Raw genomic sequence first — 100762 nt, 5'->3', positions numbered from 1 at the left:
TGCCGCCGCTCGCCTTGGCCAGAGCCATCGTGATCGCCGCCGTCAGCGTCGTCTTGCCATGGTCAACGTGACCAATCGTGCCGATGTTGCAGTGCGGCTTGTTCCGTTCGAACTTTTCCTTGGCCATGGCCAAACTCCTGATGGCCCGGGTCCGTCAGCGGAGGGGCGCGATGCTGATCTTTTTAAAAACCTGGAGCGGGTAGACGGGATCGAACCGACATCCTCAGCTTGGAAGGCTGCTGCACTACCATTGTGCTATACCCGCGCGGAAACTGCGGAAGTTCGCGAGGGAACGCCGCAGCCGATCCTCTTCGGGTCCTGATCCGTCGTATCCGTCAAGGCGCGTGGTGGGGGAAGTAGGACTCGAACCTACGAAGCTTACGCAGGGGATTTACAGTCCCCCCCCTTTGCCACTCGGGACATTCCCCCAGCGCGCCTTGTCGAACCGTCGGACCCCTCGTTTCCGCTATAAAGAAGCGGGACGAAACAAAAGCCTTCGGCTTGTCGCCTCCTCTAGGATAGAGGGGGCGCCCAGACCCGAAAGCCCTTGGGGCTCCAAATCGGAGGGCGTCTTATAGTGTCGTCGAAATCAGAACGCAACGACCGTAGAAGCGGTAAAAAACCGGTCTTCGGAAACCGGCCTGAAGGGCCGCGCGACAAGGGTCAAAAGCCCGCCGCGCAAGGGTTTGGTGGGCGCGACGATGCGCCCCGCCCGCCCCGTGCGCCTGATCGGAACAAGTCGGACGCCGATAATTTTCTGTGGGGCCGCCACCCCGTCCTGGCCGCTTTGGCGAATCCCGCGCGTCGCGGCACGGGTCGCCTGCTGGCCACGGCCGAGCGCGCCGCCGAGATCGAAGACGGCAAACTGGCCCACGGTCACAAGATCGAGGTGGTCGAGGTCCAGGCCCTGACCCGGATGCTGCCCCCAGGCGCCGTGCACCAGGGTCTTGCCTTCAAGGTCCAGCCGCTGGAAGGCGTGTCGCTGGAAGAGCTGGCCGATCCGGCGCCCAAACCTGGAGAAGGGGGGATCATCGTCATGCTGGACCAACTGACCGATCCCCAGAACGTCGGCGCCATCTTCCGCTCGGCCCTGGCCTTCGGTGCGCGAGGCATCATAGTCCAGGACCGCCACGCCCCGGCCCTGGCCGGCGCCCTGGCCAAGGCGGCGGTCGGCGCGACCGAACGCCTGCCCCATGCGCGGGTGACCAACCTGTCGCGCGCGCTGGAGCGGCTGGCCGACCTGGGCTGGCGCGCCGTGGGTTTGGACGGGACGGGCGAACAGACGCTGGAAGAAGCGCTGGATCGCCAGCCCACCGTACTGGTCATGGGGTCCGAGGGCGACGGCATCCGCCGCCTGGTCGCCGAACACTGCGACGTCCTGGCCAAGATCCCCATGCCGGGCGGTTTCGAGAGCCTTAACGTCTCAAACGCCGCCGCCGTCGCGCTTTATGAGGCGGCGCGCGCGCAACGCGGCTGACAGAAGGTCGCACCGGCGTTAGAGAGCGGAAATGGAATTTTTCTCGTCTCCCGAATTCGCCAGCCAGGCCGCCGCGCTGGGCCAGGTCCTGCTGATGGATCTGGTCCTGGCCGGCGACAACGCCGTCGCCGTGGGCCTGGCCGCCGCCGCCCTGCCCCAGGACCAGCGCAAGAAGGCCATCCTGATCGGCCTGGCCGCCGCCGTGGTCATGCGCATCGGCTTTGCGCTGATCACGGTCCAGCTTCTGGCCCTGGTCGGCCTGCTGCTGGCCGGCGGCCTGCTGCTGCTTTGGGTGTGCTGGAAGATGTGGCGCGAACTGCAGGAGCAGCGCACGCATAACCAGGCCGAGGCCGAGAAGGAACTCGAACTGGCGCTCAGCATCGAGCACGGCACAGGCCCCTCGCCCGAGGAACTGGGCGTCAAGCGCAAGACGTTCGGCGCGGCCCTGCTGCAAATCATGGTCGCCGACATCACCATGTCGCTGGACAATGTGCTGGCCGTCGCCGGCGCTGCGCACGAACACCCGTGGATCATGGTCTTCGGCCTGATCCTGTCGATCGCCCTGATGGGCGTCGCCGCCACCTATATCGCCAAGCTGCTGCACCGCTTCGCCTGGATCGGCTACGTCGGTCTGGTCGTCGTTCTTTACGTCGCCTTGCACATGATCTGGGACGGAGCGCGCCAGGTCGTGGTCCGCACGGGCAATATGGAACAGTTCAACGCCTCGGCCCCGGCCTTCCTCGACATCAGCGAGAAGGAAGCCGCCAAACACCTGGGCCAGAAGCGGACCGAGACCAGCCCGACGCCCGCGCCCGCCGCGCCGACCGCCCCTGCTCCGGCGCCCGCGACATGACGGTCGCCACGGTCACGGTCGAGGAGGCCGCCGCCTGGCTTCAATCCGGCGAGGCGATCCTGATCGACGTGCGCGAGCCGGACGAGTTCGCCGCCGCCCGCATCGACGGCGCCATCCTGGCCCCGCTCAGCCAGATGCCCGCCGCCTGGGAGGTGCTGGACCTGCCTGTCGACAGGAAGATCATCGTCCAGTGCCTGAAGGGCGGCCGCAGCCACCAGGTCTGCGCCTTCGTCGGCCCGACCGGCCCCGACCGTCAGCCCCTGTTCAACCTGACCGGCGGCATCCAGGCTTGGCATGCGGCAGGCTTGCCGGTCGTGTTCGCCGAATAGTCCTGATCAGCGGCCCCTGAGCCACCCCGTGACGGAAATCCGATCCGCCCCCGCCGATAGGGCGACCTGGGTCACAGAATGGGGCGTGGGCACCTTCAGCAGGTTCAGGGTGTTGAAGCGCGGCGTGAAGGCTTCGGCGACATTGCCATCGGTTCCGTGGAAGGCCAGCAGGCCACCCCACTCGATCCGCCAGGCGGGCGTCAGGTTGAGCACATAGGCGAAGAAGCGGTTCTTGCCGTCCGCATGGTCGTCATGCTCGGTCAGGAAATGTCCGGCGCGAAAGCGCGTTAGTTGCGCGTCCGCCAGGGCGATGCACGGCTCGCCGGTCACGTCCCGCATCAGGTCGAGAAAGGCTTCGCCGTTCAGGAAGGCCAGAAGGTCGGACCACACCGGCGCCGCCTGCCCCGCCTCGACCAGATCGTAGATCGGGTGATTGTCGTACAGATACTGAAAGTCGGTCTGGGCCGAGACCTGCACCGCCTGCCCCAAAGCCTGTTTCTGTCCCGGCTGCAGTGACGCCAGCCAGGCGGCGGGCAGATCGACATGCCCCGTCCCGCGTCGCGTCACGACATTGTAGTCAGCGGTCGTCGCCGCTTCATACAGTCCTTGAGCGTCGGCCGGGGTCAAGACGCCGTCGATCTGCGTCCGGCCTGTGCGCGCCAATCGCTCGCGAATCGCGGCGCGCCGTTCGTCGGTCAGGGGCGTCAGGGTCGGCGTCATCGCATATCCCCCACCCGCCCCATCAGGCGTCCGCGCCGCCGAAGCGTTCGGACCATTCCGCCACCTGGACGTCCTCGATCTTGGCGAACAACACGCCCTGGGCGGCGACCGGTTGGCCAATGGTCAACACGTTCAGCACATCTTCGTCCGCGCCGGGCCAACTCAGGTCGCTGGCGCTCACCGAGGCGGCGATCTTCTCGGCCGAGAACGGCAGGATCGGCGCCGCCATACGCGCAAACAGGGCCACCAGATTCAGGCCTGTGCGCACCCCCACCGCCGCGCGGTCGCGGTCGGTCTTCAGAGCCGTCCACGGCGCCGCGACCTGCAGATATTCGTTGCCCAGCACCCAGACGGCGCGCAGGGCCTGGGCCGCCTTCCTGAACTCCATGGCCTCGAACTGTTCGGTCGCTTCGGCGATGCCCGCCTTGATGTCGGCCTCCAGTTGGATTTCGACCGGGCCGGCCTCGCCGCCCTCGGGCACGACGCCGTCGAACTTCGACTCGGCGAACTTGACGATCCGGTTGACGAAGTTGCCCAGCACATCGGCCAAGTCCTTGTTGGTCGAGGCCTGGAAATCCTCCCAGGTGAAGGCCGAATCCGCGTGTTCCGGGCCGTAGGCCGTCAGGCGCCAACGCCAGTAGTCGGCCGGCAGCAGCCCCAGCGCCTGGTCCATGAAGACGCCGCGCTTCTGGCTGGTCGAGAACTTGCCGCCATACCAGTTCAGCCAGTTGAAGGCCTTTAGCTGGTCCACGGTCTTCCACGGCTCGCCCGAGCCGATGATGGTCGCGGGGAACGACACAGTGTGGAATGCCACGTTGTCCTTGCCCATGAACTGGACATAGCGAACGTCCTCCGCCCCTTCGTCCAGCCGCCACCAGTCGCGCCAGGTGTTGCCGGTCGCCTCAGCCCATTCCTCGGTCGCGCCGATATATTCGATGGGGGCGTCGAACCAGACATAGAAGACCTTGTCCTCCATGCCCGGACGCGGGAATTCGTCCTTCAGCACCGGCACGCCCCAGGCCAGGTCGCGGGTGATGCCCCGGTCGATCAGCCCCTCGTCCAGATGCTTGTAGGCGATGGACTTGGCCAGCAGCTGCCAGCCGCTTTTGCCATCGACCCAGGCACGGATCTGGGGCTCGATCTTGGTCTGCAGCAGATAGAGGTGACGCGTGTCGCGCACCTCCAGATTCCTGGACCCTGACACCGACGAATAGGGATCGATCAGGTCGGTGGGATCCAGCAGGCGTCCGCAGTTGTCGCACTGGTCCCCGCGCGCGCCGACATGGCCGCAGTGGGGGCAGGTGCCCTCGACATAGCGGTCGGGCAGGAAGCGGGCGTCGTCGATCGAATAGATCATCCGATCCACCCGTTCCTCGATCAGCCCGTTCTTCTCCAGCGTCTCGGCGAAATGCTGGGTCAGGCGATGGTTCTGCGGGTTCGACGACCGACCGAACCAGTCGTAGCTGAGGCCGAACGCCAGGCCGGCCGCCTTCTGGATCTCGTGCTGCTCGTCGCAATAGGTCCGCACGTCCTGTCCGGCGGTGGCGGCGGCCAGCTCGGCCGGGGTGCCGTGCTCGTCCGTGGCGCAGATATAGAGCACCTCATGACCCTGGGCCCGCTTGAACCGCGCCCAGACGTCGGCCGGCAACATCGAGCCCGCCAGATTCCCCAGGTGCTTGATGCCGTTGATGTAAGGCAGCGCCGAGGTGATGAGGATGCGGGCCATGATCGTCCAGGAGTTTGGGGAAGCGCAGGGATATAGAGCGGCGGCGCCGTTTCCTCAAACGCCTTGCGGCAATCGACGCGCTACGCGGACAAATCGCCCCGTCAGCAGGGTCGAGGACGCCAGGCTGGCGATCACCACCGCCCAGACCAAGCCGTCGATGCCCATCTGGTGCGCCAGCACCCAGCCTAGCGGCATCATCACCGCGCCATAGGCCGCGAAATGCATGATGGTGGGCCACCAGACATCGCCTGCGGCTCGGTTCGCCTGGGCCGCCACGACCTGGATGCCGTCCGCCACGAAGAACAGGGTCGCCAGAACCAGGGCCGGCGCCGCAATGGCCAGCAGGGCCGGGTCGCGGTTGTAGGCCCCGACGATCAGATGCGCGCTGGGCCAGACCAACAGCGCCACGACCAGGGTCATGGCCGTGACCACCCCCAGCCCGACCAGTCCCGCGCGCAACACCCCTCGCCCGTCGCCGGCGCCATAGCTGCGCCCCACCAGCACCGCCGTCGCCGACGACAGCCCCATAGGCAGCATGAAGACAATGGCCGAGACGTTCAGCACCACCGCCCAGGCGGCCGTCTCCGCCGTGCCGATCTGGCCGGCGAAGAAGGTGAAGCCGGAAAAGGCCCCGACTTCGATGAAATAGGATGCGCCGGCGCCCAGGCCGACCTTGACCTGCTCGCGCGCCGCCTTGGGGTCGCGCTCCGGCTTGTCGAAAATGCCCAGCGACCGCGCCTCGGGCAGGCGCAGGATGTAGATCACCAGGAAGATCGCCAGCGCCGCACGCGCGCCGAACGTCGCCCAGGCCGAGGCGAAGGCGCCGTCGAAACCGATGCCCAGCAGGTCCGGCACCAGCACGATGTTCAGCGCCAGATTGACCCCGTTCGCCACCCACATGGCGACCATGCCCGGCTTGGGCCGGCCCAGGGCCTCCAGGAAGAACTGCCCTGTCACCGAGATCAGATAGAAGGGCATGGACAGGGCGAACACGACCAAGGCCGGACCAGCGCCTTCTGCCAGTCCGTCCTCAAGCCCCAGCTTGCCCAAACCCCACGGGCCGATGGCGATCAGGGCGATCATGGAGATCACGCCGATCTGCAACGAATAGGTCATGCCCCGACGCAGCACAGAGCCGACGGCGTGCCGACGCCCCTCGCCCAGCATCCGCGCCGTCATCACCTGTACGCCCAGCATCAGGCCCACCGCCGTCGTCACGACGATCGACGTCGGCGCCCAGGCCAGCGAATGAAACGCCAGTTCCTTGCTGGAGAAGTTGCCCACCACGATGGCGTCGGTCAGACCCATGGTCATGATGCCGATCCGCGCCAAAATCACCGGCCATGCCAGGTTGAGCAGGTCGCGGAAGGCGGAACGGGTCTGGGGGCTGAGCGCGATCATCGGAGGCGGCACAGGCCATGCGGACCCGTCGGGGTCAACTCCCAAAAAACTTTGTGGATTTGGCCTACCAGGCGCCCAGTTCGCGAAGTTGGCGCACCAGTTCCTCCGGCGCCTCGCCCGCATCCAGCTCGGTCATGTCCACCGGCGCTTCCTTCGGCTCGAAATAGCGCCAGCCCTGGAACGGGCGGCGCGCCATCGGCGCCGTGCGGACGACCCTGGGCTCCAGCGTGATCTCGCAGCGGCTCTGCTTGCCCTCGCCCAGGGTGGCGATGTCCAGCACAGGCTGGCGGCAAACGATGGTCCCCTTAACCACCCAGTACAGCGACCCGCCGTCCTCGATCTCGGTCGCGCGTTTCGGCGTCATTCGCGTGTGGACCACCAGAGGCCCGCCCTTGGCGGCGCGGGCTTCCAGCCATTCGACGTCCGGCACCCCGACGCCCAGCTTGATCATGTGAAGCGGCATTGGCCCCACGTAGTGGCCCTTAGGCGCATTGGCCAGATTCTTAATCTACAGGGCCCAGGATGATTGAGCGCCATCTCCCCTCATCAGGCGCGACACAGGACCAGAATGTACGGATTGATTACCCGCCTGACGGCCCATCCCGGTCGTCGCGACGAACTTGGGCTGTGCCTGCTGGACCCCAATCTGAAGCGTCCCGGCTGCCACAGCTATGTCCTGGCCCACGACCTGAACGACGCCGACGCCCTGTGGGTCACCGAGGTCTGGATGAGCAAGGCCACCCACGACGCCTGGTCCGCCCAGATCCGCGAAACCCATGAACTGCTGCCGGCCCTCAGCCTGATCGCCACCTTCGGCGACACCATCTTCACCCGCCCCATCGGCGGCGTGGGGCTTTAGTTTTCCGGCTTCGCCATCGCGGCGGTCGCATCGCTGAGCGCAAGCTGGGCGAACCCCATTGAGGCCACAAGCGCCTCAAGAGTGCAGCGCACGCCGTGATCCTCGACCATCTTGGCCTTTTCGGCGTCCGACAGACCTGATCGATAGCCCACCAGCACGCGGTCCCATCGGTTCACGTTTCCTCGCCCCGCAAGCTTGCCCATGTAGAAGGTGACGTTGGAGACGGTGGCGACGTTTTGCGTCTCATCGACGCCGACGGTCTCCATAGCCACCACGACGCATTGCATGTCCGCAAGGTCCGCGCCTTCGACCCGAACAGTCTGCGTCTCGGGCTGGCCCGCCAGACCCGCAAGCACGGCCAAGGCCGCAAGGCCTCCCATACCCACGATCACGCCTCGCTCGTGATACGCGCCAGCTCGAAGCCGTCCACGACCTGATCCCCGACTGAGACCGCAACGCTTTCCACCACCCCGTCGAACGGCGCGGTTAGGGCGTGTTCCATCTTCATGGCTTCCAGCACCACGACCGGCTGACCCTTGGCGACGACGTCGCCCGCCTTAACGGGTGTAGCGACGATCTTGCCCGGCATGGGAGCACGGAGGGAGCCGTCGGAGACTACGCCTGCCCCCTTCGTATTTACTACAAAAGGTGAAACCTTCAGCGAAATACCATTTTCAAAAACAATGACCTCGCCATCTTCATTTCCCAAACGATAGAAGAACTTCTTGTCGTCAGGGCTAACGACTAAAGTTGATCTCTGAGCTTTCTGCCTGTTTCCGGGCAACTGGCTGACGGTCAGTGCATGACCATCAACGATCGCCTCATACGTCCAGGGGAGCTTTCCGGGCGACAGCGAAACCAACCGTTTTTCGCCTTCAACGGACAAGGTCAGGCTGGATGAAGCGACGCCATTAAGACGAAAACCAAACAGCCCTTTGATGTGCGTTTCCCATACATCAGAGTTGTCACGGCCTTGGAAACGCCAGGTCAATTCCTCACATACGAGCTTGGCCCCAGCTGCCACCGCCTGGTCGGAAGGTGCTGCTTTCAACGCCGCCTCCTCCGCCGCGATGAAGCCTGTATCCACGTCCCCCGCCACGAAGCGTGGATGCTCCAGGCAGCGTTTCAGGAAGCCGGCGTTGGCCTTGACCGGCCAGACCTCGACCTCGCCCGCCGCCTCGGCCAGACGCGCCGCCGCAGCCTCGCGCGTGTCTTCATGCACGATCAGCTTGGCGATCATGGGGTCGTAGAACTGGCTGACCTCGCCGCCCTGCTCTACGCCCGTATCGACGCGGATGCCGTCGGGCATGACGAAATGCTCCAGCCGGCCGATGGACGGCAGGAAGCCGTTCGCCGGATCCTCGGCATAGAGGCGCGCCTCTATGGCCCAGCCGTTCAGCCTGATCTCGTCCTGCTTCAGCGGCAGCGGCTCGCCCGCGGCCACGCGGAACTGCCATTCGACCAGATCGACGCCGGTCACGCTCTCGGTCACGGGATGCTCAACCTGAAGCCGGGTGTTCATCTCCATGAACCAGATGCCGTCCGCCTTCAGCCCATCCGAGGCGTCGGCGATGAATTCGATGGTCCCGGCCCCGACGTAGTTCACCGCCTTGGCCGCCTTGATCGCAGCCCCGGTCACGGCGGCGCGCACGGCATCGCTCATGCCGGGCGCCGGCGCCTCCTCGATTACCTTCTGGTGGCGGCGTTGCAGGGAGCAGTCGCGTTCGTACAGGTGGACGACATCACCGTGCTTGTCGCCAAACACCTGAACCTCGATGTGGCGCGGGCGGGTGATGTAGCGTTCGATCAGCACCCGGTCGTCGCCGAAGGCCGCCGCCCCCTCGCGCTTGGCGCTGGCCAGACCAGCGGCGAAATCGGCCGGATCATCGACCCGCTTCATCCCCTTGCCGCCGCCGCCCGCGACCGCCTTGATCAGCACCGGATAACCGATCCGCGAGGCCTCGGCGGTCAGGGTCGCCTCCGACTGGTCCGCGCCCTGATAGCCCGGCGTCACCGGCACACCAGCTTGGATCATCAGCTCCTTGGCCGCATCCTTCAGCCCCATGGCCCGAATCGAGGACGGGTCCGGCCCGATCCAGATCAGGCCCGCCGCCGCCACGGCCTCGGCGAAGTCCGCGTTCTCGCTCAGGAAGCCGTATCCGGGGTGGATCGCCTCCGCCCCCGTCGCCTTGGCCGCCGCCAGCACCTTGGCGCCGTCCAGATAGCTCTCGCGCGCCGCCGCCGGGCCGATCAGCACCGCCTCGTCGGCTTCGCGCACATGCAGGGCGTTTGCATCCGCCTCGGAATAGACGGCGATGGTGCGTAATCCCATCCGCTTGGCGGTGCGGAAGACACGGCAGGCGATTTCGCCGCGATTGGCGACAAGGACGGACTTGAACATGAAGCGGTCTTAGCCGGATCGTGCGCATCAGGCGAGAGGCAGAGCACGACCCTTCTCACGCGACGCGGCAGGCGTTAAGCCCCTCTCATGTCCCTGCGCCCCCTCTTCATCACCCAGGTCTATGAAGCCTCCCTCGCCGAAGGGCGCGGCTGGCCCGACTTCAACGAACAGCTGATCGACGTCATCCGCATGATGGCCGAGGAGGACGAGGCCGGCCGCCGGTGGTGCAAGGCCAACGCCTATCGCGGCTACACCTCCTACGGATCGCTGAACGACCTGCCCCAGCGGTTTCCCGAGTTCGCGGAGCTGAAGCGCCACCTGGATCGGCACGCCGTGGCCTACGCCAAGGCGCTGAACTTCGACCTGGCGAGGAAGCCGCGTCTCGACAATCTGTGGGTCAATATCCTCAAGCCCGGCGGCGGCCATACCGGCCATATCCACCCGCACGCCTTCCTGTCGGGCACCGTCTATATCGACATCCCCGACGGCGCCTCGTCGCTGAAATTGGAAGACCCCCGCCTGCCCTTCATGATGGCCCGCCCCTCGGTGACCGAGGAGGCGTCGGAGGCGGAACGCCCGTTCGTCTATCTGAAGCCGCAAGCCGGCACGGTGCTGATGTGGGAAAGCTGGCTGCGGCACGAGGTGCCGATCAACCTGGCCAAGGCCGATCGCATATCGATCAGCTTCAACTACGCCTGAATCTTAAGGCTGAACCGGCCGCCGCTAACGACGGCCGGTCAACGCAATCAGACCGTCCAGTTGGCCTTGCGTTTTTCCAGGAAGGCCAGCACGCCCTCGCGGCCTTCGTCGGACACGCGGGCGCGAGCGATGCGTTTGGCGGTCTCGTCCAACAGCCCTGAGTCGATCTTGTGGTGGGCGATGTCGTTGACCAGACGCTTGGCCTCGCCCATCGCGCCGGGCGCATTGCCGGTCAGGCTGTCGCTCAGCATCGAGATGAACTCTTCTACCGAACCCTCGGGCAGGACCAGGTCGATCAGGCCGGTGTGGGCGGCATAGTCGGCGTCGAAGCTGTTTCCCGTCAGGAACAGCTGGCGGGCGCGGCGGGCGCCGATGGCCTCAACGACATAGGGTGCGATGGTCGCCGGGATCAGGCCCAGCTTGACCTCGGAGAAGGCGAAACGCGCCCCTTCGACCGCCACGGCCATGTCGCAGGCGGCGACGATGCCGGCCCCGCCGCCCATCGCATTGCCCTCGACCAAGGCCACCGTCAGGGCCGGAATATCGTGCAGCGCCTTCAGCATTTTCGCCAGGCCCATGGCGTCGTCGCGGTTGTCGCTCTCGGACCAGCCGGCGGCGTCGCGCATCCAGTTCAGGTCGGCCCCGGCGCTGAAGGTGCCCCCCGCCCCGCGAATGAAGACGGCGCGCACGCGGTCTGCGCCGTGCAGGGTCTCGAACGTCTCGTGCAGGGCGGCGATGGTCGCGGCGTCGAAGGCGTTCTTCTTCTCTGGCCGGTTGATGGTGACGAAGACGATGCCGTCCGTCGTGGAATCGATCTGCACCAGATCGTCGTTCGCATCCGGCGCGGGGTCCGCGACCAGCGGCTGGGCGATGGAATTGATCTCGGCCGCCTCCGCGTCGGTCACATCCAGAGCGTCGATGTCCGCCGGGGTATTTTCATTCGCCATGGGGGTCTCCTTGGGGGCAGCGGCGGCTCACGTCCTCGGGGCCATCGCCATAATAGAAGCTGAGCGTCTGTCGGTCGTCGGACAGGATGAGCGTGCGATAGAGCCGTTCGATCCCATCATAATCCTCGTAATCGACGACGAGGTGGATCGAGTTTGCATCGATGCGGGTCACTTCGACGACGCTGTCTCCCTCCTCGAAATAGGAGATCGAGCTGTCGCTGATGACGAAACGCTCGCCGCTTTCGCGGTTGCCACAGGCTTCCGGCACGCTGCTCCATTCCCCCTGATATTCGGCGGGAATGGTCTTCAGCGCGTTTTCGGCGAATGCACGCGCCGCGAACGAGACGGCCAGCATCAGGGCGGCGATGACGTGAACAGGCTGTATCATCACATCCTGAACAGGCCGAAGGTCGTCTCGGGGATCGGGGCGTTCAGGCTGGCGCTGATCGCCAGGCCCAGCACGTCGCGAGTCTGGGCCGGATCGATGACGCCGTCGTCCCACAGGCGGGCGGTGGCGTAGTAGGGATTGCCCTCGTCCTCGTACTTCTGACGGATCGGCGCCTTGAAGGCCTCGGCGTCGTCCGCGCTCCAGGTTTCGGCGTCGCGGTGGACGGTGGCCAGGACGCTGGCGGCCTGTTCGCCGCCCATCACCCCGATGCGGCTGTTGGGCCAGGTGAAGAGGAAGCGCGGGGAATAGGCGCGGCCGCACATGCCGTAGTTTCCGGCCCCGAAGCTGCCGCCGATCAGGACGGTGAACTTGGGCACTTCGGCCGACGCGACGGCCGTGACCAGCTTGGCGCCGTCCTTGGCTATGCCGCCCGCCTCGTACTTGCCGCCGACCATGAAGCCCGAGATGTTCTGCAGGAACAGCAGCGGGATCTTCCGCTTGCTGGCCAGTTCGATGAAGTGCGCGCCCTTCTGGGCGCTTTCCGAGAAAATGACGCCGTTGTTGGCCAGGATGGCGACCGGATAGCCCCAGATGCGGGCGAAGCCGCAGACCAGCGTCGAGCCATATAGTGTCTTGAACTCGTCGAACTCGGACCCGTCCACAAGCCGGGCGATGACCTCGCGCACGTCATAGGGCGCGCGGACGTCGTCAGGGATCAGACCATACAGCTCTTCGGCCGCGAAGGCCGGCGCGCGCGGTTCACGAACATCCATCTCGACCGACTTGGTCGTGTTCAGATTGGCGACGATGGACCGCACGATCTCCAGCGCATGCTCGTCGTTCTCGGCGACATGATCGACCACGCCCGAGCGGCGGCCGTGGGTCTCGGCCCCGCCCAGCTCCTCGGCCGAGATCACCTCGCCGGTCGCGGCCTTCACCAGCGGCGGGCCGGCCAGGAAGATGGCGCCCTGGTTTCTGACGATGATCGTCTCATCCGACATGGCCGGCACATAGGCCCCGCCGGCGGTGGACAGGCCCATGACGCAGGCGATCTGGGCGATGCCCTTGGCGCTCATCCGGGCCTGGTTGAAGAAGATGCGGCCGAAATGGTCGCGGTCAGGGAAGACCTCGGCCTGGTGCGGCAGGTTGGCGCCGCCGCTATCGACCAGATAGACGCACGGCAGGCGGTTCTGCTCGGCGATCTCCTGGGCGCGCAGATGCTTCTTCACCGTCATGGGGAAGTAGGCGCCGCCCTTCACCGTCGGATCGTTGCAGACGATCATGACCTCACGGCCCGAGACGCGGCCGATCCCGGCGATGACGCCGGCGGCCGGCGCTTCGCCGTCATACATGCCGTGCGCCGCCAGTTGCCCGACCTCCAGGAAGGGCGAACCGGGGTCCAGCAGCCGCTCGACCCGGTCGCGGGGCAACAGCTTGCCGCGGGCGACGTGACGCTCGCGCGACTTGTCGGACCCGCCGCGCGCGGCCTTGGCCACATGGTCGCGCAGTTCGGCGACCAGAGCGCTGTTGTGCGCGTGCAGGGACTTGTATTTGGGGCTTTGCGGATCGACCGCTGACGTCAGCTTCGGCATGAGGCTGGTTTAGGCGGGGTCGCGAGGCGTCACAAGCGCCTGCCGTCATCCTTGCCTCCCCGCTCCTTTTCCCCTATAGGCCCCGCCTTTCCAGGGCTTCGGTCCTGTCGCGGAACACCAAAGGGTTGGACGTTCGGTCCGGCCGCCGCGCCAGGAGCCATCGTGGGGATCGACTTACCCGGTCGTTTCCACGCCGACGCCCACAAGGGAGAATACCGCATGGCTCTTTACGAGCACACGGTCATGTCGCGCCAGGATATCTCGGCGCAACAGGCCGAAGCGCTGAACGACACCATCAAGGGCTTGATCGAACAAGGCGGCGGTTCCGTCGCCAAGATCGAGTACTGGGGTCTGCGCAACCTGACGTACCGCGTGAAAAAGAACCGCAAGGCTCACTATTCGCTGCTCGCAGTCGATTGCCCGCCAGCCGCCATGGCCGAGGTCGAGCGTCAGCTGTCGATCAACGAAGACGTGCTGCGTTGGCTGACCGTCCGCGTCGAGGAACTCGACCTGGAACTGTCGCCGCTGCTGGCCCGTCGCGAGCGTGAACGCGAGCGTGAGCGCGAGCGCACCCCGCGCGAAGACGCCGCCGCCGACGCCGAATAAGGAACCCGGAACATGACCGATACCCCCATCAGCTCGGGCGCCCCGACCCCGGGCGCACCGGCGGGCTCCGGCGCCGCCGGCCGCCGCCCCTTCTATCGTCGCCGCAAGGTCTGCCCGTTCTCGGGAGCCAATGCGCCGAAGATCGACTACAAGGACGTGAAGCTGCTTCAGCGTTACGTCTCCGAACGCGGCAAGATCGTGCCCTCGCGCATCACCGCCGTCTCCCAGAAGAAGCAACGCGAACTGGCCAAGGCCATCAAGCGCGCTCGCTATCTGGCCCTCCTGCCTTACGTGGTGAAGTGAGATGAAGGTCGTTCTGCTTGAACGCGTCGAGAATCTCGGCGCCATCGGCGACGTCGTGTCCGTCAAGGACGGCTTCGCCCGTAACTTCCTTCTGCCGCGCGACAAGGCCCGTCGGGCCACCGCCGCGAACCTGAAGGCGTTCGAACTCGACCGCGTCGCCATCGAGCAACGTAACGACAAGAACAAGGCCGATGCACAGAAGGTCGCCGACAAGATCGACGGCCAGACCTACATCATGATCCGTCAAGCCGGTGAAACCGGTCACCTGTACGGTTCGGTCGCCGGCCGCGACGTCGCCGAGGCCATCCAGGCCGAAGGCGGCAAGGTCGAGCGTTCGCAAGTCGTCCTGAACACGGCGATCAAGAACCTGGGCGTCCACGAAGTGCCGGTCCGCCTGCACGCCGAGGTCCGCGCCACGGTCAAGATCAACATCGCCCGTTCGATGGATGAAGCCGAGCGTCAGGCCAAGGGCGAGGACGTGATCCGCAGCCAGTTCGACGATGAGCGCCAGGCCGCCGAGCAATCGGCCCAGGAACTGATCGAAGGCGGCGCCGGTCAACAAGAAGGCTTCGGCGACGAAGCCTGATTGACCCCGGCCTTCGGGCCGGATCGCCAAGACATCAAGGGCGCGTTCCGCAAGGGATGCGCCCTTTTTGCTGCTTAAAAATTGAGCGTCGCTGCGCACACCCCTTCGGCGCAATCACTGGCTGACTCACCACAGGTGATAGATTTTCTATTGCTCGCCGCAGAAAACATGGCGCGCCGCGCTGATTGACCCGCCGCACCTTCGCGCTGATATGGCCATGACCGCCGGGATCTCCCCGACCGTGCGGTTGGAGACGGCGATGACGACTACCCCTTATCTCGTGGCGATGCCGCCCGACCGTGGGCGATGTTGCGGCTGAGGCCGTACGACACTTGAACTTCAGATCGACTTCAAAGCCCGCCGCCATCAGCGACGGCGATGCGCGCTCGCGCCAAAAACAAGCCTTAGGAAATCTCTCAATGCGCAATACCCTGCAACGGGCCGCCGCCCCGGCCCTGTTCGCGACCGTCTCAACGCTCGCCCTGCTGACCGCCGCTCCCGTCTTCGCCCAAACCGCTGAGCCGACCGCCGATGACGCCGCCCAAGTAGACGACATCGTCGTCACCGGCACGCGGGTCCAGAACCGCTCGCGCCTGGACACCCTGGCCCCCGTGGACGTGGTGACGGCGCAGGCGCTTCAGACGCGCGGCACGACCGAGTTCGCCACCGCCCTGGCCCAGGCCGTCCCGTCGCTGACCTTCCAGCGCCCGTCTGCCAACGACGGCACCGACTCGATCCGCCCGATCACCCTGCGCGGCCTGTCACCGGATCAGACGCTGGTGCTGGTGAACGGCACCCGGCGTCACGCCTCGGCCTTGGTCAACGTCAACGGCGTCGTGGGTCGCGGCTCGGCCGCCGTCGACCTGAACACCATCCCGACCGGCGCCCTGGACCGGGTCGAGGTGCTTCGCGACGGCGCCTCGGCCCAGTACGGCTCGGACGCGATCGCCGGCGTGGTGAACCTGCGCCTGAAGGAAGCCTCCAGCGGCGGCGGCGCCAGTGTGACCTACGGCCAGTATTTCACCACGGTGAAGACCGCGCGTGGCGAACGCGACGAACAGGACGGCGGCACTGTGACGGCCTCGGCCTGGCAGGGCTTCTCGCTGGGCGACGACGGCTTCCTGACCCTGTCGGCCGAATATCTGAACCGCGAATCGACCAACCGCTCGGACTATGACCCCCGCGCGGCGGCGAACGGCGCGATCACCGCCCGCTTCGGCGACCCGGACGTGGAGCAATGGACGGTCTTCGCCAACGCCGGCAAGGGCCTGGGCAACGGCTGGGAGGCCTATGGCTGGGCCGGCTATCAGGACCGCGACAGCGAAGGCGCCGCCTTCCCTCGCCTGTCCGACAACGCCAACAATGTCGCCGCCATCTATCCCAACGGCTTCCTACCCAAGGTGGCCATCAACTCCAAGGACGCCTCGCTGGCCGGCGGACTGCGCGGCGAACTGGCCGGCTGGAACACGGACGTCAGCGTGACCTATGGCCGCAATGCGCTGGACTTCCGCACCGAGGACTCGCTGAACGCGACCTATGGCGCGGCTTCGCCGACCAGCTTCGATTCCGGCAGCCTGATCTATGACCAGCTGGTGCTGGGCGCCGACTTCAGCCGCGAGTTCGAGGTCGGCCTGTCCGGCGGCCCGCTGAACTTCGCCTGGGGCCTTGAGCAGCGCTGGGAGAACTACAAGATCGAGGCCGGTCAGCCCGAAAGCTACAATCGCGGCCCGCTGGGCGCCAATGCCGCCCTGACCGGGGGCGCCCAGGGCTTCGTCGGCTTCCAGCCCTCGAACGCGGTCGATGTGGATCGCGACAACTTCGCCGCCTACGCCGACGTGGAAATCCCCCTGACCGACAAGCTGCGTGTCGAGGGCGCCGTGCGGTTCGAGGACTATTCCGACTTCGGCGACACCCAGACAGGCAAGCTGTCGGCCCGCTATGACTTCACGCCCAGCTTCGCCCTGCGCGGTTCGGTCTCGACCGGCTTCCGCGCCCCGTCTCTGCAGCAATCGTATTTCACCTCCACCGCCTCGGTGATCCAGAACGGCGCCGTGGTCGAGACCGGCACCTTCCCCGCCACCAGCGCCGTCGCTGCGGCCCTGGGCGCCCGCCCGCTGAAGGCCGAGACCTCGACCAACTATTCGCTGGGCGCGGTCATCCGCCTGGGCCGGTTCGACCTGACGGTGGACGCCTACAAGATCGACATCGAGGACCAGATCGTGCTCTCGGAGCTGATCAACCGCTCCTTCTCGCCCCAGGTCGCCAGCCTGCTGGACCCGCAAGGCATCCAGGCGGCGCGGTTCTTCCTGAATGGCGTCTCGACCTCGACCGAGGGCGTGGACATCGTGGGCCGCTATCGTCTGCCGACCGACACGCTCGGCGACTTCGACTTCACCTTGGCGGCCAACATCAACGATGTGTCGGTCAACAGCCTGCCGACCTCGTCGTCGGTGCTGAACCCGGTCCCGACCCTGTTCGCCCGCCAGCGCATCCTGACCATCGAAGACGGCACGCCGGACACCAAGGTCTCGGCGGCGGCGGACTGGAGCCGTGACAAGTGGGGCGCCACCGTCCGCGCCACCTACTATGGCGACGTGCTGCAGGCCGGGTCGGTTCCGGCCAACGACTACAGCACGGGCGCCAAGACGGTCGTCGATCTGGAAGGCCGTTTTCAGCTGACGGAACGCGTCGGCGTAGCCATCGGGGTGGACAATGTGTTCGACGAATACCCGGACTTCGTGCCGGGAACGCTGAACTCCAACGGCGTGCTGGGCTTCCCCTATTATTCGCCGTTCGGGTTCAACGGGCGTTACGGCTATGCGCGCGTCAGCCTGAAATGGTGAGGTCGAGCTGACGAGCTATGAGGCAAGGGCGCTCTGCGGAGCGCCCTTTTCCTTGATCGGATTACGAAAACTTCAGCTTAGCCCCTCCACCGCGCCGCAGTTGCGACACATATCGGCGTTCAACCTTGGCCTTGCCAGAGGGGGCTCTGGAGGGGACCGACATGAAGACCAGAACCATCGCAGCAGGCGTCGTCGCGCTATCGCTTATCGCCGGCGCCGCTCAGGCCATGACGGTGCAGGAGTTTCTGACCACCGCCAACGCCATCCCTCAGAACCCGACGGCCCTGCTGCGCTCGGACACGCGCCGGCTGATGGCCGAGTTTCGCGGCGCCGCCCGCACGGTTCGCGCCGAACAGACCGCCGCCACGACGGCCGGACGACCGCCCGCGACCTGCATGCCGGAAAAGGTCGGCTTCTCGCCGGACCAGATCCTGGCCCGCTTCAACACCATTCCCGCCGCGCGTCGCAACATCAGCGTGACCCAGGCGATGCGCGAATGGATGGCGGCGGAGTATCCCTGCCGATAGGGTCAGGCGGATCGACGATCCTTCGCAGGACGGACGAAATCCGATTGAGGAATTCCGGTTCGTCCCCAGCCCCAACAATCTGTCCACGGTGCAGGCGACGTCCTCGTCTGACGCAGGCGTATGGGACGGCTAAAGCGTTAATCGATGAACGCCTTCGCCCCCATGCCCTTCTCGTCCTCGCCCATGGAAAACGGCGGCGTCAGTTCGATGCCGCACAATCTGGAAGCCGAGCAGGCGTTGCTGGGCTCGCTGATGTTCGACAACGCCGTGTTCGAACGGCTGAACGACCGACTGCGCGGAGTGCATTTCTACGAACCCTTCCATCAGCGGCTGTTCGATGCGGTCGAGGATCATATCCGCCAGGGCATGCTGGCCGAGCCCACCATCCTGATGGAGCGGTTCAAGCAGGATCCGGCCTTTCAGGAGTTCGGCGGCCTGCGCTACCTCGCCGATCTGGTGGACCGCGCGCCGCCCGCCGCCAATGCGCCCGACTATGCCCGCGTCGTCTATGACCTGGCGCTGCGCCGCGACCTGATCCGCATCGGCGGCGACATGATCAAGGAGGCGCCCAATCCCGAGACCCCCGCCGACGAACAGATCGAACAGGCCGAACAGACCCTGTATTCGCTGGCCGAGACGGGCAAGCCGTCGTCTGGATTCGTCAGCTTCTCCAACGCCTTGTCCGGCGCCGTTCAGATGGCGGCCGAGGCCTATCAGCGTGAGGGCAAGCTGGCGGGCCTGGCCACGGGCCTGAACGACCTGGACCGCAAACTGGGCGGCCTGCACCCCTCCGACCTGCTGATCCTCGCCGGCCGTCCGTCGATGGGCAAGACGGCCCTGGCCACCAACATGGCCTTCAACGTGGCCCGCGCCTATCAGTGGGAACCGACACCCGAGGGCCGCAAGACGGTCAACGGCGGAGTGGTCGCCTTCTATTCGCTGGAAATGAGCGCCGAACAGCTGGCCATGCGTATTCTGGCCGATGCGTCCGGCGTGTCGTCGGACAAGCTGCGCAAGGGCGAGATCGACGCCACCGACTTCGGCAAGCTGCGCGACGCAGCGGTCGAGATCGGCGAGGCTCCCCTCTACATCGACGCCACCGGCGGCCTGTCCATGTCCAAGCTTGCCGCCCGCGCGCGCCGCCTGAAGCGGATGGAGCACGGGCTGGACCTGATCATCGTCGACTATCTGCAACTGGTCACGACCGGCAACGCGGGTGGCCAGAAGAACCGGGTTCAGGAGGTGTCCGAAATCACCGGCGGACTGAAGGCCCTGGCCAAGGAACTGTCGGTGCCGATCATCGCCCTGTCGCAGTTGTCGCGTCAGGTGGAACAGCGCGACGACAAACGCCCGCAACTGTCCGACCTGCGCGAATCCGGCTCGATCGAGCAGGACGCCGACTGCGTGATGTTCGTCTATCGCGAAAGCTATTACCTGGGCCGCGCCGAACCGCGCGAGGGTTCAGAAGAACACCTGCAATGGCAGCAGGACATGGACCGCCTGCAAGGCCAGGCCGAGGTCGTCATCGGCAAGCAACGCCACGGCCCCATCGGCATCGTCAAACTGGCCTTCGACGCCGACACTGTCCGCTTCGGCAACCTGGCGCACGGCTATGAAGAGGTCAGCTACGAGTAAGTCGCTTTGACGCCTGCGTGTCTTCTAGCGCGGTCCTGAACCGAGAACGCTCAAGCCTATAGCAGCCGCCCATAGCAAGGGTGCAAGGCTCAACCCCAGCGCCAGTCTTGGCTGTCTCAGTCCATAGGCGATCCAGGCCAGGAGCGGTGACACCAGGATTGCGATGGGAAGGGTCAGAACCGTCCAGAAGAATATCTGCGCCGGAACAGAACGATCAGTCCCGAAGCCCATGAGCGTCGCCGCCGCCATGGCCCCCGCCGGCGCCGTCGCCAGCACACCGCCTACGCTGGCCACGATCAGCCAGATTAACAACGGCTGGCTGCGCTTCGGCTGATGCGGAACGAACGTCATGATCAAAACCTAACAGCCTTCCCCTCTTCCATCGTCAAAAACTTGGGGCATAACGAGCGGATGTTGACCCCCGCCGTCCTGTCCGTCGATCTCAGCGCCCTGGCGCGGAACTACCATACGCTGGGCGCCGTCAGCGGCCAGCCGGTGCATCCGGTGGTCAAGGCGGACGGCTATGGGCTGGGCGCGCAAGCCGTAGCGACACGGCTGATGGCCGAGGGGGCGCGGACCTTCTTCGTGGCGCGAGCGGCGGAAGGGGTTCGGTTGCGGGCGGCCTTGGGCGCCGATGGTCCCGTCATCTATGTGCTCGACGGCTGCCACGGCGACGACGCCGGGATGCTGAAGGCGGCGGACCTGCGGCCGGTGTTGAACCATCCCGCGCAGATTCAGGCCTGGCTGGCGGCGGGCGGCGGGACGTGCGGCCTGCAGATCGACACCGGCATGAACCGGCTGGGCGTCCGGCCCGAGGATGCGCCCGAGGCCTTCGACGGCCTGGCCCTGGTCCTGACCCACCTGGCCTGCGCCGATGAACCCGCCAATCCGATGAACCGGCGCCAGCGCGACGCTTTTGCGGGCGTGGTGGATCGCTATCCGGGCGTGATCCGATCCTTCGCCAACTCCAGCGGTTGTTTCCTGGGCCCCGAGTTCGCCTTCGACGCCGTGCGGCCGGGGATCTGCCTTTACGGCGGCGGGCCGGAGGGACGGCCCGATCCCCGGATCGCCCCCGTCGCCACCTTGACGGCCCAGGTGCTTCAGGTGCGCGACGTGCCGGCGGGCGAGAGCGTCGGCTATTCGCGCGGCTTCATCGCCGAGCGCCCGATGCGAGTCGCCACGGTGGCGGCGGGCTATGCGGACGGACTGCTGCGGTCCTACTCGCCCCAGGGCGCGGTCTGGATCGCGGGCCAGACCCGACCGCTGCTGGGCCGGGTCTCGATGGACGTCTGCGCGGTGGACATCACCGGCCTGGACGTCGCGGTCGGCGATCCGGTCGAGCTGTTCGGCGCGAACCTCTTCATCGACGACGCGGCGGCGGCTGCGGGGACCATCAGCTATGAGCTGCTGACCTCGATCACAACGCGCGTCCCGCGTCGCTACGTGGATTAGACGGCGCCGGACATTACCGCGCGTCCTTGACTACCTCGCCGCCCTTGACGACCACGGGCACGGTCTGGAGCGTGGTCACGTCGGCCAGCGGATCGCCCGCCACCGCGATCAGATCGCCGTAACGACCGACCGACACCGCGCCCACGTCGGCCTCGCGTCCCAGGGCCTGCGACGCGTTCCAGGTGGCGGCGCGGATGGCCTCGGCCGGGCTCATGCCAAAGCGGACCATGACGGTGAACTGCTCGGCGTTGCGGCCATGCGGATAGATGGCGGCGTCGGAACCGAACACCATGCGCGCCCCGGCGTGGTGGGCGCGGCGGAAGTTGTCGCGCTGGGCCTGGGCGATCTCGCGGTCCTTGCGCAGATTGTCCTCGGTGACGCCGAACTCGGTGCCGGTCGCCTGGGTGAAGTCGGTGTTGTAGATGTCCATCGACAGCCACGTCCCGTGCTCTCGGGCCAAGCGGATGCCCTCGTCGTCGATCAGCGAAGCGTGTTCGATGGTGTCGATGCCGGCCCGGATGGCGGCCTTGATGCCTTCGGTCCCGTGGGCGTGGGCGGCGACCTTCAGGCCCCACATGTGCGCCTCGTCCGCGACGGCGCGCAGTTCGGCCTCGGTCATCTGTTGCTGGCCAGGCTCGGTGTTGTTCGAGAAGACGCCGCCGGTAGCGCAGACCTTGATGACCTGGGCGCCGTATTTGCGCACCTCGCGCACGCTGTGACGGGCGGCGTCGGGACTGTCGGCGTTGTATTCGTTCCGCATTTCCATCGAATGCGGCAGACCGGTATGATCGCAATGACCGCCTGTCGCGCCGAAAGAAACCCCCGCCGGGACGACACGCGGCCCCTCGACGAAGCCGCCGTCGATGGCCTGGCGCAGGGCGACATCGGCGAAGGGCGGACCGCCCAGATTCCGCACCGTGGTGAATCCGGCCATCAGCGTCGCGCGCGCATGCGGGACCTGCAGGATCGGCTCGAAGTCGTCGGCGAACCGCAGGGCCTCGAAACCGGCGACATAAGGGGTGCCGCCCAGATGGACGTGCATGTCGATCAGGCCGGGCAGCAGGGTCAGACCCGGCAGGTCCAGACGCTTCGCATCCGCCGGCAGGTCGGCCGGGACGCGGTCGCCGACGGAGACGATCCGGCCATCGGTGATCACCACCACAGGAGCGGCGACATAGACTCCACGCTCGACATCGACCATGCGGTCGGCGGTGACGACCAGCGTCTCGGCCCAGGCGGCGCTCGCCATCAGGGTCATCGCCAGCGTCGCTACGCCGGCAATGGCGCGTTTGCAGAGTGTCATGAAAATCCCCATCCCCGTGATCCGCCGATCCTGCCACGGAATCGGCGGAGTGGAACGAAGAAAGCGATCAGAGGCCGTTCGCGGCGGGGGCCATCAGCTGGAGTGCTGACCTCGGTCCCCACCGCGCGCCGCGTCTATCTCAGTAGCCTGCGCCCATGGCGGCCAGACCAGCCGTCGAGGCCACGAACGTCAGGGCGATAGCCCCGATGATGGCGGCCATCACCATGCCCAGCACGATGCCAGCGATCAGGACGACGATGAAATAGACGACCTTCTTGTCTTCCGGGACCTTCATCAGGATCGGCAGACCCAGGAACAGCAGGACCAGGCTGTAGATGCCGCCGATGATCGACAGCCAGCCGAGCAGCGGGATCAGGTTGAACACGCCCGCGATCCACGATGCGGTCGAGGCATAGACCGCCAGCTTCATCGCCTGCACTTGATTGGGCGCGCCGCCGAAGCTGGACGCCAGGGCGTTGATGATGATGCCGAGAATGAAGACGCTGGCCAGCGACAGGCCATAGGAGACGATGGCCAGCACCAGGGCGCTGACGATCGAGGCGTGGCCGAACGCCACGCTGCCGATCAGCGTCGCGACCGGACCGATGGCGGCCAGGATCATCGCATAGCGGGTGAACAGGCTCTTGGTGGTGGCGAACTCGCTGTCGATGCGCAGCCACTCGATCTTGGGCTGAAGCAGCATTCCCTTGACCCTGGCGACGAGCGCCGGATCGACGGCGGGTTGTGATTGGGACGTCGGATCGGTCATGGGCGCCTCGGCGATGGATAAGGTCGGATGTTGACGTTGCGTCGCCTCAAGTAGCAAGGGCGTGCGACGGGTTCTCAATACCTTGGTATGGCAAAGGTTGCGTGTACGACCGAAACTGTCGTGGAAACAGGCCATGCGCCGTCGAACAGGCGGCCTACACCGTCCGATCTGCTAAGGAAGCCCATGGCTCGCGATTCCGCCCTCTATGTCTGTCAGTCCTGCGGCACGGTTCACGGCAAATGGTCGGGCCAGTGCAGTTCCTGCGGTCAGTGGAACACCCTCAGCGAGGAAAGCCGTTCGGCCCCGCCCGGCGCGATCAAACCCTCGGCTGCGACCTCGGCCCGATCGCGCGGCATTCAATTCGAGACCCTTCAGTCCGACACGCCCGAACCGCCGCGCATCACCACGGGCGTGGCCGAGTTCGACCGCGTCTGCGGCGGCGGCGTGGTGCCGGGATCGGCCATATTGCTGAGCGGCGACCCTGGCGTGGGCAAATCCACGCTGTTGCTGGAGGTTGCGGCCAAGGCGGCGCTGAAGGGATCCCGCGTGGCCTACATCTCGGGTGAGGAAGCCGTCGAGCAGATCAGGGCGCGCGCCAAGCGAATGGGTCTGGCCGACGCGCCGGTCAATCTGGCGGCGGCGACCGCGCTGCGCGAAATCCTGGGCACGCTGAAGCGCGAGCAGTTCGACATCGTCATCGTCGATTCGATCCAGACCCTGTGGTCCGACGTGCACGAGAGCGGCCCCGGCTCGATCACCCAGGTTCGGGCCTGTGCCGGCGAAATGGTGCGGCTGGCCAAGTCGCAAGGCGTGGCGGTCGTTCTGGTCGGACACGTCACCAAGGACGGCCAGGTCGCCGGCCCCCGCGTGGTCGAACACCTGGTCGACGCCGTCATGACCTTCGAGGGCGAGCGCGGCTATCCGTTCCGCATCCTGCGCGCCGGCAAGAACCGCTTCGGCGCCACCGACGAGATCGGGGTGTTCGAAATGGGCGACAGCGGCCTGCGCGAGGTCGCCAACCCGTCCGCCCTGTTCCTGGGCGAGGGCAAGGAGCGCGCGCCGGGCGCCGCCGTCTTCGCCGGGATCGAGGGCTCTCGACCCGTGCTGGTCGAGATGCAGGCGCTTGTGTCCAAATCCGCCTATGGCACCCCGCGCCGCGCCGTGATCGGCTGGGAAACAGGACGCCTCGCCATGGTGCTGGCCGTGCTGGAGGCCCGCTGCGGTTTCGGCTTCGGCGATCAGGACGTCTATCTGAACGTCGCGGGCGGCCTGCGCATCAACGAGCCCGCGGCGGACCTCGCGGCGGCGGCGGCCCTGATCAGCTCGGCGACCGGCGTCTCCCTGCCCCAGGGCTGCGTCGTCTTCGGCGAGATCGGCCTGTCGGGCGAGGTCCGCAGCGTCGGCCGCGCGGAGGCCCGCCTGCGCGAGGCGCAAAAACTGGGCTTCGATCAGGTTCTGAGCCCGACTTTGACCGCCAAGACCAAGGGGGTGAAGGTGACGTCGGTGACGCGACTGACGGATGTGGTCGAACGAATCTCGCAGAACCGCTATTAGACCCTCGTAGCAGCCGCAGGATCCCGAACGCGTGACCGGATACGACGTCTTCGCCATTGTGGTGATCATGTTTTCCGTCGCCGCCGGTTGGGTGCGCGGCGGGGTGCGCGAGGTCATCACCCTGCTCAGCGCGACCCTGGCCGCCCTGGTGGCGCTGATCAGCCTGCCGTGGACCGCCGGCATCGGCCGTTCGTTCGTGGATCCCGAATGGGCCGGGTCGATCCTGGCGGCCGTCCTGACCTTCTTCGTCGTCTATTTCGGCCTGCGCCTCGTCGGGTCGATGATCTCCAAGAGCGCCAAGGACAATCCGCATCTTGGCGGCGTCGATCGCGTGTTCGGCCTGCTGATCGGCGGCATCCGCGCCCTGGTCCTGATCGGCGCCGTGCATCTGGTCGTCGTGGCGGCCCTGCCGGGCGAGCGGACGCCGCGCTGGCTGACCAATGCGGCCCTCTATCCGGTCAGCGCGACGGGGGCCCGCGCCATCCAGATCGTCCTGCCCAGCCTCGGACGCGGCGCCGACGCGATCACCCCCGTGGTCGATTCGTCCGTGCGCAGGGGATTTTCGGACGACGAAGCCTTGCCCCCGACGCAATCAGAGCCTAACTCGCCGCGCGAAGCCGCCCCTTAAGTTTCCCCGGTCATCGGAGCCCCACGATGCGCCACCATATCGCCGATCCCGTCGTCCACCGCGAGCACTGGCGCGAGCCGGAGGACGACCAGCTTCGTCTGGAATGCGGCGTCTGCGGCGTCTGGGGCGCGGACGCGGACGAAGGCTCGGCCATCGTCGCCCTGGGCCTGCACGCCCTTCAGCATCGCGGCCAGGAAGCCTGCGGCATCGCCAGCGTCAGGGACGAGCGTTTCCACACCGAACGTCACCAGGGCCTGGTGGGCGAGGCCTTCGGCGGTGCCGACCTGATGACCCGGATGCCCGGCAGCGCGGCCGTGGGCCACACCCGTTATTCGACCGCCGGCGGTTCCTTCCTGCGCAACATCCAGCCGATGTTCGCCGACCTGGACCAGGGCGGCATCGCCCTGGCGCACAACGGCAATCTGACCAACTTCAAATTCCTGCACAGCCAGCTGGTCAGCGAAGGCGCAATCTTCCAGTCGACCTCGGATTCCGAAGTCATCCTTCACCTGATCGCCCGCAGCCGCAAAGCCAAGATCGTCGACCGCTTCATCGACGCCCTGGCGCGGATCGAGGGCGGCTATGCGCTGGTCGCGCAGACGCGCACCAAGATGATCGGCGCGCGCGACCCGCTGGGCATCCGGCCGCTGGTTCTGGGTCAGGTCGGCGAGGCCTGGGTGCTGGCGTCCGAGACCTGCGCCCTGGACATGATGGGCGCCACCTTCGTCCGCGACATCGAGCACGGCGAGATCGTGGTCATCGACGACAGCGGCCTGCGGTCGATGAAACCCTTCCCGGCGCGCGTGGCTCGCCCCTGCCTGTTCGAATACGTCTATTTCTCGCGCCCGGATTCGGTCGTGAACGGTCGTTCGGTCTATGAGGTCCGCAAGGAGATGGGCCGGGGCCTGGCCCGCGAGCTGGGCGTCGATGCCGACATCGTCGTGCCGGTGCCCGACTCGGGCGTGCCGGCGGCTCTTGGCTATGCCCAGGAAAGCGGCATCCCCTACGAGATGGGCATCATCCGCAGCCACTATCTGGGCCGCACCTTCATCCAGCCCAGCCAGGGCGCCCGGCAGAAGGGCGTGCGGATGAAGCACAGCCCGAACAAGTCGGCTCTCGCCGGCAAGCGCGTCGTGCTGATCGACGACTCCATCGTGCGCGGCACCACCTCGCTGAAGCTGGTTCGCGCCGTGCGCGCCGCCGGCGCGACAGAGGTCCACCTGCGCTCGGCAAGCCCCCAGATCCTCTTCCCCGATTTCTACGGCATCGACATGCCGGAGCGCGCCCAGCTGCTGGCCGCCAACAAGACGCTGGAAGAGATGCGCGACCTGCTGGAGGTCGATTCGCTCGGCTTCCTGTCCATCGACGGCCTGTATCAGGCGATGGGCGAGACCGGCCGCAACAACGCCGCACCCCAGTTCACCGACCACTATTTCACCGGCGACTACCCCACCCGCCTGCTGGATCGCGAGATCGAGGAAGGCGGCCGCGAGTTCGGCGCCAAACAGTTGTCGCTGCTGGTCAGCGCGTAGGGCTTGTAGGCTTAGACTTCTTCGTCGGGCATCGGCGACCAATCGGTCCAATTCTGGGCGGTGTGATAGACGCGCAAGACACGCAAGCTGTCGTTCGCACCGCCGACCAGGCTGTAGATGATGATGTAAGACGTGCGCAGCACCGCCTTTTCATAGGTGCCTGATCGCTCGCCGGGACGACCGATCGGGCGACGCGCTAAAGCATCTATCGTGCTTCGGATACGATCCGCCACATCCTGCGCCGCATCGGGGTTACGTTCCGCGAGATAGTCGATGGCGGAATGGTATTGAGCCAGTGCGACCTGCGACCACTCGACATGCCTCAAACGGTCTTCCGATGCTTGTCGATAGTTGCCTGGATCTGACGCATGGCCTCTTCGTGAGCCACGACGCGCCCATGTTCGAAATCGTCGAGCGCGGCGTCGATAGCGATCTGCATTTCCATTTCACGATCAAGGAACGCTTCAAGGCCGCGTTCGGCGACCGCCGAAGGCGAACGCTGAGTCTGCTCGGCATAGCGGCCCAGCTTGTCCTTGAGTTCTTGGCTGACCCGGAGGGTGAGCGTCGCCGACTTCGCCATGATCGCCTCGCTTGAATGTCATGCAATGTAACACATTGACCCGTCGCGTCGCCACTCCTACCACCCGAGGATGACCGACGCCTTCCCCCTGCACGACCGTATCGCCCTCGTCGTTGGCGCCTCGCGCGGTATCGGCTATGAGAGCGCGCTGGCCCTGGCCAAGGCGGGCGCGCACGTCATCGCCACCGCCCGCACGCAGGGCGGGCTGGAGGAACTGGACGACGCCATCTTCGCCGCCACCGGCCGCCACGCGACCCTGATCCCGTTCGATCTGGTGGACGGCGGGGCCATCGATCGGCTGGGCGGCGCCATCTTCGAACGGTTCAAGAAGCTGGACATCTGGGTCCATGCCGCGGCCACCATGGGGCCGTCAGGCCTGACGCCGGTGTCCCACGCCGATCCGCGCGAGTTCGCCAAGATCGAGAAGACCAACTTCACCGCCGTCTATCGCCTGATCCGCTCGCTGGAACCGCTGTTGCGCGCCTCCGACGCCGGCCGCGCCATCCACTTCACCACCAGCGTCGCCAGCGCGCCCAAGGCCTTCTGGGGCATGTACGCCGCGACCAAGGCCGGCGCCGAGGCCCTGGTGAAGGCCTGGGCCGACGAGATCGAGAGCACGCCTGTGCGAGCCAGCATCGTCGATCCGGGCCGCATGCGCACCGCCATGCGCGCCCAGGCCTATCCGGGCGAGGACCCGTCCGGCCTGCCCCATCCGTCCGAGATCGGACCTCTGGTCGTCGAACTGGCGAACGGCGACGCCACGCCCCCGCTGACGATCCGGTTCCGCGACTGGAAGGCCGGACCGACGACGGAAGCGCTGGTCTAGGCCGGGGTCAGCCCCAGGCGCCTCCCACCTTAGGTTCTTCGCGGAAGGCGAAGTCCCCGTCGGTCGACGCAGACAGCTCGCGCCAGGTGTCCAGCTCGGCCTTCAGGCTGTCCGCCTTCATCTCGACGACGCCAATGGCGTCCGTGCCGGCCGACCATCGCACAGGCGGGTTTTCCGCGTTCGCCAGCGTGACCAGAGCCAAGCCCAGCTTCGCTGGATCGCCCGCCTGGTTATGGCTGCGCGCGTCGTAGAAGGCGCGGATGGCGGCCGATGCCTCGGCATAGTCGGCGATAGGATTGTCGCCGTAGCGGATCGAGGATGCATCCAGGAAGTCGGTACGGAAGAAGCCCGGTTCGACGATGGTCATGTGGATGCCGAACGGGCGCACCTCTTGGGCGACGGATTCGCTGAACCCTTCGACCGCGAACTTGGATGCGCAATAGATCGACCCGCTCTCGCCGCCCATCAGACCGCCGATGGACGAGATGTTGAACACGTGGCCCGAGCGCTGGGCGCGCATGACCGGCAGGACGGCGCGGGTCATGTCGAACAGGCCGAAGACATTGGTGTCGAACTGGGTGCGCGCGTCCTCGGCGGTCGTCTCCTCGAAGACGCCGAGATGGCCGTAGCCGGCGTTGTTGACCAGTACGTCGATACGGCCGAAGCGGGCCACGGCGGCCTCGACGGCGGCGGCGATGGCGGCTGCGTCCGTGACGTCCAGCGCGACGGACAGGACGGTGTCGCTATCCGGGCCAAAGGCCTTGATCAGGGCGTCGCGATTTCGACCGGCGACGATAACGCGGTCGCCGGCGTCCAGGGCGGCGCGGGCGATCCCGGCGCCCAGCCCACGGGCCGCGCCGGTGACGAACCAAGTCTTTTGAGTTGTCGATGTCATGGGAAGTCTCCTCTGTCTGACGGGACGGAGAAGACGCCGTTTCAGCTTCCTCGCGTTAGGGCGATCCGGGCGAAGTCTTGCACGATCCTGTCAAACTGTCCCCGCCCGCTTGCGCGCACGCGACGACGGGCGTTGGATGCGTCCATGAGCCTCTTGCCCGAAATGACCGACATCGTCGCGCGCCACGCGCCGTCGGATCTGTCGCGATCCGCCGTGCCGGGCCTGCGCCTGTATGGCAGCGACGCGCAGACGCGGATGATCGCCGTCGCCTATGATCCCATGCTGTGCCTCGTGGTGTGCGGCGCCAAACAGACCATCCTGGGAGAGACGGTCTATTCCTATCGGGCCGGCGATTGTCTGGTGGTGTCGGCGGAACTGCCGGTGTGCGGCAGCATCATCAAGGCGCCGTATCGCGCCCTCAGCTTCGACCTGAACCCCGCGACCATCGCCGGCCTGATGCTGGAGATCGACGCCCCCGGCACCTCGGATCAGCCGCCGCCGACCGGCATCCACGTGACTCGACTGGAGGACGAACTGCTGGAGCCCATGGCGCGCCTGTTGCGCCTTCTGGACCGACCCGGCGAGATCGCCGTCATGACGCCGATGATCGAGCGCGAACTGGTCTGGCGCCTGCTCCACAGCCGGCACGCCGCCACTGTGGGCCAGATCGGCTCAGCCGAAAGCCGCCTGTCGGGCGTCAGCCGCGCCATCAGCTGGATACGCGCCCACTACGCCGAACCGATGCGGCTGGAGGCCCTGTCGGACATGGCGGGGATGAGCCTGTCGACCTTCCACCGCCATTTCCGCACCGTGACGACGATGAGCCCGCTGCAGTTCCACAAACAAGTGCGGCTGCGAGAAGCGCGCGCCCGACTGCTGACCGGCCTGGATGGCGCGGCCGAGACCGGTTTCGCCGTCGGCTATGACAGCCCGTCCCAATTCAGCCGCGAATACGCTCGCCAGTTCGGCCTGCCTCCGGGCAGGGATGCTGCAAGGATGCGCGAAACCCTGATGGTCGACTGACCGTTCGTCCCTGACGGCTGCATCCGGTCCCAGGCGCCTTGCCGCTGGTCGAGCGCAGCGGTCATGGGCCGGACATGACCCTGCTCCAGCCTTTCCTCGTCCTGCACATCTCGACCGGCATGGCCGCCGTTCTGGTCGGCTTCGCTCCGTTGTTGACCGCCAAGGGGTCGCGCGCGCATCGACTGTGGGGCCGCGCCTTCGTGGTGTTGATGACGACCCTGCTGGCCTGCGCCTGGGTGATGACGGCGTTGCGGTTCAACACCTACTTCCTGGCGCTGTCGGCGACGGCGTCTCTGACCCTGTTCTCAGGCGTGCGGGTGCTGGGGCGCAAACGGCCGGACATCCGACCCCAGGACCGGGCCAGGCCGCTGGACTGGGCGGCGACTCTGGGCGCGTTGGGCATCGGCGTCTGGGTGCTGGCCTTGATCGCCCTGGGCCGCTCGGACGGCCCGCCCGTGGTCTCTGCTGCCCTGGCTTATGGGGCGCTGTCTGTCGCAGCGTGGGATCTGTGGCGCTTTTCACGCCCCAGCGACTGGCCTTTTTCGCCCGACTTGTGGAGATACGAGCATCTGGTGAAGATGTTGAGCGCCCACGCGGCGGTGCTCAGCGCCTTCTCCGGCAACTTCCTGACCTTCCTGCCCCAGCCCTAGAGCCAGCTCTGGCCGACCGTCCTGTTCCAGTCGATGGCCGTGATCTGGACGGCGACCCTGATCCTGCGGCGTCGCGCCCTACAGGCATGAGGACGCCGTCGGTCGCCGTCGTCATGATGGGGTTCACAGCCTATTCCTATGCGGCGACGGTGGCGTCCGTGGCCTGGTACCTGCGACGGGATCGGCCAGACCTGACTCTGCCGACATCCTTGCTGTGGGCCGCCTTGACCTATGCGCCGTGGCTGGTCGTCGGCCTGATGGTCTGGCTGGTGATGCGGCGATGGGGCGCCGGTTGGAAGGCGGCGGGCGTCCTGACCGGGCTGATGGTCGCCGTCGTGCCGCTGATCGCCGCCCTCGGCGCACGGATCGACCTGACCTTCCTGCATCTGACCCCCACGCCGGATGACTGGATCGAGCGGATCATCGACCGGCTTCCGGTCGCCCTGCTGCTCTATACCGCGACCGTCGCCGTCGGCCTGGCCGCCGCCCAGTGGCGCAAGGCGCGCGAGGTTCAAGGTCGCCTCGACCACCTGACCCGCGCACTGGCCCTTGCCCGACAGGTTCAGCCCGACGACGCCCGCCTGCTGGTCTCGACCGGCAGAAGCCGCGCCTCGGTCGATCTACAGGCCGTGGAATGGTTCGCTTCGGCCGGCAACTATGTGGTGTTGAACTGGGACGGGCGCGAGGGCTTGGTCCGCGACACCCTTCAGGCGCTGGAGACGCGTTTGGACACGCGCCTGTTCGCCCGCATCCACCGCTCCACCCTGGTCAATCTGGCGCGGGTCGAGGGTGTGCAGCCCCTGTCGGACGGGTCATGGCGGCTGACGATGCAGAGCGGCGCCGAACTGGTGGTCAGCCGCACACATCGCGACGCCGTTTTGGTGCGGCTGGGTCGCGCGCCTTAGGGCAGCCGCGCCAGAACCCGCAGCCAGCCCTCGGCCTGGGCCAGGTCGATGGCCTCGAACAGCGGGATCGCCAGCAGGAAGACCATGCCGTCGCGGATGGTGGTCAGGAAGAAGGACGGCCGCACCGACAGTTCCGCCTCGTCGCGCCACAGGGCGATGTTGGGCCAGAAACGCGGCGTGCGTGCCTTGTACGCCGCATAGTCTGCGCCGAAGGTCGCGCCCAGCCAGGCCTCTTCACGGCGCACCGTCAGATAGAAGACCGCCAGCGACGCCAGGGTGAACAGCACCGCCAGGGTCAGGCTGCCGCTCTGGGCGCCGATGCCGAAGGCGCCGAAGAAGCTGAAGATATAGAGCGGATTGCGGCTGATCGAATAGGGGCCCCGCGAGACGATCTCGGCCTTCTTGCGACCGCCGATATAGAGCGAACACCAGGCGCGGCCGACGATGGCGAAGACGATGGCGGCCAGGCCCACGGCCTCGACGCCCTCATGCAGCGGACTGTCCACCCCGGTGACCGACTGGGACACCATGGTCAGTCCGACCAGTGCCAGCAGGGCGACAAGGACGGCGCCCTTGCGGATCTTCTGAACCGCCTGAAGGTCGAACACCTGGGTCGTGGTCATGAATCGCTCCAGATTGATCCCAAATCCAAGCGCCGCTTTCATCGGACGAGCAAGCGGTATGTTTGCGAGCGAAAATCGGTCTCGAAAGGCCGCAGACGGACGGTTCAGAGGCTCGACAGCAAATCCGCCAGCTCCGCCGGCCAGATCGTCTCGGTCGAGGCGCGGATGTCGGCGAGGTTCCACCAGCGATGCGCCACAAGGACGTCCCGCTCCTCAACGGTCCAGCCAGCGGACGACAGGTCGAACGCCTCCGTGCGCAACAGGAAGAACCTCTGGTCCACATCGGCCATGCGACCGTCGGGCAGGCGGAAACTGACGCGGACCTGGGCGACCTGGGGGCCGGGATCGTCAACGACCAGCCCCGTCTCCTCGAACAGTTCGCGACGGGCGGCGTCCTCATAGGTCTCGCCCGGTTCGCAACCGCCGCCCGGCGTGGCCCAGAAGGCCGTGCCGGCCAGAGGTCCTTGGGAAAAGACGAAGTGGAACAGCAGCACCCGCCCCTGCCCGTCCAGGATCAGCCAGCGCGAGGTTGGCCGGTCGGGAAGGACGGGGGCGACCGCGTCGGTCACGCCGTCACTTCTTGGCGCCGCCCTTTTGGCCCGTACGAATCCGGCCGGAGCGCGAGACCTGACGGGCGCCGCCACGGGCGCCCTTCTGGACCGCAATGGACGAGCCGGCCTTCTTGGAGGCGCTGGATTTCAGCCCGGCCAATATCTTGGGCTGGGCCTTGCGGGTCTTCTTCTGCTCCAGCGCCTTGCCGGGCAGTTTGGACAGCGCCTCTTCCTTCTCGGCCTTCTTGATCACGCGGCGCGGCGCGGTCTTGGCGTCGCCCTTGTAGCGTTCCGGCCCCGACTTGGCGCCGCCCTCGGCATAGGGGTTCACGCCGCTGGACTTGACGTTCAGGCGGATCGGCGTGCCCGGCAGGTCGAAGCTCTCGCGGATCGAGTTGACCAGATAGCGCTTGTAATGCTCGGGCATCGACTCGGCGCGGTTGGCCATCAGCACGAAGGTCGGCGGACGGGCCTTGGTCTGGGCGATGTATTTCGGCTTGATCCGCTTGCCGTCCACGGCCGGGGGCGGGTGCCGTTGCGTGGCCATGGACAGCCAGGTGTTCAGGTCCTTGGTCTTCACCTTGACCGACCAGGTGTCATAGGCCTGAAGCACCGCGGGCATCAGGCGTTCGACGCCCCGGCCACTATGCGACGACAGGACGACGAAGGGTGAACCCTTCAATTGCGGCAGCTTGTCCTCGGCCATGCCCTTCAGCTTGGCCATGCGCGCCTGGGGCTCGTCTTCCAGGTCCCACTTGGACGCTACGTAGACCAGGGCGCGGCCTTCGCGCTCGACCAGGTCGGCCAGCTGCAGATCCTGGGTGTCGAAGGCGTCGTCCTTGTCCATCATCAGGATGACGACTTCGGCGAAGGTGATGGCCCGGATGGTGTCGGCGACCGACAGCTTTTCCAGCTTCTCCTGCACGCGCGCCTTGCGACGCATCCCGGCCGTATCGACCAGACGGATGTTCTTGCCCTCGAACACCCAGTCAACCGAGATGGAGTCGCGGGTGATGCCCGCTTCCGGCCCGGTCAGCAGGCGGTCGTCGCCGATCAGGCGGTTGATCAGGGTCGATTTGCCCGCGTTCGGACGGCCGATGACGGCGATGCGGATCGGCTTGTCCGGCTCGTCGATCTCTTCGATGAAGATGTCTTCCGAGGCTGCGCGGATGGCCTTGTAGAGGTCAGCCATGCCCTCGCCGTGCTCGGCCGAAATGGCGACGGGTTCGCCGAAGCCAAGGGCGTGCGCCTCGCCGACGCCGCCGCCGCTCTCGCGGCTTTCCGACTTGTTGGCCAGCAGGATGATCGGCTTGTGCACCTTGCGCAGGCGCTCGGCGAAGATCCGGTCCAGGGCGGTGACGCCTTCGCGGGCGTCCATCATGAACATGACCAGTTCGGCGTCGTCCAGCGCAGCCTCGGTCTGCTCGCGCATCCGGGCTTCCAGGCTGTCGTCGGTGACATCCTCGTAGCCGGCCGTGTCGATCAGCGTCAGATCCATGTCGCCGATGTTGCCGTCGGCATAGCGCCGGTCACGGGTCACGCCGGGGCGATCGTCGACCAGCGCCAGGCGCTTGCCGACGAGGCGGTTGAACAGTGTCGATTTGCCCACATTGGGGCGGCCGACGATGGCGACCTTCAGAGCCATGTCGGCTTTCTAGCTTAGTTCGGGCTGAAAATCAGCGGATGCAGATCAGCTGACCGTTATCGGTCAGCACGTACAGGGCGCTGTTATAGGCGGCGGGCGCGATATAGGCGGGCGCACCCAGCTTCAGGGTCGTCTGCGCAGCGCCGGTCTTGGGATCAAAGGCCACGGCCTCGCCGAACGAGTTGACCATCACCAGGCGGTTGGACGCCAGCAGCGGACCAGACCATTGCGGCGTCAGTTCGCGGTCGAAGAAGCCGAACAGACCGCCTTCCTTGCGGACGCGTCCCTCGTTCAGCTCGCGCGTCCAGTAGATCTGGCCCGTGTCGCGATTGACGGTGATCAGCTGACCCGACTTGGACACGACGAAGACGGCGTCGCCGACCGGCAGCGGCGCGTTCACGCCCGTCACCGGCAGTTGCCACTTGGCCTGGCCCGAACGCAGGTCCAGCGCCGACAGGACGCCCGAGTGGCTGACGCCATAGACCATGCCGCGGCTGATGACCGGACGGCCCGCCACATCACGAACTTCCGACAAGGCGCTGGTGCGGCTAGTGCGCGACAGGGTTTCTTCCCACACGGCCTGACCGTTCAGGGCGCTCAGCGCGACCAGTTGGCCCGAGGCGAAGGGCGCGACGACGGTGTTGCCGCTGACGGCCGGGCTGGAGGCGCGCATGACGCGCGCCGGCTCGGCGATTCCGCGATAGGTCCAGTCCTGGGCGCCGGTGGCGGCGTCGAAGGCGAACAACTGGCTGTCCACATTGACCACGAAGACGCGGTTGCCCGACACGGTCGGGGCGCCGTGGATCGGGGCGTCCACCCGCTGGGTCCAGACCACCGCGCCGGTGTTGGCGTCCAGCGCCGACATCGAACGATAGCCAGAAGAGACGAACACCTTGCCGCCGCCCACGGCGACGCCGCCGCCGAAGCCGCCGTTGCGGTCACGCTCAGAATTCTTGACGTTGGCCTTCCACAGGATTTCGCCGGTGTCGGCCGACACGGCCGAGACAGTCGATTCGCCGTCCAGCACGAATATCTTGCCGTCGGCGGCCACGATGGGCGCCATGACATTGCCGACGTGGGCCGATCCCGAACCGATGTCGCGCTTCCAGGCGATCTGGAAGTTCGGCGCTGCGATGACGTGCTCGACCAGGTTCTCGGATGTGCCGCCCGGCTGGGTCCAGGCCGTGATCGCCTGGGGTCCGGGCAGGAAGAAGTCACGGCCCGACAGGGCGGCCGACGGCGTCAGGCTCTGTTCGAACTCCAGCACAGAAATCCGCTGACCGGCAGAGGCGGTGGCTCCGGCCTCTTCCTTGCCGCCCAGACCGAACGGCAGGTTGCGACGCACGGTGCCGCAGGACGCGACCGTGGCGGCCACGCCGCAGATCAGCGCGACTTTCAGAACTCGGTTCATCGGGGGCGTCCTGTAAGGGGTCGTCACTATTGGGCGGCCGGCGCGGCGGCGGGAGCCGCTACAGGCGCCGAGGGGGTCATTGCGTTTGCTGCGCCGGGCGCGGGCGGCGTGGCCTTGGCGGCGGCGTCGATGATTTTCTTGATCGCGGCTGCGGTCCCGGCGTCGATGCTTTCGACCGCGATCTGGGCGCGCTGGCGGATCGAGTCCGGCACGTCCTGACCCAGTTGCAGCAGGACGAAGGCCTCGCGGGCTTCCTTGGTCTTGCCGTGATGGAGGCGCGCCAGGGCCAGGGCTTCCTGGGCGAAGGCGCGCAGAGGGCGGTCATCCTCGGCCAGCGGCGTCAAGCGGGCCTCGATATCGGCCAGGGGCGCGGTGTCCATGATCAGGAAGGCGGCTTTAAGCGCGGGCGGATCCGACAGCAGCGGATCGCTGGACGCCTTGGCGGCTTCGTCGAACAGGCGGACCGCGTCGGGGAACTTGTTGGCGCTGACGGCCAGGCCGGCCTGCTGCTGCAGAGCCATGACCTTGTAGGCGCCATTGCCTTCCTTGACCGCTTCCTCGAAGGCGGCGCGGGCGTCCATCGGCTTGTCGGCCCTCAAAGCCTCCATGCCACGATCATAGGCCTCGGCGCCCTTGCCGGCCTTGCTGGTGTTCAGGCTGTCCCAGCCCCACCAGCCCAGGGCGCCGATCAGGGCGACCACCAGAACCACGCCGAAGACGGGCAGCCAGGTCTTGGCCAGACGCTTCACCTTTTCGGAGCGAAGCTCCTCCTCGACCTGCTCGAAGACATCAACCACTGAAACGTCGCCCCAAAATCGCGAAATGCAAACCGGCGCGGACCCTAGAAGGTCGGCTCCTCGCCCGCAACGTCGTCCGTTACTGCGAAGCCGGCTTTTTCGAGAAGTAGGTCTCGACTTCGGCAGGAAAACGGCGGGTTTTCACATCGGCGGCGAAAGCGGCGGCCGCGCGGTCGATCTCTGTGCGCAGATCCGCGTATTTCCGCACGAACCGCGGCGTCCAGTCGAACATGCCCAGCATGTCGTTGATCACCAGCACCTGACCGTCGCAGGCGGCCGATGCGCCGATGCCGATGGTCGGGGTGTCGATGGTTTCGGTGATCTCGCGCGCCAGCGATTCGGCGACGCCCTCGATGACGATGCAGAAGGCGCCCGCCTCTGCCGTGGCCCTGGCCTCGGCCATGACCCGTTCACGCTCGTAATCGGTGCGACCCTTGGCCTTGAACCCGCCCTCGGCCAAGATCGCCTGAGGCCGCAATCCGACGTGGCCCATGACCGGTATGCCGCGCTTGACCAGGAAGGCGACGATCTCGGCCAGTTCGATGCTGGTCTCCAGTTTCACCGCCTGGGCGCCAGTCTCCTGCATCACCCGCACGCAGTTGGCGTAGGCGATCTCCTTGCCGCCCTCGTAGGAGCCGAACGGCATGTCCACGACCACCATGGCCCGCTTGGCGCCGCGCATGACCGCCTGCCCGTGCAGGATCATCATCTCCAGGGTGACGCCGACCGTATTGGGCAGGCCGTGAACCGCCATGCCAAGGCTGTCGCCGACCAGCAGCACGTCGCAGTGCGGGTCCAGCAGGGCCGCCATCGGCGCGTCATAGGCGGTCAGGCAGACGATCGGCTCGCCGCCCTTGCGACCCGCGATATCGGGCACGGAAATCCGTTTGACGGTCTCTTGGGTATGGACGGACATCGCCGGGCCTCCTGACGTGAAGCGGTCAGATAGGCCCGCCGAACGGTGAAGTCACCTTCAGACGTCTTGCGACAGTCGAGCCGCGCCCGCCGCCAGCACCGCAGCCATGGCGCCGGCCACGATCCAGAAGGCCAGAACGCCCGTGCCGCTGGACAGATCGACCGAGCCGATCCCCAGCCCATCCAGCCCCGACTGGGCCGCGCCCTGCGCCGTCGCCGCCGCCGCGCGCAGCCCTTGGTCCAGCGTCGTCTCGCCGCCAGAGGCGAAGTTCACGGTCATACCCTCGCGAATCGCCAGCGCGCCGCCGACCAGCCCGGCCGCCGTCAACGCCAGCACCCGCCAGCGCGACCGCTTCTCCATCCGCGCCTGCAACGTCGCCAGGAACAGAGCCTCGTCGGCCAGTCGCGGAGTTTGCGCGAACAACCGCTCGATCATTGGATCGAATTCATCAGCCGACATGGATCGACCTCCCGTCGCCCTGCGCCGGTTGAAGCCGCGCGCGAAGTTTATCCAGACCACGTTTGACATGGGATTTCACCGTTCCGAGCGGCAAATTCATGGCCGCCGCGATTTCGGGATGTGACATCCCCGCGCCGTGGCACAGGGACACGCACACCCGCTCGGTTTCGTTGAGCGTCTTCAGCGCCTCGTCCAGATCCATCAGGCCGCCGCGATCGACGACTACATCCGCCTGATCCGTCTCGACCTCGGCCACATAGCGGGCCTCCTTGGCGACCCGCTTCAGATAGAGCCGCGCGGCGATCTTCTTGATCCAGCCTGCAAACGTCCCCTGCCCCCGGAACTCCGAGCAGCGCTGGAACCCTTGCAGGAAGGCGTCCTGCGCCACGTCGTCGGACAGGGACGGCGTGGCCCCCATCCGGCGCAGCAGCCCCCGCACCGCCGACCCATGCCGACGGACCAGTTCGCCATACTCTCGCCGTCCCCCAGCCGCCGCCTGGGCGGCCAGCTCGACATCGTGAAAGTCTCTGAGTGTCTTGACCATGACGTTTCCCCCTTCCGGCGGACGTCAGTCTTTATTCGGGTTGAAGAAGCCCAGGATGATGAAGGCGACGCCGATGGCCGCGGGAATGCAGGCGATGCCCAGCAGCGCGCCTTGACCATTGCCGCCCCAGATGTGGCTCGTGCCCTCGACCACCAGGCCGAACCCGGCGATGCCCACGCCGCTCGCCAGGCTGAGTACGCCCTTGCGAATATCCTTGCTGCGCGACGGCAGCCCCTTCTGCACATCCTTGGTCATCACATCGAGAAGTTCGGGCGGCAGTTCCTGGCCCTTATCGACCGCAAGACGAACGGTCTCCTGCATGTCGCGCTTTTCGCGGTACTTCAGGAAGGTGGGGCCGAAGACGATGGCCGTGATCGTGCCGAAGACGGCGAAGATGGCGAAGATCGGAATGAAGTCTTCCATGATGGGTATCCCTTGAACCGTTGCAGCAGCCTGATGCGGCGGCCTTCTGATCACAAGAGGCTGCAGGGTGCGCCCACGGATGCGCCGCCTTACGTGAAATCTTCGTAAGGTCGCCGTTCCAGCCGGCGCCGGTTCGGTCTAGGGTTCGAGCATCAACCTCAGGAGCGCGTCCCATGGCCCATGTCACCTATCGCATCGTCGAACACGACGGCGGCTGGGCCTATATGTCCGGGGGCACCTATTCCGAGACTTATCCCACCCATGACGACGCCAAGGCGGCCGCCGTCCGCGTCGCGCGCGAGCAGCGCGTGCCCGACGAGACCGCCGCCATCGAATACGAGACCGCCGACGGCAAGTGGGTGACCGAGAGCGCCGACGGCCACGACCGCCCCAGCACGGACGTCGAGGGCTGAACACGGCGTGATCCAGCGCCGCACCCTGCTGGCCGCCGCCGCCTTTGCGCCACTGGCGGCCTGCGCCACCACCCCGGCGGCCCGCCCCGCCGCCGGGCTAAGGCTCGTCACCTTCAACATCTGGCACAATCTGGGCGACTGGACCGCCCGTCGGCCGCTGCTGATCGCGGCGCTGAAGGCCCAGGACGCCGATGTCATCGCCCTTCAGGAAGTGCTGGAGGACGCCGCCGTCGGGCTGGAGAACCAGGCCCGGATGCTGGCGCGCGAATTGGGCGGCTATCACGTCGCCTTCGTCTCGACCGACCCGGAGGGGGCGCCCCGCCGATACGGCAACGCCCTGCTCACCCGCCTGCCGGTGCTGGCCGAGGATTCGATCAAGCTGGAACCGCTGGACGACTTCCGCACCGCGCTCCGTCTTCGGGTCTCGGTTCAAGCACGCCCGGTCGATGTCGTCGTCACCCATCTGGCCTGGCAGCCCGACGCCGGCCCGGTGCGCGCGCGTCAGATCTCGTCCTTGCTAAGCTGGCTGCCCCAGGAAGGCGTGCCGCTGATCGTCATGGGCGACTTCAACGCGACACAGGAGGATTCAGGCCTGGCGACCATGACCGGCCCGCGCTTCCTCAGCGCCCTGCCCCGCGGTTCGGTCGCCACCACCCTGAACCCGGCCAAGGGTCACCCCGACCGCGTCATCGACCACATCTTCGTCGAGCCGGAGTTCTTCGCCCCCGTCGAGGCCCACATCTTCGGCGCTGCGCCGACCAACGGCGAATACCCCTCCGACCACTTCGGCGTCGCCGCGACCGTCCGGCTCAGATAAGCGCGGCGGCATAGACCTCGGGCTTAAACCCCACCAGCCGCCGATCCCCCAGGTCCAGCACCGGCCGCTTGATCATCGACGGCTGCGCCAGCATCAGCGCGATCGCCTTGGCCTTGTCGATGTCCGCCTTGTCCGCATCCGGCAGTTTCTTGAACGTCGTCCCGGCCCGATTCAGCACCTTCTCCCACCCATGCTCGTCGATCCACAGCCCCAGCAGCCCCGCATCGGCCCCGGCCTTCTTGTAGTCATGGAAGACATAGTCGACCCCCTGCTGCTCCAGCCAGACCCGCGCCTTCTTGACCGTGTCACAGTTGGGAATGCCGTAGAGGGTGTAGGTCATGGGTGTCTCGAATGTCGGTTTTGGGGGGCCAGTTCATAGCCGATTTTGACGTGTCTGAGACTTTGGAAAAGTCCCCTCGCGGCAAAACCCAGTAGCTTTTTCAACGCGATGGTACAGCCGCCGTGAACTGTGGCCAGACTCATTGCTGCCGGGGATTCCTGGCCCATATAGGACGCTCGCCAACCAGAGCCTCCCATGACAATGCCCATCGCGCCTATCGAAGGCGCCAAACCCGAAACCGATCGCGCTTTGCTGATGGTGCTGATCGAACGGCATTACCAGACCTACAGGAAGCCGGGGCGCCACTGGCTTGAGTATCACTTTGCCAAGCCGTCGGCATTTGGCCTGCAGTTGCTTGAGGCGCTGGCCACCTGCGAGCTGATCGCGTCGGGCCTCGGCTTCCAACTGGCGAAGGAGTTGGCGGAGATACCCTACGCCCAGAACAAGAATGGCCAGCAGATGTTCGAGCATCTGCTCCAGAAACTGTTTGAAGTCACGGTATTGCGCACCCTTGTGTCGATTGACTGGCCGGAGGGAACTATCTTTCTCCACGAGCCCACCAACCCGGTGTCCAAGAAGCGGCCGGAGTTTGTAGTCGATACGCCTGAGCGGGTCTTCGTGTTTGAGGTCAAGTGTCCAGGTTTGCTCGACCATCAGCACAAACGCACCAAGAACCCGCGCCAGTTCCCTGCGCGGACAATGTTGTCGAAGTCTGAGATCCGGGAACGGGCTCTTCCCCTGTTCGCGGGCGACGTGACCCTGCCCCAAGATAACAAACTTAAGGACTTCCTCGTCAGCGCCGAGGAAAAGATCGCCGGCTTTCAGACGGCCAAACCCCAGACCGGGGTCTTGGTTGTCGCTTGGGACGGCTCCATGTACGAGCCCATCTCGTCGTTCAATCACGTTGAAAGCGGCCTCTTCACCGAGGCGTCCTTCTATAAAGACGCGACGGGCATACGCGTACCATTCGCGGCCATCGACGGCGTCATTGTCCTCAACCACCTGACGAAGATGCACCGGGCGAGCCAAGAGCTGTACGATGAACATCGCCCCGACGTGTTTGTTCTTGAGCCCAATTGCCCCTCCCCCAACTTCTGGTGCCAGAACATAGGGGGCAGCAGCCTGCCGGACTTTGTGCTTAAGGCCTTCGATGCCGTGCTCGCAGAGTCCATGGCGATGTTCGCCGACTACGCACCTACTGAATTCGTGATGTGGCTCGATCCACGTGCATTCGCCCGCAACTTAGCCGCCCGACGGCGGAAGGCGGCACTGGTCTACGGGGTATGTCCAGTGCCGCTCAGTCTCAGCTGAAACTAGGAGCGTTCCAAACCTTACTGACCATCTTAATCCCGCAATCAATCCACCGCGTTTTCAACTACTTCTCGTCCAGCAGCGTCAATCGACCTGACGCCCCTTCAGACCGCGCTATGATCCCGGCCGGTCTTTGAAAACGTCAGCGCTCTCGCAAATTGCACCTTCTTGCACTTTGCACGCGTTTTCGGGGTGCAGTGCAATTTCGCCCGCCGCCGATTTCAGACGAAGTGCACAGATTGCACCCTGTTTTTCCGAGGTGTCCGCCTCAGGCCGCCACCCCGGCGATCACACCGATCACGATCACGATCAACGTCCCCAACGCCCCCGACAGGCCTATGGCCGCGAACAGGATCAGGGCCTTGCCGACGCCGGGCAGGACGCCGCGATACCACCGTCCCCGTCCCATGCGCAGGAAGGCGGCGAAGCCCAGCACGGCCATCAACAGGCTGGCGATCAGGGCGGCCGGCCCCGTCCCGAACACGAACCAGGACAGCGGCAGCATCGGCACGGTCCAGGCGTTCAGATAGGCGAAGGACGCCCGGAACCCCCGGCGCACGCCCAGGTCTTCGGCGTCCCACAATCGAAACAGCGGCATGGCCGCCAGGGCGTAGAGCGGCGCCATTACCGGTATGGTCAGGAACGACATCCACCCGTCGGCATCCGCCATGAAGGCGTCGCGCGACTTGCCGGCCTGCGCCAACAGGGGGTTCAGCATTTCCGCCGGCATGCCTTCCAGATAGCCGCTCAGCCCGCCCTTCAGAAAGACGATCAGCATGATGATCGCGTTCAGCGTCAGATACAGCTTCAGCGGCTTGGCGTAGCGCCCGCCCCCGGTCGGCCCCTCGATCATCCAGGCCTGGAGCACCAGGCGCGGCCGCACCAGCAGGTCGCGCGCCGTGCGCACCTCGGCCCCGCCGAAGCCCAGCGTATCCTCCGACAGGTCCTTGATCGCCTGTTTGCGCGTCGTCTCGCCGTCGGTCATCGGATTCTCCCCAGAGGGGATGCATACACCGCCCGGTTGACCGCGCAAGGCGAGGATCAGAACCGCTTCGTCAGGCCGACGCTGAACACCCGACCGCGCGGATCGGCCACTACGGGATCGTAACCCAGGGCGAACTGCGCCAGCGGCGGCGCCTTGTCGGCGACATTGACCACACCGACCGCCAGATCGAGATCGGCCCCGATAGCGCGGCTGTAGAGCAGATCGACCGTCGTCTGGCTGGCGATGCTGGCGTCCGTGATCCCGCTGCGGTCGTTGGCGTAGGCGTCGGTATAGTGGACCAGAGCCGTCACGGCATGCGCGCCCCCGCTCCAGCCCAGGGCGAACTCCCCGCGATTGCGCGGCAGGGACCGGCCAATATTGTTCAGATTGGTCGAACCGACCCCCGACACCTGGCCTGCCGAGGCGTTCAGCCGGATGTCATAGGCGTCCACATAGGTCCAGGTCGCCGAGGCCGTCGCCTCCCCGCCCCACAGGCCGTGACGATACCGGGCCGACATGTCGATCCCTTGCGTCTCGATGGACGAGGCGTTGACGAAATAGAGCTGGACGAAGGTCAGGGCGCCGCTGGGCGAGCGGGTGATGCGGGCCTGCGCATCTGTGCCGGTCAGGCCAGCCGCCGTATCGGCCGCCGCCTGGTTGATGATGGCCTGCGCCGACTCCTTGACCACCTGGTCCGTATAGTCGAACCGCCAGGCGTCCAGACCCAGCTCCAGCCCCTCGATAGGACGCCAAAGGGCGCCCAGGCTGAGGCTCTCGGACTTCTCGGGCTTCAGGTCGGCCCGCCCCGAGGTCAGGGTGTTGACGAAGACGAAGGCGCCCCGGTCGAACACCGACGGCTGCGACGCCTGGGCGCCGGACTGCGCATAGACCGACGGGGCGCGGAACCCCTGCCCCCACGAGGCGCGCAGGGCCAGGGCGTCGGTGACGTCCCATCGAATGGCGGCCTTGGGGCTGAACCGGCCCTCGTCGCCGTCATAGGATTCGTAGCGGCCCGCCAGTTGCGCCTCGATTCGGTCGCCCAGATGGAGGCGCGCCTCGGCGAAGGCGGCCAGCGCCTCCTGATCGCCCTCAAAGTCGGGCGACACGCCCGCCGTCAGCAGGTCGCCCGCATTGACCAGATCGCTCCAGTCATGACGGAAGCCGCTGCGGCGATACTGGGCGCCGACCGCGACATCGACCGACCCGCCGGCCCAGGCATAGGCCTCGCCGCTGGTCGAGGCGTCTGCGGTCGTCAGTGTCGAGGCGCCACGCAGGCCGGTATAGCCAATCAGGCTGTCGATCAGCGCCGCGCTGTTCGCCGTGCCGGTCCCCAGATAGGCGCTGCCAAACGGATTGAAATACTGGCAGGCGCCGACGCCGGGCGCGCCCGTCGCCGGGTTGCAGCCCGCTCCGCCCAGGCCGTTCAGGGCGTTCTGCAAGGCGCTGCCGATGGTGTCGGGCTTGTCGTATGCGACATGCTGACGGCTGCTGGTCGCGCTCAGGTTCCAGGCCCAGCCGTTGGAAAACCGCCCGTCCAGACCGCCGGCGATGCGCCAGGTGCGATAATCGAACTCGGCCTGCGACGCCCCCGCTTCGGCGCCCAGCAGACGCCCCCGGAACAGCACCGCCTCACCGAACGGATTGTCGGGATGGTTCGCCGGCACCGTCAGCGACCGCGCCAGGATCGGCAGCGACGGCGACTGGCGCGCGATGGTGTTGGTCGCCGACCACGCGCCTTGCAGCGACAGGGTCATGTCACCCACCGGCCGACGATAGTCCGCGAACAGTTGCGTCCGCGTCTCCTCCGGCGTCAGGTCGAAGAAGTCGGAATAGTCCAGCCGGCAGAACGCATCCGTCGGCGAATTCAGATAGGCGCTCCCGAACGCCGGATTGCCGCACGCCGGGTCGGGCGAGAACCCGTTGCGGCTGGGCCGGAAATAGGAACCCGGCTGGCCATAGCTGGTCACGGCGGTCCAGGCGGCGCGGCCATAGCGTTCGGCCTGGGTGAAGTCCCGCTCGTCCGACCCCAGGGCCGAACGATGGAAATGCGAGGCCGCCAGCGTCAGGTCGCCGCCCAGCAGTTTCAGCCCGCCGATGGCCTCGATCACGCTCTCTTCCGACCCGTCGGCGACGGCGTATTTGGCGCTGACCTCGGGCCGGTCCACGCCGCGCCGGGTGATGAAGTTGACCACGCCCGCCACCGCGTCCGAGCCATAGACGGCCGAGGCGCCGTCCTTGACCACCTCGACCCGTTGCAGGGCGATCATGGGCACCAGCGAGTTGATATCGACGAAACCCGAACCGTCCGTCGCCACCACCGCGCTGTTGGTCCAGCGCTGGCCATCCACCAGGACCAGGGTCGAGCCGAGGCCGAGATTGCGCAGGTTGAACTGGGCCGTGCCCGAACTCTGCGGCTGGTTCAGCTGATCGACCTGGGCTTCCGAACCCGAGTTGGCGGTGACCAGGCGGACCAGTTGCGACGCGTCGGCGATCCCGGCGGCGGCGATCGCCTGGCGTCCCACCGTCTCGACCGGCGCGATCCGGTCCCCGCCCGCGATCCGCGAGCCGGTGACGACGATGTCCTCGACCTGAGACGCATCCTGCGCCTGCACGGCCGAGGCCGCCAGCCACGCGACCGAAGCCGTCGCCATCAGAAATTTGCGCTGCGTCATCTCATGCTCCCCGCGATCAGTGGCGGGCTTCTAGCCAGCGCCAAGGTTTTGCGAAAGACCATTTTTGCAGTTTTGCAAATTCGATTGCGGCTGAGACCTATCGCGCCATTGATCCGGCGATGTAACCGGTTACGGTGCGACAAAACAGAAACGGCCCAAGGAACGGGCCTAGGAACGGGCAAGGGAAGCAGGAAGCATGGCGAACGTCCGTCTGGTCGACGTGAAGAAGGCGTTCGGCGCCGTCGAGGTGCTGAAGGGCGTCGATCTGGAGATCGCCGACGGCGAGTTCATCGTCTTCGTCGGCCCCTCGGGCTGCGGCAAGTCCACCCTGCTGCGCACCATCGCCGGGCTGGAAGAGGCGACGACGGGCCAGGTCTCCATCGGCGACCGCGTGGTCAACGATCTGTCGCCGTCGGACCGGGGCATCGCCATGGTGTTCCAGTCCTATGCGCTTTACCCACACATGACGGCCTATGAGAACATGGCCTTCGGTCTGAAGCTGGCCAAGACGGACAAGGGCGAGATCGACCGCCGCGTCCACGCCGCCGCCGAGGCGCTGAGCATCACCGACTATCTGGACCGCAAGCCCAAGGCCATGTCGGGCGGCCAGCGCCAGCGCGTCGCCATCGGCCGCGCCATCGTGCGCGAGCCCGAGGTCTTCCTGTTCGACGAGCCCTTGTCCAACCTGGACGCCGCCCTGCGCGTGCGGATGCGCTACGAGTTTGCGCGGCTGCACGCCGAGCTAAAGACGACGATGATCTACGTCACCCACGACCAGGTCGAGGCCATGACCCTGGCCGACCGGATCGTGGTGCTGAACGCCGGTCGGATCGAGCAGGTCGGCGCGCCGATGGACCTGTACGAACACCCCGCCAACCTGTTCGTCGCCGGCTTCATCGGCAGCCCCAAGATGAACCTGCTTGCCGCTGAGATCGTGGAAGCCTCGACTGCTGGCGCTACGGTGAAGACGTCCGCAGGCGAGACGATCCGGGTGTCGGTTGACGCCGCCTCGCCTAAGCCGGGCGATGCCGTGACCCTGGGCGTCCGTCCCGAGCATCTGACCACGACCGGCGACGGCGATGCGCTGACCGCCGAGGTCATGTTCGTGGAAACCTTGGGCGCGACGACCATAGCGCACCTGAAGCATCCAGCGTCCGAAGACACCCTGACGGTTCAGCTGGTGGGTGAACTCCGCGCCAAGGCGGGCGAGCGCCTGACGCTGCACGTCCCCGCGAAACAAGCGCATCTGTTCGACGCAACTGGCAAGGCGTTCAAACGCCTCTAGATCCTTCTCCCCTCGGGGGAGAAGGTGGCTCGCGTAGCGAGACGGATGAGGGGGCTGCTTCCCCAGCCTCGCCGTTACCGTTTCGAAGCGGATAGATACCCCTCATCCGAGGCCTCCGGCCTCACCTTCTCCCCCAAGGGGAGAAGGATCATTTCAGGACGACCCGCCGCGCGCCGGGCGGGATCGCCAACTCGTCGCCCGCCCACGTCGCCGCACGCCCGTCGATCCGCACCCGCTCCGGCCGTCCCTGCCCCGCCGGCCATTGCAGCACGAACCCGCCCGGCGGCGTCGCTTCACCGCTCAAAGTCAGCACATACCCCTGACGTTCCTTGCGATAGCCATAGGTCAGCGGCCCATAGGCGGTGCGCAGATCCCGCACCCCGACGCCCTCGGCCGTATCCAGCCAGGCCTCCGGCACGCCCGCCGCCAACACCAGGGCGTGGTCGCGGTCCCGCTCATAGGCGAACAGGTCCAGCGCCGAGCGGATATAGTCCGAGCTGATCCAGGCGTGGGGCATGTCGCCGATGAAGCGCGGCTCTCGCTTCTCGCGTCCGACGACCTCGGCCCAGCCGTTCCAGGCCTCGGGCCGGCGATCGGCCATCAGGAAGTCCATCACTGCCAGCGCGCGGTCCTTCTGACCCAGCCGCACGAAGGCCCCGACCAGCCGCCATTCGTAGGGGGTATAGTCCTTCCAAGCCGTGCGATTAGTCAGCCGGTTTTGGAAGTTTTCCCAATAACGGTCGAAGGTTCGCGCCATCAGCTCGGGCGGCAGATTATCCTGCTCGCCCGCAGGCGACAGGGCGATGGTGGTCGAGGTGGCGTCGAAATCGCCCCGGTCGGCCGCGCCCGCGATCCAGTCGATGTCGTGATGTTGCGCCGTCGCGACAATGGAGGCGCGGATGTCGGCGGAGAACTGATCGCGCGCTTGCGCATAGCGGGCGGCGGCGTCTGCATCGCCCAGGGTCTCGGCGATGAAGACCGCGTCCTTGTAGCCCAGCAGGCCCCAGAAATCGTCCCAATAGGAATAGGCCGCCTTGTCCGAATAGCCCTCGTGGCTGATCGTCGGCGGCAGCAGACCGTAAAGATGCCGCTGATCTGGCGCCTCGAACGCCGCCGTCCGGGTCGAGGCGCGCAGGTCGTCCATATAGGCGATGGCCTTCTGAACCTGGGGCCAGACCTGGCGCAGCAGGGCTTCGTCCTTGGTGTAGCGGTAGGTTTCGGCGGCCAGGAAGACGAACTCGCCGTGGCTGTCGTTTTCCGGCACCGGATCGGCGCCGCGCGCATCGACGCAGCAAGGGACCTTGCCGTTGTCGAACACATAGGGGGCGTACCAGCGCAGATAGTCGGCGGAATGCTCGGCCATGCCCAGCCGGTTCAGCCCCTCGGCCATCATCGCCCCGTCGCGGATCCAGGAGCGGTTGTAGCTGCGGGTGCCTGGCTGAAGAATCGGCCCCTGACGCGACATCAGCATATGGGCCAGCGAAGACTTCAACGCGTCCTCGATCCGCTGGGCGGCGGGCGGCAGGGTCAGCTCGACCCGGTCCAGCTTCTCGCGCCATTCGGCGGCCAGCCGTGTCTCGACCGTATCCAGAACCGCGGCCGCCTGCCCCACCGGCTCGGGCGCCAGATCCTCGCCGGACAATTGCGACACCCAACCGACCGTGCGCGTCTCGCCCGGTTGCAAGGTCAGATCATAGGTCAAGGCGCCGGCAGCCAGGCCGGTCGCGTCCGTCGTCGTCAGGGCTTGGACGGCCGGTCGCCGCGCGGACGGCAGGATCAGGGACTGAGGATCGCTGCCTGCATCGAAAGTCGCGAGCGCGACCTGATCCGGCGTCGCCAGCGGCTGTATCCGAACCGTGTCGTTCAACGCCAGTTCGGCGCCGTCCCAAGCGATTTTCTCGACCGGGCTGACGCCGCCGGGGATGGCCAGGAACTGACGTGGCGCATTCACCTGCATCGGCCGCGCGGCAAGGGCCAGGGTCAGGGTGCGCGGCCGGCTGGACGTGTTGGTCAGGTCGTATCGCCCCCCCAACTGCGCCTGATCGGCCTGACCGTCGGCGAAGCTGGTGATCTTCAGCGTCCAGTCATCGGCGGTCCAGGTCACGGACAGGATCGGCAGGTCGTTGTCCTTCAGCTCCTGTTCGATACCGACGTCGGCCCAGGTGATCAGCCGGCCGTTGTCGACGACGAAGGGCTCGATGCTGGGCCCCGCCCGGCGCAGTTCGATGGCGCCGTCCTCGCCGATCAGGCCGCTCTCGCCGCCCCCATCGACCCCGACCAGGGTCCAGTAGGACTGTTCCCCGGAGAACCCACGCGGATAAAGGCCACGCCGGTTCTCCTTGGCCACCGCCTCGACGAAGACCGTGGGGTCGGCGCCGAAGGCCAGCGGTTCGACCTCGATCTCGTTCAACGCATAGGTCGTCGCCTGGGTCGCGCCCAGCCGCTGGCCCGCGCCGGACGAACCGACCACGCCCGGCGCCGGAACGGGCTTCAACGGCTCCAGCTTCAGCCAGCGCGCCGTCGCCTCGGGCGTGCGCAACCAGTCGACGCCGCCATTGCCGCCCTGGACCGAAACCAGTTCGCGCCAGTCCCGCCCGTCAGTCGAGGCCGAAACCCGATAGTCCACCGCCGCGCCGCGTTCCCCCCAGCGCAGGGTCAGGCCGCCGAACTCGCGTTCGTAGCCCAGGTCCAGCGTCAGGGCCGAGGCCTCGCCCACCGGCGGGGTCCAGGCGGTTTTCGGATCGAGATCGACGGCGTTGGCGGCGGTCGTCTCAGACCGTCCGTCGCTGGCCACCGGCTGGGGCGGGACCGGCGGATCGACCGGCAGGGCGCGCAGGGTCAGTTGGTCGATCTCGATCGCCCCCTTGCCGCCGTCGGCCGCGACGACGACGAACTCGACCCGCTCGGCGCGACGCAGGATGTTTTCGGGGCTGGGCCCCCAGGCCTTGGACACCTGACGACGCTTGATGACGAACCGGGTCCAGCCGTCGGGGAAGTCGTAGCGGGCGGTCTGCTTCCACCAGACATTGTCGGCCGAGGCGTCGGTCAGCTTGACCTCGAAGGTGTTGATCGGCCCGGCGCCACGCACCCAGAAGCTGATTTCGTAGTTGTCGGGCAGGTCGAACGGCAGCGGCCGGCTGAGCACCGCATAACCCGCCTTGCCGTCGAAATCGTAATCGAGCCGCACCGCCCGTCCGTCATGGCCGGCGACGGCGGAGACGGCGGCGTGAACGTCGGTCGAGGCGCTGGCCTCCCACCGCGCCGCGTCGTCCATGCTGTCGAGAACGCGCGCCTCCTGCGCGACGGCGGGCGCCGCCAGAGCGAGGGTCAGGACCGAGGCGGCGGCCAGCAGGAGGTTACGCATCGAAACTCGCAGTTCTGGTCAGCCCTTTACGCTGCCCGCGAGCATGCCGCGGATGTAGTAGCGTTGCAGGGCGAGGAAGAGGATCAGCACGGGCGCGACCGTGACGACGGCGCCGGCCATCATCAGCTCGATGTCCTGCACATGCTCGCGCGACAGGGCGGCCAGCGCGACCGGCAGGGTATAGTTCGACTGATCCGTCAGGATGATCAGCGGCCACAGGAAGTCGTTCCAGCTGCCCAGGAAGACGAACAGGCCCAGGGTCACGATGATCGGCTGCAACGTCGGCAGGACCACGCGGCGGAAGATCTGGCCCTCGCTGGCGCCGTCGATGCGGGCGGCCTCCAGCATCTCGTCGGGAATGCTCAGCGCATACTGGCGCACCAGGAACAGGCCGAAGATCGAGGCCAGCCAGGGCACCAGGGCCCCGGCGTAGGTATTCACCAGGCCCATCGACTTCAGCATCAGGAACAGCGGCAGGGTGCCGATCTGGGCCGGCACCACGAGGGCGGCGACCAGGAACTGGAACAACCGCTCGCGTCCGGCGAACTTCAGCTTGGCGAAGGCGTAGCCGGCCGGGACGGTGAAGCTGAGCGCCAGGATGGTCGCCAGGGTCGCCAGGGCGAAGCTGTTCCACAGATAACGGCCCATGCCCTGGTTCAGGAACAGGTCGCGGTAATGCTCCAGCGTCCAGTGCGAGGGCAGCAGCGGCGGCGGGAAGACGGCCGCCTCGCCCGTCGCCATGAAGCTGACCGACACCATCCAGACCAGCGGGAACAGGACGATCAGGGCGATCAGCGCGACGGCGAGGTTGAGCAGGATCGCGCGGATTTTCATTGATACGCCCCCACCCGCTTGGCGACGGCCAACTGGACCAGGGTGATGGCCAGGATGCACAGGAACAGGACGAAGGCCACGGCGCTGGCCGAGCCCAGGTTCCACCATTTGAAGCCCTCTTCATACATGAAGTAGAGCACCGTCACCGTGCTCTGGGCCGGCCCCCCTTGTGTCATCACATAGGGTTCGGCGAACAGCTGGAAGAAGCTGGCGACCGAGATGATCGAGACCAGCAGCATGGTCGGGGCGATGGCCGGCAGGGTCACATGGCGGAACTGCTTCCACGACCCGGCGCCGTCAATGCGCGCGGCCTCGTAAAGGTCGTCCGGCACCGTCTGAAGAACCGCCAGGAAGATCAGCATATTGTAGCCGAAGATCTTCCAGACCACGAACATCAGGATGGCGGGGATCGAGGTCGACGGGTCACCTAGCCAGTCCACCGCGGGCAGGCCGATGCTCTCCAGGCCCCAGTTGATGACGCCGTATCGGGTGTGCAGCAGATAGCGCCAGACCACGGCCGTCGCGACCAGTGTGGTGACGTACGGGGCGAAGAACATCACCCGCCAGATCGGCCGCCACTTCACCACCCGCGCATTCAGGATCACCGCCGCCGCCAGAGAGGCCGCAATGGAGAGCGGCACGCCCAGGACGGCGAAGGTCAGGGTGTTCTTCATCGCCCCCCAGAACAGGGGATTGGTCAGCAGCCGCTCATAATTCTGCAGCCCGACGAAACGCAGATTGTCCAGGTTCGCCAGGGCGTAGATGTCGAAGTCGGTCAGACTGAGCAACAAGGCCGCGATCACCGGAAGGGCGAAGAACAGGCCGATGGCGATCAGGGCCGGGGCGACGAAGGCCCAGGCGGCGCGTTCGCGTGCGCCGCGTCCCCGCGACGGCCTGACCTTAGCCAATGTCGGATCAACCACGGTCATACGGCCCTGCCCTGTTCCATCATCCAGCGGCGCTTTTCCAGAAGGCGGTCGGCGCGGCGGTCGATCTCGGCGGCGGCGGTCTCAGGGCTGTATTCGCCGCGCACCATCCGTTCGGCGACGATCTGCATCTCCGTGACGATCCGCTCCCACTCGGGTACCTTGGGCACCGCCTTGGCGCGCGCCAACTGCCCCCGGAACGGCGCCAACATCGGATCACGCTCGACCCCCGCAATGTCCCAGGCGCTCTGGCGCGCGGGCAGGTCGCCGACGATGGTGTTGAACCGGGCCTGCACGGCCGGCTCGGACAGATAGCGGACCAACGCCCAGGCCGCGTCCTGGTGCGGCGACGACTTGAACACCGCCAGGCTGGACCCGCCCGGCGCCGACGCGCCCAGGCCGTTCGGTCCCGGCACGCCGGTCGTGGCCCAGTTCGGCTGGAACGACGCGGGCAGCTTGCTGCGGAAATCCCCCACGCTCCAAGGGCCTGAAAAGTAGAAGCTGAAATAGCCCTTGGCGAACTCGGTCCAGACGTTGGAAATCTGCGTCGCCGAGGCCAGGGGCGCCAGACCTTCCGCAAACAGGCTGCGATAGAAGGCCAGGGCCGCGATGAAACCGGGGCTGGAGAAGTTTCCCCGCGTATCCCGGTCGCGCAGCAGCGGCTCGTCGATCTGAAGCCCGAACGTCAGCAGTTGCTCGAATTCGTTCAGCGGCAGCAGGATGGCGTAGTTGTCGCCCCCCGCCACCCGCTTGATCGCGTGCATGGCCCGCTTCCATTCGGCCCAGTCCTCGGGCGGCACCGCAAAACCGCCCCGCGCCAGCAAATCCTTGCGATAGAACAGCAGCCGCGTGTCCACATACCAGGGCGTAGTCATGGCTCGGCCGGCGATCTGGTTGGTCTCCAGCACCGCCGGGAACTGGTCGGTCAGCAGGTTCGCCGCCTCGGGCGGGGTCGGCGACAGGGCGCCGATGGCCGTCAGCTCCGCCACCCAGGTATTGCCGATCTGGCTGACGTCCGGCAGCGAGGCCCCGGCATAGGCGGTTAGCAGCTTCTCGTGCGCCGCCGTCCACGGCAGGGGCTGAACCGAGACCCGAACGCCCGGATTGCGCCGCTCGAACTCGGGCATCAGTTGCCCGACGGTTCCGCCCTCATTGCCCATGGCCCAAAAGCGCAGCACGGTCTCGCCGTCACGGCGCGGGGTGCAGGCCGCAGCCGCCCCTCCCGCCATCAGGGCCAAGGCCGCGCGCCTATGGGCGGTCTGCGTCATGCGTTCAGCCATCCGCCGGTGAAGCCCGAAATCTCCAGCCCGCGACGGATATTGGGCTCGCCGCGCATGTAGCGCCAGACGAACTCGGACCTGTGGTTCTCGGTCATGATAACGATCGGCCCCTGGTCGATGCCCAGATAGTCGCCGTCCACCCAGCCGACGCCGTCCACGATCTTGCCGTGCTGCAAAGGCCCGTCGCGCACCGTCAGGGTCGGGTTGAAGCTGTCGAGGAAGCCCCACTCGGTATAGATGCCGGCCCCGTATTTCTGCTTCATCGCCTTGATGCAGGGTACGACGATCTCGGGCGCGAAGGCGATCGAGCTGGCCGCAGCCGTGGGGGCGATGGTGCCGTCGTCGCGCTCGCCTGGTCCCCGCGCAGAATAGCTGAAGAACTCGCGCTCCTTGCCGTCGATGACCTGTTTGAAGTCGCCCGGCCCGTCGCAGGCCGTCAGGCCCCAGACCTCGGACGAATAGCCGGCCCAGCCCGCGACGTTGTCGTGGGCGTATTTCTGTTGCGCATAGACGGCGCGGCGGCTGTTCTCGAAATAGTCGAGTTGTTCGCCCAGCTGGGCCGACTGCCCCCGCATCCAGGCGTCCTGAATGCCGCGGAAGTCGATGAACATATGGCTGTACTGATGCCCGAAGATGGGCGCGAAGTTCAGGTGCCAGCTGCCCCAGCGATCGGTCCAGCTCTCGTCGTAGCTGGCGGCCCATTCGTGCCAGACATTGACCGACACCGGATGTGTCGGGCTGCCCACGGCCAGCAGCAGCACCAGCATGCCTTCGTTATAGACGTGCCAGTCCGAGGGAATGAAGCCGCTCTCGGGGTGCCAGCCCATGGTGATGCGGTTGTCGCGGATCACGGCCCACAGCCATTCGATCCGTTCGTAGATGGCCTGCGCCTTCTGGCGGATCTCGGCTTCGTCGGCATGGCGGCCGTCGAAGTATCGGGCTGCGAACAACATGCCGCCGATCAGCAGGGCCGTATCGACGGTGGACAGCTCGTTCTGCGCGAACCGCAGCCCGGTCTCCATGTCCAGGAAATGATAGAAGAACCCCTTGTGACCCGCAGTGCCGGTCGCCTCCGGCCCCTGCGGCAAGTCATGGAAGAACCGCAGCGTGGTCAGGGTCCGCTCACGCGCCTCGGCCCGGCTCATCCAGCCGCGCTCGACGCCCACCGGCCAGCAGGTCAGGGCGAACCCGACCGCCGCCACCGAACAGAAGGACGGCGTAGGCCAGCGATCCGGCGTCAGACCCGTGCGCCGATCCGTGACCTTCTCGAACCAGCGGAACGTCCGCTCCTGAAGCTCCTCGATCTCGCGATCCAGCCTCAAGGGCCGCCGCTCCGTCCCGTTCACCGCCCCCGTAACCGCCTGCTGCGCCACCGCCGCCACTGGAACCCCGACCGCCAAGGCGGCCGCTCCAGCCGTCGTTCGCATCAGAAAGTTTCGGCGGTTCATGGGCACGCTCACTGTTTTTACGGAAATCAAAAAAGGCCGCCTTCCGACAAGCGGAAGACGGCCCAGGCTCAGGTTCTTAGAAGGAGTAGCGCAGACCCACCTGGAAGCTGCGGGTCGGCAGGAAGACCCCGGTTCCCGCGCCGTAGCGTGGGCTGTTGAAGCCGGTGTCGAACGCGTTGAAGTTGGTGAAGTTGAAGATGTTGATCGCGTCGGCGATGAACTCGACCCGCTGTCCGCCGAAGACGTCGAAGCCCTTGGTGAGGCGCAGATCGACCTGACGATAGGCGAAGTTGAAGCCAGGGAAGAAGGCCCGCTTCTCGGGATTGCCCGCGTTCCAGCAGATGTTGGGACCACCGACCGGCGCGCTCGGGCAGTCGTTGATGTTGTACGGCAGACCCGAACCCAGGGTGACGATGCCCGACAGCAGGAAGTCGGCGGGCAGACCCAGGGTGCCGGACGCCACGATGCGGTGACGCTCGTCCGTGGACGACCGATATTTGGGCGACTGGGCAGGCGTGTTGTAGTCGAAGTCGAAGGCGCCGTAGCCGTTGTCGCGGCTGCCGTTCTGGGTCGCGTCCATATAGGTGTAGGCGACGTTGAAGCCCCAGCGATCCTCAGCATTGTACGGCTTGTCGGCGGTGAAGTAGATCGCCTTGTAGTCCCGTTCCTTGTCAGTGTTCTGGAAGAAGATCAGGTTGCGGAACTGCGTGAAGCCGACCGAACCTGGCGTCGGGCCATTGAACCGACCTCCGGTCTCGGTGAGGGCGTTGGCGATGTTCCAGGCCGATTCACCCTCGGTGTGACCTGCGGCCAAGGTCAGCGCCGTCTGCCAGCGTCCGAACTTCTGGCGCACGCCGATGTTGAACTGATCCGTGCGCGGCGGCTCGAAGTCGTTTTTGACCAGGAAGACCTCGCCTGCGCCGGGGCTGGCCGCCAGCAGGGGATCGAGACCGGCTGGCGTCAGGTAACGCGGATCCCAGGCGATCGTCTGTTGTCCGCCACGCGGACCACCGGCGTTCGAGAAGTAGATGCTCTTGTTGAATTGGAAGGGCTTGAAGCGTTCGTCGAAGGCGAAGTTGAAGCCGATACGGTCGTAGTAGCGGCCCGCTCCACCGAAGATGACTGTCTGCTCATCGCCGAACACATCATACGAGAAGCCGAAGCGCGGCTGGAAGGCGCCCTTGAAGGCCTTGCGATCACCGTCGGAAACATAGTCCGAAGGGTTGAAGTAGGACGGGAAATCATAGTTGGGCAGGTTCTGGATCGCCGTCAGCATGTTCCGGATGGAATCGGGCGTGCGATAGTCGTTGTTGACCGCATTGTCCTCGTAATCCCAACGGATGCCGAGGTTGATTTCCAGCTTGTCGGTGATTTGCCAGTCGTCCTGAATATACAGACCGATGACATTGTTATCCACGTCAGCCGGAGGCACGGCGACCCCCAGGTTCACAGCGACCGGAATGGTGCGGCTGCCGTTGATTTCGGGACGCGCTTCGATGTCGTAGACGAACGTCGGGTTACGTCCGAAATCCTTCTGCACAAAGTAGTTCTGCATCGAGTATTTCGCACCGATCTTGATCGTGTGCGTGCCCATCCATGCCAGATCCGGGATGGTCAGATCGTTGCGGATCGTCGTGCTCTTCTGCTCCAGGAACTGGGCATCGGCGCGACCGCCGGCCGTAAATACGGTCGAGTCGCGGTTGTTGATATTGTACTGGAAGCCCGGCGTGGTCGCGCTGTCATCGCGGAAAATGACGTATTCGCGACCATAGTCCGATCCGTTGATCACCGACTGCTCGTAGCTCGACTTCAGATAGTCGATCGCGAACTCGTTCAGGAAATGCTGACCCTGGAACTGGTGGCGCAGGTTGAAGGCCTGGGTCTCGCCGTTGTTGCGGGCGGCGCGGCTCGGGGCGTTCTGGCCGCTGGCGCCGCGAATGTCCTCTTCCGTCTTGTATTCGGTGCTGAACTCCAGACGCTGACGGTCGTCGATCTGCCACGACAGCTTGCCGAAGAAGACGTCCTGCTCATAGGGCGTCGAGACCGTGCCCAAATCCGCTGCGAAAAAGTCGTTGTATTCGGTGCGGTTCAGGAAGGATTGGGCGACGCGGTCTTCATCCTTGCGCTCGTAGGCGCCGAAGAAGTGCAGGCGGTCCTGGATGATCGCCCCCCCCAGGCTGGCGCCGTATTGCAGACGACGCACCGGGGCCTTTTCGGCGCCGCGACGCTCGGAAATCTCGTCCTGAGCGACCCAATCCGGGTCTTGATAGAAAGCGAAGACGTCGCCATGAAACTCGTTGGTGCCTGAGCGTGTGACAGCGGTGATGATGGCCGAACCGGCCTGCTCGTACTCGGCCTTGAAGTTCTGGCTGATGACGCGGAACTCTTGCACCGCGCCCTGCGGGAAGGGCGTGCCGCGGCTGTCGTCCTGACCGGCTACACCGCCGTCGTTGATCAGCGACTTGCGGTTCTGGCCATCGATGAAGACGTTGATCGCCTGGGCGGTTTGGCCGCCGGCGGAGATCGTCCGCTCGGTGTCGTCTTCCGTCACCCGCAGGCCGGGAGCCAGAGCGGCGAAGTTCAGGAAGTTGCGGCTGATCTGCGGCAGGTTGTTGATCTGCTGCTGCGTCACATTGGTGGCGACCTCAGGCGTGCGAACCTCAAAGACGCGGCGACCGGTGACGACAATGTCGCCCAGCTCCGTCGCGCCATCCGTCGCCGCGCCGGTCGTGGCGGTCGCCGCGACGTCCAGGTTCAGGGTTCCGACCTGGCCCAGGGCGAGGGTGACGGTCTCTTCCGCCGTCTAACCGTCCGCACTGGTCACCTGCACGCGGTAGGTGCCGGGACGCAGGCCCGACAGCACGTAACGACCGTCGCCGCCGACGCGCGAACGCGTGGCATACCCGGTGGAAACTTCGGTCGCGACGACCGTCGCGCCGGCTTCCGCCGTCTGACCGTCGAAGACGGCGCCACGCAGCGTCGTCGTCGCATTCTGCGCGTGCGCCGCGCCGACAAACGCCATGCTGATGGCGATGGCCGATGCGGCGGCCAGGGCGGCCTTACGCGTGTTGAACTGGTTCATCCTGAGCTCTCCCCTCCTGACGGGATCGGTTTTCAGCGACATGGCTGGCCTACCCTTTGTTGAACCTGGCGGAAGCATCCGCCGCGGTGGACTGGCGCTCGACCAAGATCGGCCGAACGATTTCGCAAGCGGTGTCCGGGGCCTCGGCGTTCTGGCCGGCCTGAACGAGACCGATCAGGCGTTCGACGCCTCGACGGCCGATTTCCGCGATATTGACGCGCATGGTGGTCAGCGCGGGCCGCATCAGGGCGGCGATGGGCACGTCGTCGAAACCGACGACGGCGATGTCTTCAGGGCAGCGCACGCCCGCTTCCTGGAAGGCCAGAAGCGCGCCGACGGCCATCATGTCGTTGGCGGCGAAGACGGCGTCGGGCCGCTCCGACATGGCCAGCAACCGGGTCGCGGCGCGGTGGCCCGAGGCCTGGGAGAAGTCGCCCTCGACGATGATGGGGGCATGACCATCCAGCGCTGCGGCATAGCCCGCCGCGCGGGTATCGGCCTCGATGTTGCCGGCGGCGCCGCGAATGTGGGCGATGCGACGACGGCCGGTGGCGATCAGATGTTCGACGGCGGCGACGGCGCCCCCGTGGTTGTCGATCATGATGGCGGCGCGTCCCGCCTCGGCCTTGCCGCCGTTCATCAGCAGCACTGGCATGCGGCCCGCGAACTCCGACGCCAGGTTCGCCGCGCCCAGATGCGGCGACAGCACGATCATTCCGTCCACCCGCCCCCGCATCGACCGAACGGCGGCCAGGGTGTCGTCAGCGCCGTCATGCGAGCTGGAGACGATCAGGTGTTTGCCGTGGGCGCGCGCGGCCAGGTCCATGCCCCGGATCAGCTCCGAGAAGAACTCGCCGAACAGGTCGGGCAGGATGACGCCGATCGTGTCGTTCTTGCTGGTCGACAGGCTGCGGGCGCCGAAGTGCGGCACGTAACGCAGATGTTCCACGGCATCGAGCACCCGCTGGCGCGTCGCGTCGGAGGTCACGCCCAGCCCGTTCAGCACGCGAGAGACGGACGCCACCGACACCTGGGCGCGTTCGGCCACGTCGCGCATGGTCGCGGCCTTGGCGAAAGGCGAACCCTCATGCGTCGCAGACGGCGCTGCGGTTGGCGCGGCCATATCCAATCGGTCTCTCCCTGCTCCCTACCGTCCCGGCCCCTTCTCGAAGATCCGTCGATAGATGATGTAAGCGGTTACATGACACAGGAGCAATGTGAGCCGCAAGCCACGTTCGGCCGCATTTTAGGCTATTTCTCGCCGAAGGTCGGTCATCGAGAACGACGGAAAGCAAGTAAAACGTTGTGGAAGCGAAGGTTTTTGCTCACGCCACACCTGCCTGCAAAAATGGCGGTGCGTGTCGGCCGCGCGTCTTGGCCGCACCGCAGGACGACAGAACGAATCGCTGGGCAGACATGAAAAAGGTCTGCATCACCGAACGATGCAGACCTCATTTCGACGATGCGTCGATCCTCAAGCGGGATTCAGATCCGACAACCGGCCGCGTAACATCTGCAGCATGGCGGAAAAGTCGCGACCGCCGTGACCGATGCCGTCGAACAGGGCGTACATGGCCTCAGCCTGAGCGCCCAACGGCGTCGAGGCGCCCGACTTGGCCGCCGCATCCTGAGCAAGCTTCAGGTCCTTCAGCATCATGGCCGTGGCGAACCCGCCCTGATAGTCGCGGTTGGACGGCGCCGTCGGCACAGGGCCGGGCCAGGGATAATAGCTGCTGACACTCCAGCATTGGCCCGACGACTTGGACGCGATCTCGAAGAAGCGTTTGGGATCCAGGCCCAGCTTCTCGGCCAGGGCGATGGCCTCGCAGGTGCCCAGCATGGAGATGCCCAACAGCATGTTGTTGCAGATCTTGGCCGCCTGACCGGCTCCGTGGTCGCCGGCGCGGATGGTGATGCGGCTCATGGGCTCCAGCGCCGCCTCGACGCGGCCGAACTCGCCCTCGTCGCAGCCGACCATGAAAGCCAGCGTTCCTGCATCCGCCGCCGCCGTACCGCCCGACACCGGCGCATCGGCGAAGGCGTAACCGGCGGCCTTGGCCAGACCGGCGACCTTGCGCGCCGTCTCAACGTCGATGGTCGAGCAGTCCAGCAGCAGGGCCGATGACGGCGCGGCGCCGATGATCTGCTCCGAATAGACCTTCAGCACATGCGGGCCGGCGGGCAGCATGGTGATGACGACCTCGGCGTCTTTCACAGCCTCGGCGACCGAAGCGGCCGAGCCGCAACCCGCCGCGCTGGCCCGCTCCAGCGCGGCGGGCGACAGGTCGAAGGCGGTGACCGCATGGCCCGCCTTGGCCTGGTTCGCGGCCATGCCGCCGCCCATATTGCCCAGGCCGATGAAGGCGATCTTGGTCATGGTCTCTCTCCCTATATCGGCGTCGCTGTCAGGGCAGCGGCGTCCATTTTTCATTGTCCGGCAGCGACGCGAACAGCGCGTCCAGCGTCGCATCCGTAACGCCCGACAGGTCCGCCGGGGACCATTTCGGCGCATTGTCCTTGTCCACGATCACGGCGCGCACGCCCTCCTGGAAGTCATGGGTCCGCACCACGCGACCGCCCAGGGCGTATTCCATCGCCATGTTCTCGGCGAAGCTGGCCAGACCTGCGCCGGTGCGGATCTGGCGCAGCGACACCTTCAACGACTGGGGCGACTTGGTGTTCAAGAGCGCCAGCTGTGCCAGGCCCCAGTCCGAGCCGTCCGCCTCCAGGGCCGCGAAAATTTCCTCGACCGTGTCGAAGCCGAACAGCCGGTCGATGGCCTCGCGGTGGGCGTTCAGCGGCGCCTCTTCCGGCTCGGTCGGGCAGGCGTAACGGTCCGCTTCTTCAAGCGGATCGGTTGGATTCGACAGCAGCGCCCCTTTGAATCCTTCGATGTCGATCAGGGGGATGAAGTGGGTGTGGATGCCCAGCGCCACCGTGTCCGCCGCCTTCAGCCGCGCGCCCGTCAACGCCAGCCAGACGCCGGTCTGGCCGGGCAGACGCGGCAGGAACCAGCCCCCGCCCACGTCGGGAAAGAGGCCGATCCCCGTCTCGGGCATGGCGTAGGTCGTCCGCTCGGTCGCCACGCGGATGTCCGCCGGCTCAGAGATCCCGACTCCGCCGCCCATGACGATGCCGTCCACGATGGCCGTGATCGGCTTGGGATATTCGAACATCAGATGGTTCAGCCGGTATTCGGCCAGGAAGAAGGCCCTGGCCTCAGACGCATCGCCCGCCCCGCTCTCGGCGATCATGCGGATGTCGCCCCCGGCGCAGAATCCGCGCTCGCCCGCATGGTCGATCAATACCGACTGCACCGAGACGTCGTCGCGCCAGGACAGCAGCGCCTCCGTCATCGCCTCGCACATCGACCGGTTCAGCGCATGGATCGCCTTGGGCCGGTTCAGAGTGATGCGTCCGACGCCGTTCTCGATACGGATGATGATTTCAGGTTCGGTCATGACTTCGACGTCATCGCCATGTGTCCCTTTTCATTGATGCGTCTCATGACGGTCAGTCGCGCAGGTCAAAAACATCCACGCCGGCAGCCATGGCGGCCTTCAGCAAGCCGGCGTCCCGGCTCGCCAACCCACCGCCGTGACCAAGGGCGTGCAAGAGGTAGGCAGTATCGAACAAAGTCAGGTCGTGCTTCATCGCGGCGTCGATGAAACCGAACACGTTTTCGCTGGTCGGCGACGATGCAATCTCGATCCCCAGTCCCGCCAGACGATCGATCAAATCGCCGGGTTCGAGATTTGCGCGACGCGCCCGCGTTGCAATCAGGTTGCCTACCTCCCATGCGAATATGCCAGGCGCCGCGAAGCGGCGATCAGCGCTGCTGGCCAGAAAAGCGTCAGCGGCGGCCGAGGCTTGGCGCGGGAAAATCCAGGAGGCCGCCGCCGATGCATCAATCGTAACGATCATCACCGCGCGCGATCCGTTTCAATTCATCCCAACTGAGGTCGTCAAAGCCCGCCACGACCGGTTGAGCATCCCGACGCGCGAGAATGCCCTCGACCACCTGTCGCCACGTCTGTGGATCACGCTGCGGAATCTGACTAATCGGTACAATCTTCGCCGCCGCGCGGCCATGTCGCGTCAGTACGATCCCCTCGCCTGTACGTTCGACTTCCGCCACGAGACCGGACAGGCCAGTCTTAGCTTCCAGTATCCCGACTTCACGCATCACAGGCTCCTGACCATTATGGTCAGAATAGCAGATGGCGCACGCAAGGTCATCATCCTCGCGCCATCTCCCGCGCGATGATCACGCGCATGATCTCGTTGGCGCCTTCGAGGATACGGTGGACCCGCAGGTCGCGCACGATCCGTTCCAGCGGATAGTCCTTCAGATAGCCGTAGCCGCCATGCAGTTGCAGCGCCTCGTCGGCGATCTGGAAACAGGCGTCGGTGGCCTGGCGCTTGGCCATGGCGCACCATTTGGTCTTTTCCGGGTGGTCGTTGTCGATGGCCCAGGCGCCGCGCAGCACCATCAGCCGCGCAGCCTCAAGGTCCGTCGCCATATCGGCCAGGCGGAACTGCAGCGCCTGGAACTCGCCGATCGGACGGCCGAACTGCTTACGCGTGGCCACGTAATCCTGAGCCGTCTCCAGCGCCAGCCGCGCCCCGCCCAGCGAACAGGCGGCGATGTTCAGACGCCCGCCGTCCAGCCCGGCCATGGCGTAGCGGAAGCCCGCGCCTTCCTCTCCCAGCAAGTTGGCGACCGGCACGCGGCAGTCGTCGAACTGGACGATGGCGGTCGGTTGGGCGTTCCAGCCCATCTTGCGTTCCTGCGCGCCGAACGACAGGCCGGGCGTCCCGGCCTCGACGACGATGGCGGACACGCCCTTCGCGCCCTCCCCACCTGTGCGGACCATGACGACATAGAGGTCGCTGGTCCCCGCGCCCGAGATGAAGGCTTTGGATCCGTTCAGCACATAGTGGTCGCCGTCGCGCACCGCCGTGGTCCGCAGCGCCGCCGCGTCGGAGCCTGAGCCGGGCTCAGTGAGGCAGTAGCTGGCGATCTTCTCCATACCGACCAGATCCGGCACGAACCGGCCGCGCAGATCGTCCGACCCGAACCGGTCGATCATCCACGTCGCCATATTGTGGATCGAGATGAAGGCCGCCGTCGCCACGTCGCCGCGCGACAATTCCTCGAAGATCAGCGCCGCCTCGACCCGGCCCAGGGCCATGCCGCCGTGTTCCTCAGCCGTGTAGATGCCGCAGAAGCCCATCTCGGCCGCCTGTTTCATCACATCGACGGGGAAATGCTTGTCCTCGTCCCAGCGGGCCGAATGGGGCGCCAGCTCTGCGTCGGCGAAGGCGCGGGCCGCGTCCTGAATGGCGCGCTGGTCGTCGGTAAGGGCGAAATCCATGACGGCCTCAGCGCATCGTCGGAATGACGAATGAACTGTCCAAATACTCCAGAGTCGAGTCCGGCCAGCGGGCCGTCACGGTCTTGGTCTTGGTCCAGAAGCGGACGCCCTCCATGCCGTGCTGGTTGATGTCGCCGAAGGCCGAGCGCTTCCATCCGCCGAAGGTATGATAGGCGACCGGCACCGGGATCGGCACATTGATGCCGACCATGCCGACATTGACCCGGGCGGCGAAGTCGCGCGCCGCACGACCGTTCTGGGTGAAGATGGCGACGCCGTTGCCGTACTGGTGGTTCGACGGCAGGGCCAGCGCCTCCTCGAACGTCTCCGCCCGCACGATCTGCAGGACGGGGCCGAAGATCTCCTCCTGGTAGGACGACATCTCGGGCTTCACATGGTCGAACAGCGACGGGCCGATGAAATAGCCCTTCTCGTGGCCCTGCAAGCTGAAGTCGCGGCCATCGACGACCAGTTCGGCGCCTTCCTGCACGCCCTTCTCGATCCAGCCGGCGATGCGGTCTCGGTGCTGGGCGGTGACGACGGGGCCATAGTGGGCGCCCGCATCGGTCGAGACGCCGACACGCATCGACGGGATTTCCGCTACCATCCGCTCGCGCAAAAGGTCAGCTGTTTGCTTGCCGACCGGCACCACGACCGGAAGCGCCATGCAGCGTTCGCCCGCCGAGCCATAGGCTGCGCCCGACAGATCCTTGATCACCTGATCCATGTCCGCGTCAGGCAGGACGATGCCGTGGTTCTTGGCCCCGCCCATGGCCTGGACCCGCTTATGGTTGGCGGCGCCGGTCTGATAGACATAGTGGGCGATGTCGGACGAGCCGACGAAGCTGACGGCGTGGACCAGCGGATGGGTCAGGATGGCGTCGACCGCCGTCTTGTCGCCATGCACCACGTTCAGCACGCCGTTCGGCGCCCCGGCCTCCAGCATCAGTTCGGCCAGACGCACCGGCAAGGACGGATCCCGCTCCGACGGCTTCAGCACGAAGGTGTTGCCGACCGCGATGGCCACGCCGAACATCCACATCGGGATCATGCCGGGGAAGTTGAACGGGGTGATGCCCGCGACCACGCCCAGCGGCTGGCGCATCGAATAGACGTCGATGCCGGGGCCGGCGCCTTGCGTATACTCGCCCTTCAGCGCGTGGGGGATGCCGCAGGCGAACTCGATCACTTCCAGCCCGCGCTGGATGTCGCCCTTGGAGTCGGCGATAACCTTGCCGTGCTCGGACGACAGCAGTTCGGCCAGTTCATCCATCCGCGCCTCGACCAGGCGTTTGAAGTCGAACATGACGCGGGCGCGGCGCTGCGGATTGGTGCTGGCCCAGCCGTCGAAGGCGTTCTGCGCCGCCTGGACCGCGCGATCGACCTCGCCGGTCGTGGCCAGTTGCACGCGCGCCTGAACGTCGCCCGTGTTGGGATCGAACACGTCGCCGAAACGACCGGATGCGCCATCGAAGGCCGCACCGTCGATGAAGTGGCGAATGTCGCGCATGGCCTGGATCTCCCTGATCGTTCTTTTGTTTGCCTATGGCTATCACCCCGCACCGCAGGTCGATAATGCAAAGTTGCAGACAGCTTTCTGCATTTTTGCATGACGGGATCATTCGCCATGTTTGACTGGGACGACCTTCGCATCTTCATCGCCGCCGCGCGGGCAGGATCGCTGGGCGGCGCGGCCGTGCGGCTGGGCGTGGATGCGGCTACCGTCGGGCGACGCGTGGCGCGGCTGGAAAGCACGCTGAAATCCACCCTCGTCGTCCGGTCCACCACCGGCCTTCAGCTGACGGCGGCCGGCGCCCAGTTGCTCGACATGGGGCTGGAGGCCGAAAGCGCGATGGAGGCCGCCGCCCGCGTGACCCAGTCCGACACCCTGGCCGGCGTCGTGCGCATCAGCGCCTCGGAAGGGTTCGGCGTCAGCATCGTGGCCCCCGCCCTGCCCGCCTTGCGCCGCACCAGTCCCGGCCTGCGGATCGAGCTGGCGGCCACCTCCGGCTTCCTGTCGCCGACCCGGCGCGAGGTGGACATGGCGATCACCCTGGCCGCGCCTGACGCCGCGCGTCTGATCGTCGAGCCGCTGACGCCCTATCAGCTGGCCCTCTACGCCTCGCCCGACCATCTGGCGCAGCATGGCGCGCCCCGGACTGTCGACGACCTGGCCGCCTTCGACATCGTCGGCTATATCGATGACCTGATCTATGCGCCGGAGCTGCGATACCTGGACGAGGTGCGCCCCGGCCTGACGCCCCACGTCGCCTCGTCCTCGATCCGCGCCCAGAAGGAGATCATCGCGGCCGGCGGCGGCATCGGCGTCCTGCCCTGCTTCCTCGCCAAAGGCCTGGTGCGCGTCCTGCCGTCCGTCCTGATCGAGCGCCGCTTCTGGCTGGCCACCCACAGGGACGTTCACGACACCGCCCGCATGCGAACTGTGCGCACTTGGCTGAAGACCTTGTGCGACGCTCGCCAGGCCAGCCTCAGACCCTATGCGCCGCTCGCGGGTTAGCGTCACAACAGTTCGGCCACACCTTCCAGGACAATTCCGCGTTCGAGGGAACAGAGGTCGCCGTCAAATCTTAATGTCAGGCGAGCGAGATTTGCCATGACCCTGATCCTCAGCCTGACCTTGATGACCACCCTGCTGGGCGCCCCCAATGCCCCAATGCTGCGTGACGCAGATCTCGAAGCTGCAACCACCCCGGCCATCGAGCGCACATCTGTTCAGCAGCCCGCCGCCGACCACTTCAGCGTCCGCCTGCGCTGCACGGCCCTAGCGTCCGGCCGCGTCACCGACTGCGTTGTCTTGGAAGAAAGCCGCCCCGGCCTGGGCTTCGGCGAAGCCGCCCTTGCCCTGATGAGCGATGCCGAGGTCACCCCGATCACTGAAAACGGCCGCGCCGTCGATGCCCCTTTCGAACGCACCATCGACTTTACGCCCTGATCTCTAAAACAGCGAGGTCGCTCCTGTTTGGTCAGGAGTTCGGTGCGCCTTCTGAACACGTCGTTGCAGTGCTCGATCGCACTCGACACACGCCAGTCTGCCCGGCATTGAAGCCCTCATGCTCGCTCCCGCAACGACCAGCCGCGCCATCGACGCCCAGCAGATCGTCGAAGCTGCGATCGCGCATGCGACCGCAGAGGGGCTGAACAGCCTTACCTTGCGCGATCTGGCCCAGGCCGTCGGCAAGAGCACGACCGTCATAGTCAATCTGTTCGGCGCCAAGTCCGGCTTGATCCAGGCGGTGGGCGAAGAGGCCCTGCACCGGGACGCGGCGTTTCACGACAGGTTTTTCCAAGCCGTCGCCGGCCTGCCCGTCGAACGGGACAACTTGCTGGCCTTGATCCAGCACTATCTGAGCCTGCGCGCCAGGTCTGAGGCGGGTTTCGTGCGGATTTGGGAAGCCCTGCTGCTGGACGCAGAAGCCGGGCCTGAACGTCGCGATCTAATGGCCCGGTGGGACGCGCTGCGGTGCGAGGCCTGGCGCAATCATTTGGCCGTCGATGACAGGTTGGCCGAGTTCGCCGGACCGCTCGTCGCCTGGCTGACCATGGAGCAGTTCTATGCCGGCGCGCTTTCGGGGCGCACCGACTATGCGATCATCGTCGCCGAGGGTTTGGGCGGTCTGGTCGATCACGTCTTCGGGCGTCCCGACGGCCCGGCGACCGCGACCTTGTGGCGGCGTGAAAATCTGGTGCTGCCCAAGGCGCCCGCCGAAGGTCTTGAGCCGGAGTCCATGCGGCGCAAACTTCTCGACATCGCCGCCGACCAGATGCTGGCCGGCGGAGTGACGACGGTCACCAACCGTTCGGTCAGCGTCGTCGCCGGCACCTCGACCTCGACCATCGCCTATCACTGGCCCGACATGCGGCGGTTCGTTCTCGATGCGGTGTGGCACAGCGTGTTCCGCGACATGCCCCGCTATCTCGCCGGTCAGCGGCCCGAGGGTGATCCCGCTGCGGCCGATCTGGACAGTTGGGCGCGCATCATGGCGCCGACCGTGTCGATCCAGCCGGAGGCCGAGGGCTTCTACGTTCGCTACGCCCGGCTGATCGCGAGCGCCTGTATAGAGGCGCGGCGAGACCCGTCCCTGCAGGATCTGGCCATGCTGCTGCGCGGGCCGGAAGGCGGGGGCACCTATTACAACAGCGTCGGCGTCTGGCCCTCAGAGTTCGACCTGAATCGTCTGGCGGCTACGCGCTTCGCCCTGTGGATCAAGGGCGCCGCCCTGACGGCGCGCGCGACAGGCGAAGACATCACGGCGACGGACTTACAAAGGGGTGCGTTGCGACTGGTTACGCGCCGCACGTGACAGAACACGCGTTATCCGAGAAATGCCGGCCGAATAGGCACGCCTGACAGAAACACTTCAGCTAAGCGTCACAAAAGCATCGCCGCTGCGGCCTAATGGCGCATCGTTGTCGAACAGTTGTTTTTCTGGCGCGGCGAAGGCGGCTTCAGCCTCCTCCCCTGCGCTTGTCGTCGCCCCGCCTGACCGCCGGATCACGACTGTTCGACAGCACCCCGAAACGCTTCGGCGCGCGAGGGAGGGGGTCTCCCCGCGCGTCGCCCGAAGGATGGTCAACATGCAACGTCTTCTCCTCGGCGCCTCCGGCGTCGTGCTCGCCTTTGCTGCTATGCCCGCAGCGGCCCAAACCGCTTCCGAGGCCCACACCGCGACGGTGCAGGACATCGTCGTCACCGCCCAGCGCCGCGAACAGTCCAGCCAGGACGTCGGCATAGCGCTCACTGTCGTCGGCGGTCAGGACCTCGGCGAAAAGGGCGTCAACGTCATCAACGACATCGAAAACGTCGTCCCGAACATGGAGGTCGATAGCCAGTTCGGCAGCGGCCAGCCCAGCTTCCGCATCCGCGGCATCGGCACGCGCGAATACTCCTCGAACAACGCCTCGACCGTCGGCATCTATGTCGACGAAGTCGCCCATCCCTATACGATCACCACCCAGGGCGCGATGTTCGACATCTCGCGACTGGAAGTGCTGCGCGGGCCGCAGGGCACCCTGTACGGCCGCAACACGACCGGCGGTGCGGTGAACATCATCACCAATGCGCCGACTGTCGATCAACGCGCCGGCTTCTCGGCCGAATACGGCTCCTATGACCGCTACAAGGTCGAAGGCTATGTCTCGGGCCAGATCGCACCCGGCCTGTTGGGTCGTTTGGCCGCCGTCACCGAACAGGGCGGCGCCTGGCAGTACCACCGCACGACCGGCGAAAAGCTGGGCGATCGCGACAAGACCGCCCTGCGCGCCCGCCTGACCTGGGACGCCTCGCAGGACGTCACGGTCGATCTGTCCGCCACCTATTCGGTCGACAAGTCGGACGGCCTGGGCTTCCGCCTGCGCGCGCCCTACCCGGTCTTCGACGGCAGCGTGACCTACCCTGCCGATACAGCGCGCCGGATCACAGGCTGGCAGATCTCGCCGGCCCTTGCGGCCGTGTCCGGTCGCAGCCTGAACGCCAAGCCCGGCCGAGACAATGACGGCCTGGACCTCAGCGCCCGCGTCCGCGCCGACCTGGGCTGGGCCACGCTGAACACCATCACCGCCTATCAGACCTTCAGCCGTTCGGAATACAACGACTGGGACGGCACGCCGGCGGCGGAATCGGACGTCTACTTCTACAACGACATCAAGGCCTTCTCTCAGGAGGCCCGGCTGTCGAACGAGGCGGGCCGCCTGAATTGGATGGTCGGCGCCCACTATGCCGACGAAAGCGTCGACGGCGGCTTCTACACCGAGTTCCGCGGCGCAAACCGCAACCTGATCAACACGCCCTATGATCAGTCGGTCCAGGCCATCGGCGTCTTCACCCACAACAGCTTCGCCCTGACGGATCGCCTGAGCCTGATCGCCGGCCTGCGTTACGAGAACGAGGACCGCAGCCTGACCACGACCGGCACGCGCCGCCTGAACGTCGCCGTCGGCCCGGAGGCGACATTCGAGACCTCCCTGTCGGAATGGACCGGCCGCTTTGGCCTGGAATACGACCTGGCCGACAACGCCCTGCTCTACGCCAGCGTGGCGCGCGGCGTAAAGTCGGGCGGCTTCACCACCTACAACGGCCAGTCGCGGACGTCCTTCAAGCCGGAAATCGTCATCGCCTATGAGGCCGGCATCAAGTCGGACCTGTTCGACAATAGCCTGCGCGTCAACGGCGCCGTCTTCTACTACGACTACGAAAACCAGCAGATCCAGGGCAACGAATACAGCCGCGAGACGGGCCAGCTGGGCAAGATCACCAATGTGCCCAAGTCCGAAATCTATGGCGGCGAGATCGAGCTGACGTGGACGCCGTTCTCGGGCCTGACGATCAGCCAGAACTTCGGCTATAAGGAAGGCAAGTATAACGAATACTTCGCCATCGACCCCACCGCGACCAACGCCGCCAACCCGGTCAACGGCCCGTGGGACATCATCATCTCGAACGACCGTTCGGGCGAGCCGCTGCAGTTTCCCAAGTTCAACTATGGCGGCTCCATCGCCTATGACTGGTCGATGGCCGGCATCGCCCTGCGGGCCGAGACCAACTACAATCAGCGCGACGGCATCTACAACGCCTCTTCGGCCTCGGTCCTGCCGGGCTACTGGCTGTGGAACGCCAACCTGAGCGCAGGACCCGAGAACGCCAACTGGCGCGTCGGCCTGTGGGCGCGCAACCTCTTCAACACCGAATACGAAGAGACCCGCAACAACTTCAACGGCGGCGCCCGTCCGACCAGTTCGCCGAATGAAGGCCGCACCGTCGGCGTGCGCCTGACGATGGACTTCTAGGCCAGGTCGCTATCGGCGGGTCGGTTCGTCCGGCCCGCCGCCCTCTTGCTTTCGCCTGCCGGGACCGTCGCCGATGCTGATGCTCAAACCTTCGTTGCCGCTGAGCCGCCGCGCCCTGATCGCGGGCCTGGTCGCCGCCCCGGTCGTGCTGCGTTTCGGCCAGGCGCAGGCCGGCGGCGCCTATCTGTTTCCGCTCGGCGTCGCCAGCGGCGATCCCTGGCCCGACGGCTTCGTCCTGTGGACGCGTCTGGCGGCCGATCCCGTCGCGCCCGATGGCCTGGGCGGCCTGTCGGCGCCCATCGAGGTCGTGTGGGAAGTCGCGACGGACGAAGGCTTTGGCCGCATCGCCGCCTCGGGACGCGCGACGGCGGACGTCTCTGCCGCCCATGCCGTTCACGTCGAGGTTCAGGGCCTGCGCCCCGGCCGCCCCTATTGGTATCGCTTCACCGCCGCCGGCCAGCAAAGTCCGGTCGGCCTGGCGCGCACCGCGCCCGCACCGAACGCCGCCGTCGACCGGCTGCGTTTAGCCGTCGCCTCCTGCTCGAACTGGGAGTCGGGCTATTTCAGCGCCTATGGCCACATGGCCGACGAGGCGCCGGACCTGACCCTGTTTCTGGGCGACTACATCTACGAATACAGCCGAACCGGCGCCCAGGCGGCCAATGTCGTTCGCCCCTATGGCCTGGAAGAGGCCACGACCTTGGCCGGTTATCGCAACCGCTACGCCCTGCACCGCACCGACGCCGACCTGCAGCGCCTGCACGCCGCCGCGCCCTGTCTGGCGACGTGGGACGACCACGAAATTCAGGACGACTACTCCGGCATCTGGTCCAAGACGCCCGGCGTCACGCCGAGCGACTTCCTGCGGCGTCGCGCCGCCGGCTATCAGGCCTTCTACGAGGCCATGCCGATCCGCCGCACGCGGCTCGACGCTCGACTTCAGATGCCGATCCACCGCCGCATCCGATACGGAAACCTGGCCGAGTTCTTCATGCTGGACGGACGGCAATATCGGTCCAAACAGGCCTGCAGCGACGGCCCGAACGGCGGCAAGGGGCAGGTCGTCACCGACGCGGCCTGTCCCGATCGCCTGGACCCCTCGCGCACCTTCCTGGGCTTCGAACAGGAAAACTGGCTCTATGACGGCCTGGCCAGATCGCAGGCGCGCTGGAACATCCTGGGCCAGGACCTGGTGATGGCGGGGTTGCGGTTCGGAAACGGCGATGCGCAGACGCGCTACTGGACCGACACCTGGGACGGCTATCCCGTCGCCCGCGACCGGATGACCGAGGCCCTGGCGACGCTGAAGCCGCGCAATCCCGTCGTGCTCAGCGGCGACTATCATTCGTTCTGGACCAACGACGTGAAGCGCGTCAGCGCCGATCCGTCGTCGGCGACGGTCGCCACCGAATTCGTCGGCACCTCCATCTCGTCCTCGGGCCCGCCCTACGACTCCCTGATGGCGAACATGCCGAACAACCCGCAGATCAAATTCTTCGACAGTCGCGTTCGGGGCTACATGTCCATGGACATCACGCTGCGCCTGATGACCACGCGGTACCAGGCCATCAGCGACGTCCGCGATCCCAGGGCGACCCTGTCCACCCTGAACACCTGGGTCGTCGAGGACGGCCGTCCCGGCGCCCAGCTCGCCTGAAATCCAACAGTCCCAGAGTTCCCAATGCGTACATTTTCCCACGCCCGTCTCCTGACGGCGACGGCCCTGGCGTTCGCCCTCGTCGGCTGCGCCAGCGCGCCTGCATCCGCCCCCACCTTCTGGACCGGCTTCCGCGACCATCCGCACGGCTATCTGGCGAAGGACGACGCCCCGAACGCTGCCGCCTTCCTTCCGCCTCCGCCGCAAGCCGGTTCGCTGCGCGAACAGGACGACATCGCCGTTTATCGCGCCACCCGCGCGCTGAAGGACACCCCGCGCTGGGCCCAGGCCCGCGCCGACAACGAGATCGAGACCCCCAGCGCGCCCCGCGTCTTCGACGAGGCTCTGGGCATCCGCTTCACCCCGGAACGCATGCCCACCCTGACCCGTTTGCTGGGCCGGATGCTGGGCGATCTGGAGACCGTCCAGACCCCCGCCAAGCGCGGCTTCATCCGTCCGCGCCCCTTCGTGACGGAGCCCGCCGAGACCTGCATCACGCCCGAGCCATGGCTGGCCGCCAGCGGCTCCTACCCCTCGGGCCACTCCGCCCTGGGCTGGGCCTGGGCGCTGGTCCTGTCCGAGATGGCGCCCGACCGCGCCGACGAAATCCTCGCGCGCGGTCTGGCCTATGGCGAAAGCCGGATGATCTGCGGCGTCCACTACGCCAGCGACGTCGAGGCCGGCCGCATCGTCGGCGCAGCCCTGTTCGCCAGCCTGAAGGCCGACCTGGCCTTCCAGTCGGATTTCGTCATCGCCGCCCGCGAACTGGCCGAGGCGCGCGCCGCCGCCCGCTGATCGGCCGACGCCACGAAGGGCCTCTCTGTAAGGAAACGGGTCGCCGCTTCGTTGGACTCATGCGCGATGCTCTTGGGTCGCCGCATGTTCGGGGCACATGGTGCATTGGTTGCGATCACTCACGCTGGTTCCCGCCGTGGCGGTTTGCCTACTCGGCGCCGCCCGTGACAGCGAAGCCTGGCGGTTCAACATCCCTGCCCAGAGCGCGATCGGCGGGCTGAACGCCTTCTCGCGCCAGGCGTCGACGGTCCAGATCCTGATGTCGCACGAAACCGTCAGGGCGCGCCGCACGAACGCGCTGAAAGGCGACTACACCGCGGATGCCGGATTGAGCGTGCTCCTGCGAGGCAGCGGACTTCAGTCTCGAAGAACCGGTCCATCAACCTATTCGATCGTGGTGGCCCGTGATCAACGCCGCACCTCTGCGACGCTACAAGCACGGCCGGGCGAGCACAGCCGAGTTTCCGTCCTGGCGAAAGGCGATCAACGATGACGATGCGTTCCGGGGGCTGCGCGCTCATGTTTCTCCTCGCCTGTTCCAGCCTGACGTCGCCCGCGATTGCGGCGGTCCGCAGCGATGCGTCCTCAGTCGTCGATGTGAAGCCGACACCGATCGCGGATGTCGTGCGAGAGATTTCGATCCCCTACGAGACCTTCACTCTTCCGAACGGGCTGCGGGTGATCGTTCAGCCCGATCACCGATCCAGTCTGGTGACGATCCAGGTCGACTATCTGGTCGGATCAACGTCCGAGCCCCCCGAAAGGACGGGTTTTGCGCACCTGTTCGAACACCTCATGTTCAACGGCAGCGAGAATGCGCCCGGCGACTACAGCCTGTGGTTCCAAGAGCTTGGTGCGGACTTGAACGGCGTCACGAGCGCAGACAGAACCGCCTATTACGAGCGGGTTCCGACGGCCGGTCTGGAACGAGCGCTGTTCCTTGAAAGCGACCGCATGGGCTATCTGCTCGGCGCCGTCAGCCAGACCACGCTCGATGAGCAGAGAGGGGTAGTCCAGAACGAAAAGCGGCAGGCCGACGATCGGCCGCTGGCCAGGGTGCGGGACCATGTTCGTGAAGCCGTCTATCCGGCCGGACATCCCTATGCGCACACCGTCTTCGGATCAATGTCGGATCTCAACGACGCCAGCCTCGACGACGTTCGGGCGTGGTTCAAGGCGCACTACGCGCCCGGCAATGCGATCCTGACCCTTGCCGGCGACATCGACGGCCCCACGGCGCGGCGACTGGTCGAACGCTATTTCGGCGGGATCCCGGCCGGCCCTATAAGCACGCCTCCACCCGCACCCGTGCCTGAGCCGTCCAGCCGTCGCGAGGAGACGATGACGGATCGCATCGCCTCGCCGCGCCTGTTTCGCGCCTGGGCCACGCCAGGAGACGACGACCCGCAAGCGCTCGCTCTCGACGTCGCCCTGGGCGTCATGGCACGGCCGTCGACGAGTGAATTCAAGAAGCAGCTGACTGAAGGGGATTCGACCTTCAGCATCCTGACCGTAAGCTTCGATCTGGGTGATCGGGGCGGATTGATCGTCATCGAAGGCTCTGTCCGCGAAGGCGTGGATCCGGCCGTCGCCAGCGCACGCCTCGACGCCGCCATCGCCCAGATGCTGTCGCTCGGCGCGGCGCAGGACGACATCGACAGATATGTCACCGACCTTGTGTCCCAGCGAATCCGCACACTGGATTCCAGCGGCGCGAGTCTGCTGGCCGCCGCCATGCGCACGACGGGCGATCCGGCGAACTACCGGTCGCAGTTGGACGGGCTGGCCGGCCAGACACCGGCCAGCGTAACGACCGCCGCGCGTAAATGGCTGGGCCTCCCCGCCTATGCGCTCACCGTACTCCCAGGCGCGGCGGCGCCGTTCGAAGTGGTCGGTCCCGTTCGTGCGCCGACGAGTTCGACGGCCGAGACACCGGCGCCGCGTGTCAGCCGCGGCGGCCTGCCCCCGCTCGGCGCCTTCGAAGACCTCGCCTTCCCTGCGGCCGAACAGGCGCGCCTGAGCAACGGCATCGAAGTCATCTACATGAAGGGTTCCGAGACGCCGTTGACCCAGGTGGACGTCCAGTTCGACATCGGCGAATCCGAAGCACCGCCTGCCTCGGCTTCGCTCCTTCCGGTTCTGGTCGGTCTTTTCACCGACGGCTCTGCACAGCGCAGCGAAGCGGAGATGTCGCTGGAACGCGACGCTCTGGGCGCGACCTTCAACGTGACCTCGCAGGGCGACCAGACGCTCGCCAGCCTGTCGGCGCTGAGCCCGAATCTACAGTCCTCTCTGGACCTGATGGCGGAATCGCTGATGACCCCGTCTTTCACCGACCAGAGCCTGGATCGCCAACGACAGGCGCGACGCGACGCCATGCAGGAGGCGCGTCTGGAAGGCGCAGACGTGCAGGGCGCAATTTCCAAACTGGTCGAAGGACGATCCGACGCCCCGACCCAGGCGTCGGACAACGACTGGTCGCGCGAAGCTATCGTCGCCTATCACAATGCGTGGATCCGACCTGACAAGGCGACGCTCTATGTCGCCAGCGACAAACCTCTGTCGGAGGTTCTGCCGATGCTTGAGCGTTCTTTCGGGCAATGGGGCGCCGAAGGGCAGCCGGGCGTTCCGGCATCCCCGTCACGCTCGGCGCCGGCTGCGCCGGGCATCTATCTCATCCACCGCGCAGACTCGGACCAGGCGCTGATCTTCGGCGGCCAGGACATCGTCTTCCGCGACGACGACCAGCGGCTGGCCGCCACGGTCGCGAACAGCGCCCTGGGCGACAGTTTCTCCAGCCGCCTCAACACTGACTTGAGGGAAACGCGCGGGTGGAGCTACGGCGTGCAGGGACGTGTCGAGACGCGCCCGCACGGCGACCGCTATGTCGTTTCCGCCCCCGTCCAGCAGGATCGCGCCGCCGACTCCCTTGCGGCCATCCAGACCGATATCTCCGACTTCCTGACCACCGCCCCCCTTACCGATCAGGAGTTCCATCTCGTCGTGAACAATCAGGTCCGCGCCCTGCCCCTGACCTACAACGATGGACAGTCCTTCCTGGGCGCCATCCGGGAGAACAGGCGACTTGGACGGCCTGACGATTATCAAGGCGGCCTGGCTGCGCGGTATCGGGACATGACCGTCGATAAGGCGAGATCGGCGATCGCGGCCGCGATCCGCGCCGATCGCTTCATATGGGTGATCGTCGGCGACAAGGCCCTGATCGGACCACAGCTCGAACAGCGGGGACTTGCGTTCAATGTCGTAAATGACGAGCCCGGGACCGCGTTTCTTGCAGAACGCTGAAGTCAGCCAGGGGCTGCCCCTTCGGCCGTCACGATACAGAGCGGCTCGATAAGGAAAGCCTGTTCGCCTTCGTCGGAACTAGGCCCGCACGCCGGCATCGCCGTCGCAACAGAACGGGCTCATTTCGGGGAGCTTCTAGACCATGACTTTCAGACGCATCGCACTCGCGGGCACGGCGCTTGTCGCGCTCGGCCTGTCCCAACCGGCCTGGGCGTCGATGCAGGACGCCGTCCCCGTGCAGACGCTGGTTCAGTCTGTAAGCATTCCGTACGAAAGCTTCACGCTGGACAACGGCCTGCGGGTCATCGTCCACACGGATCGAAGCGTGCCCCTGGTGTCCTTCCACGTGATCTATGACGTGGGCGCCCGTCATGAGCCTGCAGGCAAGAGCGGCTTCGCCCACCTGTTCGAACATTTGATGTTCAGCGGAAGCGAGAACGCCCCTGGCGACTTCTTCACGCCCCTGAAGGCCGCAGGCGTCACGGCGAACAACGGCATGACCCAGGCGGACAAGACCAGCTACTACGAGACCGTGCCTACGCCTGCACTCGAACGCGTCCTGTTCCTGGAGAGCGACCGCATGGGTCACCTGCTCGGCGCCATCACGCAGCAGCGCCTTGATGAACAGCGGGCTGTCGTGAAGAACGAAAAGCGTCAGGGGGACAACGAGCCGGCCGGACTTGTCGAATACAAACTGACGGAGGGGCTTTATCCCGCCGACCACCCCTATGGTCACAGCGTCATCGGTTCGATGGCGGATCTGGATGCGGCGACGCTGGATGACGTCAAAAGCTGGTTCCAGGCGCACTATGGCCCCAACAACGCCACTGTGACCCTGGCCGGCGACATCGACGTCGCCACGGCGCGGCGACTGATGACCCAGTATTTCGGCGACATCCCATCGGGGCCGCGCATCGTGTCGCCTCCCGTGACAGTCCCGACCCTGCCCGCCCGCAAAGACGAAACCATGACCGATCGAGTGTCCGCGACGACACTGGTGCGAGCCTGGGCGGTGCCCGGACGGGACGATCCTCAAGGCGTGGCGCTGGAAGCGGCGGCAGGCCTTCTCGGCGCGCTCGGCTCATCGCCACTTCAGCAAATCCTGGTTCGGGACGAAAAGCTGTTCACGGGCGCATCGGCAAGCGCGAGCCTTTCCGATCGCGGGGGCATGTTCGTCGTCGCCGGCGAACTGGCTGAAGGCGTCGATCCCGTCGCCGCCGGAAAGAGGCTCGACGCCGTGATCGCCGACTTCCTCGCGAAAGGCCCGACCGCGGACGATCTCCAACGCTACATCACCCTGGACGTGACCGGCAGCCTTTCGGGCATCGACGCGGTGTCCGACCGTGGCTACGCCCTGGCGGACGGCAGCTTCCTCAGCGAGGGACCGGACTATTTCAAGGATCGCCTGGTCAGCCTGGCGGCGCAGACGCCCTCCGGCATTCAGGCCGTCGCCAAACAATGGCTTACACGGCCCGTGTATGCCTTGACCCTCGCGCCCGGTCCTCGTGTCGGCTACGTCGAGTCAGAGGCGGCGGATGTTGCGGTTTCGACCAAGACGGGAACTCAGGACGTCGCTCCACCGCGCGAAAGCGCGCGAGGCCCCATGCCTCCGGTCGGCGATGCGCCGGCCCTCAACTTCCCGCAAGTCGCGCGTCCGTCTTTGAGCAATGGTCTCGGCGTGGAGTATGTCCGCCGCGCCGCCAGCCCGATCACCTATGTCTCGCTGGAGTTCGACGCCGGGTCTGCGGCGGAGCAACCCGGCCGCATCGGCGCGCAAACAATGCTGCTGAATCTTCTGGATCAGGGAACCCTCACGCGCAGCCAGACTCAGTTCGCCAACGAGCTGGAACGCCTCGGAGGCGACATCCGTCGCGGCTCATCCAAGGACAGGACCAGCATCACCCTGTCTGTCCCCACCGGGAACCTGCCTGCAGCCGTCGCTCTTCTGGCCGACATGGCCAGGAATCCGGCCTTCGCCCCGGATCGGATCGAGCTTCAGCGCACCAGCCAGTTGGCCGCCATAGCCGATGAAGCGACCGATGCCCGAACCCTTGGCGACCGCCGCCTCATCGGGCTGCTCAACGCCGCCTCGCCCTACGTCAACGATCACGGGGCGGGAGACGAAGAGGCGGTTCGCGCCCTGACCCGCGACGATCTGGTCGCCTTCCAGCACGCCTGGCTGCGGCCGGACAAGGCCAGGCTCTTCGTGGTCAGCAGCGCCCCACTGGACGTGGTCCAGCCCCTTCTGGAAGAGCATTTCGGCGACTGGCGTCCGACCGGCCCCGCCGGCGTGAAGGACTTCACCCGTCCAGCCCAATCGGCGGCGCCGCAACTGGTCTTGATCGATCGCCCTGACTCGGCCCAGTCCGTCATCCTCGCAGGTCAGTATACCGGCCTGCGCAACATCGACGACCTTCTCGACGTTCAGGTCGCCAACGACGGTCTCGGCGGCGGCATTCTCGGCCGGCTGAACACCGACCTGCGCGAGCGAAAGGGCTGGACCTATGGCGTCAGCGCCGGCTTCCGCGCTCAGGCCTATGCGGCGAACTATATGGTCGCCGCACCCGTACAGTCCGACAAGACCGGCGCAGCGATCCAGACCATTCGGGAGATCGTCGCGAGCTACATCGGCGACCAACCGATGACCCAAACCGAGCTTACGCTTTCCGTCGATAGCCGAATGCGTTCGATGCCGGCTGAGTTATCGACATCGAAATCCATTCTGGACGCCCTGCGCTCGAATGCGATCTACCAACGTCCCGACAGCTATTTCTCGGATCAACTGGCTGCGCTCGGCGCCCTTCGTCTCGACGACGCGCAGTCCGCCATCCGAAACGTCGTCAATCCGGACAAGTTCGTCTGGGTCGTCGTTGGCGATGCGGAAAAGATCCTACCTCAGCTTCAGGATCTGAATCTGCCCATCCAGGTCGTGCGGTCTGACGCCGACTAGGGTGACGCCAGCGTGAAATGCGGGGTGCAGTCACACCCCGCATTTCATATTTTAACCTTTCGCGACATATTTTTGTAAGGAAGCATACAAATCCTTCGTCGATCTTCACAGGACAAGCATGTCCTGATGGATTTGGGGGCAAATCATGCGGTGCAGGGGTTCCATTCACGCCTATCTGGCGGCAGCCGTTCTGACCTCGATGTCGGCGGCTCCGGCCATCGCAGTCGCGCAGACCCGCACCTTTTCGGTGCCTGCCGCTCCCGCACAGATCGGGATCGGTATTTTCGCCGGCCAGGCCGATACGCAGGTTCTGATCAGCGAAGATGACGCTCGCGGCATCACCACCCGAGCCGTTTCCGGCGACCTGACCGTCGATCAAGCCTTGACGGCCCTGCTTGATGGCACCCCCCTCGACTGGCGCAAGACCGCCCCGAACAGCTATTCGATCGTCGATAGAGAGTATGTCGAGGCTGGCGCCTTGCCCGACATCATCGTGCAGGGCACGCGAAACTGGACCCTGAACACCGGCATTAGACGCAGCGCCGACGACAGCCAACCCTTCGTCGTCATCGATGGCGAGGCCATCCGGCGCTCCGGCGCCCCCGACCTCGAAACCTTCCTGCGCAATCAGTTGAGCGTCAACGCCTCTCCAGGAACCTCGGATCAGGCCGATTCCGGCTCACGCAACACCAGCAGCATCAATCTGCGTGGCCTGGGTTCGCGCGAAACCCTGATCCTGGTGGACGGGCGGCGGTTGGCGGGCACGACGAGCAGCGACGGAAGCCTGGGCCAGACCAGCATCGTCGGCATCCCCCTGGCCGGGATCGAGCGAATTGAAGTGCTCGCATCCTCGGCGTCCGGCATCTACGGCAACGGCGCCACCGGCGGGGTGATCAACATCATTCTTCGTCGCGACTACCGCGGCGCCGAGGTATCCACGACCTACAGCAACACCTTCAAGGGCGGCCGGGCCGGCAAGCGTTTCGACGCCACGGGCGGCCTGTCGCTCGAAGACGGGCGAACCAACATAACGTTCACGGGCAACTGGACTCAGACCGATCCCCTCTTCTATCGGGACCGCGAAGACCTGGTCCTCGCCAGCCGTCGGCAGGGCCTGGCGAACAATCCCGATTTTTATCGCTTCGCCGCCCCGCTGGGTACGACGCCGAATATTCGTTCCCTGGACTTCTCGCCTCTTCAGTTGGACCCGATCTACGGTGGCGCGACGCTGGGATCCTTCCGCACCTTCGTCCCGGCCGGTTTCCGAGGCGTGGCCACGGACGGCGTCGCGCCTCTGGTCGCCGGCATCGACGGCTATTCCTTGGGGCTTGCAGAGAATGCGGCTCCTGGGGGCGGAGATCGCGAGATGCTGTATGGCATCGATCAGATGGCGGCTTCCATCGCCGGCCGACGCGAGTTCACCTCGTGGCTCAGGGTCTATGCGGAAGCGGCCTGGACCCGTTCCGAAAGCCTCGCGCGAACGAACTCGGTGCCCCTGAACATAAATCTGGCGGCTGACGCACCCAATAATCCGTTCACGCAAGACATCCAGGTCACGGTGCCCTTCATCGGGGCCAACTACGAGTCCAACAAGTCCATCGCCGAAACCTACAGAGGCGTCCTGGGCGCGATTGTGAAACTGCCGGGTGACTGGCAGGCCGTGCTCGACTTCTCTCGTGGCCGCAACAAAACCTCTAGCGACCCCTCTCCCGCCAACATCGACCAAAGCAGCCTGATCCAGTTCCAGAACGGCAGTCAGGACATTCTTCGCGATGTGCGGCTGCCACCCGCTTTCAACTACGTCTACCAGCCGGTGCCCTACAGCTATAACAACGGTCAGACTCGTAACGACATCACCACCACGTCGCTGCAACTGGCCGGCCCGGTGCCGGTGAGCTTGCCCGGCGGCAAACCCACTGTGACCCTGCGCCTCGAACGGACGAGCCAGGACCAGGCCGCGAATTATGCCGCGCAGAACACCCAGAACTTCTCGGTCGTCAACTACTCGCCGCGCGGCCATCAGCAAGTCGACGCCGTCTATGGCGAAATCAATCTGCCGATTTTCGGCGAGGGCCGCACGCTTCCCCTGATTGAGGAACTGCTGCTCACCGTTTCCGCGCGTTACGAGCGCTACAGCGAGACCGGGTCACCCGCCTTCCAGTGTTTCGTTACGGAGGGCCCCCTACCTTCGCTGAACCTGCCCTCGCTTTGCACTGCCCCCATTGTCGAGGCCACGACCGAACAGTCCAGTATCAATCCCAGCTACAGCGTCCGCTGGCGTCCGGTCGCAGGGGTCACCCTGCGGGCCTCCTATGCGACGGGCTATCTGACGCCCAAGCTGACGGATCTGGTCAAGGTTCCGCAGGAACGCCTCTACACCACGGCCCTGGATTCTCTTCGCGGCAACGAGGTGATCGGCATCGAGGACATCGACTTCCCAGGCAACTTCTATGTGCCGGGTTTCCGTGGAGGCAACACTGACGTCAAACCCGAGACATCTAAAACCTTGACGGCCGGGGCGATCTTCACGCCGGCCTTCGTTCCGGGTCTTCGAGTTTCGGTCGATTGGACGCGGATCACCAAGCGCGACAACTACTTCGATCCCAGCCAGCTGCTGTTCCCCGGCTTCACCCCCGGAGGTCAGGCCGCCTTCGACTCCTTCCTGACGCGTTACCCGGATCGCGTCACCCGCGCTGCGCCGTCCGATGGCTTTGCGGTCGGCCGCATCACCAGCATCGACGCATCGATCGCAAACCTGGTGGGTTCGGAGAGCGAGTCCATCGACTTCGTAGCCAGCTACACGCGCAGTCTGTTCGGTGGCGATCTGAACTTTGACGCCAGCGCCACCTACGTCAGCAAGCTTGAGCTTCAGGAAGTGCCGCAAGGGCCCACCATCGATTACGCGGGTGTGATCAGCGACGACTTCCTGGGCCTGAGGGCCGGGTTCGGAACGATGAAGTGGAAAGGGGCTGCACGTGTGCAATGGACAGGCGAGAAGATCAGCCTTGCCTGGCAGGCGCGGTACTTCGACTCCTATTTCGTCAACGCAGACCGCAGCGTGTCGCTGAACCAGGGCTCGGCCACCATCGGCAGCCAGATTTATCACGATTTGTCGGGCTCCTATATCTTCGGACACGGCGTCACCTTGCGCGCCGGAGTGAACAATGTCTTCAACATGCGACCGCCGGTCGACAGCGTCTTTGCATCGCGAATCTACAGCACCTTCGGTGATCCGCGGTTGGCGAACTACTATCTTACCCTCGTGAAGAGCTTCTGATGGTCGATGCTGGCGAGCCCCCTGTCCGGTCGTTCGGTCCTATTGGCCGGACGACAGGGCTGAGGATCGACGGAACCTCCAGCAGATACGGGCCCAGGATTGACCTGCGGAAAGACAGGTGGCGCTGTCATGGCCGCGTCGGATAAGAATGGGGCGTCATCCCTCTTGGGACCGGGAGATTTGGTTGGTGTGAACCGGCAAGCGCCGACGACTGAGACGTCTCGCAACCGCCTCGCTGGCTGGGTGGCAAGGGAAGTCATGCCCCACGAGCCGGCGGTGCGGGCGTGGTTACGGCAACGCGGCCGCACGCCCGAGGACATAGACGACCTCATTCAGGAGGCCTACGCCAAGCTGTCCAGCCTCACCGCGCTCGAAGCGGTCGCCCGCCCCGGCGGTTACTTCTTCCAGATCGTCCGCAACCTGTTGATCGACCATATTCGACGCTCCAAGGTCGTGCGCATCGACGCCGTCGGTGAAATCGGCGACCTGCCCGGCCATGCCGACGATCTGAACCCGGAACGGATCACCTCCGACAGAAACGAACTGGCCCAGGTGCTCGCGCTCATAGAGACCCTGCCGCCGCGCTGCCGCGAGATCTTCAAGATGCGCAAGATCGAAGGCCTCTCCCAGAGGGAGATCGCACAGCGGCTGAATGTGACAGAAAGCGTCGTCGAGAATGACGCAGTGAAGGGATTGGCCTTGCTGGTTCGGGCAATGGCGACCAGATCGCCTCATTTTGACGGAGGTCGACCGTGAGCGCGCGCGAAACTGCCGATCAGATCGGCGAAGATGCGGCCCGTTGGGTCATGCGGATCGACCGTGAAGGCCACACGCCGCAGGTCGAGCAGGAGTTGAAGGTCTGGGTGTCGCAAGATCCCCGACGCGCCGGCGCCCTGCTGATGGCCGAAGCCTCGTGGGGCATGCTGGACGATCTCGGACAGCCTCAACACCAGACGGACCACAAGCGTGGCGCCGGGCGACCCACGCTGACGCGCCGGACGCTCTGGACGGGGGCAGGCGGCGCGATCGCCGCCTGCGCCGGCGCCGCGAGCCTGTTCATTCTGCTAAATCAGGGACAGGTCTACGTCACCGAAGTGGGCGAGATCCGTCGGGTGCCGCTAGCTGACCGATCGACCATGGCGGTCAATACGGCCAGCCAGATCAAGGTCGAATACTCGGATGCGCGCCGCGCCGTCGTCGTGGACTCCGGCGAGGCCTGGTTCCAGGTCGCCAAGGACAAGACCCGCCCCTTCGTCGTCTCGGCAGGCGATGTCCATGTGGAAGCGGTCGGCACGGCCTTCTCGGTAAGGCGGCGCGAAGCGGGCGCGGATGTGATGGTGACCGAGGGCGTGGTTCAGGTCTGGGTGGGCGATTCACGCGCAAACGCCGTCTTCGTCACGGCCGGCTCTGCGATCTACGCCGCGAACACGGCCCTGATCCGCCTGGAGCCCGAGATGCCGGCGCCCACGATAGAACGAAAGCTGGCCTGGAGAAGCGGCCGCCTAGATCTTCAAGGCGAAACCCTGCAGGCCGCCGTCGACGAGTTCAACCGCTACAACGCCACTCCCATCGTGGTGACCGATCCGGCCCTGGCGCAGGAGCGGCTGTATGGGGTGTTTCGTCTCGACGATGCGTCCGGCTTCGCCCAGACGGCGGCCGTGACGCTCGACGCCACCATCAGCGTCGAAGGCAATCGCATTCTTCTGACGCGGCCCGATTAGGGCCTAACGCCGTGACCGGAAAAAACAACCGCACTCCATCGATGCCACTCACGAAGGATTGGACCGCACGCGCTCGGAGGGCGAGGCGAGGGCTCGGTCAGGGCGGCTTTGGGCATTCAGTCACCCTTCCGTGACGCAGACCCCGCAGTGGCGCTGTGGTGCTCATGTGGGCGCCGTACCCAAAATGCAGCGGCGCCTTGTAGGCGCCGAGCAACCGAAGAGCCATGCAGAAGACGACGCCACCCACGAACAGGCTGACTCCTATGGCGATGAGCGTATCGAGCACCGGCCGCGGCTTCAGCGGTCGTTTCGGGCCGCCCCTCCGTCGTTTGCCGTAGCGGCCTTCTCGCCAATGAATGCTCCGGCCACGCACAATGAAGCGTGCCGGCCATGCGTCAGGGCCTGGCGTCGGGCGCGGGCGTGTCCTCATGACGCGCGAGGAGGATTTTCATGCGGATGATTTCGGCTTCCTGAGCCACGATGATCTCATCGGCCAAATTGCGCACGTCTCGGGCTTCGCCATACGCGACGGCGATTTTGGCCATCGCAAGCGCACCCTCGTGGTGGGCGATCATGCCTCGAAGGAAGTCGATGTCGGCGTCGCCCGTGTAGTTGATGCTCATGGCCTGGTGCATCTGCGCGCTGGCTTCGCGATAGGCGCGGGTAGAAGGACTGTCAGTCGATACGCCTTCGTGGCTCGCCTCTGTGTAGATCGGACGTGCGTTGACGGGCGGACCCGCCGCAGGGGCTTTACGGGTCTGCAGCGAGATCATGCCGAAGGCGAAGGCCGACAGGGCGAGAAATACCGCGATGACGGAAATCCAACCGAAACGCTTCATGACGATGTACTCGAAAGACCGGGCGAGACGACGGGGCCGGCCGCGATTGCGGTTGGAGGGGCGGGCCGGCTTCGGTCGCGGTAACCAAGCAGGCGCAGGGCGTTGAACACCACCAGCAGCGTGGATCCTTCATGGAGCGCCACCGCCGGACCTATGCCGAGGCCAAGGATGGTCGCCGGCACCAGAAAGGCGACGACGCCCAGGCTGACGTAGAGATTCTGGAGAATGATCCGGCGGGTTTGCCGACTGAGACCAACAGTGAAGGGCAGCTGCGACAGATCGTCGGACATCAGGGCGACGTCGGCGGTTTCAAGCGCGACGTCGGACCCCGCCGCGCCCATCGCGATGCCGACGGTCGCGGTGGCCATGGCCGGCGCATCGTTCACCCCGTCGCCCACCATGGCGATCTTGCCGTCTGCAAGGAGGCGTTTGATGGCGTCGACCTTGTCTTCCGGCATGAGGTCGCCCCAGGCTTCCGTCAAGCCGACCTGTCCGGCGATGGCCTGGGCGGCCTTTTGGTTGTCGCCCGAGATCATGATCATCCGCCCCACGCCGAGGGCGCGAAGAGCCGTTAGCGTCGACCGTGCCGCCGCGCGAGGCGTATCGAGAAGCCCGATGACGCCGAGATCCCGCGTACCGCGTCGCACGACCATCAGGGTCCGTCCCTGGAGTCGCAGCAGCGTCACGACAGAGGTCGCTTCGTCGCCGAGGGGCGCCACGCCGTCGACGCCGAACATCTCCGGCTTCCCGATCCAGATCGTCTCGCCGCCCAACTGAGCGGTCACGCCCTTGCCCGTCAAACTCTTTACGTCGCTCGCGACCGGGATCGCGATATCGCCCAACCGTTCGACGCCGTCGCGCACGATGGCCTCCGCCAGCGGGTGGTCGCTGAGCCTTTCGACCGCTATGGCGGCCGCCAGAAGATCGGCTTCCTTCGTCCCACGCACGGTCATGATCTCGGTGATGCGTGGGCGACCCTCCGTCAGAGTGCCGGTCTTGTCGAAGGCGATCGCGTTGAGCGAGCCGAGGTTTTCCAGAGGTGCCCCCCCCTTGATCAGAACCCCCGCGCGGGCCGCACGGGCGACGCCGGAGAGAACAGCGCTCGGTGTGGCGATGGCCAGCGCGCAGGGACTTGCCGCGACCAGAACCGCCATCGCCCTGTAGAAGCTGTCGCGGAACGGTTCATCGATGACGACCCAGGCGAACAGCAATACGAAGGCCAGAATCAGGATCACGGGCACGAATATGCGCTCGAACCTGTCCGTGAAGCGCTGGGTCGGAGACTTCTGCGTCTCGGCTTCGCTCACCATACGGACCACCTTGGCCAGGGTGGTGTCGCTCGATTTGCGGGTGGTCTCGATCTCGATGGCGCCCGAGCCATTGATGGTGCCCGCGAAAACGAGAGACGCCGATCCGACCTGGGCCGGTCGCTCGCGCGCCGCAACAGGGTCTGCGACCGGCTGCTTGTCGACCGGCATGCTTTCGCCGGTGACGGGGGCCTGGTTGATGCTCGTGGTTCCGACCACGAGGAAGCCGTCGGCGGGCAGTCGTTCGTTCGGACGCACCACTACGGTATCGCCCACCACCAGCTCTTCGACAGGCAGTTCGACGACCTGCCCATCACGTCGTACATGAGCGGTTCGCGGCGCCAACTCGGCCAAGGCCTCGATCGCGCGCTTGGCGCGGCCCATGGCGTAATGTTCGAGCGCGTGGCCGATGCTGAACAGAAACAGCAAGAGCGCGCCTTCGGCCCAGGCCCCGAGCGCCGCCGCGCCAGCGGCGGCGACCAGCATCAGGGTGTCGATCTCGAAACGCTTCTGACGGAGGTTCTCATAGGCCTCCCGCACCGTGAAGAAGCCCCCGAAGATATACGCAGCCACGAACAGGGCGATGGGGATCCAGCCGGGAAGCCCTTCCACCAGTTTTTCGAGGGCGAAGCCGACGCCCAGGGCGAAGCCGCTGCTCAGGGCGAAGATCAGTTCGGTATTGGAGCCCAGAATGCCGCCGTGATCGTGGTCGTGATCGTGATCGTGATCGTCGGACGCGCCTTCGGCATGGTCCGGTCGTGTCGTGCTGGTCATGAACAGAGTTCCGGCTTGGGGGCGGCCCTTGCGGGTCGGCTGTTGCAGTCGATCTCGGCGACCGACATGATCGAAAGAGCGGGATCGCGTCGTGGCTTGCGAAGGCGCGCCCTGCAAGTCGGCCTCGGCGTCATTCGCTCGGACGTCGTCATCCCGGCTCTCCCGACCTCAAGGCAGCGGCACAACGGCGCCGAAGCCGCCGAGTCGCTGAAGTTGTTCGAGCGCTCCGAACAGCGGAACCGCCAGGAGAAAGAAGAAGCCGTCACACACCGTGCGAACGAAGAAGACGGGCCGGACGAGGACTTCGGCTTCGTCTCGCCACAACGAGGGCTTGGGCAGGAACCGTGGAGTGCGCTCGCGATAGTTCTGATATTGGCTCCCGAAAGCATCCGTCAGGAAGCGTTCCTCGCGACCGACCACGATCCGAAAGACCACCCAGCAGGCGAACGCGAAAATCAGGCCGATGCTGAAGCTGCCCGATTGGGCGCCGATGCCGAACGCGCCGATGAAACTGAAGACGTACAGCGGATTGCGGCTGACCGAATACGGCCCTGCAGACACGATTTCCTGCTTTTTTCGACCGCCGATGTAGAGCGAACACCATGCCCGGCCGACGATGCAGACCAGGATGGCGATCAGACCCAACTGCTCGACAGGATGTTCGAGCACGGGCAAGGGTGCGACGAGCGTCGTGCAACCGACGAGCAGCAGACCGCCGACGAGAATGCCCGCCTTGCGCCACCTTTGGACGGATTGGATGTCGATCGTCGACCGTTGATCACTGTCAAGTTGAAGGGTCGCAGGAGTATCCACATTCACGTCCTGCCGCGCATCGGCAGGGACGCTATTGGATGGATCGTAGGGTATCATGTCGGCTCACCTGCGTCTGGAAGGTTTCTGGCCGCGTCGCGCAGGATATCGATGCCGCCCTTCACCGCGATGGCGGCGACGAGCACGCCGACAATCAGGTCAGGCCAGGCTTGATTGAGCCAGAGCACCAGCCCCCCGGCGACGAGGATGCCGCCGTTGGACGCGAAGTCGTTGAAGCTGAAGGTTTCAGCCGCCCTCATATTGATGTCGCCGCTCTTCTGGCGACGGATCAGTTGCAGGCAGATGAGGTTGATGACGGCTGCAACCAAGGCGAGAACGATCATGGTTGGGCCGATAGGTTCGGTTCCGACAAGGAAACGGCGACCGGCGTCCAAAAGGACGCCGGCGCCGAATATAAGCAGCATGATGCCGGAGAAACGCGCGGCCCCGCGTTTCCATGAAGCCGCACGGCCGACCGCAAAGAAGCTGATCAGATAGACTGCGGCGTCCGAGGTGTTGTCTACGGCGTTGGCCAGCAAGGCGCTGGAGTCGGCGGACCAGCCGCCGACCCCGAGCGCAACCGCGAGGCCTGCATTGAGCGCCAGAACCGTCAGCAGCGTACGCTGCTGCTGACGGTCGTCCTGATTGCGAGCAATCAATCTTCGATCCCTTCATCCTTGCGGTGACGGACTGCCTTGGCTGCAAAGGTCGGAAGGACCAGCAGGGTCAGGGCGGTTGCGGTCAGCAGCCCGCCGATCACCACGGTCGCCAGAGGCTTCTGCACCTCGGCGCCGGCGCCCTGGGCCAAGGCCATCGGGATGAAGCCGACGATGGCGACCATGGCGGTGGTCAGGACAGCCCGCAGACGACTGGACGCCCCGTCGATCGCGGCGTCACGCGGAGTCTGACCCAGTTGCAACCGCTCGCGAATGGCCTGCATCAGGACCAGACCGTTCAGTGTCGCCACCCCCGAGACGGCGATGAAGCCGACGGCGGCGGACACCGAGAAGGGCATGCCCCTCAGCAACAGGGCAAGCGCGCCACCGATCAAGGCCAGCGGGACACAGGCGAAGACCAGACCGGCCTCCGCGAACGATCCCAGGGCCATGAACAACAGCACCCCGATCAGGATGAAGACGATCGGAATGACCAGACCCAGTCGCTGCTCTGCGCGCTTCAGGTTCTCGAACTGCCCGCCCCAGGTCAGGCGAACGCCTGGCGGAAGCTGGATCTGATCGACCTTCGTCTGGGCATCCGTGACGAAACCGCCCAGATCGCGTCCCCGGACATTGGACTGGACCACCATCCGGCGACTGCCGTCGTTGCGGCTGATCTGGTTCGGACCTTCCGCGCTCTGGATACTCGCTACCGAGGACAGGGGCACGGTCACCCCTGTCGCGGTCACGATCGGCAGGGCCGCCAGGGCCGCCGGATCGTTACGCGCGCCGTCGGGAAGTCGGACGACGACATAGAACCTGCGATCCCCTTCGAAAATACGACCTGCCTGGGCGCCGCCGATCGCCGCCGAGACGGCTTCGGAGACGTCGGCCGCGGACAGGCCGTAGTTGGCCGCCGCGAACCGGTCGACGCTGATGGTCAAGGTCGGCAGGCCAGAAGCCTGTTCGACCCGGACGTCGGCGGAACCTGTCGTCTGGCGCAGGGCGCCGGCGACCTGATCTGCAACTCGCTGCATGGTGGCGAAGTCATCGCCATAGACCATAACGGCAAGGTCAGTACGCACGCCGGAGATCAGTTCGTTGAAGCGAAGTTCGATCGGCTGGCTGAACTCGAAGTTGTTACCGATCTGTTTGGAAGCCTCGGCTTCGAAACGTGCGATCAAATCTTCTTTGTTAAGCTTGGGATCCGGCCAGTCCTTGCGATCCTTCAGAACGATCACGCTGTCGGAGATGTTGGGCGGCATGGGGTCGACGGCGGCCTGTGCGGTGCCGGTCCGCGAGAACATGGTCTCCACTTCGGGCTGGGCGGTAATCACCCTTTCGAGGGTCATCTGCATCGCCAGAGATTGCTCCAGCGAGGCGGAAGGCACGCGAAGCGCCTGCATGGCGACGTCGCCTTCGTCCAGCGTCGGAATAAACTCCCGGCCAAGGGTCGTGAAGACCACACCACCGACGACCAGGGCGCCCAGCGCAGAGACCAGCACAATCATGGGACGATCCACGGCTGCGCGGATGGCGGGCTGGATCCAGCGGCGCGCAAAGCGAAGCAAGAACGTCTCATGTTCGTGGGCGTGGCCTTGCTCATCGACCTCGACCGTCTTGGGGTCACGCACCAGCAGCGCCGTCATCGCCGGCACGAAGGTGAAGGAGAAGATGAAGGCGCCGACCAGGGCCAGCATCACCGTTGCGCCCATCGGCACGAAGGTCTTGCCTTCGACACCTTCCAGCATAAGCAGCGGCGTGAAGACCAGCAGGATGATCAGCTGACCGAAGGCGGCCGGTTTGACCATCTGCCGCGCCGCCTGCATGGCGACGCCGAGCCGTTCGTGCCGGGTCAGCATCCGGCCCGCTTCCGCTCGACGCTGACTGAGCATCAGCAGGGTGTTTTCGACCACGACGACCGCCCCATCGACCATCAGGCCGAAGTCCAGGGCCCCCAGGCTCATCAGGTTTCCGCTGATCCCGAACCGGTTCATGCCGATGACGGCGAACAGGAAGCTGATGGGGATCATCAAGGCGGTAATGGTCGCCGCCCGGATATTGCCCAGCAGCAGGAACAGCACGACGATGACCAGCAGTGCGCCCTCGATAAGGTTGCGCGCCACGGTGGAGATGGTCGAGTTGACCAGGGCGCTACGGTCAAGGACCGTCACCGCCTCGATACTTGCGGGCAGAGACTTGCGAACCTCTTCAAGGCGTTCGCCCGCAGCCTGCGCAACAGTCCGGCTGTTGCCGCCGGCGATCATCAGGGCCGTGCCGAGCACCGCTTCGTGGCCGTCACGGCTGGCGCCGCCGAGACGCGGCGCCTGACCGATCTCGACAGTGGCCACGTCGGCGACGCGAACCACCAGCCCGTTTCGGTTTACGACGGGCGCCTGGGCCAGATCCTCGATGGTCGAGGCCAGGGCGTCGGTGCGGACCGTCAGCGCTTCGCCGGCGCGCTGGACATAGCCCGCACCAGCCTGGATGTTGGCTCGGTCGAGCGCCTGGATCAGATCGCTCATGCCCAGGCCGTAACTCGCCAGTCGAGCCGTATCGGGCCTGACGGCATACTCCTTCACATAACCGCCGACCGTGTCCACGCCGGCGAGACCGGGAGCCGTGCGCATCTGGGGCACGACGATCCAGTCCTGCACGGTTCGCAGATAGGTCGCCCGTTTCTCAGGCGTGGTCAGCAGGTCGCCTTCCGGGGTTAGATACCCCCCGCCCGCCTGCCAACCCGGCTTGCCGGGCTTGGCCAGATTGGCGCTGTTGAAGGGTTTGTAGTCGATGGTCCACATCAGCACCTCGCCAAGGCCGGTGGTGATGGGAGCCAGTGTCGGCTCCACACCGTCCGGCATCGCTTCACGCGCACCGGCCAGACGTTCGGCGACCTGTTGGCGAGCGAAGTAGATGTCCGTCTGGTCGGTGAAGATGATCGTGACCTGGCTGAACCCATTGCGGCTCAGGGATCGGGTCGTGGTCAGACCGGGAATACCGGCCATGGCCGTCTCGATCGGATAGGTGACCTGCCGTTCGATCTGTTCCGGCGCGAGCGCGCGGGCGACCGTGGTCACCTGGACCTGGCGATTGGTGATGTCCGGCACGGCGTCGATGGGAAGCCGTGTCAGTTCGAACAGTCCGTAGGCCGCGACGAGCGCCGTGGCCAGGACGATGAACCATCGGAATTTGACCGATAGCTCGATGATGAATTTGAACATGCGTCGTGCCCCTAGTGACCGTGCTCGGCCTCGCCCTTGGCGAGTTCGGCTTTGAGGAGGAAGGCATTGGTGCCGGCGATACGCTCAGTGCCTGTCAGGCCGCGCAGGATTTCTGTCCGCCCTCCGGCTTGCCGTCCGGCGAGCACAGGGCGCGCCTGGAAGCCGTTCGGAACCTGTACGAAGACGACGGCATTGCCATCGACAGTCTGGACGGCCTCCGTCGGCACAGTCAGGCCGCCGGCGGTCTGGTCGGTGACGATTGCGCCGGTGACAGCAGAGCCGGCCGGCGGAAGAGCGCCCCCGGTCGGTCGCGCCCTTATGACGGTCGCACCGCTTTCAGCGCCGGCGCCCGCCGCAACACCCGTGACGACAGCGTCGAAATCTCCAGCCGGGCTGCCGACCCGGAGAGGTGCGCCTGCACGAACCGTGGCCGCCAGCGCCGGCGGCGCGTTGAACACCATCTCGACGCGCGCCGGGTTGGTCACCTCGGCTACGACGCCGCCTTGGGCGACGAATCCGCCCGGTCCGACCTGAACATTCGTGACGACACCCGAGATCGGGCTCGTCACGCTGAGCCGCCCGGACGCATTGGGAGCCCCCGCAGCGCTTGATCGAGCCCGTGCGGCGCGGGTGTTCGCCTCGGCGCTCAAGAGTTGAGCGCGCGAGGCTTCGACTTCCTGGCGTGAGACAACGCCCTGATCGGCGAGGTTGCTGTTGCGTTGATACACTTGCCTCGCGGCCTCTGTTCCAGCTGCAGCCGCGTCGGCATCCGCTCTGAATGTCGCTGCTTCGCCGCTCACGATGCTGGCCAGGGGCTGTCCGACCCTTACCGACTGGCCAGGAGCCACGAGCACGCGCTCGACGCGGCCTCCGACAGACGCGGCAACTGCCGCCCGTGCGTCGATCATGGGTTCGACACGTCCGGAAAGTCGGGTTTCAGCCCCCCCTCCCCGGCCGACGCCGACGACAACCAGATTTGCAGCCTGGGCCTGGGCAGCGCTGAGGGCGACGAACCCTTCAGGCGCTTCGGCTTCGGCTCCGCCCTCGGCATGTGGGGCTTCGCCTTCGGCATGGCCGGCCTCTTCGGCGGCCGGTGCAGCCTTTTCTGCTGCAGCGGCGGGAGCCGGATCGGATCGACCGAAGGCCATATAAAGACCCGCCCCTCCAAGAAGAACGAGTGCGGCGACGCCGCCGATCAGCAGGGTTTTGTTGGATGTGCGCTTGCGCATCATTGGGCTCCTTGGAAGGGGGCGCGGCCGTCCTGGCGCGCGAGTTCGATTTCAGCCCGAACCCGTGCAAGACGGGCATCGACGGCAGAGGTTCTGGCGGCGACCAGAGCCGTTCGGCTGACCCGCAGTTCGAGCTGCGAGATCCGGCCGGCTTCGAAGCCGATGCGAGACAGTCGGTAGGCTTCGTCGGCAGCGGTCACGCCCGCGTCCGATGCCGCGACACGACTTGCCGATGCCGACAGTCGAGCACGAGCCGCCGCCCTGTCCGCCTGGGCATTCTGGCGGGCAGTCAGAAACCGCGCTTCAGCAGCTCTGAAATCCGCCTGGGCCGCTTCGATGTTGCCGCGGTTGCGATCGAACAGCGGCAGCGGCAGGCTGATGCCAAATGTGAGGGCGGTCGCATCCTCGACTTCGTAACGCCGCACACCGACGCTGGCCGTGACGTCGGGACGGCTGCGGATGCGCTCTATGGCTATGCGTCGCTCGGCAGCATCGCGCTGTGCGGATGCGACCCGCACCGTGGGGGCCTCCGCCGGGGCGGGAATCGCACCGGCAGGGATCCTGTTCAGCAAGCTGGAGTCTATCGTGGTGACCGGATCCGGCAGCATGGCCACCGCCGTCAGCCGCGCGAAGGCGGCTTCCTGTTCGGCTATGGCCTCATCGCGACGGGCGCGGGCTGCGGCAGCCTCGCTTTCACCCTGAATGCCCCGCAGAAGCGGCTCTCGGCCCTCTTCAACGAGCGCCAATGCGGCGCGCGCATCCGCGACGGTGAGCGTCAGGTTTTCCTCGGCCAGCACCGCCTGTCGTTGAGCGGCCTCGGCCTCCGCATAGGTAAGGGCCAGCCGCCCTGCCGCATCGACGATGGCAAGATCGCGTTGCAGGGAGACCGTACTCGCCTCGGCGCGCGCGAGGTTTATCCGCGCCGTCCGTCGACCCCAGAGTTCGAGACTCTGGCTTAAAGACAGCGTGGTTTCGGCATTGGAGTAGCCCGAGAACGGACCGGTGCCGAAGGCGTTCGCCGATTCGAGAGCGATCGTCGGATTGGGCCTCACACGGGCCTGACGGACTCGTGCTTCGGCGGCGTCAGACAGGGCGCCAGCTTCGAGGGTGGCGGGAGTTTGATCGAGCTGTGCGAGCAGCTCGGCGAATGACGGAGCAGGGTCAGCCCAGGCGGGACTGGCCAATACGGCCGCCAATGCGGCCAGCGCGCAGCCGACCGCGAAACGCTGCGGCCTGCGATATGAGGGAGGCATGATTCATATTCCAGAGGTTTGACACGAGATCGCGCGCACGGATGCGCAGACGCCGGGTCAGACTCTGGGAGGGCGCTTCAGGCCGTCGGGCGAGATCGACGACGGAGAATCACTGGAGGGGAAGGCGTGAACCGGGCGTGCGTAGATCTGCATCGCGATGTCGTCGGCGACATCCGCGCGCGCGGTTCCGTTATGGTGGCAGTGCCCGTGGGCGCAGTATCCGTGGCCGCCTTCAAGGTCGCCTTGGTCGCTATCGCCCGTATCCTGACCGACCACAGCGTGAGCCGAGGGCGTCTCGGGAGCGCAGGTCGCGGCGTCAGCGATCGAGGCGACGAAAAACACGGCGGCGACCAAGGTCACAGCCAGAATCAGTCTTGCCCATGTCGCCATTGACCAGGTCATCACGCGCTGGATACTTTTATTCGGCCGGAGGAGCAATCTGTTACAAAGTCCGCTTGATGCGACGGTTTTACTGCTCCGCAAGCAGACCTCGCCCGGCGAGCGATCGACGCACGCCGACAGGGGCCCTGCCTGGATCTCCGCCATGGAGTTCCGTTCGCCGAGATCCTAGGTGGACAGCTTGCGGAGGTCCCCTCCTCGGATTCCCCGCTTCGGGAGGGCCGATGAACTCCGTGATATTCTATGCGGGGATCGTGGCCAGGGCGACGCCCGTCTGGGCATATGCGGGCTAGGCGTTAGACAGTTGAAGTCTCGATAGACCTCATTTGGCGAACTCGCATTGATCACTGCCGTGGCGGGCGACACCACGTCCGCGATCGCCTTCTTCACCTCGATCAACCGCTCGCGGGCTTGGGCCAGCGTCAAGCCGGCCCTGCCGTAACGCCCGAGCGTCAAGGTCTTTCGACGACCGTTGAACCGATAGTCGTAGCGGAATGAGATTGCGCCGCCCGTCGAGACATAAACGTACATACAGCCCCTGTCGGTACTCTTGTAAGCCCTTGCTTTCAGACGCAAATTCTTCAGGGCAGTGTGGGTAAGCACGGTATAATCGCCTCTGTCCGTCGGCCCTCGAATTCTGTCGCGCCGAGACGGTTTTTTCCTATTCATCTCAATGACTTGCTCGAAATGAATAACGACAGGGCGTAGCCCCGATGTCAGGACGGTATGAGCCAGGGTCCGCAAGATCAATGCAGCGGCGCACCGTCGGCCAGTCCAACAAAACGAAAAAGACCCTCCGAATGGCTCCGAAGGGTCTCGACAGAATTCACAATGTTGTCAGGTTGTTAGAGTCCGCCTCGAAAGCAATACCGAATGCTACCGAAGGGTCGAGACTATTCCCACTCGATCCTTCAAGAGACCAGAAGGCGCTGATTTATCAGCGCCTTTTCTCTCATCCACGCACCATACCGCGCGAGCTACCGTCAGTTGAACAGTGCTGTTGAATTCATTGGTGAAATTCGACGTAATAAAATTCTAGTGATGTCGCCATCTATCGGCAGGCAACTCTGCTTCAAGCCCAACCAGCACCGCTATGACAGGCGACTAGGCAATAGGACTATACCGTATCATCGTACCGACAACAGACGCCACCGAAGCCGGTTGATACCGTCAGTCTCGCTTGGTCGAGTTGTTCAAAGACTCCGACGCCTGCTCCGGAATTGTCACCTCGACACGAAGACCGCCTCCTGGTGAGCGCAAGAACTGCACCTGTCCCCCATGGGCCTTCACAGTGGCGAGGACGATAGAGAGGCCCAGACCGCTCCCTCCGGAAGGGGCATTCGACGCGCGGAAAAAACGCCCTCCCAAACGATGCAGATCCGAGAAGGCCACGCCCGGTCCGTCGTCCTCGACGATCAAGCGTCCGGAAGTCGGGTCGTAGCTGATCAGGATTGAAGACTCTGCGTGCGCCTGTGCGTTCGCAAGGAGATTGGCGGCCGCTGCCCCGAAGCGATCCGGATCCACATTCAGCAGGGCGTCACCTTCGACGATCGACACCCGGGAATCGCCTTCCGCTCCCGCAAACAGTGATCGGAGCGTCACCCAGCGGCGATCTTCGTCGCTAACCGGCATCTCGTCCTCGCGCGCCAGGGCGAGAAGCCCCGTGACGAGGCGGGCGGTGCGATCGACAGAGGTCTGAATCTGCTCCAGCGCGCGGCTTCGAACGGCAGGATCCGAAGACGACGCCGCAATCTGCGCCTGGACACGCAGCCCTGCCAGAGGCGTGCGCAACTCGTGCGCGGCGGCGGCCGTGAACTCGGCCTCGCGACGCCGCGCTGCGCCAAGGCGTGACATCAGGTCGTTCAGCGCCAGGGCGAAGGGACGGAGTTCGCGGGCGTCCGGCGATACGTCCAACGCCGTCAGATCTTCCGCATCCCGTACCGCAAGGCTGCGGGTCATTTGTCGAATAGGGGCCAGCCCCCGCCCAACCGACCACCAGATCAGCACGCCCAGCGCCAGCAGGCCGAGGACCGCCGGACCGATCAAGGCGGTGACGACATTGCCGACCAGGTGTTCGCGAACGGCCAGATTGTCCCCGACCATGACCCGGAAACCGGCGTCACGATCATGCACCGTATAGACCCGCCAGCGCTCGCCCCGGATCGTGCGCTCAGAAAATCCGTCGCCCCCTTCCGACAATCGCTCCGCAGGCGCGCTTTGGGACCGACCAATCAGATCGCCTTCCAGCGACCAGATCTGGCAGGAGAGCTGACGGTCATAGACATCCGCGGCCCCGGTGTCCGGAGCCTGGATCGCCGGGCGCACGCTGCCGGCCTGCATCAGGGACGAAACCATGCGGGCCGACTCCATCAGGCGCCGGTCCAGCACCCGTTGCACTTCGGCTCGGGTTTGGATTTCAACCCAGACGACCGCGCCGCCCCAGACCAGGGCGGTCACGAGCGCGAGAGTGACGAACAGACGCAAGCGGATCGAGCTCATTGCAGGGTGTATCCCACGCCGCGGACGGTGCGGATGAAGCCGGCTCCCAACTTGGCCCGCAGATAGTGGATGTGCACTTCCACGGCGTTGGAGCCGATCTCCTCCTGCCAGCCGTACAGGCGTTCTTCCAGCTGACTGCGCGAGAGGACCTGTGCGGGCCGTTCCATCAGGGCCTCCAGGATAGCGAACTCACGTCTCGAAAGGGGCAGGTCCCCCTCTTCACGCCAAGCCAGACGCGACTTGGGATCGATGGTCACCCCGCCGTGGCGCAAGGCGGGGGTCGAACGTCCGAGCAGGCGACGCCGCACCGCGCGCAATCGCGCGGCCAGCTCGTCGAGATCGAACGGTTTGCCGACATAATCGTCCGCGCCGGCGTCCAGACCCACTATGCGGTCCCGACTGTCATCGCGCGCCGACAAGACCACCACGCCGACATCCATGTCGCGCTCTCGAACGAAACGCAGCACCGAAAGGCCGTCGCCGTCAGGAAGACCCAGGTCCAGCACGACCGCATCGAACGCCGAGCTTTCCAGCGCCGCGAGGGCGTCCTCGACCCGCCCGACGACCTCGACCGTCCAGCCACAGGCGCTGAGCCCGACCTGGAGGCCGTCAGCGAGAACGGGATCGTCTTCTATGGCGAGCAATCTCATGCGTTGTGACGTGCAAGCTCCGGCTTAAGCCTGACTTAAGCTCGCTTGCCCACGAGATGGCCATGAGGTTTTTCCGCCGACTGCTGCCCGCCGCTCTCGCTCTTCTGTCCTTCGCCCTGCCGGGTTCGGCCTTGGGTCAGGCTCCGCTTTCGCCTGACAAGGCCTTCGCCCTGACGGTGACGCGTGAGGCTGACGGCAACCTAGCCTTTGCCTGGGATATTGCGCCTGGCCATTATCTCTATCGTGACCACACCGTCGCCAGCACGCCGGGCGGGAAGGAGTCTCTGCCGCTGGAACTGGCTGCCGGCGAAACCAAAGACGATCCGGGCTTCGGCGTCGTCGACGTCTGGCATGACGCGGGTCGCGCGACCCTGTCGGCGCAGACGTTGACGCAGGCGGGCGAGCCGACGTCGGTCAACATCACCTATCAGGGCTGCCTCGAAGACTCGATCTGCTACCCGCCGATGACGCGCACCATCGACGTGCCGACCCGGCCGCAGTCCGACGTGGCCGCGCGGGAGGCCGATGCGCAGACCGCACAGGCCGCGGCTATGCTGGCGATCCAGGCGCCGGGCGCTGCACCCGCGCCCGAGAACGACGAGGGAGCGGCGGCGCCTTCGCCGGTCGCGTCATCGCCGGCGGTCACTCTGGACGCCAATCCGGGCTTCGTCGATCGCCTGGCGCTGCAGGGCGGGGCGACCTGGGTCCTGCTCGCCTTCTTCGGTTTCGGCGTGCTGCTGGCCTTCACGCCCTGCGTCTTTCCCATGTACCCGATCCTGGCCGGCGTCATCGGACGCGGCGTGGACGGGCGCGGCACGCGCCGAGGCCTGACGCTCTCCGTCGCCTATGTGCTGGGCCTTTCCATCGCCTTCGCCCTCCTGGGGGTCGCGGCCGCCTGGTCTGGACAGAACCTGCAGATGGCGCTCCAGTCGGTTTGGGCCGTGGGCGCGCTGGCTGTCGTCTTCGTCATCCTCGCCGCGTCCATGTTCGGCGGCTTCGAGCTGCAGCTGCCCTCGGCCTGGACCAGCCGCCTCTCCCGCGACGGCGGCGATGGGCGGCGCTCCCTGCCCTCAGCCGCAGGTCTGGGCTTCGTCTCGGCCCTCATCGTGGGGCCTTGCGTCACCGCGCCCCTGGCGGGCGCCCTGCTCTACATCGCCCAGACCGGCGACGTTGGGCTGGGCGCGGCGGCCCTGTTCTTCCTGGGCCTGGGCAAGGGGGTGCCCTTGATCGTGTTCGGCACGGTCGGCGCGCGCTTCCTGCCCAAGGCCGGGCCGTGGATGGACCGGGTGAAGATGCTGTTCGGCTTCATCTTCCTGGGCATGGCCTGGTGGCTGGCCAGCCGCATCCTGCCGCCGAACGCGACGCTGGCTCTCGGCGCGGCGCTGGCGCTCGGTCTGGCGGCGGCCCTCGGCCTGTTCCAGCCGCTGAGCCCGAACCTGAGAAACGGCGTCGCCCGCGTCGCCGGCCTGGCGGCCGCGACCTGGGGCCTGTTGCTGCTCGTCGGACTTAGTCTCGGGGCGGACGACCCGTGGCGCCCGCTCGAACCCCTGGCGCGTCCCGCCGGAGTCACAGCCGACGCGCCGGTGGAGACCGCGGCGGTCGTGCTCGATCAGGCCGCGCTGGACCGCGCCGTCGCCGATGCCGGCGCCCGCGAACGTCCCGCCCTGGTCTATTTCACCGCCGACTGGTGCGTCAGCTGCAAGGTGATCGAGCGGACGGTGTTCGAGGACCCCGCCGTGATCGCCGGCCTTTCGAACACCGACCTGATCAAGGTCGACGTCACGCGCAGCACCCCCGAGGCGCGCGCGCTTCTTGAGCGGCACGGGGTGGTCGGGCCGCCGACGATGATTTTCCTGTCGCCTTCGGCGACTGAAGCGCCGGGTAGCCGGTTGATCGGAGAGATGTCGGCCGAAGACGTCGCCTCCGCCCTGCAGAGCGCCGGAGCCGCCGCATGAACGCCATCACCCTGGGTCCGCTCGTCCTGTCGGGCGAACGGTTCGCCATCATCGCAGGCATATTCGTCTTCATGATCGGCGCCGGACTGCTGGCCAGCCGTGTCAGCCCGCGCTTCAACCTGTGGAGCACCGTCCTAGTCTTCGGCGGTCTGGCAGCCGCCCGCCTCGGTCACGTGGCGACGCATTGGGAGTATTTCGGCGCCGACCCGTGGCGGGCGTTCGCGGTCTGGCAGGGCGGGTTCAGCTGGATCTGGGTCGCGCCGGTCGTGATCCTGGCCACCTTCCTGCTGCTGCGCACCCCGCGCGAACGCGCTTGGGCCATTGCGCCTGTGCTGGCCAGCGCCCTGGTTTGGACCACCGCCCATCAGTTGGCCTCGGCGACGCAGCACATGGCGCCGCCCGCCCTGACGCTGGCCGCGATGGACGCCCCGCCCATCAACCTCTCCGCTCCGGGCGACCGGCCCACGGTGATCAATCTCTGGGCCACCTGGTGCCCGCCTTGCCGGCGCGAGATGCCGGCTTTGGCCCAGGCCGAAAAAGCCCATCCGAATGTGCGCTTCCTCTTCGTCAACCAGGGCGAGGGCGAAGCCGGCGTTCGCGCCTTTCTGCAGAGCCAGGGGCTGGCCCTCGACCATGTCCTGTTTGACGAGGCCATGGCGGTGCCGCGCCACTACGGCACGGCCGGCATTCCGGTGACCCTGTTCCTCCACGCCGACGGCCGCCTGGCCAAGGCCCACATGGGGGAAATCGCCCCCGAACAGATCGCGACCGAAATCGCGCGTCTGCATTGACCCCTCGCCTCACGGAGCTTCCATGAACCGCACCTTCGCCCCTGCCCTCGCCGCCGTCCTCGCGCTCGCCGCCTGCGGCCCCGCCGACGCCGACAACGGCGCGGCGCCCGCCAGCCCTCCCGCAGCGGCTGGACAGGACATGCCCGCCATCGCCCAGGTGGGTTTCAACGACCTGCTTCGGGATCCGGCCGCGCCCTTCATCGGCGCCGAGAACGCCGATGTGACCATTATCGGCTTCGTCGATTACAACTGCCCCTACTGCAAGAAGATGCAGCCGGAGATCGACGGCCTGCTGAAGGCGGACCCCAAGGTGCGCGTCCTGTACAAGGACTGGCCGATCTTCGGCGACGTCTCGG

Annotated in this window: 91 protein-coding genes and 2 tRNA genes; 38 read left to right on the top strand and 55 right to left on the bottom strand. The window is 66.0% G+C overall.

All coding sequences use genetic code 11. From position 1 onward, the window contains the following. From WC597_RS14790 to WC597_RS14780, 3 genes are all read right to left on the bottom strand, one after another. Positions 1–127 (bottom strand): GTP-binding protein (locus WC597_RS14790; protein ID WP_372694480.1); only part of this gene is annotated, 127 nt, incomplete at its 3' end. Positions 128–191: 64 nt separating this feature from the next. Continuing rightward, a tRNA-Gly gene (locus tag WC597_RS14785) sits at positions 192–265 on the bottom strand. An 80-nt stretch (positions 266–345) separates the two neighbouring features. Beyond that, positions 346–429 (bottom strand) — tRNA-Tyr (locus WC597_RS14780). 148 nt (positions 430–577) lie between these two features. On the opposite strand from WC597_RS14780, the gene rlmB reads away from it, so the two are divergent. Genes rlmB through WC597_RS14765 form a run of 3 tightly spaced genes read left to right on the top strand, consistent with a single transcriptional unit; the run spans position 578 to position 2659 of the window. Beyond that, positions 578–1477 (top strand): 23S rRNA (guanosine(2251)-2'-O)-methyltransferase RlmB, encoded by a 900-nt coding sequence (rlmB, locus tag WC597_RS14775; RefSeq protein WP_372694476.1) that lies wholly within the window; start codon positions 578–580, stop codon positions 1475–1477. A 31-nt stretch (positions 1478–1508) separates the two neighbouring features. Then, entirely contained in the window at positions 1509–2330 is an 822-nt protein-coding gene (locus tag WC597_RS14770) for a YjbE family putative metal transport protein (RefSeq protein ID WP_372694474.1), read from the top strand. Then, on the top strand, positions 2327–2659 hold the full coding sequence (locus WC597_RS14765) for a rhodanese-like domain-containing protein (protein WP_372694472.1): 333 nt from the start codon (positions 2327–2329) through the stop codon (positions 2657–2659). The genes WC597_RS14770 and WC597_RS14765 overlap by 4 nt, the downstream gene beginning before the upstream one ends. A gap of 6 nt (positions 2660–2665) precedes the next feature. Here WC597_RS14765 and WC597_RS14760 read toward each other — a convergent pair whose 3' ends face one another. The 4 genes from WC597_RS14760 to WC597_RS14745 form a co-directional block, all read right to left on the bottom strand. After that, complete coding sequence (locus WC597_RS14760) at positions 2666–3379, bottom strand: 2OG-Fe(II) oxygenase family protein (RefSeq protein ID WP_372694470.1); 714 nt, start codon at positions 3377–3379, stop codon at positions 2666–2668. A 22-nt stretch (positions 3380–3401) separates the two neighbouring features. Continuing rightward, positions 3402–5105 (bottom strand): methionine--tRNA ligase, encoded by a 1704-nt coding sequence (gene metG / locus WC597_RS14755; RefSeq protein WP_372694468.1) that lies wholly within the window; start codon positions 5103–5105, stop codon positions 3402–3404. A gap of 54 nt (positions 5106–5159) precedes the next feature. Continuing rightward, positions 5160–6506, bottom strand: coding sequence for an MATE family efflux transporter (locus WC597_RS14750; RefSeq protein WP_372694466.1), 1347 nt, complete (start codon positions 6504–6506; stop codon positions 5160–5162). Between the two features lie 64 nt (positions 6507–6570). Then, positions 6571–6969 carry a DUF1489 family protein gene (locus WC597_RS14745; RefSeq protein ID WP_372694464.1) on the bottom strand — a complete coding sequence of 133 codons (399 nt, stop codon included), beginning with the start codon at positions 6967–6969 and terminating at the stop codon, positions 6571–6573. Positions 6970–7074: 105 nt separating this feature from the next. On the opposite strand from WC597_RS14745, the gene WC597_RS14740 reads away from it, so the two are divergent. Then, positions 7075–7365 (top strand): antibiotic biosynthesis monooxygenase family protein, encoded by a 291-nt coding sequence (locus WC597_RS14740; RefSeq protein ID WP_372694462.1) that lies wholly within the window; start codon positions 7075–7077, stop codon positions 7363–7365. Here WC597_RS14740 and WC597_RS14735 read toward each other — a convergent pair. Continuing rightward, on the bottom strand, positions 7362–7757 hold the full coding sequence (locus WC597_RS14735) for a hypothetical protein (RefSeq protein ID WP_372694460.1): 396 nt from the start codon (positions 7755–7757) through the stop codon (positions 7362–7364). The two genes, WC597_RS14740 and WC597_RS14735, sit on opposite strands and share 4 nt — an antisense overlap. Beyond that, a complete protein-coding gene (locus tag WC597_RS14730) occupies positions 7754–9766 on the bottom strand; it encodes a biotin carboxylase N-terminal domain-containing protein (RefSeq protein ID WP_372694458.1) in 2013 nt (670 codons plus the stop codon). Before WC597_RS14730 ends, WC597_RS14735 begins: the two co-directional genes overlap by 4 nt. A gap of 87 nt (positions 9767–9853) precedes the next feature. Here WC597_RS14730 and WC597_RS14725 point away from each other — a divergent pair, with 87 nt between their 5' ends. Then, a complete protein-coding gene (locus WC597_RS14725) occupies positions 9854–10465 on the top strand; it encodes a TIGR02466 family protein (protein WP_372694456.1) in 612 nt (203 codons plus the stop codon). Between the two features lie 47 nt (positions 10466–10512). Here WC597_RS14725 and WC597_RS14720 read toward each other — a convergent pair whose 3' ends face one another. The 3 genes from WC597_RS14720 to WC597_RS14710 are packed head-to-tail and all read right to left on the bottom strand — an operon-like array spanning position 10513 to position 13392. Continuing rightward, positions 10513–11412, bottom strand: a complete 900-nt coding sequence (locus WC597_RS14720) for an enoyl-CoA hydratase-related protein (protein ID WP_372694454.1) — start codon at positions 11410–11412, stop codon at positions 10513–10515. Further along, positions 11402–11800: a hypothetical protein gene (locus WC597_RS14715; RefSeq protein ID WP_372694452.1), complete on the bottom strand. Its 399-nt coding sequence runs from the start codon at positions 11798–11800 to the stop codon at positions 11402–11404. The genes WC597_RS14720 and WC597_RS14715 overlap by 11 nt, the downstream gene beginning before the upstream one ends. Next, a complete protein-coding gene (locus tag WC597_RS14710; RefSeq protein WP_372694450.1) occupies positions 11800–13392 on the bottom strand; it encodes a carboxyl transferase domain-containing protein in 1593 nt (530 codons plus the stop codon). Before WC597_RS14710 ends, WC597_RS14715 begins: the two co-directional genes overlap by 1 nt. A gap of 219 nt (positions 13393–13611) precedes the next feature. Here WC597_RS14710 and rpsF point away from each other — a divergent pair, with 219 nt between their 5' ends. From rpsF to WC597_RS14680, 6 genes are all read left to right on the top strand, one after another. Continuing rightward, complete coding sequence (gene rpsF / locus WC597_RS14705; protein ID WP_135193337.1) at positions 13612–13998, top strand: 30S ribosomal protein S6; 387 nt, start codon at positions 13612–13614, stop codon at positions 13996–13998. Positions 13999–14010: 12 nt separating this feature from the next. Then, complete coding sequence (gene rpsR / locus WC597_RS14700) at positions 14011–14301, top strand: 30S ribosomal protein S18 (protein ID WP_372694448.1); 291 nt, start codon at positions 14011–14013, stop codon at positions 14299–14301. A 1-nt stretch (position 14302) separates the two neighbouring features. Beyond that, positions 14303–14887, top strand: coding sequence for a 50S ribosomal protein L9 (gene rplI / locus WC597_RS14695; protein ID WP_135193070.1), 585 nt, complete (start codon positions 14303–14305; stop codon positions 14885–14887). Between the two features lie 419 nt (positions 14888–15306). Beyond that, entirely contained in the window at positions 15307–17730 is a 2424-nt protein-coding gene (locus WC597_RS14690; protein WP_372694446.1) for a TonB-dependent receptor plug domain-containing protein, read from the top strand. A 161-nt stretch (positions 17731–17891) separates the two neighbouring features. Beyond that, the gene (locus WC597_RS14685; protein WP_372694444.1) at positions 17892–18257 is read left to right on the top strand and encodes a hypothetical protein; all 366 of its coding nucleotides are present in this window, start codon (positions 17892–17894) and stop codon (positions 18255–18257) included. Between the two features lie 144 nt (positions 18258–18401). Then, positions 18402–19892 carry a replicative DNA helicase gene (locus WC597_RS14680; RefSeq protein WP_372694442.1) on the top strand — a complete coding sequence of 497 codons (1491 nt, stop codon included), beginning with the start codon at positions 18402–18404 and terminating at the stop codon, positions 19890–19892. A 24-nt stretch (positions 19893–19916) separates the two neighbouring features. Here WC597_RS14680 and WC597_RS14675 read toward each other — a convergent pair whose 3' ends face one another. Next, on the bottom strand, positions 19917–20243 hold the full coding sequence (locus tag WC597_RS14675; RefSeq protein WP_372694440.1) for a hypothetical protein: 327 nt from the start codon (positions 20241–20243) through the stop codon (positions 19917–19919). A 60-nt stretch (positions 20244–20303) separates the two neighbouring features. Between WC597_RS14675 and alr the strand changes: the two genes are divergently transcribed. Beyond that, a complete protein-coding gene (gene alr, locus WC597_RS14670; RefSeq protein WP_372694438.1) occupies positions 20304–21344 on the top strand; it encodes an alanine racemase in 1041 nt (346 codons plus the stop codon). Positions 21345–21357: 13 nt separating this feature from the next. Here the strand turns inward: alr and WC597_RS14665 are convergent, their stop codons facing one another. Both WC597_RS14665 and WC597_RS14660 read right to left on the bottom strand, forming a co-directional pair. Beyond that, positions 21358–22647 (bottom strand): amidohydrolase family protein, encoded by a 1290-nt coding sequence (locus tag WC597_RS14665; RefSeq protein ID WP_372694436.1) that lies wholly within the window; start codon positions 22645–22647, stop codon positions 21358–21360. 139 nt (positions 22648–22786) lie between these two features. Continuing rightward, entirely contained in the window at positions 22787–23416 is a 630-nt protein-coding gene (locus WC597_RS14660) for a Yip1 family protein (protein ID WP_372694434.1), read from the bottom strand. Between the two features lie 183 nt (positions 23417–23599). On the opposite strand from WC597_RS14660, the gene radA reads away from it, so the two are divergent. The 3 genes from radA to purF are packed head-to-tail and all read left to right on the top strand — an operon-like array spanning position 23600 to position 27130. After that, positions 23600–24970 (top strand): DNA repair protein RadA, encoded by a 1371-nt coding sequence (gene radA / locus WC597_RS14655; RefSeq protein WP_372694432.1) that lies wholly within the window; start codon positions 23600–23602, stop codon positions 24968–24970. Between the two features lie 31 nt (positions 24971–25001). Next, entirely contained in the window at positions 25002–25598 is a 597-nt protein-coding gene (locus WC597_RS14650; protein WP_372694430.1) for a CvpA family protein, read from the top strand. A gap of 26 nt (positions 25599–25624) precedes the next feature. Further along, the gene (gene purF / locus WC597_RS14645; protein WP_372694428.1) at positions 25625–27130 is read left to right on the top strand and encodes an amidophosphoribosyltransferase; all 1506 of its coding nucleotides are present in this window, start codon (positions 25625–25627) and stop codon (positions 27128–27130) included. An 11-nt stretch (positions 27131–27141) separates the two neighbouring features. Here the strand turns inward: purF and WC597_RS14640 are convergent, their stop codons facing one another. Next, complete coding sequence (locus WC597_RS14640; RefSeq protein ID WP_372694426.1) at positions 27142–27456, bottom strand: type II toxin-antitoxin system RelE/ParE family toxin; 315 nt, start codon at positions 27454–27456, stop codon at positions 27142–27144. Then, complete coding sequence (locus WC597_RS14635) at positions 27453–27710, bottom strand: CopG family ribbon-helix-helix protein (RefSeq protein WP_372694424.1); 258 nt, start codon at positions 27708–27710, stop codon at positions 27453–27455. Before WC597_RS14635 ends, WC597_RS14640 begins: the two co-directional genes overlap by 4 nt. Before the next feature lie 70 nt (positions 27711–27780). On the opposite strand from WC597_RS14635, the gene WC597_RS14630 reads away from it, so the two are divergent. Continuing rightward, a complete protein-coding gene (locus WC597_RS14630) occupies positions 27781–28536 on the top strand; it encodes an SDR family NAD(P)-dependent oxidoreductase (protein ID WP_372694422.1) in 756 nt (251 codons plus the stop codon). A 7-nt stretch (positions 28537–28543) separates the two neighbouring features. Here WC597_RS14630 and WC597_RS14625 read toward each other — a convergent pair whose 3' ends face one another. Beyond that, positions 28544–29431, bottom strand: coding sequence for an oxidoreductase (locus WC597_RS14625; RefSeq protein ID WP_372694420.1), 888 nt, complete (start codon positions 29429–29431; stop codon positions 28544–28546). A gap of 144 nt (positions 29432–29575) precedes the next feature. Between WC597_RS14625 and WC597_RS14620 the strand changes: the two genes are divergently transcribed. The 3 genes from WC597_RS14620 to WC597_RS14610 all read left to right on the top strand — a co-directional run bounded on the left by WC597_RS14620 (position 29576) and on the right by WC597_RS14610 (position 32009). Then, complete coding sequence (locus tag WC597_RS14620; RefSeq protein WP_372694418.1) at positions 29576–30454, top strand: AraC family transcriptional regulator N-terminal domain-containing protein; 879 nt, start codon at positions 29576–29578, stop codon at positions 30452–30454. Between the two features lie 74 nt (positions 30455–30528). Continuing rightward, positions 30529–31104, top strand: coding sequence for a hypothetical protein (locus WC597_RS14615; RefSeq protein ID WP_372694416.1), 576 nt, complete (start codon positions 30529–30531; stop codon positions 31102–31104). 86 nt (positions 31105–31190) lie between these two features. Then, the gene (locus WC597_RS14610; protein ID WP_372694414.1) at positions 31191–32009 is read left to right on the top strand and encodes a LytTR family DNA-binding domain-containing protein; all 819 of its coding nucleotides are present in this window, start codon (positions 31191–31193) and stop codon (positions 32007–32009) included. Here the strand turns inward: WC597_RS14610 and WC597_RS14605 are convergent. The 9 genes from WC597_RS14605 to WC597_RS14565 form a co-directional block, all read right to left on the bottom strand. Then, positions 32006–32632, bottom strand: coding sequence for an isoprenylcysteine carboxylmethyltransferase family protein (locus tag WC597_RS14605; protein ID WP_372694412.1), 627 nt, complete (start codon positions 32630–32632; stop codon positions 32006–32008). The genes WC597_RS14610 and WC597_RS14605 overlap by 4 nt on opposite strands. Positions 32633–32736: 104 nt before the next feature. Further along, on the bottom strand, positions 32737–33201 hold the full coding sequence (locus tag WC597_RS14600; protein ID WP_372694410.1) for an NUDIX hydrolase: 465 nt from the start codon (positions 33199–33201) through the stop codon (positions 32737–32739). Positions 33202–33205: 4 nt separating this feature from the next. Continuing rightward, entirely contained in the window at positions 33206–34828 is a 1623-nt protein-coding gene (gene der / locus WC597_RS14595; protein ID WP_372694408.1) for a ribosome biogenesis GTPase Der, read from the bottom strand. A 31-nt stretch (positions 34829–34859) separates the two neighbouring features. Next, entirely contained in the window at positions 34860–36239 is a 1380-nt protein-coding gene (locus WC597_RS14590; RefSeq protein WP_372694406.1) for a PQQ-binding-like beta-propeller repeat protein, read from the bottom strand. Positions 36240–36265: 26 nt separating this feature from the next. After that, positions 36266–37036, bottom strand: coding sequence for a tetratricopeptide repeat protein (locus tag WC597_RS14585; RefSeq protein WP_372694404.1), 771 nt, complete (start codon positions 37034–37036; stop codon positions 36266–36268). Between the two features lie 79 nt (positions 37037–37115). After that, positions 37116–37952, bottom strand: coding sequence for a 3-methyl-2-oxobutanoate hydroxymethyltransferase (gene panB, locus WC597_RS14580; RefSeq protein WP_372694402.1), 837 nt, complete (start codon positions 37950–37952; stop codon positions 37116–37118). A 57-nt stretch (positions 37953–38009) separates the two neighbouring features. Continuing rightward, the gene (locus WC597_RS14575; RefSeq protein ID WP_372694401.1) at positions 38010–38411 is read right to left on the bottom strand and encodes a hypothetical protein; all 402 of its coding nucleotides are present in this window, start codon (positions 38409–38411) and stop codon (positions 38010–38012) included. After that, on the bottom strand, positions 38401–38955 hold the full coding sequence (locus WC597_RS14570) for an RNA polymerase sigma factor (RefSeq protein ID WP_372694399.1): 555 nt from the start codon (positions 38953–38955) through the stop codon (positions 38401–38403). Before WC597_RS14570 ends, WC597_RS14575 begins: the two co-directional genes overlap by 11 nt. 24 nt (positions 38956–38979) lie before the next feature. Beyond that, positions 38980–39378 carry a DUF6249 domain-containing protein gene (locus tag WC597_RS14565; protein ID WP_372694397.1) on the bottom strand — a complete coding sequence of 133 codons (399 nt, stop codon included), beginning with the start codon at positions 39376–39378 and terminating at the stop codon, positions 38980–38982. A gap of 173 nt (positions 39379–39551) precedes the next feature. On the opposite strand from WC597_RS14565, the gene WC597_RS14560 reads away from it, so the two are divergent. Next, on the top strand, positions 39552–39791 hold the full coding sequence (locus tag WC597_RS14560; protein WP_372694395.1) for a DUF2188 domain-containing protein: 240 nt from the start codon (positions 39552–39554) through the stop codon (positions 39789–39791). A gap of 7 nt (positions 39792–39798) precedes the next feature. Then, the gene (locus WC597_RS14555; protein ID WP_372694393.1) at positions 39799–40608 is read left to right on the top strand and encodes an endonuclease/exonuclease/phosphatase family protein; all 810 of its coding nucleotides are present in this window, start codon (positions 39799–39801) and stop codon (positions 40606–40608) included. Here the strand turns inward: WC597_RS14555 and WC597_RS14550 are convergent. Then, complete coding sequence (locus WC597_RS14550) at positions 40601–40948, bottom strand: ArsC family reductase (RefSeq protein ID WP_372694391.1); 348 nt, start codon at positions 40946–40948, stop codon at positions 40601–40603. The genes WC597_RS14555 and WC597_RS14550 overlap by 8 nt on opposite strands. Before the next feature lie 195 nt (positions 40949–41143). On the opposite strand from WC597_RS14550, the gene WC597_RS14545 reads away from it, so the two are divergent. After that, complete coding sequence (locus WC597_RS14545; protein ID WP_372694389.1) at positions 41144–42259, top strand: hypothetical protein; 1116 nt, start codon at positions 41144–41146, stop codon at positions 42257–42259. A gap of 268 nt (positions 42260–42527) precedes the next feature. On the opposite strand, the gene WC597_RS14540 is transcribed toward WC597_RS14545, so the two are convergent. Beyond that, on the bottom strand, positions 42528–43244 hold the full coding sequence (locus tag WC597_RS14540) for a hypothetical protein (RefSeq protein WP_372694387.1): 717 nt from the start codon (positions 43242–43244) through the stop codon (positions 42528–42530). Positions 43245–43300: 56 nt separating this feature from the next. Beyond that, positions 43301–45916, bottom strand: a complete 2616-nt coding sequence (locus tag WC597_RS14535; RefSeq protein WP_372694385.1) for a TonB-dependent receptor domain-containing protein — start codon at positions 45914–45916, stop codon at positions 43301–43303. 196 nt (positions 45917–46112) lie between these two features. On the opposite strand from WC597_RS14535, the gene WC597_RS14530 reads away from it, so the two are divergent. After that, a complete protein-coding gene (locus WC597_RS14530) occupies positions 46113–47201 on the top strand; it encodes an ABC transporter ATP-binding protein (protein WP_372694383.1) in 1089 nt (362 codons plus the stop codon). A gap of 148 nt (positions 47202–47349) precedes the next feature. Here WC597_RS14530 and WC597_RS14525 read toward each other — a convergent pair whose 3' ends face one another. The 14 genes from WC597_RS14525 to WC597_RS14460 all read right to left on the bottom strand — a co-directional run bounded on the left by WC597_RS14525 (position 47350) and on the right by WC597_RS14460 (position 65023). Continuing rightward, positions 47350–50565, bottom strand: a complete 3216-nt coding sequence (locus tag WC597_RS14525) for a discoidin domain-containing protein (protein ID WP_372694381.1) — start codon at positions 50563–50565, stop codon at positions 47350–47352. A gap of 18 nt (positions 50566–50583) precedes the next feature. After that, on the bottom strand, positions 50584–51399 hold the full coding sequence (locus tag WC597_RS14520) for a carbohydrate ABC transporter permease (RefSeq protein WP_372694379.1): 816 nt from the start codon (positions 51397–51399) through the stop codon (positions 50584–50586). Continuing rightward, positions 51396–52328 (bottom strand): carbohydrate ABC transporter permease, encoded by a 933-nt coding sequence (locus WC597_RS14515; RefSeq protein ID WP_372694377.1) that lies wholly within the window; start codon positions 52326–52328, stop codon positions 51396–51398. Before WC597_RS14515 ends, WC597_RS14520 begins: the two co-directional genes overlap by 4 nt. Then, on the bottom strand, positions 52325–53593 hold the full coding sequence (locus tag WC597_RS14510) for a sugar ABC transporter substrate-binding protein (RefSeq protein ID WP_372694375.1): 1269 nt from the start codon (positions 53591–53593) through the stop codon (positions 52325–52327). Before WC597_RS14510 ends, WC597_RS14515 begins: the two co-directional genes overlap by 4 nt. Further along, on the bottom strand, positions 53590–55053 hold the full coding sequence (locus WC597_RS14505; protein ID WP_372694373.1) for a glucoamylase family protein: 1464 nt from the start codon (positions 55051–55053) through the stop codon (positions 53590–53592). Before WC597_RS14505 ends, WC597_RS14510 begins: the two co-directional genes overlap by 4 nt. A 76-nt stretch (positions 55054–55129) precedes the next feature. Continuing rightward, positions 55130–57685: a TonB-dependent receptor plug domain-containing protein gene (locus WC597_RS14500; protein ID WP_372694371.1), complete on the bottom strand. Its 2556-nt coding sequence runs from the start codon at positions 57683–57685 to the stop codon at positions 55130–55132. A gap of 171 nt (positions 57686–57856) precedes the next feature. Further along, complete coding sequence (locus tag WC597_RS14495) at positions 57857–58135, bottom strand: carboxypeptidase-like regulatory domain-containing protein (protein ID WP_372694369.1); 279 nt, start codon at positions 58133–58135, stop codon at positions 57857–57859. Between the two features lie 49 nt (positions 58136–58184). Next, on the bottom strand, positions 58185–59258 hold the full coding sequence (locus tag WC597_RS14490) for a LacI family DNA-binding transcriptional regulator (RefSeq protein ID WP_372694367.1): 1074 nt from the start codon (positions 59256–59258) through the stop codon (positions 58185–58187). A 351-nt stretch (positions 59259–59609) separates the two neighbouring features. Next, positions 59610–60512 carry a 3-hydroxyisobutyrate dehydrogenase gene (gene mmsB / locus WC597_RS14485; protein ID WP_372694365.1) on the bottom strand — a complete coding sequence of 301 codons (903 nt, stop codon included), beginning with the start codon at positions 60510–60512 and terminating at the stop codon, positions 59610–59612. 28 nt (positions 60513–60540) lie between these two features. After that, positions 60541–61596: an enoyl-CoA hydratase/isomerase family protein gene (locus WC597_RS14480; RefSeq protein WP_372694363.1), complete on the bottom strand. Its 1056-nt coding sequence runs from the start codon at positions 61594–61596 to the stop codon at positions 60541–60543. A gap of 52 nt (positions 61597–61648) precedes the next feature. Continuing rightward, positions 61649–62059, bottom strand: a complete 411-nt coding sequence (locus WC597_RS14475) for a type II toxin-antitoxin system VapC family toxin (RefSeq protein ID WP_372694361.1) — start codon at positions 62057–62059, stop codon at positions 61649–61651. Next, positions 62043–62321 carry a type II toxin-antitoxin system Phd/YefM family antitoxin gene (locus WC597_RS14470; protein WP_372694359.1) on the bottom strand — a complete coding sequence of 93 codons (279 nt, stop codon included), beginning with the start codon at positions 62319–62321 and terminating at the stop codon, positions 62043–62045. The genes WC597_RS14475 and WC597_RS14470 overlap by 17 nt, the downstream gene beginning before the upstream one ends. A gap of 52 nt (positions 62322–62373) precedes the next feature. Beyond that, on the bottom strand, positions 62374–63513 hold the full coding sequence (locus tag WC597_RS14465; protein ID WP_372694357.1) for an isobutyryl-CoA dehydrogenase: 1140 nt from the start codon (positions 63511–63513) through the stop codon (positions 62374–62376). Between the two features lie 7 nt (positions 63514–63520). Beyond that, positions 63521–65023 carry a CoA-acylating methylmalonate-semialdehyde dehydrogenase gene (locus tag WC597_RS14460; RefSeq protein ID WP_372694355.1) on the bottom strand — a complete coding sequence of 501 codons (1503 nt, stop codon included), beginning with the start codon at positions 65021–65023 and terminating at the stop codon, positions 63521–63523. 117 nt (positions 65024–65140) lie between these two features. Between WC597_RS14460 and WC597_RS14455 the strand changes: the two genes are divergently transcribed. The 12 genes from WC597_RS14455 (at position 65141) to WC597_RS14400 (ending at position 84023) form a co-directional block, all read left to right on the top strand. After that, a complete protein-coding gene (locus WC597_RS14455; protein WP_372694353.1) occupies positions 65141–66031 on the top strand; it encodes a LysR family transcriptional regulator in 891 nt (296 codons plus the stop codon). Positions 66032–66127: 96 nt separating this feature from the next. Beyond that, positions 66128–66466: an energy transducer TonB gene (locus tag WC597_RS14450; protein WP_372694351.1), complete on the top strand. Its 339-nt coding sequence runs from the start codon at positions 66128–66130 to the stop codon at positions 66464–66466. A 118-nt stretch (positions 66467–66584) separates the two neighbouring features. Then, a complete protein-coding gene (locus tag WC597_RS14445) occupies positions 66585–67835 on the top strand; it encodes a TetR/AcrR family transcriptional regulator (protein WP_372694349.1) in 1251 nt (416 codons plus the stop codon). Positions 67836–68109: 274 nt separating this feature from the next. Next, positions 68110–70317 (top strand): TonB-dependent receptor, encoded by a 2208-nt coding sequence (locus WC597_RS14440; protein ID WP_372694347.1) that lies wholly within the window; start codon positions 68110–68112, stop codon positions 70315–70317. Positions 70318–70390: 73 nt separating this feature from the next. Further along, entirely contained in the window at positions 70391–71974 is a 1584-nt protein-coding gene (locus WC597_RS14435) for an alkaline phosphatase (protein WP_372694345.1), read from the top strand. 24 nt (positions 71975–71998) lie between these two features. Beyond that, the gene (locus WC597_RS14430; protein WP_372694343.1) at positions 71999–72769 is read left to right on the top strand and encodes a phosphatase PAP2 family protein; all 771 of its coding nucleotides are present in this window, start codon (positions 71999–72001) and stop codon (positions 72767–72769) included. A 97-nt stretch (positions 72770–72866) separates the two neighbouring features. Next, positions 72867–73262 (top strand): STN domain-containing protein, encoded by a 396-nt coding sequence (locus WC597_RS14425; RefSeq protein WP_372694341.1) that lies wholly within the window; start codon positions 72867–72869, stop codon positions 73260–73262. Then, entirely contained in the window at positions 73259–76075 is a 2817-nt protein-coding gene (locus tag WC597_RS14420) for a M16 family metallopeptidase (RefSeq protein WP_372694339.1), read from the top strand. Before WC597_RS14425 ends, WC597_RS14420 begins: the two co-directional genes overlap by 4 nt. Positions 76076–76217: 142 nt before the next feature. Further along, positions 76218–79025: a M16 family metallopeptidase gene (locus WC597_RS14415; RefSeq protein WP_372694337.1), complete on the top strand. Its 2808-nt coding sequence runs from the start codon at positions 76218–76220 to the stop codon at positions 79023–79025. Between the two features lie 145 nt (positions 79026–79170). Then, complete coding sequence (locus WC597_RS14410; RefSeq protein WP_372694335.1) at positions 79171–82302, top strand: TonB-dependent receptor; 3132 nt, start codon at positions 79171–79173, stop codon at positions 82300–82302. Positions 82303–82560: 258 nt separating this feature from the next. Next, a complete protein-coding gene (locus tag WC597_RS14405; RefSeq protein WP_372694333.1) occupies positions 82561–83058 on the top strand; it encodes an RNA polymerase sigma factor in 498 nt (165 codons plus the stop codon). Further along, a complete protein-coding gene (locus WC597_RS14400) occupies positions 83055–84023 on the top strand; it encodes a FecR family protein (protein ID WP_372694331.1) in 969 nt (322 codons plus the stop codon). Before WC597_RS14405 ends, WC597_RS14400 begins: the two co-directional genes overlap by 4 nt. 395 nt (positions 84024–84418) lie before the next feature. Here the strand turns inward: WC597_RS14400 and WC597_RS14395 are convergent, their stop codons facing one another. The 11 genes from WC597_RS14395 to WC597_RS14345 all read right to left on the bottom strand — a co-directional run bounded on the left by WC597_RS14395 (position 84419) and on the right by WC597_RS14345 (position 97660). Beyond that, positions 84419–84862 (bottom strand): DUF305 domain-containing protein, encoded by a 444-nt coding sequence (locus WC597_RS14395; protein ID WP_372694329.1) that lies wholly within the window; start codon positions 84860–84862, stop codon positions 84419–84421. Further along, positions 84859–86943, bottom strand: coding sequence for a heavy metal translocating P-type ATPase (locus WC597_RS14390; RefSeq protein ID WP_372694327.1), 2085 nt, complete (start codon positions 86941–86943; stop codon positions 84859–84861). Before WC597_RS14390 ends, WC597_RS14395 begins: the two co-directional genes overlap by 4 nt. A 168-nt stretch (positions 86944–87111) precedes the next feature. After that, complete coding sequence (locus tag WC597_RS14385; RefSeq protein ID WP_372694325.1) at positions 87112–87813, bottom strand: isoprenylcysteine carboxylmethyltransferase family protein; 702 nt, start codon at positions 87811–87813, stop codon at positions 87112–87114. After that, the gene (locus WC597_RS14380) at positions 87810–88412 is read right to left on the bottom strand and encodes a cation transporter (RefSeq protein ID WP_372694323.1); all 603 of its coding nucleotides are present in this window, start codon (positions 88410–88412) and stop codon (positions 87810–87812) included. The genes WC597_RS14385 and WC597_RS14380 overlap by 4 nt, the downstream gene beginning before the upstream one ends. Beyond that, on the bottom strand, positions 88409–91630 hold the full coding sequence (locus WC597_RS14375; protein WP_372694321.1) for an efflux RND transporter permease subunit: 3222 nt from the start codon (positions 91628–91630) through the stop codon (positions 88409–88411). The genes WC597_RS14380 and WC597_RS14375 overlap by 4 nt, the downstream gene beginning before the upstream one ends. Positions 91631–91641: 11 nt before the next feature. Beyond that, entirely contained in the window at positions 91642–92859 is a 1218-nt protein-coding gene (locus tag WC597_RS14370) for an efflux RND transporter periplasmic adaptor subunit (RefSeq protein ID WP_372694319.1), read from the bottom strand. Beyond that, positions 92859–94112 (bottom strand): TolC family protein, encoded by a 1254-nt coding sequence (locus tag WC597_RS14365; RefSeq protein WP_372694317.1) that lies wholly within the window; start codon positions 94110–94112, stop codon positions 92859–92861. The genes WC597_RS14370 and WC597_RS14365 overlap by 1 nt, the downstream gene beginning before the upstream one ends. 57 nt (positions 94113–94169) lie before the next feature. Beyond that, positions 94170–94658: a hypothetical protein gene (locus WC597_RS14360; protein ID WP_372694315.1), complete on the bottom strand. Its 489-nt coding sequence runs from the start codon at positions 94656–94658 to the stop codon at positions 94170–94172. Between the two features lie 21 nt (positions 94659–94679). Beyond that, complete coding sequence (locus WC597_RS14355) at positions 94680–95180, bottom strand: Arm DNA-binding domain-containing protein (protein ID WP_372694478.1); 501 nt, start codon at positions 95178–95180, stop codon at positions 94680–94682. A 501-nt stretch (positions 95181–95681) separates the two neighbouring features. Further along, complete coding sequence (locus WC597_RS14350; protein ID WP_372694313.1) at positions 95682–97010, bottom strand: ATP-binding protein; 1329 nt, start codon at positions 97008–97010, stop codon at positions 95682–95684. Beyond that, complete coding sequence (locus WC597_RS14345) at positions 97007–97660, bottom strand: response regulator transcription factor (RefSeq protein ID WP_008264155.1); 654 nt, start codon at positions 97658–97660, stop codon at positions 97007–97009. The genes WC597_RS14350 and WC597_RS14345 overlap by 4 nt, the downstream gene beginning before the upstream one ends. A 62-nt stretch (positions 97661–97722) precedes the next feature. On the opposite strand from WC597_RS14345, the gene dsbD reads away from it, so the two are divergent. The 3 genes from dsbD to WC597_RS14330 all read left to right on the top strand — a co-directional run. Next, entirely contained in the window at positions 97723–99615 is a 1893-nt protein-coding gene (gene dsbD / locus WC597_RS14340) for a protein-disulfide reductase DsbD (protein WP_372694311.1), read from the top strand. Beyond that, positions 99612–100406: a prolipoprotein diacylglyceryl transferase family protein gene (locus WC597_RS14335; protein ID WP_372694309.1), complete on the top strand. Its 795-nt coding sequence runs from the start codon at positions 99612–99614 to the stop codon at positions 100404–100406. The genes dsbD and WC597_RS14335 overlap by 4 nt, the downstream gene beginning before the upstream one ends. 22 nt (positions 100407–100428) lie before the next feature. Beyond that, a partial coding sequence (locus WC597_RS14330; protein WP_372694307.1) for a thioredoxin domain-containing protein occupies positions 100429–100762 on the top strand: 334 nt, incomplete at its 3' end.

Origin of the sequence: Brevundimonas sp., assembly GCF_041648115.1 — a bacterium.
Lineage (GTDB): Bacteria > Pseudomonadota > Alphaproteobacteria > Caulobacterales > Caulobacteraceae > Brevundimonas.
The sequence above is the reverse complement of the archived record's forward strand: the minus strand, read 5'-3'. Positions and strand labels throughout refer to the sequence as shown.

Bases quoted from the DNA above. Each gene is read 5' to 3' on its own strand.
- WC597_RS14725 (WP_372694456.1), top strand. From the start codon at position 9,854: ATGTCCCTGCGCCCCCTCTTCATCACCCAGGTCTATGAAGCCTCCCTC.
- WC597_RS14560 (WP_372694395.1), top strand. From the start codon at position 39,552: ATGGCCCATGTCACCTATCGCATCGTCGAACACGACGGCGGCTGGGCC.
- WC597_RS14740 (WP_372694462.1), top strand. From the start codon at position 7,075: ATGTACGGATTGATTACCCGCCTGACGGCCCATCCCGGTCGTCGCGAC.
- WC597_RS14630 (WP_372694422.1), top strand. From the start codon at position 27,781: ATGACCGACGCCTTCCCCCTGCACGACCGTATCGCCCTCGTCGTTGGC.
- WC597_RS14765 (WP_372694472.1), top strand. From the start codon at position 2,327: ATGACGGTCGCCACGGTCACGGTCGAGGAGGCCGCCGCCTGGCTTCAA.
- WC597_RS14545 (WP_372694389.1), top strand. From the start codon at position 41,144: ATGACAATGCCCATCGCGCCTATCGAAGGCGCCAAACCCGAAACCGAT.
- WC597_RS14575 (WP_372694401.1), bottom strand. From the start codon at position 38,411: ATGTCGGCTGATGAATTCGATCCAATGATCGAGCGGTTGTTCGCGCAA.
- WC597_RS14570 (WP_372694399.1), bottom strand. From the start codon at position 38,955: ATGGTCAAGACACTCAGAGACTTTCACGATGTCGAGCTGGCCGCCCAG.
- WC597_RS14460 (WP_372694355.1), bottom strand. From the start codon at position 65,023: ATGCGCGACATTCGCCACTTCATCGACGGTGCGGCCTTCGATGGCGCA.
- WC597_RS14635 (WP_372694424.1), bottom strand. From the start codon at position 27,710: ATGGCGAAGTCGGCGACGCTCACCCTCCGGGTCAGCCAAGAACTCAAG.
- WC597_RS14770 (WP_372694474.1), top strand. From the start codon at position 1,509: ATGGAATTTTTCTCGTCTCCCGAATTCGCCAGCCAGGCCGCCGCGCTG.
- WC597_RS14335 (WP_372694309.1), top strand. From the start codon at position 99,612: ATGAACGCCATCACCCTGGGTCCGCTCGTCCTGTCGGGCGAACGGTTC.
- WC597_RS14530 (WP_372694383.1), top strand. From the start codon at position 46,113: ATGGCGAACGTCCGTCTGGTCGACGTGAAGAAGGCGTTCGGCGCCGTC.
- WC597_RS14550 (WP_372694391.1), bottom strand. From the start codon at position 40,948: ATGACCTACACCCTCTACGGCATTCCCAACTGTGACACGGTCAAGAAG.
- metG (WP_372694468.1), bottom strand. From the start codon at position 5,105: ATGGCCCGCATCCTCATCACCTCGGCGCTGCCTTACATCAACGGCATC.
- WC597_RS14455 (WP_372694353.1), top strand. From the start codon at position 65,141: ATGTTTGACTGGGACGACCTTCGCATCTTCATCGCCGCCGCGCGGGCA.
- WC597_RS14710 (WP_372694450.1), bottom strand. From the start codon at position 13,392: ATGCCGAAGCTGACGTCAGCGGTCGATCCGCAAAGCCCCAAATACAAG.
- WC597_RS14405 (WP_372694333.1), top strand. From the start codon at position 82,561: ATGCCCCACGAGCCGGCGGTGCGGGCGTGGTTACGGCAACGCGGCCGC.
- WC597_RS14750 (WP_372694466.1), bottom strand. From the start codon at position 6,506: ATGATCGCGCTCAGCCCCCAGACCCGTTCCGCCTTCCGCGACCTGCTC.
- WC597_RS14625 (WP_372694420.1), bottom strand. From the start codon at position 29,431: ATGACATCGACAACTCAAAAGACTTGGTTCGTCACCGGCGCGGCCCGT.
- WC597_RS14660 (WP_372694434.1), bottom strand. From the start codon at position 23,416: ATGACCGATCCGACGTCCCAATCACAACCCGCCGTCGATCCGGCGCTC.
- WC597_RS14370 (WP_372694319.1), bottom strand. From the start codon at position 92,859: ATGCGCAAGCGCACATCCAACAAAACCCTGCTGATCGGCGGCGTCGCC.
- WC597_RS14470 (WP_372694359.1), bottom strand. From the start codon at position 62,321: ATGCGTGAAGTCGGGATACTGGAAGCTAAGACTGGCCTGTCCGGTCTC.
- radA (WP_372694432.1), top strand. From the start codon at position 23,600: ATGGCTCGCGATTCCGCCCTCTATGTCTGTCAGTCCTGCGGCACGGTT.
- WC597_RS14745 (WP_372694464.1), bottom strand. From the start codon at position 6,969: ATGCCGCTTCACATGATCAAGCTGGGCGTCGGGGTGCCGGACGTCGAA.
- WC597_RS14690 (WP_372694446.1), top strand. From the start codon at position 15,307: ATGCGCAATACCCTGCAACGGGCCGCCGCCCCGGCCCTGTTCGCGACC.
- WC597_RS14355 (WP_372694478.1), bottom strand. From the start codon at position 95,180: ATGAATAGGAAAAAACCGTCTCGGCGCGACAGAATTCGAGGGCCGACG.
- WC597_RS14385 (WP_372694325.1), bottom strand. From the start codon at position 87,813: ATGATACCCTACGATCCATCCAATAGCGTCCCTGCCGATGCGCGGCAG.
- WC597_RS14465 (WP_372694357.1), bottom strand. From the start codon at position 63,513: ATGGATTTCGCCCTTACCGACGACCAGCGCGCCATTCAGGACGCGGCC.
- WC597_RS14375 (WP_372694321.1), bottom strand. From the start codon at position 91,630: ATGTTCAAATTCATCATCGAGCTATCGGTCAAATTCCGATGGTTCATC.
- WC597_RS14615 (WP_372694416.1), top strand. From the start codon at position 30,529: ATGACCCTGCTCCAGCCTTTCCTCGTCCTGCACATCTCGACCGGCATG.
- WC597_RS14760 (WP_372694470.1), bottom strand. From the start codon at position 3,379: ATGACGCCGACCCTGACGCCCCTGACCGACGAACGGCGCGCCGCGATT.
- rpsF (WP_135193337.1), top strand. From the start codon at position 13,612: ATGGCTCTTTACGAGCACACGGTCATGTCGCGCCAGGATATCTCGGCG.
- rpsR (WP_372694448.1), top strand. From the start codon at position 14,011: ATGACCGATACCCCCATCAGCTCGGGCGCCCCGACCCCGGGCGCACCG.
- alr (WP_372694438.1), top strand. From the start codon at position 20,304: ATGTTGACCCCCGCCGTCCTGTCCGTCGATCTCAGCGCCCTGGCGCGG.
- WC597_RS14395 (WP_372694329.1), bottom strand. From the start codon at position 84,862: ATGAAGCGTTTCGGTTGGATTTCCGTCATCGCGGTATTTCTCGCCCTG.
- WC597_RS14590 (WP_372694406.1), bottom strand. From the start codon at position 36,239: ATGAACCGAGTTCTGAAAGTCGCGCTGATCTGCGGCGTGGCCGCCACG.
- WC597_RS14420 (WP_372694339.1), top strand. From the start codon at position 73,259: ATGACGATGCGTTCCGGGGGCTGCGCGCTCATGTTTCTCCTCGCCTGT.
- WC597_RS14350 (WP_372694313.1), bottom strand. From the start codon at position 97,010: ATGAGCTCGATCCGCTTGCGTCTGTTCGTCACTCTCGCGCTCGTGACC.
- WC597_RS14435 (WP_372694345.1), top strand. From the start codon at position 70,391: ATGCTGATGCTCAAACCTTCGTTGCCGCTGAGCCGCCGCGCCCTGATC.
- WC597_RS14675 (WP_372694440.1), bottom strand. From the start codon at position 20,243: ATGACGTTCGTTCCGCATCAGCCGAAGCGCAGCCAGCCGTTGTTAATC.
- WC597_RS14510 (WP_372694375.1), bottom strand. From the start codon at position 53,593: ATGACGCAGACCGCCCATAGGCGCGCGGCCTTGGCCCTGATGGCGGGA.
- WC597_RS14680 (WP_372694442.1), top strand. From the start codon at position 18,402: ATGAACGCCTTCGCCCCCATGCCCTTCTCGTCCTCGCCCATGGAAAAC.
- WC597_RS14390 (WP_372694327.1), bottom strand. From the start codon at position 86,943: ATGACCAGCACGACACGACCGGACCATGCCGAAGGCGCGTCCGACGAT.
- dsbD (WP_372694311.1), top strand. From the start codon at position 97,723: ATGAGGTTTTTCCGCCGACTGCTGCCCGCCGCTCTCGCTCTTCTGTCC.
- WC597_RS14475 (WP_372694361.1), bottom strand. From the start codon at position 62,059: ATGATCGTTACGATTGATGCATCGGCGGCGGCCTCCTGGATTTTCCCG.
- WC597_RS14365 (WP_372694317.1), bottom strand. From the start codon at position 94,112: ATGCCTCCCTCATATCGCAGGCCGCAGCGTTTCGCGGTCGGCTGCGCG.
- rplI (WP_135193070.1), top strand. From the start codon at position 14,303: ATGAAGGTCGTTCTGCTTGAACGCGTCGAGAATCTCGGCGCCATCGGC.
- WC597_RS14610 (WP_372694414.1), top strand. From the start codon at position 31,191: ATGAGGACGCCGTCGGTCGCCGTCGTCATGATGGGGTTCACAGCCTAT.
- WC597_RS14685 (WP_372694444.1), top strand. From the start codon at position 17,892: ATGAAGACCAGAACCATCGCAGCAGGCGTCGTCGCGCTATCGCTTATC.
- WC597_RS14565 (WP_372694397.1), bottom strand. From the start codon at position 39,378: ATGGAAGACTTCATTCCGATCTTCGCCATCTTCGCCGTCTTCGGCACG.
- WC597_RS14415 (WP_372694337.1), top strand. From the start codon at position 76,218: ATGACTTTCAGACGCATCGCACTCGCGGGCACGGCGCTTGTCGCGCTC.
- WC597_RS14540 (WP_372694387.1), bottom strand. From the start codon at position 43,244: ATGACCGACGGCGAGACGACGCGCAAACAGGCGATCAAGGACCTGTCG.
- mmsB (WP_372694365.1), bottom strand. From the start codon at position 60,512: ATGACCAAGATCGCCTTCATCGGCCTGGGCAATATGGGCGGCGGCATG.
- WC597_RS14605 (WP_372694412.1), bottom strand. From the start codon at position 32,632: ATGACCACGACCCAGGTGTTCGACCTTCAGGCGGTTCAGAAGATCCGC.
- WC597_RS14525 (WP_372694381.1), bottom strand. From the start codon at position 50,565: ATGCGTAACCTCCTGCTGGCCGCCGCCTCGGTCCTGACCCTCGCTCTG.
- WC597_RS14425 (WP_372694341.1), top strand. From the start codon at position 72,867: ATGGTGCATTGGTTGCGATCACTCACGCTGGTTCCCGCCGTGGCGGTT.
- WC597_RS14445 (WP_372694349.1), top strand. From the start codon at position 66,585: ATGCTCGCTCCCGCAACGACCAGCCGCGCCATCGACGCCCAGCAGATC.
- WC597_RS14520 (WP_372694379.1), bottom strand. From the start codon at position 51,399: ATGAAAATCCGCGCGATCCTGCTCAACCTCGCCGTCGCGCTGATCGCC.
- WC597_RS14505 (WP_372694373.1), bottom strand. From the start codon at position 55,053: ATGAACCGCCGAAACTTTCTGATGCGAACGACGGCTGGAGCGGCCGCC.
- WC597_RS14345 (WP_008264155.1), bottom strand. From the start codon at position 97,660: ATGAGATTGCTCGCCATAGAAGACGATCCCGTTCTCGCTGACGGCCTC.
- WC597_RS14410 (WP_372694335.1), top strand. From the start codon at position 79,171: ATGCGGTGCAGGGGTTCCATTCACGCCTATCTGGCGGCAGCCGTTCTG.
- der (WP_372694408.1), bottom strand. From the start codon at position 34,828: ATGGCTCTGAAGGTCGCCATCGTCGGCCGCCCCAATGTGGGCAAATCG.
- WC597_RS14715 (WP_372694452.1), bottom strand. From the start codon at position 11,800: ATGATACAGCCTGTTCACGTCATCGCCGCCCTGATGCTGGCCGTCTCG.
- WC597_RS14730 (WP_372694458.1), bottom strand. From the start codon at position 9,766: ATGTTCAAGTCCGTCCTTGTCGCCAATCGCGGCGAAATCGCCTGCCGT.
- WC597_RS14490 (WP_372694367.1), bottom strand. From the start codon at position 59,258: ATGGCCGCGCCAACCGCAGCGCCGTCTGCGACGCATGAGGGTTCGCCT.
- WC597_RS14360 (WP_372694315.1), bottom strand. From the start codon at position 94,658: ATGGCGGAGATCCAGGCAGGGCCCCTGTCGGCGTGCGTCGATCGCTCG.
- WC597_RS14665 (WP_372694436.1), bottom strand. From the start codon at position 22,647: ATGACACTCTGCAAACGCGCCATTGCCGGCGTAGCGACGCTGGCGATG.
- WC597_RS14480 (WP_372694363.1), bottom strand. From the start codon at position 61,596: ATGACCGAACCTGAAATCATCATCCGTATCGAGAACGGCGTCGGACGC.
- WC597_RS14620 (WP_372694418.1), top strand. From the start codon at position 29,576: ATGAGCCTCTTGCCCGAAATGACCGACATCGTCGCGCGCCACGCGCCG.
- WC597_RS14440 (WP_372694347.1), top strand. From the start codon at position 68,110: ATGCAACGTCTTCTCCTCGGCGCCTCCGGCGTCGTGCTCGCCTTTGCT.
- WC597_RS14535 (WP_372694385.1), bottom strand. From the start codon at position 45,916: ATGACGCAGCGCAAATTTCTGATGGCGACGGCTTCGGTCGCGTGGCTG.
- WC597_RS14720 (WP_372694454.1), bottom strand. From the start codon at position 11,412: ATGGCGAATGAAAATACCCCGGCGGACATCGACGCTCTGGATGTGACC.
- WC597_RS14430 (WP_372694343.1), top strand. From the start codon at position 71,999: ATGCGTACATTTTCCCACGCCCGTCTCCTGACGGCGACGGCCCTGGCG.
- WC597_RS14495 (WP_372694369.1), bottom strand. From the start codon at position 58,135: ATGAACCAGTTCAACACGCGTAAGGCCGCCCTGGCCGCCGCATCGGCC.
- WC597_RS14450 (WP_372694351.1), top strand. From the start codon at position 66,128: ATGACCCTGATCCTCAGCCTGACCTTGATGACCACCCTGCTGGGCGCC.
- panB (WP_372694402.1), bottom strand. From the start codon at position 37,952: ATGTCCGTCCATACCCAAGAGACCGTCAAACGGATTTCCGTGCCCGAT.
- purF (WP_372694428.1), top strand. From the start codon at position 25,625: ATGCGCCACCATATCGCCGATCCCGTCGTCCACCGCGAGCACTGGCGC.
- WC597_RS14515 (WP_372694377.1), bottom strand. From the start codon at position 52,328: ATGACCGTGGTTGATCCGACATTGGCTAAGGTCAGGCCGTCGCGGGGA.